General features: G+C 44.9%; 104 protein-coding genes, 1 tRNA gene, 1 CRISPR repeat array and 1 riboswitch (2 of these 107 running past the window's edge). Of the genes, 63 read left to right on the top strand and 42 right to left on the bottom strand.

Features of this window, described 5'->3' with window-relative positions:
* On the top strand, nt 1–65 hold the 3' portion of the coding sequence (gene ygiD, locus LEP1GSC047_RS12575) for a 4,5-DOPA-extradiol-dioxygenase (RefSeq protein WP_010414030.1). It extends 835 nt beyond the left edge of the window; the window shows 65 of its 900 coding nt (coding positions 836–900); its start codon lies off the left edge, out of view; it ends in the stop codon at nt 63–65.
* A gap of 616 nt (nt 66–681) precedes the next feature.
* A complete protein-coding gene (locus LEP1GSC047_RS12570) occupies nt 682–1,584 on the top strand; it encodes an aldo/keto reductase (protein WP_010414028.1) in 903 nt (300 codons plus the stop codon).
* A 149-nt stretch (nt 1,585–1,733) separates the two neighbouring features.
* Here LEP1GSC047_RS12570 and LEP1GSC047_RS12565 read toward each other — a convergent pair whose 3' ends face one another.
* Nucleotides 1,734–2,747: a zinc-dependent alcohol dehydrogenase family protein gene (locus tag LEP1GSC047_RS12565; protein ID WP_010414026.1), complete on the bottom strand. Its 1,014-nt coding sequence runs from the start codon at nt 2,745–2,747 to the stop codon at nt 1,734–1,736.
* A 150-nt stretch (nt 2,748–2,897) separates the two neighbouring features.
* Between LEP1GSC047_RS12565 and LEP1GSC047_RS12560 the strand changes: the two genes are divergently transcribed.
* The 3 genes from LEP1GSC047_RS12560 (at nt 2,898) to LEP1GSC047_RS12550 (ending at nt 4,738) form a co-directional block, all read left to right on the top strand.
* Nucleotides 2,898–3,296, top strand: coding sequence for a SufE family protein (locus tag LEP1GSC047_RS12560; protein WP_010414025.1), 399 nt, complete (start codon nt 2,898–2,900; stop codon nt 3,294–3,296).
* Between the two features lie 57 nt (nt 3,297–3,353).
* Nucleotides 3,354–3,698 carry an MmcQ/YjbR family DNA-binding protein gene (locus LEP1GSC047_RS12555; protein ID WP_010414023.1) on the top strand — a complete coding sequence of 115 codons (345 nt, stop codon included), beginning with the start codon at nt 3,354–3,356 and terminating at the stop codon, nt 3,696–3,698.
* Nucleotides 3,699–3,859: 161 nt separating this feature from the next.
* Nucleotides 3,860–4,738: an alpha/beta hydrolase gene (locus LEP1GSC047_RS12550; protein WP_010414021.1), complete on the top strand. Its 879-nt coding sequence runs from the start codon at nt 3,860–3,862 to the stop codon at nt 4,736–4,738.
* Nucleotides 4,739–4,814: 76 nt separating this feature from the next.
* On the opposite strand, the gene LEP1GSC047_RS12545 is transcribed toward LEP1GSC047_RS12550, so the two are convergent.
* From LEP1GSC047_RS12545 to LEP1GSC047_RS21900, 4 genes are all read right to left on the bottom strand, one after another.
* A complete protein-coding gene (locus LEP1GSC047_RS12545; protein ID WP_010414018.1) occupies nt 4,815–5,360 on the bottom strand; it encodes a TPM domain-containing protein in 546 nt (181 codons plus the stop codon).
* Between the two features lie 6 nt (nt 5,361–5,366).
* Nucleotides 5,367–6,245, bottom strand: a complete 879-nt coding sequence (locus tag LEP1GSC047_RS12540; protein ID WP_010414016.1) for a TPM domain-containing protein — start codon at nt 6,243–6,245, stop codon at nt 5,367–5,369.
* An 11-nt stretch (nt 6,246–6,256) separates the two neighbouring features.
* A complete protein-coding gene (locus LEP1GSC047_RS12535) occupies nt 6,257–6,823 on the bottom strand; it encodes a LemA family protein (RefSeq protein WP_052580719.1) in 567 nt (188 codons plus the stop codon).
* 107 nt (nt 6,824–6,930) lie between these two features.
* Complete coding sequence (locus LEP1GSC047_RS21900; RefSeq protein ID WP_010414012.1) at nt 6,931–7,068, bottom strand: hypothetical protein; 138 nt, start codon at nt 7,066–7,068, stop codon at nt 6,931–6,933.
* Between the two features lie 155 nt (nt 7,069–7,223).
* On the opposite strand from LEP1GSC047_RS21900, the gene LEP1GSC047_RS12530 reads away from it, so the two are divergent.
* Together LEP1GSC047_RS12530 and LEP1GSC047_RS12525 are read left to right on the top strand one after the other, a co-directional pair.
* Nucleotides 7,224–8,948 carry a SpoIIE family protein phosphatase gene (locus tag LEP1GSC047_RS12530; RefSeq protein WP_010414009.1) on the top strand — a complete coding sequence of 575 codons (1,725 nt, stop codon included), beginning with the start codon at nt 7,224–7,226 and terminating at the stop codon, nt 8,946–8,948.
* 219 nt (nt 8,949–9,167) lie between these two features.
* Entirely contained in the window at nt 9,168–10,217 is a 1,050-nt protein-coding gene (locus LEP1GSC047_RS12525) for a sensor histidine kinase (RefSeq protein ID WP_020988768.1), read from the top strand.
* A gap of 33 nt (nt 10,218–10,250) precedes the next feature.
* On the opposite strand, the gene LEP1GSC047_RS12520 is transcribed toward LEP1GSC047_RS12525, so the two are convergent.
* Nucleotides 10,251–11,204, bottom strand: coding sequence for a DMT family transporter (locus LEP1GSC047_RS12520; RefSeq protein ID WP_010414004.1), 954 nt, complete (start codon nt 11,202–11,204; stop codon nt 10,251–10,253).
* 47 nt (nt 11,205–11,251) lie between these two features.
* The gene (locus LEP1GSC047_RS12515) at nt 11,252–11,959 is read right to left on the bottom strand and encodes a hypothetical protein (protein ID WP_010414002.1); all 708 of its coding nucleotides are present in this window, start codon (nt 11,957–11,959) and stop codon (nt 11,252–11,254) included.
* Nucleotides 11,960–12,085: 126 nt separating this feature from the next.
* On the opposite strand from LEP1GSC047_RS12515, the gene LEP1GSC047_RS12510 reads away from it, so the two are divergent.
* From LEP1GSC047_RS12510 to LEP1GSC047_RS12495, 4 genes are all read left to right on the top strand, one after another.
* Entirely contained in the window at nt 12,086–12,502 is a 417-nt protein-coding gene (locus tag LEP1GSC047_RS12510) for a hypothetical protein (RefSeq protein WP_010413999.1), read from the top strand.
* 49 nt (nt 12,503–12,551) lie between these two features.
* A complete protein-coding gene (locus LEP1GSC047_RS12505) occupies nt 12,552–12,941 on the top strand; it encodes a hypothetical protein (protein ID WP_010413997.1) in 390 nt (129 codons plus the stop codon).
* An 85-nt stretch (nt 12,942–13,026) separates the two neighbouring features.
* Nucleotides 13,027–13,482, top strand: coding sequence for a hypothetical protein (locus tag LEP1GSC047_RS12500; protein WP_010413996.1), 456 nt, complete (start codon nt 13,027–13,029; stop codon nt 13,480–13,482).
* A gap of 26 nt (nt 13,483–13,508) precedes the next feature.
* A complete protein-coding gene (locus tag LEP1GSC047_RS12495) occupies nt 13,509–14,225 on the top strand; it encodes an LIC_13076 family protein (RefSeq protein WP_238325573.1) in 717 nt (238 codons plus the stop codon).
* Nucleotides 14,226–14,367: 142 nt separating this feature from the next.
* On the opposite strand, the gene LEP1GSC047_RS12490 is transcribed toward LEP1GSC047_RS12495, so the two are convergent.
* Complete coding sequence (locus tag LEP1GSC047_RS12490) at nt 14,368–15,240, bottom strand: class I SAM-dependent methyltransferase (protein ID WP_010413992.1); 873 nt, start codon at nt 15,238–15,240, stop codon at nt 14,368–14,370.
* 184 nt (nt 15,241–15,424) lie between these two features.
* Here LEP1GSC047_RS12490 and LEP1GSC047_RS12485 point away from each other — a divergent pair, with 184 nt between their 5' ends.
* Nucleotides 15,425–16,471: a CapA family protein gene (locus LEP1GSC047_RS12485; protein WP_010413990.1), complete on the top strand. Its 1,047-nt coding sequence runs from the start codon at nt 15,425–15,427 to the stop codon at nt 16,469–16,471.
* A 116-nt stretch (nt 16,472–16,587) separates the two neighbouring features.
* On the opposite strand, the gene lsa26 is transcribed toward LEP1GSC047_RS12485, so the two are convergent.
* Nucleotides 16,588–17,325, bottom strand: coding sequence for a surface adhesion protein Lsa26 (gene lsa26, locus LEP1GSC047_RS12480; RefSeq protein ID WP_020988674.1), 738 nt, complete (start codon nt 17,323–17,325; stop codon nt 16,588–16,590).
* 196 nt (nt 17,326–17,521) lie between these two features.
* A riboswitch (cobalamin riboswitch) is annotated at nt 17,522–17,708 on the top strand.
* A gap of 162 nt (nt 17,709–17,870) precedes the next feature.
* On the opposite strand from lsa26, the gene LEP1GSC047_RS12475 reads away from it, so the two are divergent.
* The 3 genes from LEP1GSC047_RS12475 (at nt 17,871) to LEP1GSC047_RS12465 (ending at nt 21,858) form a co-directional block, all read left to right on the top strand.
* Nucleotides 17,871–19,940 (top strand): TonB-dependent receptor plug domain-containing protein, encoded by a 2,070-nt coding sequence (locus LEP1GSC047_RS12475; RefSeq protein WP_052580717.1) that lies wholly within the window; start codon nt 17,871–17,873, stop codon nt 19,938–19,940.
* A 4-nt stretch (nt 19,941–19,944) separates the two neighbouring features.
* On the top strand, nt 19,945–21,120 hold the full coding sequence (locus tag LEP1GSC047_RS12470; RefSeq protein WP_010413983.1) for a YncE family protein: 1,176 nt from the start codon (nt 19,945–19,947) through the stop codon (nt 21,118–21,120).
* Between the two features lie 84 nt (nt 21,121–21,204).
* On the top strand, nt 21,205–21,858 hold the full coding sequence (locus tag LEP1GSC047_RS12465) for an ankyrin repeat domain-containing protein (RefSeq protein WP_010413980.1): 654 nt from the start codon (nt 21,205–21,207) through the stop codon (nt 21,856–21,858).
* A 607-nt stretch (nt 21,859–22,465) separates the two neighbouring features.
* Here LEP1GSC047_RS12465 and LEP1GSC047_RS12460 read toward each other — a convergent pair.
* From LEP1GSC047_RS12460 to LEP1GSC047_RS12435, 5 genes are all read right to left on the bottom strand, one after another.
* The gene (locus tag LEP1GSC047_RS12460; RefSeq protein WP_020988624.1) at nt 22,466–22,795 is read right to left on the bottom strand and encodes a DUF5615 family PIN-like protein; all 330 of its coding nucleotides are present in this window, start codon (nt 22,793–22,795) and stop codon (nt 22,466–22,468) included.
* Entirely contained in the window at nt 22,785–23,009 is a 225-nt protein-coding gene (locus LEP1GSC047_RS12455) for a DUF433 domain-containing protein (protein WP_010413976.1), read from the bottom strand. The genes LEP1GSC047_RS12460 and LEP1GSC047_RS12455 overlap by 11 nt, the downstream gene beginning before the upstream one ends.
* 357 nt (nt 23,010–23,366) lie before the next feature.
* Nucleotides 23,367–23,669: a HigA family addiction module antitoxin gene (locus LEP1GSC047_RS12450; protein WP_010413974.1), complete on the bottom strand. Its 303-nt coding sequence runs from the start codon at nt 23,667–23,669 to the stop codon at nt 23,367–23,369.
* Nucleotides 23,670–23,678: 9 nt separating this feature from the next.
* Entirely contained in the window at nt 23,679–23,960 is a 282-nt protein-coding gene (locus tag LEP1GSC047_RS12445; RefSeq protein ID WP_010413972.1) for a type II toxin-antitoxin system RelE/ParE family toxin, read from the bottom strand.
* A gap of 1,063 nt (nt 23,961–25,023) precedes the next feature.
* A tRNA-Arg gene (locus LEP1GSC047_RS12435) sits at nt 25,024–25,095 on the bottom strand.
* A 182-nt stretch (nt 25,096–25,277) separates the two neighbouring features.
* On the opposite strand from LEP1GSC047_RS12435, the gene LEP1GSC047_RS12430 reads away from it, so the two are divergent.
* Nucleotides 25,278–25,631 carry an LIC10421/LIC12816 family protein gene (locus LEP1GSC047_RS12430; protein WP_010413970.1) on the top strand — a complete coding sequence of 118 codons (354 nt, stop codon included), beginning with the start codon at nt 25,278–25,280 and terminating at the stop codon, nt 25,629–25,631.
* On the opposite strand, the gene tmk is transcribed toward LEP1GSC047_RS12430, so the two are convergent.
* Nucleotides 25,608–26,219, bottom strand: a complete 612-nt coding sequence (gene tmk, locus LEP1GSC047_RS12425; RefSeq protein WP_039934933.1) for a dTMP kinase — start codon at nt 26,217–26,219, stop codon at nt 25,608–25,610. The genes LEP1GSC047_RS12430 and tmk overlap by 24 nt on opposite strands.
* 89 nt (nt 26,220–26,308) lie before the next feature.
* On the opposite strand from tmk, the gene LEP1GSC047_RS12420 reads away from it, so the two are divergent.
* The 3 genes from LEP1GSC047_RS12420 to LEP1GSC047_RS12410 are packed head-to-tail and all read left to right on the top strand — an operon-like array spanning nt 26,309 to nt 29,398.
* Nucleotides 26,309–27,442, top strand: coding sequence for a trypsin-like peptidase domain-containing protein (locus tag LEP1GSC047_RS12420; protein WP_010413963.1), 1,134 nt, complete (start codon nt 26,309–26,311; stop codon nt 27,440–27,442).
* An 11-nt stretch (nt 27,443–27,453) separates the two neighbouring features.
* Nucleotides 27,454–28,485 carry a Holliday junction branch migration DNA helicase RuvB gene (gene ruvB, locus LEP1GSC047_RS12415; RefSeq protein ID WP_010413961.1) on the top strand — a complete coding sequence of 344 codons (1,032 nt, stop codon included), beginning with the start codon at nt 27,454–27,456 and terminating at the stop codon, nt 28,483–28,485.
* Entirely contained in the window at nt 28,463–29,398 is a 936-nt protein-coding gene (locus LEP1GSC047_RS12410) for an energy transducer TonB family protein (protein WP_010413959.1), read from the top strand. Before ruvB ends, LEP1GSC047_RS12410 begins: the two co-directional genes overlap by 23 nt.
* 15 nt (nt 29,399–29,413) lie before the next feature.
* Here the strand turns inward: LEP1GSC047_RS12410 and LEP1GSC047_RS12405 are convergent, their stop codons facing one another.
* Together LEP1GSC047_RS12405 and LEP1GSC047_RS12400 are read right to left on the bottom strand one after the other, a co-directional pair.
* Nucleotides 29,414–29,785, bottom strand: a complete 372-nt coding sequence (locus LEP1GSC047_RS12405) for an LIC12806 family lipoprotein (protein WP_010413957.1) — start codon at nt 29,783–29,785, stop codon at nt 29,414–29,416.
* A 1-nt stretch (nt 29,786) separates the two neighbouring features.
* Nucleotides 29,787–30,779 carry a hypothetical protein gene (locus tag LEP1GSC047_RS12400; RefSeq protein ID WP_010413954.1) on the bottom strand — a complete coding sequence of 331 codons (993 nt, stop codon included), beginning with the start codon at nt 30,777–30,779 and terminating at the stop codon, nt 29,787–29,789.
* A gap of 105 nt (nt 30,780–30,884) precedes the next feature.
* Here LEP1GSC047_RS12400 and LEP1GSC047_RS21305 point away from each other — a divergent pair, with 105 nt between their 5' ends.
* Genes LEP1GSC047_RS21305 through carB form a run of 5 tightly spaced genes read left to right on the top strand, consistent with a single transcriptional unit; the run spans nt 30,885 to nt 37,851 of the window.
* Nucleotides 30,885–31,076, top strand: coding sequence for a hypothetical protein (locus LEP1GSC047_RS21305; protein ID WP_010413951.1), 192 nt, complete (start codon nt 30,885–30,887; stop codon nt 31,074–31,076).
* Entirely contained in the window at nt 31,073–31,651 is a 579-nt protein-coding gene (locus LEP1GSC047_RS12395) for a hypothetical protein (RefSeq protein ID WP_010413949.1), read from the top strand. The genes LEP1GSC047_RS21305 and LEP1GSC047_RS12395 overlap by 4 nt, the downstream gene beginning before the upstream one ends.
* Entirely contained in the window at nt 31,648–32,232 is a 585-nt protein-coding gene (locus tag LEP1GSC047_RS12390; protein WP_010413948.1) for an RsmD family RNA methyltransferase, read from the top strand. Before LEP1GSC047_RS12395 ends, LEP1GSC047_RS12390 begins: the two co-directional genes overlap by 4 nt.
* Entirely contained in the window at nt 32,213–34,504 is a 2,292-nt protein-coding gene (locus LEP1GSC047_RS12385; protein WP_020988613.1) for a sulfatase family protein, read from the top strand. Before LEP1GSC047_RS12390 ends, LEP1GSC047_RS12385 begins: the two co-directional genes overlap by 20 nt.
* 41 nt (nt 34,505–34,545) lie before the next feature.
* A complete protein-coding gene (gene carB, locus LEP1GSC047_RS12380) occupies nt 34,546–37,851 on the top strand; it encodes a carbamoyl-phosphate synthase large subunit (RefSeq protein ID WP_010413944.1) in 3,306 nt (1,101 codons plus the stop codon).
* A gap of 55 nt (nt 37,852–37,906) precedes the next feature.
* Here the strand turns inward: carB and LEP1GSC047_RS12375 are convergent, their stop codons facing one another.
* Nucleotides 37,907–38,359, bottom strand: coding sequence for a DUF1499 domain-containing protein (locus tag LEP1GSC047_RS12375; RefSeq protein WP_010413942.1), 453 nt, complete (start codon nt 38,357–38,359; stop codon nt 37,907–37,909).
* Nucleotides 38,360–38,558: 199 nt separating this feature from the next.
* On the opposite strand from LEP1GSC047_RS12375, the gene LEP1GSC047_RS12370 reads away from it, so the two are divergent.
* The 4 genes from LEP1GSC047_RS12370 (at nt 38,559) to LEP1GSC047_RS12355 (ending at nt 44,495) form a co-directional block, all read left to right on the top strand.
* On the top strand, nt 38,559–40,133 hold the full coding sequence (locus LEP1GSC047_RS12370) for a flagellar hook-length control protein FliK (protein WP_010413940.1): 1,575 nt from the start codon (nt 38,559–38,561) through the stop codon (nt 40,131–40,133).
* A 10-nt stretch (nt 40,134–40,143) separates the two neighbouring features.
* On the top strand, nt 40,144–40,824 hold the full coding sequence (locus tag LEP1GSC047_RS12365; protein WP_010413938.1) for a flagellar hook capping FlgD N-terminal domain-containing protein: 681 nt from the start codon (nt 40,144–40,146) through the stop codon (nt 40,822–40,824).
* A gap of 27 nt (nt 40,825–40,851) precedes the next feature.
* Entirely contained in the window at nt 40,852–42,246 is a 1,395-nt protein-coding gene (gene flgE / locus LEP1GSC047_RS12360; RefSeq protein WP_010413935.1) for a flagellar hook protein FlgE, read from the top strand.
* Between the two features lie 266 nt (nt 42,247–42,512).
* Nucleotides 42,513–44,495: an HD domain-containing phosphohydrolase gene (locus tag LEP1GSC047_RS12355; protein WP_010413933.1), complete on the top strand. Its 1,983-nt coding sequence runs from the start codon at nt 42,513–42,515 to the stop codon at nt 44,493–44,495.
* A gap of 36 nt (nt 44,496–44,531) precedes the next feature.
* Here LEP1GSC047_RS12355 and murD read toward each other — a convergent pair whose 3' ends face one another.
* A complete protein-coding gene (murD, locus tag LEP1GSC047_RS12350; RefSeq protein ID WP_010413931.1) occupies nt 44,532–45,881 on the bottom strand; it encodes a UDP-N-acetylmuramoyl-L-alanine--D-glutamate ligase in 1,350 nt (449 codons plus the stop codon).
* Between the two features lie 74 nt (nt 45,882–45,955).
* Between murD and LEP1GSC047_RS12345 the strand changes: the two genes are divergently transcribed.
* The 5 genes from LEP1GSC047_RS12345 (at nt 45,956) to LEP1GSC047_RS12325 (ending at nt 55,651) form a co-directional block, all read left to right on the top strand.
* Nucleotides 45,956–46,294 (top strand): STAS domain-containing protein, encoded by a 339-nt coding sequence (locus tag LEP1GSC047_RS12345; RefSeq protein WP_010413929.1) that lies wholly within the window; start codon nt 45,956–45,958, stop codon nt 46,292–46,294.
* A gap of 4 nt (nt 46,295–46,298) precedes the next feature.
* A complete protein-coding gene (locus tag LEP1GSC047_RS12340) occupies nt 46,299–47,048 on the top strand; it encodes a beta/alpha barrel domain-containing protein (protein WP_039934711.1) in 750 nt (249 codons plus the stop codon).
* Between the two features lie 137 nt (nt 47,049–47,185).
* The gene (locus LEP1GSC047_RS12335; RefSeq protein WP_010413923.1) at nt 47,186–48,280 is read left to right on the top strand and encodes a TMEM43 family protein; all 1,095 of its coding nucleotides are present in this window, start codon (nt 47,186–47,188) and stop codon (nt 48,278–48,280) included.
* A 485-nt stretch (nt 48,281–48,765) separates the two neighbouring features.
* Nucleotides 48,766–52,554, top strand: coding sequence for a hypothetical protein (locus LEP1GSC047_RS12330; RefSeq protein ID WP_238325572.1), 3,789 nt, complete (start codon nt 48,766–48,768; stop codon nt 52,552–52,554).
* Between the two features lie 19 nt (nt 52,555–52,573).
* Nucleotides 52,574–55,651, top strand: a complete 3,078-nt coding sequence (locus tag LEP1GSC047_RS12325; protein ID WP_020988774.1) for an Ig-like domain-containing domain — start codon at nt 52,574–52,576, stop codon at nt 55,649–55,651.
* A 106-nt stretch (nt 55,652–55,757) separates the two neighbouring features.
* Here the strand turns inward: LEP1GSC047_RS12325 and LEP1GSC047_RS12320 are convergent, their stop codons facing one another.
* Both LEP1GSC047_RS12320 and LEP1GSC047_RS12315 read right to left on the bottom strand, forming a co-directional pair.
* Nucleotides 55,758–56,489, bottom strand: a complete 732-nt coding sequence (locus LEP1GSC047_RS12320; RefSeq protein WP_010413918.1) for a FecR family protein — start codon at nt 56,487–56,489, stop codon at nt 55,758–55,760.
* Between the two features lie 16 nt (nt 56,490–56,505).
* The gene (locus tag LEP1GSC047_RS12315; RefSeq protein WP_010413917.1) at nt 56,506–57,945 is read right to left on the bottom strand and encodes a hypothetical protein; all 1,440 of its coding nucleotides are present in this window, start codon (nt 57,943–57,945) and stop codon (nt 56,506–56,508) included.
* 221 nt (nt 57,946–58,166) lie between these two features.
* Between LEP1GSC047_RS12315 and LEP1GSC047_RS12310 the strand changes: the two genes are divergently transcribed.
* Nucleotides 58,167–59,210, top strand: a complete 1,044-nt coding sequence (locus LEP1GSC047_RS12310) for a sensor histidine kinase (RefSeq protein WP_010413915.1) — start codon at nt 58,167–58,169, stop codon at nt 59,208–59,210.
* Nucleotides 59,207–59,947: a LytR/AlgR family response regulator transcription factor gene (locus LEP1GSC047_RS12305; RefSeq protein WP_010413913.1), complete on the top strand. Its 741-nt coding sequence runs from the start codon at nt 59,207–59,209 to the stop codon at nt 59,945–59,947. Before LEP1GSC047_RS12310 ends, LEP1GSC047_RS12305 begins: the two co-directional genes overlap by 4 nt.
* 46 nt (nt 59,948–59,993) lie before the next feature.
* On the opposite strand, the gene LEP1GSC047_RS12300 is transcribed toward LEP1GSC047_RS12305, so the two are convergent.
* Complete coding sequence (locus LEP1GSC047_RS12300) at nt 59,994–60,692, bottom strand: SDR family oxidoreductase (protein WP_010413911.1); 699 nt, start codon at nt 60,690–60,692, stop codon at nt 59,994–59,996.
* 506 nt (nt 60,693–61,198) lie between these two features.
* Between LEP1GSC047_RS12300 and LEP1GSC047_RS21895 the strand changes: the two genes are divergently transcribed.
* Complete coding sequence (locus LEP1GSC047_RS21895) at nt 61,199–61,366, top strand: hypothetical protein (protein WP_020988653.1); 168 nt, start codon at nt 61,199–61,201, stop codon at nt 61,364–61,366.
* Nucleotides 61,367–61,683: 317 nt separating this feature from the next.
* Here the strand turns inward: LEP1GSC047_RS21895 and LEP1GSC047_RS22160 are convergent, their stop codons facing one another.
* From LEP1GSC047_RS22160 to LEP1GSC047_RS12255, 9 genes are all read right to left on the bottom strand, one after another.
* On the bottom strand, nt 61,684–61,917 hold the full coding sequence (locus tag LEP1GSC047_RS22160; RefSeq protein WP_238325571.1) for a hypothetical protein: 234 nt from the start codon (nt 61,915–61,917) through the stop codon (nt 61,684–61,686).
* A 518-nt stretch (nt 61,918–62,435) separates the two neighbouring features.
* On the bottom strand, nt 62,436–62,738 hold the full coding sequence (locus LEP1GSC047_RS12290; RefSeq protein ID WP_010413907.1) for a hypothetical protein: 303 nt from the start codon (nt 62,736–62,738) through the stop codon (nt 62,436–62,438).
* A gap of 98 nt (nt 62,739–62,836) precedes the next feature.
* Nucleotides 62,837–63,103, bottom strand: coding sequence for a HepT-like ribonuclease domain-containing protein (locus tag LEP1GSC047_RS12285; RefSeq protein ID WP_010413906.1), 267 nt, complete (start codon nt 63,101–63,103; stop codon nt 62,837–62,839).
* A gap of 37 nt (nt 63,104–63,140) precedes the next feature.
* The gene (locus tag LEP1GSC047_RS12280; protein ID WP_010413904.1) at nt 63,141–63,335 is read right to left on the bottom strand and encodes a nucleotidyltransferase family protein; all 195 of its coding nucleotides are present in this window, start codon (nt 63,333–63,335) and stop codon (nt 63,141–63,143) included.
* A gap of 344 nt (nt 63,336–63,679) precedes the next feature.
* Nucleotides 63,680–64,240, bottom strand: coding sequence for a hypothetical protein (locus LEP1GSC047_RS12275; RefSeq protein ID WP_010413901.1), 561 nt, complete (start codon nt 64,238–64,240; stop codon nt 63,680–63,682).
* Nucleotides 64,227–64,574 (bottom strand): hypothetical protein, encoded by a 348-nt coding sequence (locus tag LEP1GSC047_RS12270; RefSeq protein WP_010413899.1) that lies wholly within the window; start codon nt 64,572–64,574, stop codon nt 64,227–64,229. Before LEP1GSC047_RS12270 ends, LEP1GSC047_RS12275 begins: the two co-directional genes overlap by 14 nt.
* A 133-nt stretch (nt 64,575–64,707) precedes the next feature.
* Entirely contained in the window at nt 64,708–65,955 is a 1,248-nt protein-coding gene (gene glyA / locus LEP1GSC047_RS12265; protein WP_010413898.1) for a serine hydroxymethyltransferase, read from the bottom strand.
* A 34-nt stretch (nt 65,956–65,989) separates the two neighbouring features.
* Entirely contained in the window at nt 65,990–66,826 is an 837-nt protein-coding gene (locus LEP1GSC047_RS12260; protein ID WP_010413896.1) for a lipoate--protein ligase family protein, read from the bottom strand.
* A 237-nt stretch (nt 66,827–67,063) separates the two neighbouring features.
* A complete protein-coding gene (locus LEP1GSC047_RS12255) occupies nt 67,064–67,903 on the bottom strand; it encodes a rhomboid family intramembrane serine protease (protein WP_010413894.1) in 840 nt (279 codons plus the stop codon).
* A gap of 101 nt (nt 67,904–68,004) precedes the next feature.
* Here LEP1GSC047_RS12255 and LEP1GSC047_RS12250 point away from each other — a divergent pair, with 101 nt between their 5' ends.
* From LEP1GSC047_RS12250 to cas2, 10 genes are all read left to right on the top strand, one after another.
* Entirely contained in the window at nt 68,005–68,958 is a 954-nt protein-coding gene (locus LEP1GSC047_RS12250; RefSeq protein WP_010413892.1) for an MBL fold metallo-hydrolase, read from the top strand.
* Nucleotides 68,955–71,414: a penicillin-binding protein 1A gene (locus tag LEP1GSC047_RS12245; protein ID WP_010413890.1), complete on the top strand. Its 2,460-nt coding sequence runs from the start codon at nt 68,955–68,957 to the stop codon at nt 71,412–71,414. Before LEP1GSC047_RS12250 ends, LEP1GSC047_RS12245 begins: the two co-directional genes overlap by 4 nt.
* A 292-nt stretch (nt 71,415–71,706) precedes the next feature.
* Complete coding sequence (odhB, locus tag LEP1GSC047_RS12240) at nt 71,707–72,951, top strand: 2-oxoglutarate dehydrogenase complex dihydrolipoyllysine-residue succinyltransferase (protein ID WP_010413889.1); 1,245 nt, start codon at nt 71,707–71,709, stop codon at nt 72,949–72,951.
* Between the two features lie 13 nt (nt 72,952–72,964).
* Nucleotides 72,965–74,368: a dihydrolipoyl dehydrogenase gene (lpdA, locus tag LEP1GSC047_RS12235; protein ID WP_010413888.1), complete on the top strand. Its 1,404-nt coding sequence runs from the start codon at nt 72,965–72,967 to the stop codon at nt 74,366–74,368.
* A 12-nt stretch (nt 74,369–74,380) separates the two neighbouring features.
* Nucleotides 74,381–77,164: a 2-oxoglutarate dehydrogenase E1 component gene (locus LEP1GSC047_RS12230; protein ID WP_010413885.1), complete on the top strand. Its 2,784-nt coding sequence runs from the start codon at nt 74,381–74,383 to the stop codon at nt 77,162–77,164.
* 131 nt (nt 77,165–77,295) lie between these two features.
* Nucleotides 77,296–77,712 (top strand): DUF6941 family protein, encoded by a 417-nt coding sequence (locus tag LEP1GSC047_RS12225; RefSeq protein ID WP_010413883.1) that lies wholly within the window; start codon nt 77,296–77,298, stop codon nt 77,710–77,712.
* 1,178 nt (nt 77,713–78,890) lie between these two features.
* Nucleotides 78,891–82,682 (top strand): type V CRISPR-associated protein Cas12a/Cpf1, encoded by a 3,792-nt coding sequence (gene cas12a, locus LEP1GSC047_RS12215; protein WP_020988726.1) that lies wholly within the window; start codon nt 78,891–78,893, stop codon nt 82,680–82,682.
* Nucleotides 82,683–82,691: 9 nt separating this feature from the next.
* Nucleotides 82,692–83,252 (top strand): type V CRISPR-associated protein Cas4, encoded by a 561-nt coding sequence (cas4, locus tag LEP1GSC047_RS12210; protein WP_010413879.1) that lies wholly within the window; start codon nt 82,692–82,694, stop codon nt 83,250–83,252.
* Nucleotides 83,246–84,217, top strand: coding sequence for a type V CRISPR-associated endonuclease Cas1 (gene cas1 / locus LEP1GSC047_RS12205; protein WP_010413877.1), 972 nt, complete (start codon nt 83,246–83,248; stop codon nt 84,215–84,217). The genes cas4 and cas1 overlap by 7 nt, the downstream gene beginning before the upstream one ends.
* Nucleotides 84,218–84,219: 2 nt before the next feature.
* Nucleotides 84,220–84,492, top strand: a complete 273-nt coding sequence (cas2, locus tag LEP1GSC047_RS22540) for a CRISPR-associated endonuclease Cas2 (protein ID WP_010413876.1) — start codon at nt 84,220–84,222, stop codon at nt 84,490–84,492.
* Nucleotides 84,493–84,630: 138 nt separating this feature from the next.
* Nucleotides 84,631–85,227: direct repeats of the CRISPR family, unit length 36 nt; unit sequence CTCTAAAGAGAGGAAAGAATTTCTACTTTTGTAGAT.
* Nucleotides 85,228–85,354: 127 nt separating this feature from the next.
* Here cas2 and LEP1GSC047_RS12195 read toward each other — a convergent pair.
* A complete protein-coding gene (locus LEP1GSC047_RS12195) occupies nt 85,355–86,908 on the bottom strand; it encodes a Ppx/GppA phosphatase family protein (RefSeq protein WP_020988581.1) in 1,554 nt (517 codons plus the stop codon).
* A gap of 191 nt (nt 86,909–87,099) precedes the next feature.
* Here LEP1GSC047_RS12195 and LEP1GSC047_RS12190 point away from each other — a divergent pair, with 191 nt between their 5' ends.
* The 6 genes from LEP1GSC047_RS12190 (at nt 87,100) to LEP1GSC047_RS12165 (ending at nt 94,135) form a co-directional block, all read left to right on the top strand.
* Entirely contained in the window at nt 87,100–88,122 is a 1,023-nt protein-coding gene (locus LEP1GSC047_RS12190; RefSeq protein WP_010413872.1) for a rod shape-determining protein, read from the top strand.
* A gap of 74 nt (nt 88,123–88,196) precedes the next feature.
* Entirely contained in the window at nt 88,197–89,321 is a 1,125-nt protein-coding gene (mreC, locus tag LEP1GSC047_RS12185; protein ID WP_010413871.1) for a rod shape-determining protein MreC, read from the top strand.
* Nucleotides 89,318–89,821 carry a rod shape-determining protein MreD gene (mreD, locus tag LEP1GSC047_RS12180; RefSeq protein WP_010413869.1) on the top strand — a complete coding sequence of 168 codons (504 nt, stop codon included), beginning with the start codon at nt 89,318–89,320 and terminating at the stop codon, nt 89,819–89,821. The genes mreC and mreD overlap by 4 nt, the downstream gene beginning before the upstream one ends.
* On the top strand, nt 89,822–91,768 hold the full coding sequence (gene mrdA / locus LEP1GSC047_RS12175) for a penicillin-binding protein 2 (protein WP_010413868.1): 1,947 nt from the start codon (nt 89,822–89,824) through the stop codon (nt 91,766–91,768). It abuts the gene before it with no gap.
* Nucleotides 91,755–93,275 carry a rod shape-determining protein RodA gene (rodA, locus tag LEP1GSC047_RS12170; protein WP_039934706.1) on the top strand — a complete coding sequence of 507 codons (1,521 nt, stop codon included), beginning with the start codon at nt 91,755–91,757 and terminating at the stop codon, nt 93,273–93,275. The genes mrdA and rodA overlap by 14 nt, the downstream gene beginning before the upstream one ends.
* A gap of 74 nt (nt 93,276–93,349) precedes the next feature.
* The gene (locus tag LEP1GSC047_RS12165) at nt 93,350–94,135 is read left to right on the top strand and encodes a hypothetical protein (RefSeq protein ID WP_010413864.1); all 786 of its coding nucleotides are present in this window, start codon (nt 93,350–93,352) and stop codon (nt 94,133–94,135) included.
* A 160-nt stretch (nt 94,136–94,295) separates the two neighbouring features.
* Here the strand turns inward: LEP1GSC047_RS12165 and LEP1GSC047_RS12160 are convergent, their stop codons facing one another.
* Nucleotides 94,296–94,523 (bottom strand): DUF1858 domain-containing protein, encoded by a 228-nt coding sequence (locus tag LEP1GSC047_RS12160; protein WP_010413863.1) that lies wholly within the window; start codon nt 94,521–94,523, stop codon nt 94,296–94,298.
* Between the two features lie 67 nt (nt 94,524–94,590).
* Here LEP1GSC047_RS12160 and LEP1GSC047_RS12155 point away from each other — a divergent pair, with 67 nt between their 5' ends.
* Complete coding sequence (locus LEP1GSC047_RS12155; RefSeq protein ID WP_010413861.1) at nt 94,591–94,998, top strand: 6-carboxytetrahydropterin synthase; 408 nt, start codon at nt 94,591–94,593, stop codon at nt 94,996–94,998.
* Between the two features lie 9 nt (nt 94,999–95,007).
* Here the strand turns inward: LEP1GSC047_RS12155 and LEP1GSC047_RS12150 are convergent, their stop codons facing one another.
* Nucleotides 95,008–95,421: a hypothetical protein gene (locus tag LEP1GSC047_RS12150; RefSeq protein ID WP_010413859.1), complete on the bottom strand. Its 414-nt coding sequence runs from the start codon at nt 95,419–95,421 to the stop codon at nt 95,008–95,010.
* A gap of 99 nt (nt 95,422–95,520) precedes the next feature.
* Between LEP1GSC047_RS12150 and LEP1GSC047_RS12145 the strand changes: the two genes are divergently transcribed.
* From LEP1GSC047_RS12145 to LEP1GSC047_RS12135, 3 genes are all read left to right on the top strand, one after another.
* A complete protein-coding gene (locus LEP1GSC047_RS12145; protein ID WP_020988795.1) occupies nt 95,521–97,485 on the top strand; it encodes an acetoacetate--CoA ligase in 1,965 nt (654 codons plus the stop codon).
* Nucleotides 97,486–97,496: 11 nt separating this feature from the next.
* Complete coding sequence (locus LEP1GSC047_RS12140) at nt 97,497–98,372, top strand: substrate-binding periplasmic protein (RefSeq protein WP_010413854.1); 876 nt, start codon at nt 97,497–97,499, stop codon at nt 98,370–98,372.
* A gap of 73 nt (nt 98,373–98,445) precedes the next feature.
* Nucleotides 98,446–99,303, top strand: a complete 858-nt coding sequence (locus LEP1GSC047_RS12135) for an MBL fold metallo-hydrolase (RefSeq protein ID WP_010413852.1) — start codon at nt 98,446–98,448, stop codon at nt 99,301–99,303.
* Between the two features lie 8 nt (nt 99,304–99,311).
* Here the strand turns inward: LEP1GSC047_RS12135 and LEP1GSC047_RS12130 are convergent, their stop codons facing one another.
* On the bottom strand, nt 99,312–99,932 hold the full coding sequence (locus LEP1GSC047_RS12130) for a lytic transglycosylase domain-containing protein (RefSeq protein ID WP_010413849.1): 621 nt from the start codon (nt 99,930–99,932) through the stop codon (nt 99,312–99,314).
* A gap of 299 nt (nt 99,933–100,231) precedes the next feature.
* Between LEP1GSC047_RS12130 and LEP1GSC047_RS12125 the strand changes: the two genes are divergently transcribed.
* Both LEP1GSC047_RS12125 and LEP1GSC047_RS12120 read left to right on the top strand, forming a co-directional pair.
* On the top strand, nt 100,232–100,690 hold the full coding sequence (locus LEP1GSC047_RS12125) for a putative toxin-antitoxin system toxin component, PIN family (protein WP_020988761.1): 459 nt from the start codon (nt 100,232–100,234) through the stop codon (nt 100,688–100,690).
* Nucleotides 100,680–100,943 carry a toxin-antitoxin system HicB family antitoxin gene (locus LEP1GSC047_RS12120; RefSeq protein ID WP_010413846.1) on the top strand — a complete coding sequence of 88 codons (264 nt, stop codon included), beginning with the start codon at nt 100,680–100,682 and terminating at the stop codon, nt 100,941–100,943. Before LEP1GSC047_RS12125 ends, LEP1GSC047_RS12120 begins: the two co-directional genes overlap by 11 nt.
* Before the next feature lie 220 nt (nt 100,944–101,163).
* Here LEP1GSC047_RS12120 and LEP1GSC047_RS12115 read toward each other — a convergent pair whose 3' ends face one another.
* Nucleotides 101,164–102,651, bottom strand: a complete 1,488-nt coding sequence (locus LEP1GSC047_RS12115; protein ID WP_010413845.1) for a leucyl aminopeptidase family protein — start codon at nt 102,649–102,651, stop codon at nt 101,164–101,166.
* A complete protein-coding gene (bcp, locus tag LEP1GSC047_RS12110; RefSeq protein WP_010413844.1) occupies nt 102,648–103,127 on the bottom strand; it encodes a thioredoxin-dependent thiol peroxidase in 480 nt (159 codons plus the stop codon). Before bcp ends, LEP1GSC047_RS12115 begins: the two co-directional genes overlap by 4 nt.
* Before the next feature lie 142 nt (nt 103,128–103,269).
* On the opposite strand from bcp, the gene LEP1GSC047_RS12105 reads away from it, so the two are divergent.
* Nucleotides 103,270–103,644 (top strand): hypothetical protein, encoded by a 375-nt coding sequence (locus tag LEP1GSC047_RS12105; RefSeq protein WP_020988623.1) that lies wholly within the window; start codon nt 103,270–103,272, stop codon nt 103,642–103,644.
* 276 nt (nt 103,645–103,920) lie between these two features.
* Here the strand turns inward: LEP1GSC047_RS12105 and LEP1GSC047_RS12100 are convergent, their stop codons facing one another.
* Complete coding sequence (locus tag LEP1GSC047_RS12100; protein ID WP_010413842.1) at nt 103,921–105,861, bottom strand: S8 family serine peptidase; 1,941 nt, start codon at nt 105,859–105,861, stop codon at nt 103,921–103,923.
* 27 nt (nt 105,862–105,888) lie between these two features.
* Nucleotides 105,889–106,332 (bottom strand): hypothetical protein, encoded by a 444-nt coding sequence (locus LEP1GSC047_RS12095; RefSeq protein ID WP_010413841.1) that lies wholly within the window; start codon nt 106,330–106,332, stop codon nt 105,889–105,891.
* A 531-nt stretch (nt 106,333–106,863) separates the two neighbouring features.
* On the opposite strand from LEP1GSC047_RS12095, the gene LEP1GSC047_RS12090 reads away from it, so the two are divergent.
* Complete coding sequence (locus LEP1GSC047_RS12090; RefSeq protein ID WP_475066910.1) at nt 106,864–107,943, top strand: glycosyl hydrolase family 18 protein; 1,080 nt, start codon at nt 106,864–106,866, stop codon at nt 107,941–107,943.
* Nucleotides 107,944–107,960: 17 nt separating this feature from the next.
* On the opposite strand, the gene LEP1GSC047_RS12085 is transcribed toward LEP1GSC047_RS12090, so the two are convergent.
* On the bottom strand, nt 107,961–109,139 hold the full coding sequence (locus tag LEP1GSC047_RS12085) for an acyl-CoA dehydrogenase family protein (protein WP_010413839.1): 1,179 nt from the start codon (nt 109,137–109,139) through the stop codon (nt 107,961–107,963).
* Between the two features lie 1,548 nt (nt 109,140–110,687).
* Here LEP1GSC047_RS12085 and LEP1GSC047_RS12080 point away from each other — a divergent pair.
* From LEP1GSC047_RS12080 to LEP1GSC047_RS12070, 3 genes are all read left to right on the top strand, one after another.
* Entirely contained in the window at nt 110,688–111,827 is a 1,140-nt protein-coding gene (locus LEP1GSC047_RS12080; protein ID WP_020988603.1) for a helix-turn-helix domain-containing protein, read from the top strand.
* Between the two features lie 110 nt (nt 111,828–111,937).
* Nucleotides 111,938–113,002: a fatty acid desaturase gene (locus tag LEP1GSC047_RS12075; protein ID WP_020988576.1), complete on the top strand. Its 1,065-nt coding sequence runs from the start codon at nt 111,938–111,940 to the stop codon at nt 113,000–113,002.
* A gap of 69 nt (nt 113,003–113,071) precedes the next feature.
* Nucleotides 113,072–114,319, top strand: a complete 1,248-nt coding sequence (locus LEP1GSC047_RS12070) for a condensation domain-containing protein (RefSeq protein WP_010413835.1) — start codon at nt 113,072–113,074, stop codon at nt 114,317–114,319.
* A gap of 27 nt (nt 114,320–114,346) precedes the next feature.
* Here LEP1GSC047_RS12070 and LEP1GSC047_RS12065 read toward each other — a convergent pair whose 3' ends face one another.
* On the bottom strand, nt 114,347–114,760 hold the full coding sequence (locus LEP1GSC047_RS12065) for a hypothetical protein (RefSeq protein ID WP_010413834.1): 414 nt from the start codon (nt 114,758–114,760) through the stop codon (nt 114,347–114,349).
* A 6-nt stretch (nt 114,761–114,766) separates the two neighbouring features.
* A protein-coding gene (locus tag LEP1GSC047_RS12060; protein ID WP_010413833.1) for an APC family permease crosses the window boundary here: on the bottom strand, nt 114,767–115,343 show its 3' portion. It continues 884 nt past the right edge of the window; 577 of the gene's 1,461 nt are visible here — the last part of the coding sequence; its start codon lies off the right edge, out of view; the stop codon is at nt 114,767–114,769.

Below are 115,343 nucleotides of genomic sequence, written 5' to 3'. Positions count from 1 at the left end.
AGATTTCGTTCTATAACGATAAAATCCAAAGTACGGTGTCCATGACAAGCTTTAGGATCGGATGAGATTCAGATGACAGATGACAGATGACAGATGACAGATGACAGATGACAGAGGACAGAGGACAGAGGACAGAGGACAGAGGACAGAGGACAGAGGACAGAGGACAGAGGACAGATAATTATTTCTATTTCCCTGGCAACAATTTTTTTAAAAACGAATTATGTTGGAGCGAGGTGTTACTGGATTTTCGATGTTGGGGTATCAGGGGGGTGACAGCTCAAGTGTGTAAATGACTTGTTAATAAATTAAAAAACATAGTAGATTCTTCCTCCTACCCCAGCATTTCCAACATCTAGCAGCTTCTGTCTAGCGTGAGCAAAGCGAGCGCATCTGTTTTGCAGAGGACTGAAGACAGAGGACAGAGGACAGAACATTGACAAGCGGAGATTCCACGTTCTAGAGGAAGATTTTTGTGTTATAGTGGATTTTGCCTCTACTTCTCTAACCTTTCCAACATCTAGCAGCTACTGTCTTCCGTCCTCTGACCTCTGAAAGCGAACGCGTCTGTTCTCAGCCTTCAGTCCTCTGTCCTCTGATAGAAAAAGTCATCCGGATTCTAATTAAAAATATCTTGATGAGGTGGCGATTAGCGACTCATGATGGGGCGGGGAGAAAAAAATGATTCCATCCATTTCGCTTACTGCGGGAGGTCCTGCCTTATCAAGACTCGTGTTCGGCTGTTGGAGATTGCATTCCGATCCGCAAGGATTTGGAGCGCAGCGAATCTTGGAAAAAATCGAATTTTCCTTGGAGCTAGGCATTCATACGTTCGATCACGCCGACATTTACGGCGAATACCAAAACGAGGAACATTTTGGAAAAGCGCTTCGCTTGAAACCCGGTCTTAAAGATTCGATAACGATCGTGACAAAATGCGGAATCCAGATACCGGGCGTAAAACATCCGAACATTCATTTAAAACATTATAATACTAGCGAGGAGCATATTCTGGGATCGGTCGATTCTTCTTTGGCAAAATTAGGCGTCGAAAAGATCGATCTTTTGTTGATTCACCGTCCCGATTTTTTAATGGACGCGGATTCCGTCGCGTCGGCGTTCTTTAAATTACGCGCTGCGGGAAAGGCGTTGCATTTCGGGGTCTCTAATTTTACTCCTTCGCAATTTCAGCTTCTGCAAAGTCGTTTGAATTTTCCGCTAGTTACGAACCAGGTAGAGTTTCATCCCTTACATCTTTCTCCCTTGACTGATGGGACTTTTGATCAGGCGCAAGAACTGCGGTTTCGGCCGATGGCGTGGTCTCCGACTGCGGGCGGACGTATCTTTTCCCATAAGGGGGAGCGCGAAGTAGCCGTGCGCGACGCTCTGGAGCAATTAGCTAAAGACAAAGGAGTGTCTTCGGATGCGATTCTCTATGCTTGGTTTCTGGCTCATCCGGCCGGTATTTTGCCGATCGTAGGAACGAATCAGACTAGTCGTCTGCGGTCCGCAGCGGAAGCGTTTCGTATCCATTTGACGCGGGAAGAATGGTATCGAATTTGGGCCGCGAGTGCCGGTCATTAGATTCTAGAATCGACGCTTCCTTCGCAGAACTCTTAGCATCGTGGAATTTGAGTCGATTTTTTCGCGCGGGCCGATTCTTTGCGGGCAAAACGGCAGGGATCAACTCGGGCCGAAACTGTTTCGGGAGGAAGTTAAGAAAAATTGAATATTCACATTTCTATCACTACTTTGCCGAAATGCTTCCCGTCTCTCAAATACTCCAATGCTTTTGGAAATTCCGAAAAAGGAAAGATCTTGTCTACGATCGGTTTACTCTTATGAAACGAGATCGCTTGATTCATTCTTGTAAAATCGCTTTTACTGCCTACGATGATTCCTTGGATTCGGATTCCTTGCATTAAAACCGGAAATAACGATAACGTTGCTTCTCCTCCGCCGGCGACTACGCCGATTAATGCGATCGTTCCTCCCGGACGAGTCGAATTGATCGATTTTGGTAAAGTTCCCGCACCCCCGATTTCTATAACTAGATCCGCTCCTTTCATCGAGGTTTTTTTTCTGACTTCCCGATCCCAGTTCGTTTTGGAATTATAATTAATGACTTCGTCCGCACCGAGGCTTTTGGCTCGTTCCAGCTTTTCGTCACTGGAAGAAGTTACGATTACTCTACATCCGAGCATTTTCGCGAATTGTAATGCGAATAGAGAGACGCCTCCGGTTCCGAGGATTAGGACGGTCTTTCCCGGTTCTAATCCTCCGAAGGTTACCACCGCATTATAGGCAGTTAAACCTGCGCAGGGTAGGGTGGAAGCTTCCGCATAGGACAGATGATCCGGAAAAGGAATGATACCTGTTTCCGGAAAAACCCTGTATTCGCTTATCAATCCATCTAACGGACCGCCCAAGGTTTCCTTTAGATTTTCCAATTCAGGTTCCCCCGCTTGCCAACCCTGAGAGAATACTCCACAGACCCGATCGCCCACTTTTGCTTTCGTAACTCCTGCGCCGATTTCCACAACTTCTCCGGCTCCATCCGATAACGGGATCAAAGGAAGTTTTTGACGCGGATTGTATTTTCCCGTAATCATTAAAAAATCCCTATAATTCAAAGAGCAGGCTTTTACTTTAATTAGGACTTCACCGAAACCCGGTTGGAGGTCGGGACGGGAACTGACTTTTAGGTTTTCAATACCGAATTGATTTTGGATTTCGAATACTTTCATAGCGTTTGTAGCAACGAATCCTCTACAAAATATTGTTAGAGTCCAGCTTAAAAATGCGGAAGAGCATGAACGATCGTAACTAAAGTAATTTTGTTTTGCCACTAAACCTACCGGTTTTATGATAGATTGAGAAGGTCATAAGGATTCGCAATGTCGAACTTGGAAGAAACCCAGCAAGAAATTATAAAGGAATTTTCCGAATGTTTAGATTGGGAGGAACGGTATCAACTCTTGATCGAAATCGGAGATACGCTTGCGCCTTTACCTCAGGAACTACATACCGAAGATAGATTAGTTCCGGGTTGCCAATCACGGGTTTGGATCGTTTCGCAGGAGAAAGGCCATAAACTCTATTTTTCCGCCGACAGCGATTCGGCCATTACGAAAGGAATGATAGCTCTGTTGTTGCGGGTCTTTTCGGGTAGAACGAGGGAGGAAATTCGATCCGCTTCCCTGGATTTTTTAAAAGAAATAGGTTTGGATAAGCATCTTTCGATGAGTCGTCGAAACGGATTGTATTCGATGGTAAATCGAATCAAGAGTTTATAATATATAAGGATTGATTTTTCCGATTTCTTCGATGATCCTGTCGTTTACGTAAATAAAATGAAATCGATCGAGCAATTACAGGAATTTTGTAAAAGCCTCAAGGCTACGACCGTGGATGTAAAGTGGGAATCGAATTTGGTTTTTTCCGTTTTCAATAAAATGTACTGCATGTACGGTCTCGAAAACGGTACGATCTCCTTTAAAGTCCCTCCGGAAGAATGGAGTGAATACGTTTCGACGACCGGCATTATTCCGGCCCCGTATTTAGCGAAAAGCGGATGGGTCCGATGCAATCGTCTTGATTTACTGAAGAAGAAGGATTTGGAAAGATCGATTCGTACTTCTTACCGCATGATCGTCGAGCGTTTGCCTAAAAAAATTCAAAATCAACTTTTTACCTGAGTTATATTTTACGGGAAGAAAATTCCGTTCGGGGGCTTTATTGCCCGCGATGAGAAATGATATAGAGCGATAAAAGTTGTTTGATTTATGCCGATTTCCGGATTTTGTAATTTCCATCGGATGGACAAAAACGTCCACTTCGTTATGAAAACCGAAGAAATATGAAAGAAGTACCTAAAGAATTTTTAAGCAACGGGACGATTTGCCGGGGAACGCTATATCTGCCCGATATTAAGAAACCTCCTGTCATTGTCATGGGTCATGGAATCGGGGCCGAGCGGAGGTTTCGCTTACCCGACTACGCTAAAAAGTTTTGCGAAACAGGGTTTGCCGTTTTTCTATTCGATTATCGAAATTTCGGCGAGAGTGAAGGACTTCCCAGGAATCTTATAAACCCGTATCGACATGTGCACGATTTTTTAGAAGCGATCCGATTTGTAAAATCGTTGCAGGAAGTGGATGGGGAAAAATTGGGGATTTGGGGAACTTCCTTTGGTGGAGGTCACGTGTTAGTGGTCGGGGCAAAGAGTTCGGACGTGAAGGCGGTCGTTTCTCAGGTTCCTTTCGTAGATGGAATCTCAACAACCAACTCTTTTCCGATTTCCTACCAAATATTAGGATTATTGCATGGATTATCCGATATAATTAAGTCTTTATTCTTCCTTTCTCCGCATACGGTTCCTATAGTCGCGCATCCGGGGACATTCGCCTTGATGAATACGGAAGATTCCTATTTTGGCTACACTCGTTTAATAGAGAAGGGCGCAAATTGGGTAAACGAGGCTCCGGCAAGGATCTGTTTACTTTTGCCTACGTATCGCCCGACTGCCTACGCGAAGAAAATCAAGGCTCCCGTTTTGATGCAGATTGCAAAAGGAGATTCATTGATACCCTATGAGGCCGCTATCAAGACGAGCCGCAAAATCGCCCGATGTAAAACGACTCTCTTGGATATGGGCCATTTTGAACCGTATTTCGGGAATTTGTTCGAGCAAACGATCCGCGAACAAATCGAATTCTTTAAAGAAACCCTAAAATAAACGTCTTGCTTTAACGATTCATTCCGGGGGAATCCGATTATCCAAGGGAATTTCGGAAAACGATATTTTTAAAGTTTTAGACAATATACGGTTCATCGGGAAGTTCGTTCGGGTTTTTCCCTTGGGCCGGGAAATGTTTCGTTAGGATCTCCGTAAGTTTTTGAATTCCATGAGAGAGGCTTTTCTTATATTTCGATTCTTTAAAGCCTTCGCTGATTTCATTCGCGATGGAGTCCAGATTTTCTTGACCGATCTTCTTATAGATGCCTCTATCGGCTAACAAAACGATCTTTTTCTCGGCCAAAAGTAAATAGATTAAAATGCCCGTATTTTCTTCGGTATCCCAGACTCGTAGGAAAGAAAACATTTCTACCGCTCTCATTTGAGCGGTTTTTCCCGACCAAACTTGTAATAAGGGAAGTTTAGTCTCGATCGCCAGCCTTAATTCCCCTCTGTGCTGCGATTCCGAAGCGGCGATCATCGACTTTAATTCCTTTAGGTCCTCTTTACTAAGATATTTTCTTAATAAAGTAAATCTTAATGAATCATGAGAGCCGATCCCGAAGGAATCTAGGATTCCCGCTCGAACATGTGAAAGAAAACGAGACGTGTTTTTAGTCATATTATATCACCAATCCGAGGAGGATCCTCCTCCACCGAAATCCCCACCGCCTCCGGCCCAGCTTGAACTGTCGGAAGAGGAACCCCAAGACGAGCCGCCTCCACCCCAAGAACTCCAGGAAGACCCGCCTCCGCCTCCACCGCTTTTAATCGCCGAGTATAAGACCCAAAGTAGAATGAAAAATATTATAAGGATAGGTAATAATGCGGATAAGGAAATGCCGAACGCCCCACCTACCCAATAGGCAATACCTGTCGCCGCTATTGCTTGGATCGGTGAAAATAGTCGCCGAAAGACAAAACCGACGAACAATGCGATGATTCCTAAAAGGATGTAATACATCGTCATATCCGACGAACCTATTTCCGAACCGTGAAACGAAGTATGGGTATCCGGTTCAGGGAGAGGTTCTCCGTCGATCAGCCCTATTATTTTATCGATTCCCGCATCGATTCCTTCGAAGTATTTGCCTTCTTTAAAGAGAGGACGGACGTACTCTATTTGAATTCTTTTACAGGTCGCATCTGGAACGGCCCCTTCCAATCCTCTACCGACTTCGAAACGCATCTTTCGGTCGTCTTTGGCGATTACGAAAATGATACCGTCTGCGATGGATTTTCTACCTATCTTCCACGCATCCGCGACACGAATGGAGTATTGTTCGATCGTCTCTTCTCCGGTTGAAGGAAGGATCAGAATAGCGATCTGACTTCCTTTTCTTTCCTCTAATTTTTCTAATTTATTTTCTAAAGAAGAAACTTCCTCCGAGTTTAACGTTCCCGTTAGGTCCGTAACTCTACGAGTGAGAGAGGGAACAGAGACCGGTTCCGAAAAAATCGGAATCGATATAATTAGTAAAAGAAAAAAGGCGCCGAATCGTTTCAAGGAAATCCCGCTTAAAACTTCACTTGAGGAGGTTTGGAAACTTCCGCTTCGTTTTCAACGGTAAAATTCGGTTTCGGAGTATAGCCGAACATTTTAGCAGTAATAACGTTAGGAAAGGTTCTAACAGTTACATTATATTCCTGAACGGACTGAATATATCGATTCCGCGCGACCGTAATCCTGTTTTCGGTTCCTTCCAATTGCGCCTGGAGTTCGAGAAAGTTCTGATTGGATTTTAAATCGGGATATTTTTCGACTACTACCATCAGTCTTGAAAGCGCGGAAGTCATTTGGCCCTGCGCTTTATTAAATTTTGCGAATAGATCAGGATTATTCAGAATTTCCGGAGTCGCTTGAATGGATCCTACGCTGGCTCTGGCCCTTGACACTTCCGTAAGCACGTCTTTTTCTTGAGCGGCATACCCCTTAACCGTATTGACTAAGTTCGGAATTAAATCCGCTCTTCTTTGGTATTGGTTCAATACTTCGGACCAAGCGGCGGTAACCTTTTCGTCCTGCACTTGAATCGTATTGTATCCGCAGCCGAAAGAAAAATACGTACCGATAAATAAAAGCATCCACGTGGAAACCTTGCGTGAAAAAAAAACTTGGGACATTCCCACCTCCGAACATCCGAAGTTTAGGGTGGGAAACGTCCGTTGCAACCGGTTTTTTTCAAATTCTCTTACGCCGCTTCCTTGGGAGACGTTCGGTTCTTTTCTAAGGCCTTTTTTCTAATTTCTTCGATTAACTTATCCGCCAGGATTTCCGCCAATGCGGAGATTTTATCGTGATTGATCGAGATTTTGTGCGTTGTTTTCATAAGGAAACTCCTCTTGGGTTGTTATGGATAAGTATACGGAGATCCCGGACAAATTGCTTCGATCGGGCAAAAAACAGTTCGAATTCCCGGCCTCGAGAAGCCGATAGTAAGAAGAAAAATCTCACCGGGGCAAGAGTGGAAGAGCGAGGATTGAATTGGATTACAGGAAACGACTCGATGAAATCGAGCGAATCGAGGGGTATTTTACTCGGGCACCGGAAGGAATTTGGAGCTACGAATTGGAAGATCCGGTGGATACCCGACTCTCGGTCGAAGAGCAATACCGAATCATTTTTGAAACCGCGAGATTAACCCATTGTAATGATACTTTGGCCCGGATGTACGGATATCGTACCGCCGAAGAGCTAAAAGGAACCCTTCTAAAAAATATCCATTCATTTGAAAATCGCTTCAGTCGTATCGGGCTTCTGGAATTTATCCGCTCGGGGTATAAAATCCACGATGCGGAATCCGAAGAAGTAGATCCGAAAGGATTAAAAAAGTTTTTTTTAAATACGGCGCTCGGAGTGGTAGAGGACGGAAAATTACTTCGAGCCTGGGGAGTGCAAAAGGATGTGACCTTAATTCGCGGTGCGGAATTAAGGTTAAAGAGGACTCTTAAATTAGAAAGTTTGTTAAGCGAAATCTCTCGAAACTTTTTAAGCACCGATCCGGGAAATACCAACCAAGCGATCAATTTCGCATTGGCTCAGTTGGGAAAGTTCTGTAATGCGGATCGCGCCTACGTTTTTTTATATACCCACGCGGGTTTGACTATTTCCAACACTCATGAATGGTGCGAAGACGGGATCGAACCTAAGATGCATCGGCTCCAAAATTTATCCACGGAGGAGTTTCAAAAGGACAATCCGGAAATCATCGGTAACCGAGGCCATATGCTTTATAATTCGTTGGATGAAATTCCGGCGTCCAACGAATCTTTGCGAAGATTCTTATCGAAACTTTCCATTCAGGCAGTAGTCGTCGTAGGATTGAGATCCCAGGACGCCGAAATAGGGTTTATCGGTTTTGACTCCGGTAAAGGCGGAAAATTTTGGACGGAGGAGGACATTTACGTTTTAAAACTAGTATCCGATCTGATTGTGCTGGCCTTTGACCGTAAAAAAAAGGAGTCGGATCTAAACGATTTTTACGAAAGAATGAATCACGATCTGGAATTAGCCAGACTAACCCAGCGGTCTTTAGTCGCCCGCGATTTTCCTTCTTCTCCTTTTTACCGATTCGAAAGTTACTTTCGTCCGTTCGAGAAGGTCGGCGGAGATATCATCACGTACATCCAGCATGAAACCGGCGTGTTAGATATTCTTTTCGGCGACGTTTCCGGTCACGGGATATCGTCGGCGATGGTATCGGGAATGGCCGTATTATCTTTTCGTCATCATGCTAAGACCGGAATTTCTCCGGCGGACGGGATTCAACAGTTCGTAAGCGATCTCAAGCCGATGGTCGTAGAGCATCATATTGCCGCCGTATGGGCAAGATTCTTTCCGCTTGAAAAGAAATTAGTTTATTCTTATGCGGGACATCCTCCGATTCTGCTTTTTCGCGGGGAAGAGATGATCGAACTAAAAGGAATGAATCTACCTTTGCTTATCTTCGATTCGATCGAATATTTTAACGAGTCCATCGACTTAAGGCCCGGAGATCGAATCGTGTTCTATTCGGATGGAATGTATGAGATTTTTAACTCGCAGGGCAGGATTCTGGATCTTCCGGGCTTTCAGGCTATTCTTTCGGAATATAGGAATATCGCATCTCTTGAAGAATACATCGAGCAGGTGATTTCGGACGTTTTCGAGTTTTCCGAAGGTATTTTCGGCGACGATATGGCGATGCTGGTTTTGGACCTAAAGGGGTAAATTCGAGGCCGAGCATGATCCATTTTCGACGTTCCTATCGTTTTCCTTGCTATCGAAAAAATTCTTGGCATACCGCGTTGTCGTTCGTATAACTTGTTTCCTTTCATTAAAGAAAGAGAAATTTCCGATAATTAAGTAAGTAAGTCGGTTCCCGAAATGTTTCTCGATTCGTTTAACAAAATATACGCCGACCGGGATTATTTGACCCGGAACAGGGCATTGCATCTTCTGGTTTTCAACGCCTTCGTGCTCGCGCTAGGAATCATCGCGAATCTTATAGCGATCAAAAACGGATCGTTTCGTCCCGGGTTTCTCACGGTCGCCATTTCCGCGGTTTTTTCGATCTGGTTCCTCTTTCATAAGAAATATCAATATGCATTAAATATAACGTTAATTTTCAGCCTACTCGGAATCACCATCGGTTGGCTTTTCGGGACCAGAGGAGTTAACCAAGGATTCAGTATTCCGACTATCATTATTCTTTTCTTATATTTTTCCGATATAACGAAGACTATTTTGGTCTCCGTTTATTGTCTCGGGTTGCTATTGATTCGTTCGTTTTGGTTGAAATCTCAAAGTCCGCTCCCGGAGGCGAGCTTCACGGATACCTTATTCCTTTTTTTACTTTTTACCACCATTTCAATCATGACTGTTCGGATCTTGCACGGTTACGTGCAGGAAAAGGACGAGTTAATAAAGGAAATACATCATCGGGTGAGAAATAATCTTCAGGTTCTTTCCGGATTAGCGGACATACACCGGGACTCCAGTGCGGTCGCTTCCGGCCATCAACCGTACTTGGATTTTCAGAATCGGATTATTGCGATATCGGAAGTTCATAATTGTCTTTATAAGACCGAAAATTACCGTGAAATCGATTTCTCCCAAATCATCCGGGAAATTTCGTCGAACCTTTCCGAAAAATACGGTAAAGGAATCGTAGAAGTGGTGGAACCGCAAAGAAAAATTTTTTTACCGATCGAAAGTGCGGTTCCCTGCGCTATGATCGCAAACGAACTGATTTCCAATGCGATACGACACGGTTCGGACCGATCCAACAACGCTCGAGTAAGCGTCGAAATTCAAAAGGAAGGGGGGTTGTATCGGTTGAGCGTCGTAGATTGGGGGGCGGGAATGTCCGATGACCGACTATGGCAAAATCCTACTACGACCGGATTTACCTTAATACAAATTCTAACGAAACAGCTTAAGGCCAGCTTAAAAATCCTTAAAGACAACGGAACGAAGGCGATTTTAGAATTCTCTTAATATAAACTGATAATCGAAATTGTCGGAAATTATTTAGACTGCGATTTTTTTCTTTCTGCTTAAGAGCAGGACTCCGGATAAAACGAGGGCCGTTCCACCTAAATTTTCCCATGTTATCTCTTCGTTTAATAAACATGCCGAAAGAAACAGGGTAAAAATCGGACCGGCACTTCCGGCAATCGAGGCTTTGTTCGATCCGATTCTTTGAATGCCCGCAGTAGTCAGGAAGGCGGGTAAAACGGTCGTTAAGAATCCGAGGGCAAAGCCGTACGCATATACCGGCCAGGGTTGCAAAAATATGGATGAGACTTCCTTCTTCAAAAAGAAATGTACAAGAACGAATCCGCCGGACCAAAGCATCAACAAGGCGGTAAATCTCCTGGAACCTAGTTTAGGAATCATTTGACCGCTACCGATCAGATAGACCGAATAAGCCAGAGCTGAAAGGAAGACTAACGCGGCTCCCAGGAACGATTTTTGACCGTTTGACTCGGCATCCGGAAGAAACGCCAATAAGATTCCGGCATATGTAAGCGCGACCGCGTATAGTTCCAGCGAATGGGCCTTTTTCCCCAGGAATAAAAAGCTTAATAATAAAACTAACGCCGGATAAGTAAACAGAACGAGTCGCTCCATCGAAGCGGAGAGATATTCTAAGCCCCAAAAATCGAAGAAACTCGCCAGATAGTATCCGATAAAAGCGAGAAGGACTACGGCAAGATAATCCTTGGAATGGACGGGAGTCAGGCCGGTTCGATTCGATTCGCGATAGAGAACGAATGCAAAAAAAGGAATCGCAAATAGCATTCTAAACGCCAGAATTGTTATGGAATCCACTCCGTAAGCGTATACTAGCTTTACGAGAACGCCCTTGGAGGAAAAAAGGATGGTACCCAATAAAGTATACGTAAATCCTTTCGTTTCTTCGCTGGCTCCCGTCAAAACCGTCAAAAGCCGAGTCAAAAGAGTTTCCCGTTTGGCGTCCATACTTCCAGCTTTCCAAGAATGCTCTTGGGTAAAAGTAAGAATCCGATTTATTCCCCCAAAAAGAAAAAATTCACATCCTTCCTTTTCAGAAAATATCCTCCTTTCGGATTTACTGCCGGAAAGAATTGATTCGTTTGCCCGGCTTCCGAAAGCGCGGACTCTTTGAGTTCCTTGATTTTCGCATAACATTTTGATAGAAACATTGCATGACCGCAACCGAGTAAATGATATCCTTCATGGACGATCGTAGCGGATGGACTGCTCCAGAATAGCTGGTTGATGGAGAACGTATGCGCAAGAATATATCCTCTTGTACCGGTGTATCCGTCGACCGCTCCCAAAACCTCCGGAACCGGAATGAAAAAGAATGCTAGGATGATCTGAACGATTTGGTAGAAAAAGTCTGTCATTCTCACTCCGGCGAACGCCATAATTCGGTCGCAATTTTCCGGAAGCTCGGCCTTGTATAATTCCTCTAGGATCGCAAAGCCGGTCCATCCGGGCCGATTCCAGACTTTCACCTGCGAAACGTCGGCCTTTAGTTTATACAAAGCTAATTCGTCGTTCCACGCCTCGATGAGGGAGTTCACCCGTTCCTGCGAAACGTTTTCGTCCTTCCAAACGCAAACTTGAATCGTTCGAAGCTTTCCGAAATCCTCGCGGACTCGAATCGATTCTCTATGAAACCCGACAGTCGTACAATCCTCCAGTAAGACGTAGAACAAAAGGGAAACTAGGACTCGGATTCGAAACATACTCATTCTTTCCTAAGGAACGTCCGGATTTAAAATAAGGAACCGGATGCGTTTAGGAAGTATAACCATCAAAATGCGGGAAAAAAATTCTTGCTATAATCTTTTTGAACCTTACTTTCCTTTCGCATGCAACAAACCCTATTTAGTCTTCAATTCGTTCATGCAGCGATAGTGGCAGGTCCGATTTTCTTTTTGGCTGTCAGCTTCTTTATCGGCGGCGTTAAAGAGCAGTCCGAGTCTTCGATATCGGGAATAGTACTAGCCGTCTCCGTTTTCAGCATACCTTTAGTATTCTTTCTAAGGAAGATTCTCCCTAAAACTTCGAAAGAAAAAAGCCTGGAGGAAAATCTAGGAAATTATAGAACCTTGAAAATCGTCACCGCGGCAATCGTTGAGGGTGGGGCTTTGTTAAATTGCGTATTGTTCTTTATTACCGGTTCGTTTCTATCTCTCGGCGGAGCTATCCTACTGACGATAGTGAATTTATTTCAATTTCCGCGGCTATCCGAGTTTACCGAATTGTACGGAATCGATAAGAGATAAAAAATCGGCTTTTCGGACGGACATTTTCAGGATACTTTTTTATCGACCGATGAAGATCTCGAAACTTAAAACCCCTTTAACTCCCTTTCAAATTTTGTTTTTAATACCTTTGGCTTTGTTTTTGTTAAGCGTATTCATCGGCGAGATTGTTCGTCTTTATAGGTTGCATGACGAGAGGCTCGCGTTTTCCCAATTGACGGAGATCGACGAATTATTCGAAGAATTGTCGATGAGCCAAATGTTTCAAAAATACGGATATGATTTTAGGGACAAAATGGGTGCGGACGAGCGGCTTTCTACGGGTCTAGAGCGGGAATATTGGATCGAACGAAAAATTCCCAAATTCCTTTTCTTTCTATTAATCCTTTTATATCCGGGTTATAGTATCCTTACGCGTATCGGAGATTTAGTTTCGCAAGAGAAGGGGAGGCGCGTATAGAAAGAGACCTTGAGTCCGAAAAAAATAAGGTCTAATAAGAACTAGAACTCATGAGGCGGGCGGAAGAATCCGAAGAAATAGTAGTATGGCAGGAAACTCGGGGCAAAATCTAAAAAAGGGAAAACTCCGGACTCCCACCATAATATTTTTGCTACTTCCACTTTGCCTATTCATACTAACGGCCTTTCTCGGAAGCTTTTTAAAATTAGATAGAGTTCGATCGGAGACCGCCTTCGAGAATCGTTTAAATCCTCTCGAGAAAATTTGGCGAGGCATTCAGCTAAAGTCTTACGCCAAACAATACGGGTACGACTACCGAAACAAAATCTCCGAAAACCAACGCCGTGTTTTGGGAATCGTACGCGAATCCTTCCTAGAGACGCAGCTTCCTAAATATTTGTTTTTAGCGTTAGTAGTCATTGTGCCTTGTTATTTTTTTACGAAGTTAATCAAAGAAAAAACCACTCAAACGAGGGATAAGATAGTTAAGATCCCTTCGAAACCGATTCGAAATTCGAATCCTAAAATTGGGCGAAAATAAATAAATGGATTGCTTATGTAAACTCGATGCACGACTACACCTATATGAAGGGTAGTAGATATCGCCTGTTTACTGCTACAGGATTGATTCTTTCCGTATTATTACATCCTGCGTGCAGTTTTGATAAACGAATCGAATTCTCCCAGCCCGAAAAGCTTGCGTTGGAGGCGGACGGTAAATCCTGCACTTCTCTCGGGCAGTACAATCGCTGGTACGCGTTCTATGGATTATGGAAATTCTCTTCGGCTGAACCGACCCTTCCTAAGCAAGAAGGAAAAATATATATTTTAGAGAATCGAGCCGACTGGCAGCATATCGCCCTTTCTCTTTTATTAGGGGTGATGACTTCCATCTCCGTTCATCCGGTCAGAATTTCGGAATGCGATACCGCGACTCGTTTCGTTCATAAGGCCGAATACGATGCTTTCTTTGAAACCGAGCGCGAAAAGGCTCGTTCCGATTTCTTTGCGGAAAGCGAAAGGATATTCGAAGATTCCTTGCGAAAGTATTTAGATCGAAGCAATCCGGCCGATTCCGCCGGAAAGAATTATAGTACGATTATCTATCGAAACGGGAGGATCCAAGAAGCTAGAGTCCTAGGACAGGATGTCGATTCGATAAAAATCGAATGGGACGAGGGCAATCAGAGTAAGGAGTCTTCCGTACTCAAAAAGGAAATTTACAAAGTCATTTTTGCCACCAAGGTGATTCGAGTTAAGGATAAGCCTTCCGAAAAACCGTAAGTAATTCATACTATAGTACCTGGCCGCTGAGGCCTTGCGACCTGAGGTAAAATCGGATCGGATTCCTATCGGGACGAGATTACGGAATTCGATGACCTCGAAAACGATGCCGTTATTTCGATGGAATTCTATCTTTAAGATTTTAGTATTTCGGTTTTCCAAAGCACAGGGCCATCATATCTCCCTGATCGAATTTTTTTACCGCCCAATCCGCGAATCTTTTGGAAGCTTTGAAGAACGTTCCCGCATTTTTTCTGCCGGTCAATCCGCTTCCATAGGTGGTATGAGATAGCGGTAGGTAGCCTAAATCCATGCATAGCCGCTGGATTCCGGATAAACTATAATAATAAAGATGCTCGGGAACGTTTAAGTATCGCCATTTTACTCCTAAAATATTCGCAAGCAAACCGTGACGACAGGTGGAAAGAATCATTCGTCCACCCGGCTTTAGATGAAGCAGGATTTTTTCAAGAGTTTCCTTGGGGCGATGCAGATGTTCGATACTTGCCCATAGGGTCACTAAATCGAATTGCCGGGAACCGTCTAGATCCCAATTAAGGAAATCCGTTTGTTCGACATCTAACTTTAGGGTTTCCTTAGCGAAGGCTACCGGTCCGGGAGCGATGTCTAAACCTTTCACATTCCAATCCCGGTCTTGCAAGTAATCTAAAAAATATCCGGCGGCGCAGCCGACATCCAAAGCGGACTTGTCGGCGTTTAATTTACTTTCCCAGGTAAAGAAGCCTAGGTCTTCCAGGTTGAGACGGTAGACTCTTGATATCTCCCGTTTTGTCGCGTCCGAATAATAATCGTCATACCCACGATCCGTCCGCCGCGTAAAATAAGTATCCTCGTAATACTTCGCCACTTCCATCGGAGAAGGTTGCGGATTTACTTGTATCAGGCCGCATTTCGTACATTTCACTATTTTGAATATTTCACCCTTTGAACTCGCTTTGGAGAAGAGAGGGCGAAACGCCAAGGATCCGCATGTATTGCAAGGAATTTGCTCCATATATGGATCTCATCGGCGGTAACGATGAGTAGGGGCAGGAAATTTTGGGCGAATTTCATCCGGATAGTTTGAGAAAAAAAATAGGAAGCCATAGCAACCGATCTTTCTGCATCAGCGACACTTTAGTCGCTTTCTTTTGCGAAAACCGCTTTCCTAGAAAGCATGGTTGCAAAAATCTCCCCGTATGCAGAGATTCCTAACTCTATTTTATACCGGCGTTCTATTTTTGGTTTTAAACGCTCCCGCGCCCTTGGTACCGGCGGAAACCGAAACGATCAAAATCAAAGCGGTCGGCGATTTGGTCATGGGGACGAATTATCCGGACAACCGGCTCCCTGCCGATCCGAGAAAATCCCTTTTTTCCGATGTCGAGCCTACGTTAAGAGGAGCGGATTTGCTCTTCGCAAATTTCGAAAGCACTCTGACGGATTATCCGACCTCTTCTAAAAATATAAATCGTCCCTTGATCTTCGCGTTTAGAACTCCGCCATCGTATGCAAAAATTCTAAAGGATGTGGGATTCGATATTCTATCCATCGCCAATAATCATAGTTTGGATTTTCATCAGCAAGGTTTTGACGATACCGCAAAAAACATTTCCTCCGCGGGAATGAGATTCACCGGAAAGAAAGGTGCCATCACCTATATGACCGTCAAGGGCATTACGATTGCCTGGATCGGTTTCAGTCATATGAAAGCGGCTCATAATAACGTGAATGAAATTTCGGAGGGAGTCGCCTTGGTTAAGGAGGCGAAGAAAAAGGCTCAGTTAGTTTTCATCTCCGTGCACGGAGGCGCGGAAGGCGGTCCCGCTCTGCATGTAAAAAACGAACAGGAGCGCTTTTACGGGGAGTATCGCGGAAACCTAGTCGCATTATCTCACGCGTTAATCGACGCAGGTGCCGATTTATTCATCGGACATGGACCTCATCTTCCTCGGGCACTAGAACTTTATAGGGGTCGTTTGATCGCGTATTCGCTCGGTAATTTTTTAGGGTACAGGGTTTTTTCCACGAAAGGATACGGAGGCTATTCGTTGGTGCTGGAAGTGGATTTGGATAAAAACGGAAATTTCGTAAAGGGTAAGATACATCCTTTACAGCTGAGTCAGAACGGAATTCCCTCTCCCGATCCGGAAAATAAAACAACCGAGCTGATGCAATCCCTAACTAAAGCGGACTTTCCGGGAAAAGGTCCAAAAATTCAAAATGACGGAACGATATTGCCGTAAGAATAACGGGACAAACGCCGCGCCGCTTGAGAGTTGGCTCTTAAAAAAAGAACGCTCGAATCGGAATCGATTTCCGGAGACGAGCCTTCCCTTTAGATTTTAGGAATCAGATTAGATCAGTTCGGCTTGGGTGGGGCTTCGAGTGCTCCTGCCGGACTCTTAAAGTTTATTTCGAATAAATCGTAATGCGATTCCCGCACACCGGTGGCGAAGGCCACCGAAATTCCAAGATAGTATTTAAGATTATGTTTAAGAGCCGACCAGGCAAAGGTCGCCACCTCTTCGTTAGTAACGGAGAAGGGATGTACTTTGCCTCTTGCTTCATCCAAATAAATGCCTTCATAAGTGCCGATTACGGTTCCTCTATATTCTAGGCTGAGTATTCTTCCTGTGACTGAGAAATTTCTTTTGGATCCTGTCTTTGAACCGACAAATTTATCGGCTATATCTTTTCCGAGCACGCTTTCCTGCTTTTGCGCTGCCAAAACCTCGAAATCGGTAGAAAGAGCGATCGGTTCGATCCTATGAACTCTATATTGAATCAGGACATCCTGATTTAAGCTCTTACTTAAAAAATTGACTACGTCCGTAGTTTCGGGGCGAACACTGAAAGCCACCTTTTGTTTGGTCGGGGTAAAGCATTCGTCCTTGCTTTCGTCGCATTTTTCGTTTTTATCGAAAGTCGTTACTTCCAAGAATCCTTCGTACGAATCAAAGATGAGTCCTCTGCTTTCAAATTGAATCAGTTTCGCTACGGTCCAGCCTTCAGAATAGGTACCGATTGCAGACACGGAAGACGAGGACAGGAGAAATACCCCTGTCAAAAGCCATACTGATAGTTCTTTAAGTTTCATTCGAGTTCTATACTCCGAGGTGGCGTGGATTTGAGATGCGAACAGTTTGGCTTTGGATTTAACGACTTCAAGAAAATATTTATCGGTTTTCGAAAAAGCGTAGGTGACGTTCCGTGATCGGCAGTTGCCGGTCGGCAAGAACTTGCATAACAGGTGCATTGACGAAGCGGAATACTTCGCATTTTCCGATTGCCGTGGCGTTTCCCCCCGTAAAGCTGGTTTGGCAAGCCGAGAGGAAAAGGGAATTCGGTGAAAGTCCGAAGCTGAACCCGCAGCTGTAAGCGTCGTCTTACGGGATGGTAATAAGGCCACTGTCTAGAATGGATGGGAAGGCACCAATCCCGGGCGCGAGCCAGAAAATCTATCTTTTCGCTTATCATTTGTCAGACTTTCGGGAGCTAAAGTCGGGCGGGAAGTCTTTTTGCGGTAAACCCTCTTGTCCTCCCACCCGGTCTCCCGTACGGGAGAATTCTTTGCCGTCCAAACGCACTCGTGCCTCCGAGAATACGAACCTTGCTTTTCATTGCAAAGCGAATCGGATTCTAATGCTTGGCCTGGCTTTTCTTTCCCACGCGGTTTTTTCCCAAGAACAACCTAAAAAGGAAGCCGCGCCGCTCAAGGTCTTAGGAAAGGTTTCGGATTCGAATCAACCCGAAAATTTTCGGAAAAATCCAACCGGGTTTCAATCTTCCGTCAATTTAGATCAATATAATGCGCGTTATACGAATCTTCCCGACGTATTAGAAAGGGAAGCCGGGGTGCGAGTCAGGCGGTACGGCGGATTGGGTTCCTATTCGACACTTTCTCTTCGAGGAACGAACCCGAATCAATCCAGAATTTTCATCGACGGGGTACCGTTTAATAATTCCCAGGGTGGGGAAGTGAATTTGGCCGATCTTCCCTTCGATAATTTGCAGAGCGTGGAAGTGTACAGATCCGGAGCTCCTGTAGGATTCTCCGGATCGGCGATCGGTGGAAGCGTGAACCTAGTCACTCGAAAATCGACCGGTCCACCTAAGACGAGAGTGAATATCGGAGGAGGAAGCTATAATACCGGAAAGGGAACCCTCACTCATACCGGAACGTACGGCGGGATCGGAACGAGTCTATTTTTCCTAGGGGAAAAATCCGATCAAAACTTTCCATACTTAAATCCTCATGGGACCATAATCGTGAATCCGTACGACGATACGATCGACCGCAGGAGAAACGCTCAGTACGAAAGATCTTCGGGAATGATCGGATTGGACGGAGATTTAGGAAAAACGAAAATTCGATTTTGGAATGATCTAAATTATAGGTATCAGGGAATTCCAGGGCCGGCATCCAACCAAACTCGACAAGTTCATCGAAAATATCTGCGGAATACTTCGTCCGTTACCACCGATACGAAAGGCTTGTTCGACGGAGTATTAAGATTAGAAACGCGAGGCTTTACTACGTTTGCCGATGACGATCTTTACGATCCTAAATCGGAATTTTCCTCGGGGGCTCCCAATTCCGCCGCCCGCATTCATCAATCCGGAATTCAAGTAACGCCTACCTTCTATTTATTGGATTATTTACAAATCATCCGATTGCATTTCGGATTAGAGAAGGAGACGTTTTCTAGGACTCGGAGTAATATCGATAATATAGATTTAAATTATGAACCGGGAAAATCCAGAACGTATATAACCTCGCAAATAGAGGACGAAATCCGATTTATGGACGGTAAACTCGTTTTAACACCCGGTGTTTCCTGGGATACCTACAAGGACCGCTTTCAGAGCAATCAGCCTTGGTACCAAAGACAGGATCCGTTGGCTTCTTCGGACAAGACCACATCGTTTTCCAATCCTAAAACGGGACTTTTGTATAAATTATTCCAATACGAATCGTTTAACCTGGATTTAAAAGCGAACGTGGCTAAACAAAATCGGATTCCTAGCTTTCTAGAGTTGTTCGGCGAAGTAGGAACTATTCTTCCGAATGACAGTTTAAAACCCGAAAAAAGTACGAACGTGGACGCGGGTTTTTCCGCAAAGTACGCCAACGGGAATTTAAAATCCCAAGGTTCCGTTTCCTATTTTAGAAAACGAATTTCGGATATGATTTTGTTTATCCCGAATTCTCAATTTACCTTAAGGCCGGAAAACGTGGATTCGGCAAAGATAGACGGGGCGGAAATTTCTCATAAATCGGAATACAATGGTTGGAAATTATTGATCGATTATACCTACCAACAGGCGATCAACACTTCGGACGCTCCTTATTTAAAGGGAAAATATCTACCGTTACGACCCAGGCATGAAATTTCCTCCACTGTCGGATATCGCGCTAAGAGATGGGAAGGAGGCGCGGAGTTGGTTTACGTCGGAGCCGTTTTTAAGGACAGAACCAACGAGTACGTCAATTATCAACCTGCGAGACAGATATGGAATCTGTATTTAACGATCGTACTCTATTCCTCTCCGACGGAGGAGACTATCCAGGATCCGAAAACGGAGAAGGCTACTCGGGAACTTCTTCTTAGTTTCGATTTACGGAACGTGGGTGACAAGAGAGTAGAGGACATAGTAGGATATCCCCTGCCCGGTCGAAATTGGTTCGTCACCTTGAGCGGAAGATTTTAAGAATATGAAGCGGATTTTATCTTACTCAAGGATTCTTCTTTTCGGGTTCTTGGCCTTGCGTTGCGGGGACATTCATCGCCCTCCTCTGTACACTTTGTTTTTAACGCCCAATGTCTCCGGAAATATCGGAGTCGTAACCACCGATTTTAGCAGCTCGGGACGATTCAAAGTATTGAATCCGGAATTGAAAATTTCCTATCCGGGACTCACCCCGATTCACTCGGATGCAGTCGGAAGATATTATAATTCCAAAGTATATATTATAAATAGATTAAATAGAGACAGTATCCAGATTTTGGATCCCAATTTGGCGTTCCAGACGATTGCGGAATGGTCGATGGGCGCCGGCACGAATCCGGCGGACATCGAATTTGCCGGTCCGAATAAGGCATATGTGTCGCTTTACAATTCTCGCTTCCTGAAAATTATCAATCCCGGTAACGGCGCGGTTCTGGGAGCCTTGGACCTAGGAGGATATTCCGAACCGACGTCCACTTCGGGGCATCCGGACGGACTACCGGAAATGTCGGGGATGAAAATAATCGGGAATAGTCTCTTTGTTTGTCTGCAACGTTTGGATCGTAATGATGCAAGCGGGTACTGGCCTCCGAGCGGGCTCTCTTTTTTGTTGGAAATCGATATCAATTCGGATCGAGTCGTTGCAGTATACAATTTCCCGACACCGAATCCGTTAGGAAAACCTCAATTAGTAAATCTATTCGGCGAGCCGCATTTGGTCGTTCCGACGCCGAATTACATAGGATATATCAGTCGGATCGACGGAGGCATCGTCGCCTTTCGACTTTCCACAAGGACCTTCTTGCCGAATTACCTGTACGCCGAAACGACTTCGGCGGGAGATTTAATGGTCGTGCAAATCGCGAACGATCATCTAGGATATGCGAGTGTTCTGGATGCCGGTTTTAATAAAACATTGCAGGTTTTTGATCCGAGTACGGGCGCGAAACTTTCCACTTTGTTGTTCATTCCGTCTTCCTTTGATGCGAGCTTATCTTCGATACTGCTTGCCTCCGGCGGAATATTATACGTCGCGAATACGGCGTTCACCCGACCCGGAGTTTCAATGTTCGACACAAAGAACGGAAATTCGTCGCTCACTCCACTGCCGATTTCGGTGGATTTGCAACCTTTCGATCTTTTTGAATTGATCGATAATTAGAATTTTGCGAGGGTATTAATCCGAATTGACAAAGAAAGCAATCGGGACAGTATCCTTTTTACGCTTCGGGGGTTAGGTTTGCCAATGTCCGATATATTTCACCTGATTGCCTCCGGCCAAAAAGCCCAGGTAATCTACGCCTTGCGCGAAAATCCGTCTTTAGGTTCTCTGGCCAATCCGGAGGGTATTACTCCCTTACTCTTCGCCCTTTATTACGGTAAGGACGATATCATCCAAGCCTACCTGGCCTTGGAAATTCCCTTAAATTTATTCGAGGCTGCCGCTCTAGGCAATCAGGCGAGAGTTCAAGCGTTGCTGGAAAAAGATTCCGAGGCAGTGCATTCGTTTAGTCCCGACGGCTGGACTCCACTTCATTTAGCGGCGCATTTCGGTCGAACCTCACTGGTAACGTTCCTGTTAGATCATGGGGCCGAATTGCAGGCAAAATCCAAGAGTAAATTTTCTTTTGGGAACACTCCGCTTCACTCCGCCGTCGCTTCCGGCAAAGACGAAACGGTAAAACTCTTAATCGAACGCGGAGCCGATCCTAATTACGGCCAGGAAGAAGGAGGTTACACTCCGCTACATATTGCTGCATCCCGTCAGGGGAACGGACAAATCGTAGCTCTTCTTCTGAAACACGGGGCAAACCCCGAATTAAAAACCAAGGACGGGCAGACCGCTCGTGAAATCGCGATGCAACGCGGGAATTGGAAGGAAGCGGAGATTTTAGAGTAAAAGAAATCCGGCTACCAGAGGACTGACGACAGAAGACGGATGCGTTCGCTTCGCGCACGCTAGACAGTAGCTGCTACTAGTTGGAAAGGCAACAGAGGTAGGGGAAAAATCCACTGACACGCCCGAATCTTTCTTTAGAACGTGGAAACTCTGCTCACCAATGTTCTGTCCTCTGATTGATTTCATACATACATAAAATCCGGTTCCGAAATCGAAGGGGATGGGGTGATATTTTAGGAAAGCCGAACCGGATGTTTCTTACTTACAAAACTCCTCCCGATGAGAAATCGCCTCGGAAGGGTAAAGGTCGAAGTTTAGCAACGACTAACGCGACCTGCGAGCCCATGTTTGAAGCTAAAAAGTGATTAAATAAAAGGACGTTCACCAATTTTACTTTGAAATTTTCTCATAACCATTCGGTAGGTCAGCTAGTTTCATAAAAATGAATACTTCCTCGTTTGCTCTATCTGCACGTTCATCCGCTATACGAAGCTTAGCTAGATTCGGCAAAGCCCAAGCAAGGTTTGTGAAGCGATCCCGAAGCCAGGCTAAGTTGTTTACGCTACGCCCAGGCTTTATAAATGTATTTCTCTGATCCGAACTTTCGTTAACGTAAGAACTGCAAATTTACCTTTGAGAGTAACATCATGCAATTCGAGCAACTGAATAAGTGAAGCGTAATCTTCCGGTATTCTTTCGCATTATATCGAAGAAATATCACTCCTAAAGAGTCTTCCTTATGAGAAAAAGCCCATTCTCCAAAGTCTTTATCTAAGGTAAGAATTATGGCATCTAGCCTTTTCGCTAACTGAATAATTTGATAGTCGCCAGAACCTTTATAATCTTCCAAAATGGAATGAACATTTTGACCGGAATTCCTTAACTCTTGAATAATTCTGATATCTACGTTTTCATCAGCCAAGAGATTAACTGGCAAGAAGACTCTCCTTCGAAACTACCTCGCTCGAATACGATAAACATGCAAGAATATCATCCTTAGAAATTCCAGGAGTAGCCAACAATATTTCGTCTATCGATATACCTTCACTCAAACGCTCAAGAATAAGCTCTACCGTAATTCTAGTACCCTTTATTACCGGCTTTCCCAGCATTACATTAGGATCAGCACTCAGGTGGTCTCGATATTCCATACCCAAATTAGAACCGTCGCATAATGTTAGAGCAAGCCTTTTTTACTTGTTAAATTAATAGATTAGATAAGGTCTCCAATGGTATTTAAATAGCAATAGCTAATTTAGTATTTTACCGGCATCGATTAAATTTCCTGGACATAGCGCATAACTGCCAACCTCCGAACCCTGGGATACGCATCGGTCCCTAAGATTTCGGTATTATTATGATATTTTAATTGGATAGTTCCTAAGCCCTCGGTGTGGACTTGCTTTTACAAAGCGAGTGACAGCGCGGAATGTTGCGAATCCAGGAGAGAAGTCACTAAAGTAAGCCCCAGTAGGCGACAATTTTTACTTATTCGAAGTTTTGAAAGATTAAGCGTTAATCAGCTCTTTATAGTTTTTGATCTCTTTCAATTCGCTCGAGATTCTCTCTCTTTCCGCACGAATCTCATATTCATTCTGGATCCCCATCCAGAATTCGACTGAATTACCGAAAAACTTCGAGAACCTCAGAGCAGTGTCGGCCGATATGCCTCTTTTGCCATGAATTATCTCGCTGATTCTCGTCGGATTTAGTTTAGTCTCTTTAGCTAAACGATATGCGGTAATATTCATCGGTAAAAGAAACTCTTCGTATAGAATTTCGCCAGGATGGACATTTGGAATTTTTTTCATAACTACCCTCTAATGATAATCAACAATCTCTACATCAAAGGCATTGCCATCTTTCCATTTAAAACAAATACGCCATTGATCATTCACTCTGATGCTATATTGACCTATTCTATTTCCTGAAATCCTTTCCAAACGATTTGAAGGAGGAATTTTAAGATCTTCAATTTGCTTTGATCGAGCTATCATTATTAATTTTCGATAAGCAATCGATTGAATTTGATTCGGAAGCTTCTTGGAAAAATCCTGATTCCAGACTTTTTCCGTTTCCTTCGACTTAAAGGAATGAATCACACCCGATATTCCTGGATTTCGATAATACTGTCAAGCAAGAATACCGGCGTGATTATCGGGGCACTTATTTCTTGAACATTTCCGTTATACGAGTTTTTTAAGGAATTTCGATCGAAAATAGCCTTTTTAAAAATTGCGGCTAACGAAGTATGTAAGAAAATATAGACTAAAAAAGACGAGACTGAGGTCAGAAGACTGACGCGCTCGCTTTCAGAGGTCAGAAGACAGATGCATTCGCTTCGCTCATGCTAGACAGAAGCTGCGTTAGACGTTGGAAAAGTAATAGAGGTAGAAGACAGATCTATTGTAACGCATGAATCTCTCTATTTGAACGTGGAAATTTCGTTTATCAATGTTCTGTCCCCTGCAGAAGACAGAGGACTGACGCGTTCGTTTTCAGAGGACAGAGGTCAGAAGACAGATGCGTTCGCTTTGCTCACGCTAGACAGAAGCTGCATGGTGTTGGAAAAGTAATAGAGGTAGAGGAAAGATCCAATATAACACAAGAATCTTCCTTTAGAACGTGGAAATTCCGCTCACCAATGTTCTGTCCTCTGCAGAGGACAGAGGACAGAGGTCAGAAGACAGATGCATTCGCTTCGCTCATGCTAGACAGAAGCTGCTCGAGGCTGGAAAAGTAATAGAGGTAGGGGAAAAATCCACTATAATGCAGGAATCTTTCTTTAGAACGTGGAAACTCTGCTTATCAATGTTCTGTCCTCTGCAGAAGACAGAAGACAGAGGACTGACGCGTTCGCTTTGCTCACGCTAGACAGAAGCTGCTAGAGGGCTGGAAATCCTGGGGTAGGAGGAAAAATCCACTATAATGCAAGAATCTCTCTATTATAACCTGGAAATTCTGCTCACCAATGTTCTGTCCTCTGCACCTACCGGGACTCGCCGTTACGCAGTCTCCCGTCCTGGTCGACTGGGCTCCACGGCGTCTCGAACTTGCTTCGCCGCATCGTGCGGCTCAGTCGCAAGCATTTACGCTCCTTATGGTCGCTATGCTTGCTCTCAAGTTCTCGCTTCGAGTCCTTGATTTTTGATTCGTTGAGAATTTTGCACCTACCGGGACTCGAACCCGAACCCCAGGCTCCGGAGGCCTGTACTCTATCCGTTGAGCTATAGGTGCGATGTGTAAGGAGAGTTTTTTAGGAGAAGTTCCACCGTCAACAGCAATCTAAGGCTTTCCTAGGTATGTTCTAATCCTAGGTGAAAATAAGCGGATGGAATGTTTTTTCGTGTGCAGAATTTTGGCGATTCGTACTCTGTATCGGAGAGCGGGATTCAACCCTAGCCCCCGAAAAATAGAGAATGAAATCGAATCGCTTACCAAGTTTTTACGGAATTGCTTTTTTCTTATTTTTGTCCTCCTTCTCCTTGGCTTCCTTTTCCGCCGAAGAAGAAGCCAGATTGACCGAAAAGGCCTTGGTTGAAAGTCTTTCTACCCCCGAACAAAAAGAGATCGTACGACGATACCTTCAAAATTTGGCTAAAAAGAAAAGAAACGAGGCCTCGCATTTACGGGAACTTGCATCTGCAGAACCGAAATTGTCTCCTCATTCCGCTCGGAAAAAAAAGCTACTAGACATGGCCGAACAGCTCGATCGAGAGGCTTCGATTCACGAAGAAACACTGCGCAATTTAGCGACTATTTCCGCGAACTGAAAAAATTTTCTCCAATACTATATCCGCAAGTTCGGTACTAGTCTTTCTCGCATCGAGTCGAATCGTGGAAGAGGGAAGGATATTCTCGTAAGAGTTACGAATTTTGCGAAGAACTTCCAGAGATTCGAATCTCTCTTTTGAATTCTCTCTTCCTTCCATTCTCTCTAAGGCGAGTTCCGGATCCAGATCCAAGTAAAAAAGAAGATCCGGTTGCGGAAAGCCTTGTTCCAAATTTCGTTTTAAGATTTCCTGCGAGGAAAACGCCGGCCCCGATTGATAAGCCGCAGTCGAATACATATACCGATCCAAAAGTACGATCTTTCCTTCGGCCAATGCGGGAAGAACGTTTTTTTCCAAAGACACTTTCCTGTCTTTTAGGAAGGCCTGAATTTGTTCTTCTCCTGAAAGTTCGATTTCTCCCCGCAGGAACTTTCTTAAATATTGGCCGGTCTCGTATTGAGTGGGTTCCGCAAAACAAATTGCGGGAACACTCTGCTGAGAAAGTCGGTCAAATAGATAGCGGCTAAGGGTGCTTTTTCCGCTGCCGTCTAAACCTTCAAAAACAAAAAATCCCGGATGTGATACCATTAACGTTTCCGAAACCAACTTGACATAGACGGTTTCCGACGAATCCTGAAGCGTACCAACCGGAATCCCATTCATGAGGAAAGGAATCCATGAAAAAAACCGACAGATTCAAAAATTTCCTGGTGATCGGAGTATCAGTGATGGCAGGCACACTTTTGTCGCCAGTCTTGTACTGCGGTTCCACCGGTAATAGTTCTTTATTTCTCAATGCAAAGGCCGATCGAGAGGCAACACCTGCGGCAAAGGCCGCGATCTCCATTCAGCAAGCCTTTGAGGAAGTTTATACGAACGTTTCTCCAAGCGTTGTTTCGGTCGCGACGGAGAGAACCGTCACTCAACAAGGCATCGACCCGTTTTTCGATTTTTATTATGGTCGCAGAGGCAGAATTCGCCCGCAAAAAGAAAAACAGAGCGGGTTAGGTTCCGGAATTGTCCTAAGTAAAGACGGCTATATTCTTACCAACGAACACGTCGTAGGTGGTTGGGATAAGTTCACGGTGAGCACTAAGGACGGAAAGAAATTTCCTGCGCAATTAGTCGGCTCCGATCAGACGATCGACGTCGCATTATTGAAAATCCAAACGGATGCGCATCTGACTCCGATCGAATTAGGCGATTCATCCGCCGTTAAGGTGGGGGATTGGTCGATTGCGATCGGCGCGCCCTGGGGCCTGGAGCAATCCATGACGGTCGGGATCGTCTCGGCAGTCGGCCGCGGCGGAATCGATAATTCGGGAGTGCATTATATTCAAACCGATGCCGCCATCAATCAGGGGAACTCGGGCGGCCCATTATTGGACATCAACGGCCGCGTAATCGGAATCAATCGCATGATCGTTTCGCCGAGCGGCGGCTCCATCGGACTCGGGTTTGCAATTCCGATCAACGAAGCTAAGTCCATCGTGGAAGAATTAAAATCCGGAGGAAAGGTTAAGCGCCCTCGCCTAGGAGTGGGACTCGACGACGTAACGGAAGAGATTGCGAAAGAATTAAAATTGCCTTCCGTATCCGGTGCATTCGTGAGACAAGTCGTGAACGGTAGCGCCGCTGCCGACGCCGGAATTGAAATCGAGGATGTGATTTTGGAGATAGACGGAGCAAAGGTTAAAAACGCTTCGGAGATCGTCACTAAAATACGCGGATCCAAGATCGGACAACGATTAACGATCACCGTCTTCCGAAAAGGACAGACTCTTAAAATTTCGGTTAAACTTAAGGAATAACGGACTTTTCTTTGGCCCGTCATACTTTGAATCCGGAGGAAAAATTCGAAGAGGAGGTAACTTTACGCCCGTCCTTCTTTTCCGAATTCATAGGCCAAAAGGAAATTCTTTCCAACCTTTCCGTTTTCGTAGGAGCCGCTAAGAAACGAGGGCAGGCATTGGATCATGTCCTGCTCTCCGGACCTCCCGGCTTGGGTAAAACGACGTTAGCCGGAATCATCGCTCAGGAATTGGGTGCCCGACTTATAGTTACCTCGGCGCCGGTTTTAACTCGCGGCGCCGATTTGGCAAAACTGCTTACCGATCTGGAAGAACGGGATATTCTCTTCATCGACGAAGTTCATTCACTCGGACGCAAAGTGGAAGAAATTCTATATCCCGCGATGGAAAATTATATGATCGATCTCCTCGTAGGGGAAGGGATTACGGCGCAAACCATTCAGATAAAGCTAAAACCGTTTACGCTGATCGGAGCCACGACCCGCAGCGGCCTAATTTCCGATCCCTTGAAAAGTCGGTTCGGAATTCACTGTCGTCTGGAATACTACGACGACGAGGAAATGAGACAAATCGTCCTCCGATCCGCAAAAATCCTAGGCTATGAAATCGAGCAAGACGCCGCCTTGGAAATAGGTCGTCGATCTAGAAAAACGCCTCGGATCGCGAACCATCTTTTAAAGAGAGTCCGAGACTTTTCCGAAATCCAGGACGAACGCAAAATTCGGATTCCGGCCTGCGAGGAGGCCTTCCGCCGACTCGGAATCGACGAGCACGGCCTGGATAGAATGGATCGCCAAATATTGGAATGTATGATAGACAGGTATAAAGGCGGGCCGGTAGGGTTGAAGCCGATTGCCGCGGTTGTCGGCGAAGAGGAACGAACCCTGGAAGACCATTACGAATCCTATATGGTAAGAGTGGGCTTGATTAATCGAACCCCTTCCGGTAGAGTTGCCACCGAAAAAGCGTACAGAATATTGGAAAAAACTTATCCCCCAAAGGGAATTAGAACGGACGAAGATGCAGCTCCCGGCCTTTTTTAAGTTAGAAATCGATAAGCCGACCGATATAGACGAGGACGATCGCCGTCTTCTCTTTGCCTCTTTTTTGGTCTTTGCATTCGCATCGTTTCTGGTCGCGCATCTATTTACCAGAAACGTCCTGTGGAAAATTCTCGGGGAAGACCCGATGGTGAAAGTCACGGATCGAGACGAGCGCGAAAAGATTTATGAAGTTCTCTTGGAACAGGATTTTGTGGATAGCCGGGTTAAGGACGAATATAAGGCATTGTCGAATGTGGACGCGGCGGGCTCGGGCGGATTGACGAAGAAAGAAGGGTTTCATACCGATTCCCCCCATCGTGAATTTATTTGGGGAAACCTGATCAAACGTCCTTCTCAACAAGCGAATCCTAAATCCTCCCAAACAAAGACGGAGGAGGAAAAAGTTTACGACGTCGCCATTTTAAAAAATGATCCGGTCCAAGAGCCGACAAAAAGCCAAGAGCAGTCCACTCAATCTTCCGCAAGCGGACGAATGACGAAGATCCCTTTTAATTACCGATTTGAGCAGGATTTTCTGTTTCGCTGGGACGGCGGTCAATCTCTCTCGATTCCACGAAAGAAGCTTGCCGGATACGATTACTTTAAACGAATGCTCCGCCAAATCGAAGGAAGCTTCGCTCCTCCCGGCGGAGGAAATTTCGGCTATCGTGACGGAGCCGGTACGGTAGTTCGAGAGGCGATTATTCCCGGAGAAGTCAGAGTTCAGTTCATGTTAAACGACATCGGGCAGGTGATCGATACTAAACTGGTATCGTCCCAAGGCCAGGATATGGTGGACCGAGCTTGTCTCGACACTTTACGAGGGCAAAATTTCGGAACTGTTCCCGAAGACGTCAAATCGCAAGGAATGATTTTCGGGATCCGATTCATCTTTCCCGGGTTTAGGCGATAGGAATTTCTCCCCCGTTTATTTTAAACCCAGGCCTTCCTTGATCACTTGCCAGAGTCTAGCCCATTCTCGTTTGCGTTCCCCCTTATCTTTTAGGCGAAGGAATAATTTTTGAGATCCGTCCGTTCCGATGATCTTCACCCGATTCTCGTTTAAAACTTCGATTTCGTAAGTGATGTCAACGGCGGTGAAGGAATAGTTGAGAATGCTGGAGGATTTGAGGGAATATTCCTTTTCTTCGAAAACGGTTTTTCCGTTTCTGAAATCCAACAGAATGCATTCTCTCTCTTTCTTTAACGGATCGCAAAATGTTCCCGTCGGAGGAGGAACCGGTTTTACCCCGCAGGAAAATGCGAAGATACAAAGTAAACCGAGAAGGTGGAATTTCATGCTATTCCTCGATGGGAAGGTTCGATTTCAGGGTCGGATTCTTTCCCAAAATTTCCTTCGCTAAATTCAGGACTTCTTCTTTGCGATCTCCGGCGGTCGGGTAATATTCTTCCAGTAAGGCCAACGCTTTCGGCGGAAGGTTTTGGTAATAGAAAATTCTCGCTTCTAGAATTTTCGAACTTCCGGTTAAGAAGTCTTCGTTCGTATTTCTGACTTTGCGCAATAAGGCCAAGGAGGAAACATACTGACCGGCCCTAAATTCGGAAAGTGCGGTCAGAAAGTCCGCTTCCCTTGCCGAAAGAAGTAAGGGACCGGAGACTTCCGGCTGCGTGAGAGTCGCTTTTAAAAATTCGGTGTTTCCAGAAAGCGAGCTTCCTAGGAGACAAGTCCAAGCATATCCGATGCGTAATTCCGGACTAAGCTTGGAAGCTTCGATGGAAACTAATAATTTATTCAAGGCTACGCGGCTAAGTTTTTGCCGAACCGCTTCCCCAAATGCGATCAGATAACGATTGTCGGTGGATTCCTTGAATTCGGGATCGATCGCTTGAGCCCGCAACGCGTTACGGTAAGAATCCTCCACAAGAGGAAGGTAGGACGCGTCTTCCGATAGAAATTGATCGAATCCCGTATATGCGATTTTAGATAGTGTTCCCGAATCGAAACGAAATCCTAATAACAAAAATTCATAATATCCCGAAAGCGCTAGGTAATGATAGGAGATTCCGTCTTTAGGATTGCTCGAGGCGAACTCTTTCGCTAATGAACGAAACTCTTTGATTTCGTTCTCTTTCGGTTCGGCCTTTAAGATTCCGTCCTGCAGAATCTTTCTTTCCTTTTCGAGCAGCAGTCTTCGATCGCCGGCGAACAAATTGCGAATATCCTGACGAAAGAAAAATGCGGTCCCTGCGAGCGCTAGTACAAGCAAGAAGAATACCAGCGGCCTATAATTTGCCTTTTTCTTATAACTTCTATGACGGGGTTGATATAGCATCCTTCGGGCAGCTTCTCCCGGCAGCCTAGTCCTTTCACGTATTTTTTGAGTCGTTGATCATTAGTCTTGCTTGACTCCAGGACCCCCCCTGGTTTCCGTGTAAATATGCCCTACGACTATGAATTTGACGAGGATTATGACACGGATGGGGAGGAAGACCTCCTTGACGACGAGGCCGTGACCTACGTCTGCGAGGACTGTGACCACCGTTGGGAGAGCGATCCCGAGAGTGCCAACGATACTCCGGAAAGTTATATCTGCGCGATGTGCGGTTCCTCGAACGTAATAGAACTTTGAATCGTTTCGTTCCGCCGCGTTCTAAAATGAATTGCAGCGGAACAGTGTTTTTATTTATCTATTTATTCTTTTTTTCGTTACCATTTCCCGCATTTGCCGTCGATTTCGATCAAGTATACGAATATTATAAAAAAGGAAATTATGATGTTTTGGTCCGTGTTTCACGCCCGCTTTTGAAACAGGGTGAAGTGGACTATAAAATTCTTCTCTTGTACGTCGCCTCGGAGCCGAATATCGAGGAAATCGACAAGACTCTCACAAGCATCTATTCTCGGCATAAGGATCATCCCGGAATTTTCTATAACTCGGTATATCTCTTTTTGGAGCGCGCCCTGGTATTGGAAGCCTATGAATCCGGAATTCGTTGGGGGAAAGTTTTCTTAGAAAAGGGAGAATCCTCCGTTCGATATACGGAAGGCATTTACACGCACGCCTGCATTCTTTATTCTTCCAAGGACTATCGGTCCGCCGATTCCGTTTTGGAAAAGGCGAAGGGAATCGCAAAGGACTCCAAGTTGGGTAAACGAATTCGAATTCTTGAACTCAGCCTGGAAAAGACCAAGGAAGAAAAATGAAACCTGCAAAAAAAGGAAAAGGCCTCCGGATTCAGACCGGTGATCTAAAAGGAAGAGTAATTCCTTCTCCAGTTTCTCCGGAAGGGAAAAGTAATTTTACACCGGCTATTTTAAAGAAATCCCTCTTTGATATATTAGAATCTTTGCAACTTCAAGGACGATTGAATCTGAGCGACGCCGCATTCCTGGATCTTTTTGCCGGCTCGGGACAAATGGGAATCGAAGCGTTAAGCCGCGGTTTTGCAAAGGCCGTTTTTTTAGAATTGGCCTGGGATCGATACGAGAGCCTAAAAGGAGTTCTGAGTCGACTCGATCGGGAGCATCTCGTATTGCGTAAGGATGCCTTTCGATTCCACAAAGATTTCGATCTGACTCAAACGCATAAGGTATATTTTATCGATCCTCCGTATTCGTTCTGGGAAAAAAAAGAACCGAAAATCAAGGCGATGGTGGAGGATATCATAGCGGAAGAGCCTGGCGCGGCCGTAATCGCGATTCAATCCCCGACGCCTCTAAATTGGGACGGTTTTGAGCCTCGTCCCTTCGGTAGGAACGTGTTGAATGTTCGCGTTCTGGTCTAAATTTAAAAAAAATATAAAGTACCAATTTAAGTCCGGGAATCCCTGGCTTCACACTCTTCTTTTCGTAGTTTCTCTTTCCGTCTTTTTCGCAGCCGTCAACACTTCCTTCCATGTAATGGGAGTGGATATCGGTGAATTCCGGTCGTTGATTTACGGATTGATTCCCTTGATCTTGAAAGATTTGAGCGGAGTCTTATTCGTATCCTACGCTTTTTTTTCCGCCTTTTCGATCGTGCTTCTCGGTCCGGAATGGGATAGACGTTCCGTCGGACTGGTAATCCGCGCCGGATATCAGTATGCGCTTTTGGGAATAGGCCTGTTTTTGCTCTTTTGTTCCTCCGTTTCGAAATATCCTCAAGTCTACGGAGAGTTCTTTTATTACCGCCAATCTTGGGCGCTCGGGTTTTTATATTTTCTGACGGATCATATTCCGCCTTGGCTTCCCTTAAGTTTATTGGCGATCTTGATCCTAATACAGGTAGGTCGGAAAATTCTATATTTATTAGAAGAAAATAATATTTCATCCATAGCGCGCTTTCTTCTATTTTTGCTTTTCTTTTACGGATTCCATTCGATCGGATCCGCCTCGGGAGTGCTTGCCTCAGGTTTGTCTTATTCCTGGGCTCCGTCATGGAAGAAAAGACGCTATGAATTCCTAGTGACCTCTTTTTTGGCGGTCGGATTTTTTCTAGGATACGGCGCCATGATTTCTCCGCGTTTTGCGAATGAACTTTCGGTTCCGACCGATGCATCTCCGGCCGTAACAAAATCTCCTGCCGTGAATATTCTCGTGTTGGCCGCGGACAGTATTCGTCAGGATCAGTTAGGTTATGCTTCCGGAAAAAAAGGACTCACGCCGAATATCGATGCCTTAGCGAAAGAATCGAGGGTCTTCCTAGATCACCATACTACTATTCCTAGGACCTTCCCTGCCTGGGCGGATTTACTGAGCGGGCGGTATTCCTTCGATCACGGCATTCAGGATATGTTTCCGGATAAAAAGGATCGATCTTCCCTCGGATTCAAGATCCCGACTCTCGGAAGCATTTTGTCCGCCGACAGGGGATATCGCACGGTTGTCGTTTCTTCCTTTGCGGGCGATATTTTTCCGCGTGCAAATTGGGGTTTCCGCGAGATTTACGCTCCTAACTTCAATGCGGGAACTCTTACTCAGGAAAGGACCCTCGAATCCCAGGTTTATCTGCTTCCCATTTTGACAGGAGCATTCTTTGGAGGAGGGGAGTATCTCTCGTCGGTGAGATCCCTGCCTACGTTAGGCGATGATGATAGAATCCTACCCGATTTATTTCGAGTCTTTACGGATAAAAAATCCCCTTTTTTCGCGGTATATTTTTCTTCCGTAACTCATTTTCCGTACAGCCCTCCCTATCCTTTTTATAAGCAGGAAGGAAACGCAAATTATTACGGACCGTCCAAATATTTCCGATTCGTGGATCCCAGCGATTCCAAGAAACCCGGCCCGGAGGAGCAGGAGCAAATTCGTTCGATCTATCGAGCTTCTCTCCGTGCTTTTGACGATTCGGTCGGAAAAATACTCGGCGAATTGAGGGAAAAAAATTTATATGATAATACCTTAATTCTCTTAACGAGCGATCACGGGGAATCCTTGTTCGAAGACGTACATAGCCACGGGCATGGGGAGCATTTGCGGGGGGAAGGAGTTACTAAAGTTCCTCTGCTCTTAAAATTTCCGAAATACTTCGAAACGGGAACTAAGACAGGAATATTTCAAGGCATCACAAGTTCGCTGGACATATTTCCGACGGTACTATCCGTCGCAGGAATCCCTCCGTCCACCGAAATCGTTTATCCGGGACGGGACTTAACAAAGGCACCGGCTGGAGGAGACTGGTCGGATTCCCGCAAGATCTATTCCGAAACCGGAATATGGTTTTCGGATAGAGGAGATCATTTCTTTCAAAAAAGCCGAATCCGCTATCCGAATATATTAGAACTTCATTCCATCGATCCTGCGGACGATGACAGCGTTACGATTTCCGATCCTTATGCAAAGGAAACGATCGCCTTTGCAAAACACAGGATGATCCAGGATAAACGTCGCAAACTTATTTATATTCCGAAACCGGAAGGAGCGGATTACGAGTGTTACGATAGAATTGCGGATCCTTGGAGCCAAAAGCCGATTCCGGCGATCGGTTGCGAAGATCTCAAACGCGAATTGGAGAAAATTTTAGTCGGTTCCGGGAAGTGGAAGAAAGCGGGGGACTATTTCCTGCCCATTCCGAATTGATGCTTGAAGTACAAGTGAGAACGAAAAATCTGTAAAATAATATGCCAAAAAGGGAAGATATCCGATCCGTATTGATCCTAGGATCCGGGCCGATCGTAATAGGCCAGGCCTGCGAATTCGATTATTCAGGAACTCAGGCCGCCAAAGCTCTGAAAGAAAAGGGAATCCGAGTCATTCTTCTCAATTCAAATCCCGCGACGATCATGACGGATCCCGAACTCGCGGATGCAACCTATGTGGAGCCGATGACGGTTTCCGTCGTTCAAAAAATTATAGAGAAAGAAAAACCGGACGCGATCCTCCCGACGGTCGGTGGACAGACAGCCCTGAACTTGGCCATCGCTTGCCATAACGCCGGCATCCTGGAAAAATACGAGGTAGAGCTTATCGGGGCGAAAGTGGACGCCATCAAGAAAGCCGAAGATCGCGAACTATTTAAAATAGCTATGGAAAAGATCGGGGTCAGTGTTCCCCGTTCAGGGTTGGTCAATAACTTAAAAGAAGCCTACGAGATCAAAGCAAGAATCGGTCTTCCTCTTATCGTTCGCCCCGCCTTTACTTTGGGCGGGACCGGAGGAGGGATCGCATACGACGAAGAAACTTTCGAGGAAGTCGTCGCTAAGGGATTGAAAGCCTCTCCGATCAGTCAGGTTCTTTTGGAAGAATCGGTACTAGGCTGGAAAGAATTCGAGTTGGAGGTCATGCGAGACTTGGCCGACAATGTGGTCATTATTTGTTCGATAGAAAACATAGACCCGATGGGAGTTCACACAGGCGATTCGATCACCGTAGCTCCCCAACAAACTCTCTCCGATACGGAATACCAAAATCTGCGGGATATGTCGATAAAGATCATCCGGGAAATCGGCGTGGAAACGGGCGGTTCGAATATTCAATTTGCGGTTAACCCTGCCAATGGCGACGTGATCGTCATCGAAATGAATCCCCGTGTTTCCCGCTCTTCCGCCCTAGCGTCCAAGGCGACCGGATTTCCGATCGCGAAGATTGCGGCTCTGCTTTCGATAGGCTACACTCTTGACGAAATCAAAAACGATATCACGAGGGTTACTCCCGCTTCTTTCGAACCTTCCATCGATTACGTAGTCACGAAGATTCCTCGCTTCGCTTTCGAAAAATTTCCGGGAACGGACGATACCCTAGGCGTTCAGATGAAGGCCGTGGGAGAAGCGATGGCCATCGGAAGGACTTTCAAGGAAAGTTTCCAGAAAGCGATCCGATCTTTGGAGACGGATCGCTACGGTTTCGGATCGGACGGAAATTTCGGGGAGCTGGTCGAATTTCATTCTCTCTCTTCTGCGGCAAGGCAGGAAAAAATCGACGCCTTTTTAAGACGGCCGAATGATAAACGAATCTTTTATTTAAAGAAGGCTTTGGAAGAAGGATATTCGATCGAGAGAATTCACGAACTTTGTAAAATCGATCCTTGGTTCTTGTATCAATTCGAAGATTTACAAATTGCGGAGAAGGAGTTTCTTGAAAAAGGATATACGATTCTCACAAAAATGAAGCGTTTAGGATTTTCCAATCGTCAATTGGCATATCTAAAGAAAAAGAACGAAATAAACTCGATTCTCGGATCTAGTATTACTCCGGATAAAAAGAAGGGAGAAATCAGCGCGCTTCTCAGGGCGGAAGAAGTAATTTTAGAGCGAACCCTGACTTCTTCCAACATCGAACCGGTCTATAAACGAATCGACACTTGCGCCGGAGAATTCGAGGCATACACTCCTTATTTTTATTCCTCATACGATCAAGAGGACGAAACGGAAGTCACTGATAAAAAATCCGTGATCATTTTGGGTGGCGGCCCGAATCGCATCGGACAGGGAATCGAGTTCGACTACTGTTGCTGTCACGCTTCCTTTGCCCTTCAGGATCTAGGCATAGAATCCATAATGGTGAATTCCAATCCTGAAACGGTCTCCACAGACTACGATACTTCCGATCGATTGTATTTCGAACCTCTGACTCTGGAAGATGTGACCCATATTTATCGAAAGGAAAAACCGATAGGGGTCATCATCCAATTCGGAGGGCAGACTCCGCTCAAGCTCGCGAAGGATTTGGAGAGGAAGGGAATTCCGATTCTGGGAACCAGCCCCGATTCCATAGACAGAGCGGAAGATAGAAAGAGGTTCGCAGAAGTATTAGATAAACTGAAACTTGTTTCTCCTAAGAACGGCATCGCGACTTCGATGGAAGAGGCTCGTAAAATTGCGAAGTCGATCACCTATCCGATTTTGGTTCGCCCTAGTTACGTATTGGGCGGTCGGGCTATGTTGATCATCAGCGAGGAAAGAGAGTTGGATCGGTACATGGAGAAGGCGGAGGAAATTTCCGAAGATCGACCTCTACTGATCGATAGCTTCCTGGAAGACGCCGTAGAGGTCGATGTCGATGCTCTTTGCGACGGGAAGGAAGTCTTCATTGCCGGGATCATGGAGCATATCGAGGAGGCGGGGATTCATTCCGGCGATTCGGCCTGCATTCTTCCCCCGCAATCCCTTTCCGTACACGTAATGGAGGAGATTCGTAAATCGACTAGAGCGCTTGCTCTCGAACTTCAAGTAAAGGGTCTGATCAATATACAATTTGCGGTCAAAGAAGAACAGCTCTATGTGATAGAAGTAAATCCGAGAGCCTCCAGAACGGTCCCGTTCGTATCGAAGGCCCTGGGTCACGCGATCGTCAAATATGCGACTCGAATCATGATGGGGGAATCCCTATCGAGTTTACCTTTGCCGAAGGAAATGAGCTTTCCTATGGTGAACGTAAAGGAAGCGGTTCTTCCGTTTAATAAGTTCCCGGGTGTGGATACGATTTTAGGTCCCGAAATGAGATCCACCGGAGAAGTTATGGGAATTGCGGAGACTGCAGGGGAAGCGTTTCTCAAATCCCAGTACATGGCAGGAGAGGAACTTCCGTCTCAGGGAACCGTGTTCGTTTCCGTCAACGATAAAGATAAAAAAGAATTATTAAAGTACATTAAGGAACTTTCGAATTTAGGTTTTAATTTAATCGCGACCGAAGGCACTCATAAATATCTCTCGGATAACGGGGTACTTTCATCGAAGATCAATAAAGTATACGATAACCTGTTCCCTACCGCTCTGGATTACATTCGCGAAAATAAAATTCACCTGATATTGAACACGCCCTTGAGTCGTGTGACGAGGGACGACAGCTTTGCCATCCGTCAGGCGGCGATTCGCTATAAGATACCTTGTCTTACGACTGCGAGTGCCGCAAAGGCTCTGATCCGAGGAATGGTTGAAATGCGGGATAAGGGATTTACGATCCGTTCCCTACAATCGCTCCATTCCTGAATCACGAAAACCCGTTAGTGAGTTATTTATAATTCTCTAATGGGATTATAAATGACTACTTAGCGAACAATTCCCGGATCGTTTCGATTCGTTTTCGATTTACGCCCATATCCGAATAACCGAGTCGAGACGCCGATCGTACGTGAATCGTTTTTTGATCCGGCGCAAAAAAGAATTCCACATCGTCCACATAACGCATCGTAAACGAAGTGAATTCGGCGTAAATGTAGTCGTTCTTTTCGGTGACGATTTCCGTTCTGGGTAGAGATCGAATGACTTCCACTAATTTCTTTTTGGCTTCTTCGGATTTACTTTGGTATACCAAAGGAGAGATCGAATGTTTTTCGTCCGTCGGAGGAATTTGGCTGGAAACGCAATTCGGACTATTGGGGCAGGCAAGGAGCTTTCCGTCCTTGACTCCGATGTTTGTCGGGCGGGTGCCGCTGCAACCGAAGGCAAAGATCGCAAGACAAGAACCGATAAAAATCGCTGGAATAAATCGTGTCATGTCCGCAATGGAACTCCCTAACGATAAGGAATTCCATTCTTTTCCGAAAACTCCCGATCAGAACTTTAGCGATTTTTCGCGAATCGAAGATTGTTCGTCCTTTGTTAGCCGACATAATCGTAAAAGGGAAGAAGATAATTAGATAAATAGATCAAGGAATCCGGCGAAATTTCGATCCTTATACTGCAAGGGGCAAAGTATGCAGATACGAACCGATCAATCTCCTCGTGAAGAAGTAAAGATGACAAATTCGGAATCGAAGTCCGCGGCCGCCGCTTCCGAAAAATCGCCCCAAGCCGGTCTTAATTTTATGGATTTAATGAAATCGATCCAACTACGGTCGCAACAAGCGTTGGAAGAAGGCCAAAAACCGGAAGGCGAAATTAAATCGAATCAACCCGAGATGAACCCGTCGGAAGCGGGACTTTTTGACGAGATAGAAGAAGAGCAAAAGGACGATTCCGAAATAGAACACGAGGATTCGGAAGAGATCGTATCCGCCGCGGACGAGGAAAAAGAATTCGCGGAAATCTATTCCATTCTAAATTCTTTTTCCGAATCCATCCAGACAAAGGACACGCAATTTTCAAAGACGATTAAAAATCCGGAAAAATCCGAAAAGATAAAGGAAGAGGATTCCGAATTGGACTGGGAATCCGAAACCGAGGAAGAACCTCCGTTTATCGTTCGGATGACGGCGTTCCTACAAAGCTTAGAGCCTAAAAAAGTAATTTCCTTCGACAAAGATGAAGAGATTCCTGCCGCGCAACTTCAAGCGACTCGTAAGGCGGTTAAACCGCAAGCGAAGGAAGAGACTCCTGCAAAAGATTCGAAACAGGAACAGACAGATATTATAAGTTTAGCGAAGAGCGAAGACAAAAAGAACGTAAAGGAAGTTCGCACTCAAAGACCGACCGAAAAAGAAAGTCTGGAAAGCGGGCTTAGAAATTTGGAGGAGGTTCATAAATTCTCCAAGCCGGCCAACGAAGAAAAATCGATTTCCCCGCTGCGAGAAGTCGGTAAGGAAAATCCTGCGTTAGAATCCGAAAACGTAAAAATCACCAGAGATAAAAAGTCGGAATCCCTATCTCAGATATCCAAGTCGTCATCGATAAAAGTTCCGGCATCCGAAGACTCGTCCTCAAAAGGAGATTCTACGGGAAAAGACCGACAAAATTCCGAATCATCCTACCGCCAAGGAAACGAAACCACGTTTTCCTTATTAAAAGCTGGAATGGGAATGATGGAAAAGGAAGCAGCGAGCGTATCATCTTCGTTTGACAAAGGTCGTTCAACGAATTCATCTTCCTTGGATAAAGGAGTCGTTAGGGAAAACTTCCAGAGGCTCGTACAAAGCGCGAAGTTACATATCGTCGAGAACGGAAAATCGGAGGCGACTCTTAGATTGAATCCGCAGGAGCTCGGTCGAGTTTCGTTGCGCATCAGCGTGGAAGACGATCGGGTTCAAGGACGTATATTCGTCGAATCGGAAGAAGTAAAACGGATGTTTACCGGAGATCTGGAACAATTGAAGAGAGATTTTAAAGATCAAGGACTTGTCCTGGAGTCGTTGCTCGTCGAAGTGGAAGAGTCCGGATTATTTTCCTTCTTTGACGGGGATTCCTCCGGCGCACGGGATCGGGAGACCGAAGGGTTATCGTTAGGTTCCGACAGAAAGAACAAAGATTCCGAATCACTTTCCCAACTTGACTCTACAGAAATTTCGCAAACCGCCGAAAAGAATACGGAGAGACGTTTAAACGTCTTAGTTTGAGGAAACTATAATGCCGGATACAAACGCTGTAAGCAGCGAAGCCTCACGTAGTCGTTATCTCGAAGGAGACAGAAGCTTCAATTTGAAGAACCACTTCGAGAAATTGGAGAAGGAGGAAAAGAGCGGGCTCCAAGGTATCGAGATTCGTTCCACTGCAAAGGCATTAGGAAAAGATGATTTTCTTAAATTATTAATCACGCAATTATCATCGCAGGACCCTACGAATCCGGTTAAGGATCAGGATTTTATCGCGCAGATGGCGCAGTTCTCCTCTTTGGAACAAATGAATAATATCTCCCAAGGAATCGGAAAAATGACCAACCGCCAAAGTTTCTCTTTGGTCGGAAAAGTCGTCTCCGGTCCCGATTTTGTAACGGGAGAGAACGTCGTCGGATTGGCCGGAGCGCTCTTCTTTGACGGAGAAGGTAAGTCATTCGTACGAGTGAACGGAAGAACCGTCGAGATCGATGCGATCACTCTTATTACCGATCCGAGTGTGCTGAATCAGGCGGAATCGAGCTCAAAAGGCGTACAGTCTTCCGCCCCTAACGGCAATCAAACAACCGCAGCCATTCCCGCAGCTAACGCTCCTTCCGCCGGTCAAGCGGTAGAGGAGACTAGCGAAGAATGGAATTCCGGAGCTCCCGGCTGGAGCTTTCCCGGAAAGCCGAACGAACGCAATTATGAATAAGATAGAAAGTATCGAGGTACAAACGCTATGATGAGATCTCTGTATTCGGGAGTTTCCGGTCTAAAAAACCACCAAGTCAGGATGGACGTGATCGGAAACAACATTTCCAACGTGAACACCCACGGTTTCAAAACGGAACGGGTAACGTTTCAGGATATGATTTCCCAGGAATTGCGAGGTGCCTCCGAACCGAAGGAAAACATCGGCGGGGTGAACCCGCAACAAGTAGGTCTTGGAGCTCTAATTGCCGCGATCGATAAGATTATGACGCAAGGCGCCTTGCAAACGACGGGAAAGAATACCGACGTCGCGATTTCCGGAGAAGGATTCTTTATCGTAAAGGACGGTGATAAGCAGTTCTATACGAGAGCGGGCGCTTTTAACCTGGATAAAAACGGATACTACGTAAACCCTGCCAACGGTTTGAAAGTCCAGGGCTGGAATTCCCGTCTGGACGAAAAAGGGAATAAATTCATCAATTCCTCCGGTTCGGTGGAAGACATTATTATTCCAGTATATTCTAAAGAACCTGCAAGAGCTACCTCTAAGATAGATTTTAAATCCAACTTGAACTCGTCGGTTCCTGCCGTGCCCCCGGACGCCACCCCCGAGGAAATTTCGGCTTTTATCAACGATCCCGATCCCAAACAGAGACGCGGTCATGTGACTACGATCAAAGTGTTCGACGATCAGGGTGAACAGCGCGAACTAAAAATGGAATTCTACAAAGTCAGGGAAAATACTTGGAAAGGACGCGTGTCTTTAACTGACGCAACTCAGCTTTCCGTCGACGTAGCCGGAACCGGTGGACAGAACACGCAACTCCCGGGCAGTACCGAACTCGAATTCGGATTCACTCCGGACGGTAAAATCGTATATGTCTCCGACGGCGCCGATATGATGAATACCGGAAAATTAAACGCAAAAGTATCCTTTCGCCTTCCAGGAAATCCGCAGGTCCAAAGTTTCGATTTAGCGTTGGGTGAATCGGGCATGGTGGATGGAATTACCCAATTCTCTTCGGATTTTACGACCAAGGCCGTAAAACAAGACGGGTATACGATGGGTTACCTTGAATCTTTCTCCATAGATAATTCCGGAACGATTACCGGAGTTTATTCCAACGGCATCAAACAACCGCTAGCTAGAATTGCAACAGCGGTGTTTAATAACCCTGCCGGTCTGGATAAAGCGGGAGATACTATGTTTGCTTTTTCGAACAACTCCGGCGAACCATTGATCGGAGAGGCCGGAATCGCGGGGCGCGGGAAGATTAACGCCGGATTACTGGAAATGTCCAACGTGGACTTATCCGACCAATTTACCGATATGATCGTAACCCAAAGAGGATTCCAAGCAAACTCGAGAACGATCACTACAACGGATCAGATGTTGCAGGAAGTTTTAGGATTGAAACGTTAATTCGAGTAAACAACGATTAGACGGAGATCGCTAAGCGCTTCCTGCAAATTTTGCGGAAGCGCTTTTTATTTTAGCAAGTCCTTGCGGTTTTTTTCACGTTTTTTCGATCTAATTTCTGAATGAGGAATGGAATCTGATCTAAGCCGCTCTCCTGGAGTATACTCAATCACTAAGATGTTCTTCTTTCCCGAAGTAAGACTCGAGTTGAGCGTGGAAAATTCTCCTTTTCATGAATATCGAAGTTGCGTAGGATGGGCCCTTAAGGAATGGAGTCCAAGTTTAAGCAATACATCGTAACGGATTATCGGCTCTTAGACCGTAGACTAAATATTCTCCGGAACAAACTGAATCCGGATATTATCCTTCTTCGGGATTTTTACGATTCTCCCGAAATTAGAGACGCGGAGCAATTCGTAAACATCGTCTTTTATATCGCTGCGCCTACGCTGGAAGAAGAACATCGACACATTCGAGAACAGCTCCGTTTGAATCCTCTGATTCTCGCCCGTTTTATTCTGAACGCGGAACTAACCTACGAGGGTCATAAACAAACGGAGATCGAAGACGATCTTATTTTCGGAATTCTTCCGGACACGGCGACCGATCTTCATCTATGTAAGAATTTGGCGAATGCGTTCGTGCACCTACAAATGGTGACGGATCAATTCGATTTATTGCATAGAATCAATACCGCAAAGTACGAAATCAATCGACTCACTCGGATCGGAATCAGTCTCGCGAACGAGAAAGATTTCGATAAATTGTTAGGAGAAATTCTCTTCAGCGCCAGGGAGATCTGCAATGCGGATTCCGGTTCCTTGTATTTGGTGGAACGGGACGAAATCAATTACGTTAAGAGTTTGCGCTTTAAAATTTCCGCTCTGAATGTGGGGGAAGAATTTTTACTTCCCATCAATAAGGCTAGCATTGCGGGCTACGTCGCCGAAACCGGAAAAGTCCTGAATCTTCCCGACGTATATAATCTGCCGGAAGGCACCGAATTTACCTTTAACAGAAACTTCGACGTATTAACGAACTATCATACGAAATCCATGCTCGTAGTTCCGATGAAGGATCATCGGGGGGAAGTGGTCGGGGTTTTGCAGCTGATCAATCGGAAACGCAATTTCAACCAAAAACTCACGGCAGAGCAGATGAAAGGGGAGGACGTCCAACCTTTCGACGATTACTCCTCCCAGTTGGTTCTAGGCGTGGCCGGGCAGGCCGCCGTCGCGATTCAGAATAATTATCTTTTAAGGGAGATCGAAACCTTATTCGAAGGATTTGTCACCGCCTCCGTGAATGCGATCGAGGCGAGGGATCCGACCACAAGCGGCCATTCTTTTCGAGTCGCTTTATTAACGGTCGGTCTAGCGGAGACCGTCGATCGTGCCGATTCAGGCAAATATAAGGATATTAAATTCAGCAAAGAGCAATTAAAAGAAATTCGATATGCATCTCTTCTGCACGATTTCGGCAAGGTCGGCGTCCGGGAAAAAGTCCTAGTAAAAGCCAAAAAGCTGGAAGATTTGGAATTGAACGTGATCGATTGGCGTTTCCGCTTTTTGATCAAGGATTTGGAATCCAGATTTAATTTAAAGAAAGTGGAATATTTGAAACGACATGGGACGGTCGGGTTTGCGGATTTTGAGAAGTCCCTGGAATTCGAAAAAGTCGAAGAGTTTAAGCGACTGAATTCCATGCTTCAGATCATACGCCAATCGAACGAACCTTCCATATTAGAAGAAACGAATTCGCATTTTTTGGAAGAAATCGCTAAAATACAATATACTACCACCGATGGAGAATCCATGGATTTGCTTTCTCCCTATGAATTCGGATTTTTAACCATCAAAAAAGGATCATTGGATTTCGACGAAAGAAAGGAAATCGAATCCCATGTGGAACATACGTTCCAATTTTTAAGTAAAATTCCTTGGACAAGCGATTTGAAAATGGTTCCTGCAATCGCTCACGCTCACCATGAAAAACTGAACGGAAGCGGTTACCCGCGCGGCCTTTCAGGAGAGGATATTCCGGTACAATCCAGGATTATGACCATTTCCGATATATTCGACGCGTTGACCGATAAGGATCGTCCCTATAAAAAAGCGGTCCCTCTGGATAGAGCATTAGATATTCTTGAAATGGAATCTAAGGACAACCATTTAGACGGCGATTTGCTGAAGATGTTCATAGAAGCTAAGGTTTGGGAAAGGCTTTCCCATCATCCACATCTGACTAAATAGTTTGTAATCTCTTCGACAGCGATTTTGAATCGGCCCCTAGGGCTCCTCTTTCGCCCACTGCCTCACTAGGTTTAAGAAATGTTCTCCTCTTTCTTCGAAATTCTTATATTGGTCGAAGCTAGCGCAGGCCGGGGAAAATACGACGGATTTCAATCTCGCTCGCCCCGAGCGAATCGCGGTCTTGAGCCAAAAGAATGCCTCGTCTAAGTTTTCCGCCGTAACAAAATGAACTCCTAAAATAGGCGAAATTTCGGCGGCCCAGGCGGCCCTCGCTTCTCCGAAAAGAATCACCCATCCGATACCGGATTTCAGGAATTGCTTAAGAGGTTCGAAAGATTCGGATTTCGGTCTGCCCCCCAGGATTAGACAGGTGGATTTTTTCTCCTTCCAGGTGCTCATACCGGCAAGCATGCTATGAAGGTTTGTGGATTTAGAATCGTTGATAAAGGTTACGCCTGCCGCGCGTCCCGCTTGCTGGAATCGGTGCGGTAAACCCGTAAAACCCGAAATCGCCTGCTGAATATTGGCGGGATTTCCTCCTACCGCTTCTGCAGCAAGAATGGAAGCGCTTAAATTTTCCAAATTATGGCCGCCGGGTAAGAGGAAGGCCTTTGCATCGTATTCGGCTTTCGCAGTTTGAATGATCCGTTCTTCGTCCAAAATTCTCGCGTCGTTTCCTTCCTCTCGACCGAACGTTCCGATTTTGCAAAGGCAATTCATTTGTTGAATTCGTTCTCTGAATAGCTTGGAGCTTACGACAAGAGTATGCTTAGAACTATTTTTATCGATGATCCTCGCTTTAGCCGCAAAATAATTGTCCAGAGTTCCGTGACGTTCCAAATGATCCGGAGCCAGATTGAGAATTACGGAAACATCAAGTGATAGAGGCCCCGAGTCTTCCAGCTGGTAACTGGAAAGTTCCAAAACGGCGAGTGGAACCGGACCCAGGCAAAAATCGCTGAACGCTCGTCCGATGTTTCCGCCGGCCTGGGCTCCGGGAAAATCTTTGGATAGAAGATGGCATGTCAGAGCCGTCGTAGTGGATTTTCCGTCCGTTCCCGTGACTCCTATCAATTTACCGAAAAAGAATGCTCGGGCAAATTCCACTTCGGAGACAACCGGAATAAAAAGCGAATGAGCCTGCTGAATCATCGGATGCTCCGGCGATAACCCGGGACTTTTGACGATTAGGGTCAACGGAAGTAGGGAAGTTAAGGAAACGTCTTCGCCTACGTACGTTTCAGTGACGGAAGGTATAGGTTGGGAATTGTAGAGGATGGGAACAGCCTGCCTTTCTCGAAGGAGACGGAGTGCAGCCAATCCCGAAACGCCTCCGCCCAGAACAAGGACTCTCTGGCCCAATAAGGAGGTAGGAAAATTTGCCATATGGGGGAACTTGGTTGACAGGCTATTTTTCGGACCTAGAATTGTCTCTAATTTATCGCTTAGGGTAGGTTCCCTTGCTGGATCATAAGGTACAGGACGGAGTTCTCATTGTTTACCTCAAGGGACGTCTAGACGTCTCTATCGCCAACGAGGTCGAAGAAAATCTCAACGATCTCATCGACAACCAAGGACACACAAGAGTCGTCTTGAATATGCAGGACGTCGACTATATGTCGTCGTCCGGATTTAGGGCTTGCATCTCGACTCTTCGGAAGCTGAATGCGAAGGAAGGCGGCCTAAAAATTTGCGGAATCAAACCCGCAGTAAAAAGAATTTTTGATGTAATTGAACTTACTTCTCTCTTCGATATTCGAGAGACGGAGGATGAAGCTCTAAAGTCGTTCCGCAGCTAATCGGATGGGGTTGCATAGAGTTTTACGGGATATCCTTGAAACAAAAAAAAGGGAATTGGAGACGATTCCCGAATATTCTCCGGTAAATTATGTAGGACCCGGTCTCTGGCAGTCCCTCCGCTCGCGAAAGTTCTCCATCATTGCGGAATGCAAACGAAAGAGTCCGTCTGCAGGAGCGATTCGGGATACCTATGAGCCGGTCCAAATTGCCAAAACTTACGAAGAATGCGGGGCCTCGGGAATTTCAGTACTGACCGACACCGATTACTTCGGCGGTTCTTTGGAGAATCTACGGCAGGTGTCGGAAACCGTAAGTATACCTGTTTTACGTAAAGATTTCATAATAGACGAAAGACAGGTAATCGAAGCGAGAGAATACGGAGCCGGTGCGATACTGTTAATCGTAAGAATTTTGACTCCCGAGACCCTCAAAAACCTGATCCTGGCCGCACGAAAACTTGGAATGGATGTTCTTACGGAAATTCATACGGAAGAAGAAGCCGAAATCGCAAGAGATGCGGGAGCGAATATCGTAGGCATCAACACAAGAGATTTGGATGATTTTTCGATTCACCCAGATCTGGTTCCCGATATCGCAAATAAACTTTCTCCTAATATAGTAAAAGTCGGGGAATCGGGAATAAAAAATAAGCAGGATCTGGATGCGTTTAGGCCGTACGTGGATGCCGCTCTGATCGGAACCTATTTTATGGAAAGGCCCGATATTCGAACCGCTTGGTTGGAACTATTTTAAATCGTTTTTATACGATTGTTTTAATTAGAAAAATAATATTTTTCTCTCTCCATTTTGGAAAAAATAAATTGCCTAAGTTCTTTAGAAAGTATTAAGATGCGATTTCGCTTTTTAGCCCTTTTTTAGGAGAAAGTATTATGGCATTTGAAAGTTCGGACGGGATGTCCTCTTCGGAAGATATCGGCATATTCGGCCAACTCGGAGATTCGTTCAAAGGGATTCTCACCGGGATGTTATTGTTTCCCGTTTCCCTAATTCTCATCTACCAACTTGAGACCTGCGAACAGGCAAGTGCGGCGCTCAAAGGGGCGGTACCAGCGGCGCAAGCGCAGGCAGGATTACCTTCCTATGTTACCGGAACTCTGACGGCGGATTCTCTCGGCGGAGAATTCGTTAGATCGGGTCATTACATCTCCTATTCGCAGACTCCCGAAGTTTTTGCATGGACGGAAGAAGTGAAGGAAGAAGGGAGTGGCACGAGCAAAAAGAAAGTACGCACATGTAAATTAGAATGGACCTCCTCGCCTAAAAACCCCAGAAATTTCGAACTTGCAGGATGTAAATCCAAACCGTTCCATCAAACGAGTCATGCGACAGTGGAAGCTTTCGCGACCGGCGGAAAGGTTAAGGGAGAAGACGGAAAAGCATATTCCGTAAATCTAAAGGAAGTGGATTACACCAGCGAAGTCCCTTCCGTCGCACCGGAAGCTTCACATCTTATCAAAGGAATTCTCAAAGACGAATACGTGTATCTAAACGAGAAATGTTCTAAGGATGAGTTGGAAGGTTGCGAACGGGTGAGCGTAGTAGTTCGCTCCATTCCTACGGAAAGCATGACGTTCGTGGGTGCGGTGTCGGGCCATTCTATCGGAAAGTATAAGAGTAAAGAGGATAATCTGTTCTTAAATGCCTCGGTAGGCGACTTTCAAAAAACGATGAAAGATATAGCGGACGACGATAAGATGATGAGATGGATCGGACGAGGAGTCAGTTTCGTGCTTATTTGGGTGAGTTTGAATCTGCTTGTCGGTCCTTTGACGGCCTTATTGAGTTTCATTCCTTTTATCGGGGAATTCGGAAAGATGGCAATTTCTTTCCTACTCGGGATTGTCGCCTTCGTAATCACTGCCATAACGATTCTACTCGTAAAGTTTTGGTACATTTGGTTGTTGCTCGGAATTGCGGCGATCGGATACGGATTCTACAAGAAGAGGCAGGCAAAGCCGGCCTAATCCTTGTTAGACTAAGGTTTAGCTCGGAGAAAAACCGCTCTGTAAGACAGGGCGGTTTTTTTATATCGACCGCTATTTCAAATGAGTAAAATTTCGTTTACGAAACTAGTTTGTAGAAACTATCAGCAAGCGTTTAGAACACGTTAGGAAATAAATTATTTTACTTATATTTTCCGGTAAGACAAAAAAAAGTCCCCTATAAGTAAGAAAAATGCGAAAAAAATTGGTACATTGGGAACCTTCCAAAACAAATAAAAAAACGATCGTTCGATAAAAAATTCGAGAAAATGATGAAAAAAATCGTTGTGTAGACCGTTGTAATATGTACCAGTATAGCAACTGATACACGATCCGAACGGTTGATATAAAAAAAAGATTTGAATAATTTCGATCTAACCTGTATAAGCAGTAACGATCGGAATTATTTCAATAACGATCGTTCGATTAAGCGAATTGGTTTCTGATTGGAGACTATGGGGATGAAAATGCGAAGAAGATCACTAGGATACCGCAGGAACGCCCAGGCGATTTCGACGAAATTCTCCGGATTTCTCCTTATTTTTTCGCTTATATTCGCCTTATCGGGGGCTTGTTCCCACTCCGGAACCGAGAAGAACGGGATCGCAAAGTTTTACGATAACACCACCGCATATACCGGTGTTTCCCTTTTTACTTTCCTAAATCCCTTCCCCGTTATTAAAAGTTTTTTTACGAATTTAGATCCGGTTGGATTCAATAAGGCCTTAGGCGATTCCCTTGCAAGAGCCCCTCAACCGGATAATTTAGGGACCTTACGTGCTACCGAGGCGATGATGATCCAAAGTCGTCCGGCAATGCAGACATTAGCCTCGGGCGGAGCGGATCTAATCAATAAAATTCAAACGAATAATCCCGCAGCATATAACGCCGTTCAGCCGATTATCGAAAAAATTCGCCATTACCCAACGCCAGTGGTTCGTAATTTGATTCCGATTACCGCACAGGCCATGCTGGACCAATACAATTCCAACTCGAATCTTCAAATCCAGCAGTCCATCACGACTACGGCAAACGATCTCAAAAAACAAACTACGGTAAACTTTCTGCAAAAAGCGGAGGATTTTCTCTACAAGGCTTTGACTGCAAACGCGAATTTTCGCTCTGGAGTTCAGGGATTGATGAACGGATTTTTTGCTCCGTCTGCAATCAATGATCCGACTCACGGGTTAAAGAACGGATTCATTAATATCGTATACGGCGTCGGTGACATGATGAATTTCCAAGCCGGATTCATGAACCAGACGTCACCCGCAACTGCTCTTAAGCAATTGATCTTGAACTTAGTGAAGTACTTCACGGTAGCGGTTCCGGGGCAGTCGACCACTTATAGCTCGAATGCGGCTTATAACGCCCCGGGAGGAACATTGCATTCCTCCGAGTTGGGCGTTTTGTTTACCGATTTTTTTCAAGTCGTAAGGGACTTAGTCGTTCCATCTAAAAATCCCGCTCTAGGCGCAGGGTATAGCGGCATCGATTTCTTAAAAGATTCCGCCAAAAATTTAAATGCCCTCGGATTTCCGACTAGTCTTTTGTCTTCTTCCCCTTCAGGATCGGGACCTATAGAGCAGTCCCTAGGTAATTTGATTCGGGTGGATGGTAACGGATTCGACCGGGCTTATAATGCGAATAGCGGGACAGTTTCCGCATTAGAGACGCTCTTTCTCATCCTATATCTGGCGGATAATTACGGATACACTTGGAATCCGGCGGTTACGACGAACGACTGGATTACGGGCATGACCGGCGGGGAGATCACGCTGGGGGATGGACTCTTCGCGATGATGTCCGTCATATCTTCCTCGGATTCATTCAATTTTAAGAATATTTCGGAACAGAGTCGGACGAGCAATAACGTTTACCGGGACGGAGTCGTTTATCAAATCGGGATGAATTCTCGGGTTCTATCCTTAATGGAGGACGCGTCTCGAGGAGCTACCCAAATTCCGAGCACCAATCCGATCGATTTATCCGCTAGCGCAGGGCCGTACGATAAAGTTTTTAACAAAACTCTGCCTTGGATGCTGGATTGGCTGGTCAAGGTCACTTATAAAGGATACGGTCCTTATTATAACGTGAATCGTCGAGACGGGGCCGGAAATTACCTTTCTCCCGACGGATCGATTGCAAGAAATTCCGATCTGAGCGAAAACAATTATAAGCCCACTTGGAAGACGCATAGATACGATATCCAACTCAATCCGAATTCCACCAATAAATGTATTTCCCTCGGAGGATACAACTCCGCGACAACTTGTGCGACTCCTAACGGGACGCCTGGAGCGGGCCAATATACGATACCTGAAATCGCGAAGACGGACGTGCAGAGAGGAGTTTCTTCGGACGAGGAAGCATTTTACAAAAATCTACAATGGCTTTTGTACGAAAAACGATTTGTCGTCGTTCTTCCGGTCCGCGCTAAGCTTGCCGCTACCGTAGCATTTGCGGAGGCCTTATTCGTCACGGCCGTAGGAAACGGCCTGGTCGGAATGTTGAATCTAAACGCGAATTGCGGTCCTCTCGCTACTGCATCTTCCGGTACATGCGGAAATTATAATGGGCAGTGGAGAAGCACGACCGGGAATTCGCCCGATACGACTAAGATGCTGAAAGTTTACAGCGCCGTTCACCAAGATTTGCAGTATTTCTCCTCCGTTCCGGGGGATTCCGCGATGCTGGTAGAAGGGTGGGGCTACGGAGCCGATGGCACGGGAGTTCCCGCGAGTAGCGGAAATATGGGACCCACCGTCGTATATTCCGCTTTATGGTCCTTATTGGTTCCTCAACCTACGATCAGTTACGGTTTGATTCCGCCGGTAATTTCCCAAAACGGTTACGTTTTACAGCTACTGGGTTTTTTACCTCCTGCTAGCACGGACACGAGTTCTTCCATCAACACGGCGACTACTTCGCCTGCGCCGGTGACCCCCGATTTATTCAATGCGAACGATACGGTATATTGGCCATATAGAAATCGGTTTACTCCGTTTGTGGCAGCATTAGCAAAATCCGTATTAGATAGAGTTAGCGGCCAAACAACCGCCACTCCTCAGAATCCGGTTTCGATTTTGTCCAGATTAGCGGAGCTTCTTTCCCGCCCGTATGCATTTTACGGACCGGATACGACTGGAGGAGCCGTGACCAATCCGACTCCTCCTTCCATCTACCAGATTCGTATGAACGGTATCGCGTACGGATTGAGAAACCCTAGCGGCGGAATATCGGATTATCAACCGGATGATACGTACCGTTCTTTTATCAGCATTCTGACCGAGAATACGAGACGCTTTCAGGACGGGATGCTGAACTTAATCAGTAAAACTAGATTGGTTTCGGGGTTGGCCCAATTCTTGGCTCAGTTAGGCGACGCTTCACATGCGGATTCCTTCGCTTTAATCACGCCTGCATTAGAGAATATTATGGGGGAGACGCTTTTAATTTCCGAGTGTGCAGGGGCCACGGACGATACCTCGTTCCAAACTCTCTGTCCGACAAAGTTCGATATACAAGGCGGAGTGATTTATTGGTTCCGGGATCATATCGTGGAATATCCGAATCCGCAATTATTCTGTAACCCGGATCCGACATTCGTATGCGGAGGAGGCTCCACTTATTTTGCTCCGAGATCGGCCAATATTTACGATTCCACATGGGATGATGTGAGTAATTTTGCGGGCAATGTCAGGGACTATATGTCGAGTTCGTCCGGCTGGTCGGTCGTTAAATCCCTGGATTTTCTCCTGGATCTGCTCATCAATATACAGCCGTCGTATACCGATATCCAGAATACTTTGGATCTTTTAGCGTCCCTAGTGAACCACCCGAATCACACGGGCACTTACACAATCACGAATTTATTGACTCAAAGTTTGCCTCCGGTTTTGACGGCGATCGCTCCCTACGGTAAAAATTTGTACGGAACAGGATACTATCTGGCCGTCCCGGGTGCGTTTTTCTCCTACCTCGAAGCCAATGCATTTATGAATCCGAATTTTGCGGTCACGGATTTGTTTCAAGACTTTAAAACTTTATTAAATTCGCAACTGATTCAGACGCAGGCATACGATAACACGTCGTTCTTATTTTCCGCGGGAACCTTGATCGGCGAACTTGCGGACATATACCAAAACGGAAGAAAGTTCAGTCCGGAAGGTTATTACTTTTACGATAACTGGAATACGGGTCAACCGACGTCGACTTATTTCGACGATCTGAACGTAATGTTTTCTTTGAGATGATGGATTAGAGAGGAAGAGTATGGAACGCTTCAATATAAAAAGAGTCGGCTTAAAAAACCTAGGAATATTCTTATTCCTTATAGGGACTCTAACGATTTCTTGTTCCGGTTCCAAAAAGGGCTCGGGCGGTATGTTTGCGGCTCTCTTATCTTCGTTCGGTATCGTTACCGATCAGGGAGGAAATCTTCCGCAAGGAGTCAGCGGTAGCGTGTATTCGCCCTTGGATACTCCCGCTTCTTTACCCGCAAATTTCGGAGCCAGCGGACCGAGCGCAATTTTATTCGTGAGTTCTTTCCAAGGCGTAAATCGTTATAAAAGTCTGGAAATTCGGTTTTCAAAATCCATGAGCCAGGCATCCGTTCAATCCGACTTTTCGTTGGTGGATTCGCTTAACAATCCTTTACCCGGTCCGGGTAAAGGAGGAATTTTTCATTGGGCTTCGGGAACCAGGCTGATCTTCGATCCGTATAGAGAATTGGCCCCTAACACGACTTATACGTTTACTTTAACCGTAAATTCCCTTACTTCCGGCGGACTGGCGCTGATTCCATACCAAGTTCAATTTACGACAGAACCGGATTATTTTATCAATACGGCGGCTACTGTCGGGGCTTACTCTAATGTTTCGTTAGGCTGGGGAAATACGAGCGGAAAAGATATTACATTTACGACGAATACTCATCTTTATGTGACCAGCAATTTCGCGAATCCCATCAGCGGTGCTAATCCGATCCAGTCGATCACTCTAAACCATATGGGTTCGACGGACCAATACACGATATGTACCGGCACTTGCTCGATGTCCAGTCCTGTTGCGTCCAATTTGGACCTGATTGCGGATGCCAGATTGAGTTCTACTCCCGGTTTATACGCATTTATAGGCGGGAATTCCTACTACTACCAAATCACCACGGTTACCGGAGAGGTATTCAACAGGTATTTCTCCTTCAATTACGGTCCGGTGAACTCGAATCCGTACGGATTGCTTACCGGAGTCTCGACTACGGTTATGGATCAGACGCAGACGATGGCTCTCTTCGGTCAAATTCTGCAGAAGTTCGCGCATGCCGATTTCAAGGTTGCCAACCAAAGCTTTAACGATTTTGCTTCGACTCCTTCCACGAATAGTGCGTCGAATTTATCCTCTCGATGCATTAATTATTACCAGGGTTCGATAACCTATATTCGCAATTACGGCGATAATTCCGGACAATACGGGGACGGTTATTGCGGCGGAAATCCGAACGGCGGAGCGTTTAACGTAGTCGCGAGCGTTCTCGGTCTTGGAAATTTACCGATGTATTTGGATGTCTTCATCCCGGGAATTAGCATACCTCCCACTGCGCCGGATGGATCCAGCAATATTACGGATTCCTTTTATGTTTTAGGTAATGGATCGATCGGTATCGATATTTACGGAGAGTATTCCGTCATCGACTTGGCTGTAATCGGGCTGACTCACGATTGTACCGTTTTGGCTTGCTTAATCGGAAACGGACAGGATTTCTATTTTACCACTAATTCGACCGTAAACGGAAGCGGTCCTTATACGCCGAGACTTGCGAGGGCAAAGGCAACGACTTGGTTCGATTCGAGCGGAAATATCAACGTTCAAATCAATCGATATACGAGCTCGAATAAATCCCCCAACGGACTCTATCCTTTCGATCCGAACGATCCGATTACGGGTAACTTTTACGTCTCTCCTTGGTGGCAGAATTTGAATACCGCGTCCATGAGTCTGCAGGATTCTACGAGCGGTCTCGGATCTTTCCTCGGGCCGATCACGAACATGATCGCTACGAACGCTGTTCCCCAGGTAACACCTGCGATCACTCAATCGCTTTTATTGGATATCGTGGAGCGCGTGTCGGTTAACGCTTTGAACGCGGTTCTTCAATCTTTGAACAATCCGGGATTGGAATTGGATCTTCCCAATTATCTTCCGGCACCTTTGGCGAATTTCCCCTTAATTCTTTCGTTGCAGGTTTCTTCGGATGCGGCGGTACAACAATCGGGTTCCAATAGGGGAATCGTGGCTTCGGCGAACATTGCCTTAGTAGCAAAACCGAGCAGTCGATTGCTTTCTTCCAATCCGAATTATCACGGCCAATACGCCGCGACTGGATTTGTAAGTACGGCACCCACCGGAGCGGCGGGAGTTACCGCGATTCAGAACGCGAAGACGTATCTTTTTTCCCAGAGTAATGCAACTCCGGGATTACTGTTGGGTTTGAGTGCGGATACTGTGACTCAAGCGGCTTATAGTCTCTGGCAGAACGGGGCATTTAACTTAGCCTTGAACGCTGCGTTTATCAACCAAATTCAAACCTATGCAGGAAACGGTGCCTTGTTTCAATTAACGAAAACGTTATTACAGGCATCCGCTATCATTAATATTCTGGCTCCGGGCTTTCCCAGTTTGACGGGATTGAATCCTTCCAATCCGACTCAGACGATCACCGTAAATGGTACCGACGGAGTGGAAATCGATCTTTGGGCGATCCATGCGCCGAACGGCAGTCTTAAGCAAGTGCCTTCCGGATCCGCGATCCCTCAGCTTGAAGTGAACTTTACGGATCTTGAATTAAGAATTTACGGAGTTCCTGCAAGCGGACCTAAATATTTGATCAACACTGCAAGAGCAAGCTTTAAGGCTCTCGGAACCATCAAGTTTACACCCTTTATTCAGCCGTCCGGCGTTACGGGTTACAGCAATCTGAATGCTCTCAGCTTGATTATCGATCCTGCCAGTATGTCTTACACTCTAGATATCTTGGAAGGAACTCAATATAATCCGTTCGGAATCGATCCTCAGGGAGTTCTGACGGTGGTTAGCCCGTTGATTCCGTCTTTGATTATTCCTCTTGTGAATAATATCTTGGGTCAGATTCCTCTTCCTTCAAAGGCCAGCTTGGCTACGTTGACAAATCCTTCGAATGCTTCCCAGGTTTGTAATCTCAATACCACCACGGATAAGATTAAGCTTTTAACTCAGCCGATTCCGAGTACGCAGACCTATCCGTTCCTGTTTGCCGGCTTGCAATTTCAAGGAGCATACGCCACTAATCCGGGAAATACCATCAGCTGTCCTTAATAAACGAAATCGGGCGGGAAGCCGCCCGATTTTATAAAAAGATTATAAAAAGCTTAAGAACCTGTACTACTTCGGGCCAGAAGACCCCTAATATTTCGCGTCTTCGTTACTTCGAGGCTCCGTAGGTTTCGTCCATTGGGACCGTTTCCTCATGAGTCCAACCTTGGGGCGTGTGGCAGGAAAGGCAGTTTTTGAGCGATATATTCTTTTTCATTAATTCTTTGAACGGCGGAAATGCCTTGAATTTCACGATGATCCCTTCGTAAGAAGTTCTCTTGGGTTCTCCACCCTCTCCCGGATAATATCCTCCGTTTCCTTTTTCCTGGAGTCTTCCCTCCTCTTTTTCGCCGTTTCCGGTCAACGCGACTTTTCCTTCGCAAGTACAGAATCCCGAATCTTTGGTTTTCGCCTCGTAGAAAGCGGAGAATGAAGTTCCTCTAACCCCGGCAGTGTTAGTAGGAGTCGAGACTTCGAATTTCTTTCCGTTCAACTTTACGACATGAAACCATGCGAATCCGTTTTGAACTTCGAGCCTCCCGTCCTTTATATCGTTATGAAGTTTGGTCAGTTTTAATCTTGAATTCGGAAGGATGCGAAATTCGGAGCCTCGATATAATAAGGTGGCCTTCGATGCATTGCCTGTCGAAAGAATATCCCCCTCGTTAAGTGCGTCTCCTAATTTTAGTCGAGTCCAAGGACCGCTTCCGGACTTTTGAACTTGCACCTTACCGACGAGAAACGACGCTCTCGCATCCTTATCGCTTGTTCCTTGACTCAGAACGACTAAAGCTCCAAACGTCAACCCGAACGATATCGCTAAAAAGATTTTCCGTTTCATGTTCCATTATTCTCCCTTAAAATTCCACGGTTGTCCAAAACGCCCACTCCTTACCTAGTTGTCCGTATGATGCGATCGGATTTCCGGTATTCGTAGAGAATTGCCCTAGGTAATCCCCCGAGGTTCGGATTGTTCCCGTTTGATCCACATATGTTTTTTCGCGTCCTCCGTTTGCATCTCTGTTTCTCGACTCCGAGTATCCGAAGGATAACTTGATCGTATCCGCGACGATCCATTCGATGAATACCGAACCTTTTCGATACGATGCATGGGAGGAATATCCTGACGAGCTTCGGACAGGGCTGCCTGGAACTTGAGACCAGCCTACGGATTCGGGAACTCCGGGAAGTATCTCCGTGATCTTTGCACGATCGGCGGCTAAAACCCCGTCATGTCCGGAGCCGCCTTCCATCCTTCCTATGATACGGACGGATTCCCAGCCGAGGGCTAACCATGCGTAGGCGGCCGTGCCGGTCGAATCGACTCCTGGTGAAAGCGGCGGGGCAAGCGGTTTGGCTCTGTCTACGATTGCTCCGCCGTATTGTTTTCGCCAAACCCAACCGAGTCCGAAATTGATTAATTTTCTCTTATCAAAATCCGTTTCTACCGCGTAAGAAGTACTTTGCAGAGCACGGATATCCTTTTGCAGAATAGTGGCGGGATTATTATCGGTCGGCAAACAGGTTGTGCCTTTTTTACAATCGGTCCCCGCAGCACCCGCAAAATTAGCCTGTCTCGCAAAGAAATGAATTCCGAACCGGGTATTTTCGTCGACCTGGCGTTCATAAGATATTCTTGATGCAACGTCGATTGCGGAGGAGTCCGTATTTTGGCTCTGTCTATATCCTTCCCCATTCGAGAAGATTATCTGTGCCGAAACGGAATCCCATTTTCCGTTCGCTCCGACTCCGATATCGGCAGGAGCCGGTGCAAATCCTAAACTCTCCAGTGGTCCTTTATCCACGTATCGCCATTGCCAATAGTTCTTCCATTGGGTATATGTGTGAGGGAGTTCCTGCATTCCGAAAGTAAGGGAATAAGTCCCCAGATTCGTTTCCCAGGTTTTTCTTATAAGTGCATGCCGGATTCCGAGAGTATAGGGATTCGATTTCGTTCCGCCGTCGACTTTGGTATCCGCCGAAAACTGACTGGCTCGAAGAAGCTCTCCCCATAGCTCTAATCCGATTCCGGTTTCCTTCCATTCCTTATTAATCATCAATAAGGTCCAGGGAGTGGAAAAGCCGGTTTCGTCGTTCGGATATGCGTTGGAAATTCCGGAGGCTTTATCTCTGAGTCGTTGCCCGTATGATCCCGAAACGACACCGTTTACTTTTAGGCCGTAAAATCCGTCCGGTTCGTCTTTTTTGGTTGTTACGATTTCTTCGGCGCTCATCATGAATGGGATCGAGAAGGAGACGGCGATAAGAGTTAGCTTTGTAATATTTCGAATTTTCAAGGAAAGCCCCCTGAGATTTCCCTACACTCTAAGGAGAGAGAAATTATTTCCTGCTAACGTAATCGAAATTTCCTTCTGCTGTCTACTAGACTTTCTAGAAAACCGCCTAGTCTACTTGATTTCCCGTTAAAAATCCATTTTCGGAATAAACGCTACTTTCGACGGAATGATGGACAAAAAAGCGAATCGACTAGGGGAAAGATTCGTTAAGATATTGAGCAATGGGGAAGGGAATGGATTTCAGAATACGAGTCTTCAAAGTTGTGTTCTGGTTTACGATCAATACCGTCCTAGGAACGATGAACTCGCTGTTAGTCGCTCACAACTCTCCATCCCCTTTTTGGAAAGTATTTTTGGCGACCCAAGTTACCACTCATTCGGTTTGTTCCATCGTGGAATTTGCCGTGGAATTCATTAACGGTAAAAAATGGGGACCTTTTAGCACCGGAGCTTTCCTAGTAATCGCTTCCGGTGTTGCCGCAGTATTCGGCGTTGCGGCGGGGGGGATACTCCATGTCATTTTACTTGCAGGGGACGGCCTGGAAAGGCCGCATGGAGGTTCCTATAATATTCTTTTAGGAAGTTTAATCTTAGCGATATTCATCTCGTTTCTCGAAAAATCCATGCAGCTGCTGATAGAGAAAAAGAAGAAGACCGAATCCGAATTAAAGGATATTCAATATCGAACCCTGCAGAATCGCATGGATCCTCATTATCTGTTTAATACGTTGAATACGGTTCATGCCCTTCTTGTTACCGATCCTAAAAAGGCGGACGAGGCCCTGATTATCCTGGCGGACACGTATCGTTTTTTATCCGATAGAATTTACGATCGCTTGATTCCTTTCGAAGAAGAATGGAAATTTACGGTTAATTACCTGGAATTGCAGCGCATCCGGTTTTCGGATTCTCTCATGGTCCAAACTAGGTTAACCGGCGATTTTTCCAGACTCCGCATTCCCCCGTTGACCCTACAGCCGCTCGTAGAAAACAGCTTTAAACACGGACTGGAATCCTTATCGGAACCGGGCAGGCTGGAATTATTCGCGGAGACAGCCGACGGGCGAGTGCGAATAACGATCGTTGATAATGGAACGGTAAAGCCGGTGGTAACCGGAGTTCCGATAGAGAGGAAAAAATCCGAATTTTCTAGAACTTTGGAAAATATTCGATCCAGGTTAGAATATAATTTCGGAAAAGCGGAACTGAATTTGGAAAAAAGATCGGGAAAGAATACTCTATTATTGGAATACGAGGCTCAATGATGGGCGAACTTTATAAAGTTCTTGTCGTCGAAGATGAAGTCCCTGCGAGAGATTTACTTAGAAATTATTTGCAGCATTGGAAAAATTGCGAAGTTTCCGGAATCGCGCGGACGGGAGTTCAGGCCGTCGACCTGCTTTCCAGGGGCGAGTTCGACCTCGTCTTTCTGGATATTAACCTTCCGGAAAAAACCGGGCTTCAGGTTTTGGAGGAGTCGGGCCCTTCGATGCCGGTCCTGATCTTTACTACCGCGTATCGAGAGCATACTTTAAAGGCTTTTGAAGTCGGGGCCTGCGATTATCTTTTAAAGCCCTATTCAAAAGAGAGATTCGACGTTTGTATGACTAGGGCTATCGAGCAATTAAGATTACGGGCGATTTCAAAGCAAAGACCCGAAGGGCAACTTGATCCGGTATTGGTCTTTAGGGAGAAGGGTTTGAGTCACAGAGTGCTTTCGTCCGACGTTTTTTATTTAACGGCAAACGGCAAACATTCGATACTACATACGAAAAACGGGGATTTCGAAACCCCTCGATTATTGGGAGATTTCGAAAAACAACTTTCTAAAGACGATTTCCTTAGAATCCATAGGAAGTATATCGTGAATAAGACCTTTATCGCCGCTACAAAATCTCAGCCGGGGGGATCATATTCACTTTTTCTAAAAAACGAAGACGAAACGAACCTCCCCGTCGGGCGCGAATTCGTGGAAAGAATCAAACAGTTGTTTAAGAAATAATCGCATCGATCAGAGTTTGTTATTTTAGAACTTTATCCGATTACTTTCACCAAGGAATTTCCTTCTTATCGCGCAGGAATTTTCCTCGCGGGCCGTCGTCTGCTAAGAGCGCCGCCCAGACGATCGTTTCCGCACCCTGTTCAATGGATCGGGTTGCGCCTGCTCCTCCCATATCGGTTCGTACCCAACCCGGACAAATCGAGTTTATCTTAATATTCCCGCTTCCGGCTTCGGAATCCAGAATCTTAGTAAGAGCATTCAATCCCGCCTTCGAGATTCGATAGGCAGCGTAGCCGGGTCCCATATCGGACAATTGCCCCAATCCGGAACTTACATTAACGATTCGACCGAATTTATTCTTCTTCATAACAGGAAGAATTTCCTTCGCTAATAAGTAAGGTCCGATAAGATTCGTTTCTAAGGTCTTATTTAAGTTTTGGAGGGAAGAGGTCTCGATGTTTCCGCTATCCAAATAAATTCCGGCATTATTCACTAATATATCGATTTTAGAATGTTTCTTTAATACTTCTTTCAGAAATTTCTGGATCGAGTTTGGATCGGCCACATCCAACTCCCAAGCTTCACCAGAACCGCCTTTCTCTTCAATTTCCTGAACCGTCTTTGACGAGTCGAATATTTTTCGGGAGCAACAAAGTACGAAAACGCCGGATGCCGCCAGCTCCTTCGATACTTGCTTTCCGAGACCTCTGCTCGCTCCAGTCACAATTGCGATTTGATCGATCATATGGTTTTCCTCGCTTGAAGATTACATTAATAGAATGCATTAGATAAGAAACAATTATTTCGGCTGAATTTATAGCCTTTTCGAATCCACCGACGCTTAACCTGCCCCATAAACGTATGTTTGTTGGTGGCCTCGTCCTCTTGCTTGCGAACTCTATAAAAAAAATCAAAAGCGGGGCCCATTTCCGTTTTGTCAATAAATTAATGCTAGAAACCGCTTCAAGGTATAAAACATCATAACCCTTTTTGTCTAGGGAGAATATGCCGAAAAATTTATTTTAGACGATCGTTTTGTTAATTCATATAATAAAAATTTTTATCGGTAAAAAATTATTAAAACTTTAGTAATGCGGATTTGCTACACTGCGTCATATTATTTTAAATTACCGATTCGACTTTGTTAAAACAAACTTCCGCAATTAGAACACTCAAAGTTCTAAACAATGCTGGTGCGAAACGGGATTTTACCTAACTTAAGAAAAGATTGTTGTTCGGAGGTCAATTTACATGAAGAAGTTAATGTTGATATTGAGTGTTTGGGTTCTTTGGTTGTATGCTACAAGAGGCTATTCGACTATAGGAAGTTTCGGTTCACTCGAAGAATGTCAAGCTGCGACCAAGGCGGATGTCGCAGGCGTTCTCAAATGGAGAACCGAATGCAAGGAAGCAAAATAAGATAGGTCGAAAAATTTCTTGAGAGGCGCTAAACGTTTCAAGAATTGGCGCCGACTAAGATTCGGCTTCGTTAAAAAGACCGCTAAGTGATTGCCCGAACGAATTCCGCTTTGGGCCGTTTCTTAGCTGAAATTTTCTCGCATAAGGGATTGATCGGTTTTCTCCGCGTTCGTATCTTCCGATGATCGCGGATTCGAACCGAATTGTTCTAAGTTTAGGAACTTTAGACGGTCCCCTAGAAATCCGGCTTCGCCGGATTACAACTTTACTTTTCCTGCATTTGTTTCGAAGTTTCTAAGTAGTATCGGACTTAGAATTTAAGAAATTTTTGGACCTAATTTGTCCGAGAACCAATTCGGCACCTTATCCGGATCAAAAATCTTGACATGTTTCCCGTTAGTAATCTCCGAAAATAAATAAGCTAATTCTTCGGTCGAATCGAACAAATAGGCCCGATCCGATAACGTTACCGCTTCCCTTAAATTATTTAAACTGGCCGCGTATCTATCTCGAATTTTAGATTCAGGAACACCATGCCCATTTTGTTCCACTCGGTTCTGGACCCTATTAATATTAATTTCCGGATCTTTCGTGCAGAAATATACAAATAAATTGTATACCCCTTTGATTTTGCTAATTCAATTAGATCAATCTTTCGATGGTAACTCATAACCGTTTCAAAAGAGTAAGAAATCTTATTTTCCATCATCTTCGATCTAAAAAATTCCGCAAGGTCGGCAGCTACATATGAATCTATCGGCTGGCTCGGATTAATTTCTAAAAAATTGTCAGAACATTGGAACGATTTCCATAAATCCGGCTTATTACTTTTGATCGGAGAAAATTGCGATTTTTTAAAGTAGTTTTGGATTTCTTTTGTTGAGGCGATGATTCTATATTGTAAAAGCTCTATCTTATGGTTCTTCCTTAAAGAAGCTTCGATATCATCTGCATTGATATACACGCCTAATTTTATATTATTTCCAAGTGTTGGAAAATTTTGTATGAATGTAGTTTTTCCTGACCCGTTCGGACCGGCGAAGATACCGGAGCCGAATTTTTTCCATCTTTAGGAAAGGTCGTATTGGCGGGGGAAATTGGATTTTCTGGGGGGAAGCTCCCTTAGAAATATTTCTTTTCCGGACGGTAGTTTCCGAAATAAAGAATCGCCTCTCCGAATCAGCACATCCTGATTATGTTCTCTGGCTTTTGCCTTGGCATTTACTGAAGCGAGTATGATGGCTCCCAGCAACGCCCCCAAAGCGAGCTCAGTTCCATTCACTTTGCGCTCTTTTAGAAGAGCGGTTAATCCTGTCCCCAAGATCCCTCCCGCTATGACATTTTCTAAAATTTTGTCATCTTCTCGGCTCATACCCTGAGTTTCCTATTTTTGATCCAATTGTCAAGAGATTACACTTTAATTTTGGAATTGATAATCAGAGGTAAAATTTTATGGAATTGAAAAAACGTTCAGGACGATACCAGTACGTCTCTCGGTTTCATTATTTTCTCCCAATCGATTTCAGGATAATTATTGAGAAATTTATTATCCAGCTTGGCAATAGATTTCACATTTTCTCCAATTGCTTGAAGTCTCATTGCTATAGAATCCAGAATCGTTAATCCGTTCTCGGAATTTATAAGATCATCAGGAAATTTTATTTTATGAAATCCGGTTTCAACAAGGGAAAGAGATTCCAGAATGAATTCAAATCTTTCTTTAATTTCTTCAGACATTGTAAGGTCTTTTTGAATTCTGCTTAAAAATGAAGATTTAATTTGGGCTCTTTCTAATTAAATCCACATTTTTTTCAAAGACGTTCTCTAGTAAGATTTGCAACCCGACTACCGAGTCGAAATCAGGGTTTTTCATCCCGACCAAAATATCAACGTCGCTGTTTGAAGTGATTTGATCTTTTGCAAAAGAACCAAAAATACCGATTTGTAGAACGCCAAACTCTTCCTCCAATTTAGGTTTAATTTCAGGGAGTTTCCGAAGTAGCTCCTGTTTGGTTTCTATCTTCCTATATAAAATATTTTAATTATGGAAGAAAAAGTCGATACTTGGAATATCATCTCAAGCCGTCTAAATAAGGTAATTTTTCTCTTTCGCATACTTTCGGTACAATTTTGCTAAATGGAGATTAACGATAGAGCTAGGTCGAAGTTCCGCATATCAGAATGACTTTGGCGCCAGCCTGCCTTTGCGCGGCAAATTACGAAGCGGAATTTAGCAAAGGACGAGCGAAGTTCGCGAAGCGCGAATTGGAGCCGCGTAGCTTATCGATCTTCCAGCCTGATATATCGATACTTTTAGCTAATTTCTTTATAAAGACTTTTAAATTCTTCAAAGACTGGCTTTGCCTTACCACCTTCAGAATCACACCACCTTTTAATTTCCTTTAAATCAAAAGGCTGCCTCTTACCTACTATAAGGGCTTGCTCCAGACATTCGCGCGCATTAAAGTAAATGTAGGAAGCCAAACGGTCTTTTATACAATCAGTTGGAGAAAGTATTTTGATAGTTTTACCTGAAACTTCTTTCGTAGAAGGAACGATTTGATAATCTTCACCTATCGATAAAGGTGGTGAGGCATATTCTACGAATAAATGGTTGCATTCCGGATGGACAAAATGCCTGGTAACCTTTTTAAAACCAAGATTCTTCATTACTATTTGGATTGTTTCCCAAATGGAAGAGTTATAGCTCGTATAAACAATATCTATATCACCGGATTTATAAATCCCATTTGAATATATTGAGACTACTGCTCCACCTACTAATACCGAATCAATGTCTTTTGCCGATAAGTGCCAAGCTACATATTCCCATAATTCATTTTCAGTTACTGTCGACCAATTAGGATTTTGCATAAACTGGCTTATCCCTGCGTCTTGGTCTACGTCTAGTCGAAAAAAGTTTCTCTTTCTCTGATAAAGGCATGGTGTTATATACTATACCTAATATTTCCTTAATAGGTTTAAGGAATACGGACTTGGAGTTAAATAAATATACTCTAGCTTTTCCTATTGCCTTTGACGTAAGTATGCCGGATTCTTCAAATCTAATGAGTTGGTTCTTAATTGGTGTAACGGCAACATCGTAATCTTTTGCAATGGCAGCAGCATGAATTTCCGAATAATGGAATATATGCAGCAAGACCCTTCCCGCAGTTTTGTTACCAAAAACTCCTTCCAATATGTCCATGAGGGAAGTCTCGCAGAAAGATTACGACCAATCAACTATTTTTTAGTTCATATAAGCTAATATTTAGTCTATTGTATTTCCCGTTTAAAGTGTTCACACTCGAAAACGATTCAAGCTGAAATGTCCGCCTAATTTACTCTAGACGAAAGCGGTCCATAGGAAATTGCTGAGTCAACTCCCGTACGCCACCTTTTACTTTTTCAATCGTCTTATGATCGTTCGGATTTTCCAAGAAGTCGCTTATCAAGTGTCCGACTTTTTCGATACCGGCAGGTTTAAACCCTCGTGTGGTGAGGGCAGGCGTTCCGAGTCGAATTCCTGAGGCGACAGCCGGCGGATTCTTATCGAATGGAATCGCATTCTTATTTACCGTTACGCCGATCTCGTCCAATCCGTCCGCTGCCTGGGCTCCGGTAAGACCTTTCACGGAAACATCCAGCAAAACCAAATGGTTGTCTGTTCCGCCGCTAACGACTCTAAAGCCGCGTTTCATGAAAACTTCGGCGAGAACTTTCGCATTGGCGAGAACGGTTTCGATATACGTTTTATATTCGGGCGATAACGCTTCTCCAAAAGAAACGGCCTTTGCCGCTATCACGTGCATAAGCGGTCCTCCCTGGATTCCCGGAAACACTCTAGAGTTTAGAATTTTTTCATTCTCGGCATTCGAGAGAATCAGGCCACCTCTCGGACCCCTCAAAGTTTTATGAGTCGTACTCGTCACGTAGTCGAAGATGCCGATCGGAGAGGGGTGATAGCCGGTCGTCACTAATCCGGAAATATGCGCGATATCCGCCATCAATTTAGCGCCGACACTTTTTGCGATCTCTCCGAATTTAGCGAAATCGATCTTACGAGAGTAAGCGGACGCTCCGGCGACGATCAGTTTCGGTCTATGTTCTTTTGCCAACGATGCGATCGAATCGTAATCGATCGTCTCCGTTTTTGGGTCCACTCCATATGGAATCGGCTTATAATATCGACCGCTGATGTTCACGGGCGATCCGTGAGTTAAATGTCCTCCGTGGGCCAGGTTCATTCCCAGAAAAGAATCACCCGGTTCTAGTGCCGCTAGAAAGACGGCCATATTCGCCTGCGCGCCGGAATGAGGCTGGACGTTTGCATATTCGGCACCGAATAGCTTTTTGGCTCGATCGATGGCAATGGACTCGATGGCGTCGGCGTTTACGCAACCGTTGTAATATCTTTTTCCGGGATAACCTTCCGCGTATTTGTTCGTAAGAGTGGAGGTGTATGCTTCTAGGACAGCCCGGGATACGAAGTTCTCCGAAGCGATCATTTCCAGGTTATCTTCCTGGCGTTTATCTTCCGCCTGGATGGCTTTAAAGATTTCAGGGTCCTGTTGTGGAAGGTATTTCATCGGTTCCTCGGTGATATTTCTTTGCGCGCCGATCTTAACGTTCGCCGGTGATGAACTCCAACGAGACGTACTTTTCTTGAAATAGCTTATTAGCTTCAAGAACCACGCTTTTACGAAAGGATCGGCTTATCCTAGTACCCATATTTTTTACCCCCAGATAATCCGCAAATAAAAGGGTGAGGTCCCGCTTGAATTTTGCCTCGGAGAAATGTTTAGGAAGGGAAGTCACGAATTCTTTGTGCTCTCTGCCGCTTCGATATTCGGGTTCCTCGGGAGGATGCGGAAGTAAATCGGAAACGAGCCGGATCAACCTGGAATCTAAAATCAGCGTGCCGTGCTGGACGATGCAATCTTTCTTTCTGAATTGAGCGTTCCCCGAGATCTTCTTCCAAGAGGAATCGCTTTCTTCCAACGCAAGATCCGATTTTCCCATCGATTTACTTTCAATTCCTTGCAGAGATAATGCCTGCGATGCGATTCCTAGAAGGATCTTATAGGAATTCCCCACGGGAAAGAGTTCCGGCCTCTCTTTGATGGAGGCGAACATACTAAAATTCAAATTCCAGCCGGGTTCGTGTACGACCGTGCCTCCACCGCTCGCTCGCCTCGCTAGATATAAGTTCGAATCTTTGTTCGGCTTTTTGGGTAAACCGCGGGTCGACGCGAATCTAAGAAAAGATTCCACCAAATCTTTTCCGACGGTGACACGTGGATCTTCGGATAACCCGATTATGACGGAACGAGGACTTTCCCAAAATCGGATTCCACCTCCATAGCCCTCCGCTACGAGTCGTAACGCCAAGGCTTCTTCCAATGCGAGATTATAATACGGGGTACGGAGAGACCGTTGGTCCAGGAGAAAGGTTTGCATTTGCGGAATAGAACCAGGTTAGAAGTAAAAAGTCAAAATAGCAAGCATTGCATTTCTTTCCATCGGATGCCCGACTATAAACAAGAATCGAATTTCTATCCGGATAATCTTCTATTCGTGCTTTTTTGATTCGTTCTTCAGTAGAACTATGCGCAATCTTCCGGAGAGCGAGAATGTAAGACCGTCGAACTTTTTCGTTTCGGTTAAAATTCCGACGGCAAAAGCGGAATTTACGGATTATTCCTTGGAATCGTAATATTTCGTGGAAGCTTCCTTCAGGAATTTCTTTTCCTTTCTACTTAAAGAATGCATTCCGTCTCTGGAAATTTTTTCCAGAAGGCGGTCCACTTCGTCCTTCGCTTTTTCCCGACTGTGCATTTCCTCCTGCCAGCGCTTCATTTTTCTTTTTTGAAACCAGCGAGAAAGAGAAAAGGAAGGTAAGCTAAATCCCAATTTATATTTTAATTTATTATTATAAAAGAAATACAAGGCTCCGAAAAGAGCGCCTCCGGCATGAGCCGTAACTGCGACGCCGCTGGACGAAGAGGTGAACCCGATTAAGAGCAGTAGGATCAGGACGAAATATTTGGCCTTAATCGGAAAGATGGCGAAGTAGTACAATTCTCTGTTAGGCCAGATCAATGCGAAAGCGATTAGGAGTCCGTACAAGCCTCCCGAAGCTCCGACGATCGTTCCTTGCGGAAAACCTAAAAGATGAGCGAATAAAGGAAGGATTCCGCCTCCAATGCAGGAAACCAAATAGAACTTTAGAAAATTCTTACTTCCCCAATATGCTTCCAACGTCGAGCCGAACATCCAGAGTGAAAGCATGTTAAAAAGAATATGAAAGATAGAATTCGGGTCATGAAGAAAGGCGTAGGTTAGGACCTGCCAGGCGAAAAATTTATGAAGTACGAAGTCGGGCACCAACCCGAATATTCCCAAAAAAAGACCTAGAGTTTGCGGAGAGGCTAATTTCAGTATGAACTCTAAAACGAAAACTCCCAGGTTCAAAAAAAGAAGCCTACGAACTACAGGAGTAACTTCAATACCGAATCCGCCGGAGTAGTATGCCATACCCCTCCTAGTTTTCTCAAATCCGTTCGGTAGACAACCTAAATCCCGATTTTTGTTTCCTTTGACAGTCCGCAGCCGATTTGGTACCTGTTCCTATTAGAGTGGAAATTCAGCTATACGGCGTCCGCGGATCCATCCCTTCTCCCTTGCGGACCCCGGAATATAGGGAAAAGATTTTAACGATTCTCAAGATGGCGGAAACTTCCGGGGGCAAAGCGTTTTCTTCCCCAGAAACTTGGCTGGAAACCTTACCCGATTACCTGACTTTCGTAACGGGCGGGAATACGACTTGCATTAAGGTCCGCTCCTCCTCGGGCGATTCGGTTCTAATCGACATGGGTACCGGCGTGAGGGTATTGGGGGATGAACTCATTCAAGGCGAATTCGGAAAAGGAAATGGAGAATTATCCATTTTCTTCACTCATACTCATTGGGACCATATTCAGGGAATACCTTTCTTTAAACCTCTTTACATTCCGGGAAATAAATTCACACTCTATTCCCCGAGTAAGGATTTAGAGGACCGGCTTTATTATCAGCAAGAACCTAGATTTTTTCCGGTATCTTTCGAACGATTTGCGGATCAATGTAGCTTCCGGCAACTCAAAACCGAAGAGGCTGTCCTGATCGGAGGAATGAAGATCGAATGGCTTCCGCTCAAACATCCTGGCGGGTCGGTCGCGTATAAGTTTACTGAAAATGGAAAAAGCTTCATTTTTGCTACGGATGCGGAATATACCGGAGAAGATTTGCCGCTGGTGGTGCAACAGAAGCCCTTTTTCCTCGGAGCCGATTTGCTGCTTTTGGATTCCCAGTACACCTTGGACGAATCGTTTCAGAAATTCGATTGGGGACATACTTCCTATACGATGGCGGTTAATTGTGCTTCGAATTGGGAAGTTAAAACTCTCGCCTTGACACACCATGAGCCTGCGTATTCCGACGAAATTTTAGCAATCATCTTGGATGACGCCAAAACCCATGCTGAAAATCTTGGTACCAAGGACCTATCCATAATCCTGGCTCGGGAAGGAATGAAATTCGAACTCGTATGACTCTTTTTAGCGACGGAATCCATCGGACGACCAAAATCCTGCTCGGGATCGCCTTGGCAGGCGGATTGTTTTTCGGCTATATACTTTCGGAGGTGGACGAGGGGGGGGAGCTCGCGATGCTTGCTTCCTATCAACCTACGACCCCGACCCGTCTTTACGATAATAACGGAATCGTTTTCGCCGAACTATATCGACATAAACAGCAGTTGCTCAAATACCAAGATATTCCTCCTCATGTCGTGCAGGCCTTCCTGTCCGTAGAAGATAATAATTTCTTCAATCACTTTGGAATCGACTTCATGGCGATCAGTCGCGCGGCCATCGTGAATGTGCTCTCGGGAAGGATCAAGCAAGGCGGTTCGACACTAACCCAGCAGTTGGCCAAAACGGTCTTACAGAATAGAAAGAGATCGTTCATCCGTAAGTTCGTGGAAGCCCTCTTTACTCTGCAGATCGAGCAGGAATATTCTAAGGAAGAAATCCTAGAAATTTACTTTAATTTAATATATTTAGGACATGGAACCACCGGTTTGGCGTCGGCGGCCGACGTGTATTTTCATAAGGACGTGACGGATTTGGATGTAGCCGAGGCCGCTTTATTGGCTCGTCTGCCCAAGGCTCCCGTGGACTATTCTCCATACAAGAATCCCGCCGCAGCCAAGCGCGCCCATCTGGAAGTTTTGAAATTGATGGCGGGACAGGGATTCATTCCCGCGGATAAGGTCCAATTCATTCACGACGAATTTTGGGAAAAATATTGGCCGGTCGTAATTACTCAATCCCCCTCACAGTCGACTTGGGGAACCAAATTGAATCGGGCTCCTCATTTTACGGAATTCGTAAGACAGAAATTATTAAAAGTATTGGGAGAAGATCGACTTTATAACGGCGGATTGAAAATTTACACCACCCTCGACGTCCGAAAGCAGGAAATCGCCCAGGAAGAACTTCGTAAGGCGCTTAAAAAACACGATGATCTCGTTTCAGGTGTAACGGTTAACTACGCCGGCGGGGCCGATCGAGGACTTGTGGGTTTATACGGACTTTTAGGTTCAGTTTTTCCCGTGGGAGTTCCTTTCGTAAGTAAACTGGACGATAAGGCGAACTTTCGGGTTGCGCTTGAAAAAGAGCTGATCGACGCCGCCGATTTACTGACCCTTTTCACGCCCGAGGCGGATAACGAATCGGCCTCGTTTACCGAATTCCAAAAAAGGTCCGCAGTTTTCGGAAAGAACCTGCACGTGGAAGGTGCCGCGATTACGATCGATCATACGAACGGCTATATTCAAACGATGGTCGGCGGATACGAATTCACTCCTAAGAATCAATTCAACCGAGCGGTCCAAGCTCGGCGACAAACCGGTTCTTCGTTTAAACCCTTCGTTTATGGTGCTGCAATTGCCGAGAGAGTTGTGGGCTCCGGAACGGGAATTATGGACGCTCCGCTTACGACTTTGACGGAGGAGGGAGAAGGTTGGTCCCCTCAAGACTTTGACGGAGATTTTCAGGGAATGGTCCCTCTTTCGAGAGCTCTATCGCTCTCGCTGAACATCGTGTCCGTGCAGGTCTTCCTCAGGACGGGTGCGGATGCTGTCATAGATTTTGCATCTCGTTTAACAAAGGCTGATAAGAGTCGTTTTCCTTCCAGCCCTGCGCTTGCGCTCGGAATCGCGGAGTTGACCCCCTACGAGATGGCGGTCGGATATTCGATTATCGCAAACAAAGGCAGAAACGTAATTCCCTTTGCCGTCCGTTACGTGATAGACCAATCCGGAAACGTAATTTACAACGAGGAAGAGAAAGTTCGACAAGAGTTGGAAAGGGAGAGGGAAGACGGATCCATCCAAGTGATCAGCGAGGGCACTTCCTATATTCTGCGCAGAATGCTGATGATGGTCGCGATGGCCGGAACCGCCACCGACGGATTAAGGAATCCCGAAAAAGGAAATTATAAAGGCTTTGCCGCGGGTAAAACCGGCTCGACTTCCTCGTTTACTAACGCTTGGTATTGCGGATTCGATCCTAAGCTTACGACAGTGATTTGGATGGGCTTTGATAAAAGTTCGATTTCATTAGGAAGAGGGCAGGCTGCATCGGTCCTCGCCGTTCCTATCTGGGGAAGAATGTACAACAGATTTTACGGTGGGGAAGGGTATCCGAATTTCGGAAACGAACACGGTGAGGACCTCCCACCGGACGAAGTTCAGGGTGGTGGAACCTGCGCTTATAACGGGCTGACTCCCAAACCGGGAGTTTGTCCGATGACGCAAAATTTAACCTTAAAACCTATTACGGTTGCCGGAGTAACGAAGTCCGTACAAGGCAATCGACAATGCGACGGTGACCGGGACCATCATCGATCGATCGATTTCCGCGAATTCTTACAGCAGGAATATCAGATTAGCGATGAAGAAATCGGGAAAACCGAGAGGAAGTTTAAACCTAAAACGGATTAAGAGACTTAAGCGATCGGTTTTCGGTGATTTACGCTCGATTGCGATTGAGTTCGCTTATCCTTTGTCTTAGTTGAATTTTTGCGTCGGTTGGAATTTTTTTTCCGATGAAGGCCCGGAGTTGATGGAAATCCTCTTTGCCGGTCGAAATTTAACCGTCGAATTGAATAGGAAGAGGTTATTTTCATCAAAACACGGTTTTGCCAAGAACCGCTTTACAGAATTTTTCGGCTTACGGAAAGTGAAATGGAGGCGGTCTCGGAATGGGACGGATAACTGCCTCCGCAGGATCAAGATGTCGATAGAGATCAAGGTTCCCGAAATGGGCGAATCCATTACGGAAGCTACCATAGCAAATTGGGTTAAAAAAGAAGGCGAACGAGTAGAACAGGATGAAGTCCTCGTAGAACTGGAAACCGATAAGGTGACCATGGAAGTCCCGGCCCCGTCGGCGGGAGTCCTCCAGAAGATAAATAAAAAGCCCGGAGAAACGGTTAAAATCAAAGAAGTCATCGGACTTATCGATTCAGCCTCCTCCTCAAGCTCTCCTTCCCCCTCCTCCACTTCTCCAGAAACAGCCAAAACGACCTCAGCACCGATAGTAAATAATGCAGGAGCCGTCAACGAGACGCTTCCGCCGGCGGTTAGAAAGTTGATCGATGATAACGGTTTAAATCCGGCCTCGATCCGTGGCACCGGAAAGAACGGGCAAATTACGAAAGAGGACGTCTTAACGGCTGCGGCCAATAAGGCGACTAACGTGACGGCAGGCCCTTCCACCCAACCGCAACCGGTAAAAGAAATTCCTAAAGCGATTCCGGCCGCAAACAGAGGAAATCTGCCTCGCGAGAACGTAGTTCCTATGACCAAGCTTCGCCAGACTATCGCGAATCGCTTGGTTTCCGCACAACATAACGCGGCGCATCTTACGACGTTTAACGAAGTGGATATGAGCGCCGTGATGGATCTTAGGAATAAATATAAGGATAAGTTCAAGGACGCTCATAATATCGGACTAGGATTCATGAGTTTCTTTACGAAGGCTGCGATCGGCGCATTGAAAATCATTCCCGCCATCAACGCTGAAATTCGCGGAACGGATACGGTTTATAAGAATTATTACGATATCGGAGTGGCCGTAGGAGGGCCGAAAGGCCTCGTCGTTCCTATCGTCAGGGACGCTGATTTGCTCAGTTTTGCGCAGATCGAATCCGAGATTGCCAGACTTGCGAATAAGGTAAAAGACGGCAAAATCGAACTTTCGGAAATGGAAGGGGGAACCTTTACGATTTCGAACGGGGGAATTTACGGATCAATGATGTCGACTCCGATCCTGAATCCGCCTCAAAGTGGAATTTTAGGACTTCATAATATAGTGAAGCGCGCCGTCGTTGTAAACGACCAGATCGTTATTCGCCCGATGATGTATTTGGCTCTTTCCTACGATCATAGGATCGTGGACGGAAAAGAGGCGGTAACTTTCTTGGTAAAAGTAAAAGAAGCGATCGAGGATCCGACTCGGCTTCTTTTGGAAGTATAGGGAATCGATAGAAATGGCGGAAGAATTCGACGTACTAGTTATCGGTTCGGGCCCGGGTGGATACGTAAATGCGATCCGCGCCGCTCAGTTGGGCTTAAAGACCGGAATCATCGAAAAGAGAAAAACCCTGGGGGGAACCTGCTTAAACGTAGGATGCATTCCTTCCAAGGCCTTATTGGACTCTTCGGAAGAATATCATAAAGTTCTTCATAAAACCCAGGACCACGGGATCGGAGTCGGCAAGGTTACGCTCGATCTCGGTAAGTTGATGGAACGTAAGAATGTGATCGTTAAGGAAGTCACCGACGGCGTCGACTACTTGATGAAAAAGAATAAGATCACTCGTTACGAAGGTTTCGGAAAATTATTGGGCGGGGGAAACGTAGAGGTTTCGCTTACCGATGGAAAAAAGGAAATTCTATCCGCAAAGCATATCGTATTGGCGACAGGATCCGTTCCGATCGATATTCCTAGTCTTCCGGTGGACGGAAAAACGATCATTACTTCGGATCATGCGATCGATCTTCGGGTCGTCCCGAAAAAACTCGTTATTATCGGCGCCGGCGTTATCGGACTCGAATTAGGATCCGTTTGGCAACGCCTGGGTTCCCAGGTCACGGTCGTCGAGTTGCTACCAGGTCTATTAACGAATATTGATAAATCCTTCGGGAACTTACTCCAAAGAAGTTTGGAAGGTCAGGGATTCGATTTCTTATTCGAGCACAAGGTCTTGGGCGCCAGTTCGGGTAAGAGCGGCGTGAAGGTTAAAATTGCGGCGCCCGACGGCAAGGAATCCGAGCTGGATGCGGATGTCGTTTTAGTGGCGATCGGACGAAAGCCCTTCATCGAGGGGATCGGCTTGGAGGACGCAGGGGTCCAATTAACCGAGAGAAAACGCATCAAAGTGGATTCCCATTTCCGGACGAATATTCCGGGTATCTATGCCATCGGCGATGTGATCGACGGCCCCATGCTGGCGCATAAAGCCGAAGAAGAAGGAGTCGCCCTCGCGGAGTTAATCGCCGGCCAATCCGGCCATGTGAATTATTTAGCCGTTCCCTCCATAATGTATACTTGGCCGGAATTGGCTTGGGTCGGAAAGGGAGAAGAGGAACTCAAGGCCGCGGGTGTCGAATACAAAACCGGAAAGTCCCTATTTAAGCCAAATGCAAGAGCAAAAGCGATGAACGAGGCCGAAGGCCAAGTAAAGATATTGGCGGATAAAAAGACGGATAAGATTTTGGGAGCCTTTGTCTTCGGGCCTAGGGCCTCGGACATGATCGCCGAATTGGCGGTCGCAGTGGAATTCGGCGCTTCGGCCGAGGATATTGCAAGATCGTTTCATGCACACCCTACCTTATCCGAAGTTGTAAAAGAGGCGGCAATGGCCGTCGATAAGTGGGCGATTCACGCATAGGGAGTTTTCATTATGAAAATCGAACAATTAATGGCATTATACGGAGAAAACGGAGTTCTCCTGGAAGAACTTTACGAAAAGTTTAAGAAAGATCCCCAGTCTTTGGACAAGGAATGGGCTCTCTTTTTCCAAGAAGTCGAGACCAACGGGGTCTATTCCGGTAACGGAACTAACGGCGCCTCGAACGGTAATGGAAACGGAAAAGGAGCCGTGGCGACTTCATTTACTGACGCCCAGGCGGGTTCTTTTCGTGAAATGGGGATCATCAACCTTCTGAATGCGTATAGAAGGCAGGGGCACCTTGCTGCCGATTTGGATCCATTAGGAATTTTTAAACCGAATCGCAAATTCATAGACGCTAAACTGGGGAACTTGACCCAGTCGGACTTGGATACGGTCGTCGACACCAATAACGCTAGTCTCGGAAGAGCTAAGCTTAGGGATGTCATCGACTGGTTTGAAAAGACCTATTGTAGCACGATCGGATACGAACAATATTATCTTGTAAACGACGAGGAGCGAGAATGGTTGCAAAAACAGGTCGAATCCGTCGATTTCCATGCTCCTTTATCCAAAAGTATCCGTCTCCGCCTCTTTGAAAAACTTTTCCAAGCCGATCATTTCGAAACGTTTCTCGCAAAAAAATACGTGGGTAAAAAGCGCTTCTCCCTGGAAGGAGGGGAGAGCATGATTCCCATGCTAGATACGATCGTGGAAGAGGCCGGACATTTTAAAATGGACGGACTCGTTATCGGCATGGCTCATAGAGGTCGCTTAAACGTACTCGTTAATGTGATTGAAAAGCCGGCTTCCTTGGTATTCGCCGAGTTCGAGGAAAAAGCGGAAAAAGGTGCCGTCAGCTACGCCGACGTAAAATACCATTTGGGTTATTCCAACAGTAAAATGACGACAGCGGGCAAGGAAGTAAAGTTATCTTTGGCTTTTAATCCTAGTCATTTGGAAGCCGTAAATCCGGTCGTAACCGGATCCGTTCGCGCACGACAAGAGCAGTACGACGATACCGAGCGCTCTAAGTATATGCCTGTAACCATCCACGGAGACGCCGCGTTTGCCGGACAGGGAGTGGTTGCGGAAACCATTAACTTAATGAATTTAGAAGGTTATACGACCGGTGGAACGTTTCACATCGTCATCAATAACCAGATCGGCTTTACCACGCTGCCGAACGAATCTAGATCGACTTTGTACGCGACCGACTTGGCAAAAGGTTATCAGATCCCCATCGTGCACGTTAACGGCGACGATCCGGAGGCGGTTTACCGAGTGACTAAACTCGGGATGGAATATCGTCAGAAGTTTAAAAAGGATTTTATCATCGATTTGATCTGCTATCGCCGACTCGGGCATAACGAAACCGACGAACCTGCATTCACCCAGCCCAAAATGTATGCGGTAATCAAAAGTCATCTTCCGACCGCGCAACTCTACGAAAAGAAATTATTGGCGGACGGAGATATTACTAAAGACGAAATCGATTTCATCAAAAACGGCTCGCAACAAGGCTTGGAAGATTCTTTCCAAAGAGCTAAAGAGCAGGATATTAAGATGAAGGTCGATACGATGCGCGGAGTTTGGGCCCGCTACTCCAAGGATCCTCTGGACAGCGGCACGGCGACTTCCGTACTTGCGGAGCAGATGGATCGAATCGTTCATGCGATCACGACCGTTCCGGAAGGATTCACTCCGAATCCGAAATTAGTCAAGCTCCTACAAAGTAGAAAAGAAATGGCGGAAGGAAAAATTCCTTTGGATTGGGGGATGGCCGAGGCGCTATCCTTCGGATCGATTCTGGAAAACGGTTTTAGAATCCGACTTTCGGGACAGGACAGCCAAAGGGGTACTTTCTCTCATCGTCATGCGGTTCTTGTGGATATTAATTCCGGCGAAAAATACGTAGGATTGAATCATATCTCTGACAAGCAAGCCAAGGCCGAGATCGTAAATTCATCGCTTTCGGAATTTTCCGTTTTGGGATTCGAATACGGTTACTCGCTTTCGGATCCGAATGCCTTGGTTATTTGGGAAGCGCAGTTCGGAGACTTTGCCAATAATACTCAAGTGATCTTCGACCAATTTCTTTCCAGTTCGGAAGTAAAATGGCAAAGGTTATCGGGTTTAACCATATTGCTGCCTCACGGATACGAAGGCCAAGGACCCGAACATAGCTCGGGTCGTATAGAGAGATTCCTCCAGCTCTCCGCCGACAATAATATGCAGGTCGCGAATTGTACGAATGCGGCACAATACTTCCATTTGCTCAGACGGCAGATGCTTAGAAATTTCCGTAAACCGTTGATCATCTTTACGCCGAAATCGCTTTTGCGGTTTCCGGGTGCTTTGTCTCCGATCGAAGATCTGTTGAAGGGAGCTTTCAAAGAAGTTCTACCCGATTCGGGCGATTTAAAAGCGGATAAAGTCGAAAAAATCGTGTTCAGTTTCGGAAAAGTCTATTACGATTTATTAAAATATCGCGAAGAAAATAAGGTTCAAAATACCGCATTGATTCGCGTGGAGCAAATGTATCCGTTCCCGAATAAGGAAATCGAGGCGATTTTAAGAACTTATAAGAACGCGAAAACATTCGTATGGTGCCAGGAAGAACCGAAAAATCAAGGTGCATGGTTTTTCGTACGGGATCGTTTGGAAGAACTTCTTCCTTCGTCCTCGCGATTGAAATATGCGGGTCGAAAAGAATCTCCGAGTCCGGCTGCGGGTCATATGAAAGTCCATCTTCAGGAGCAAGACCAACTCGTGCAGGATGCGTTTCTTTACTGAATAAAAAGAAGGTTTCTGAATCCCTCGGAAACCTTCGCTTCTTTTATTAGAACTTTGTACTCGAATCTTCGTCTACCGAATAATATATTCTGTTCGTTTGGTAGACCGAGCAGTAGGTAATCATCAATACCATGAATGCAAATGCAAGCGAACCAGTGCTTCTTGCTCTACTCTTTGCGGATCGAGTGATAACCGAAGACAACGGCAAGCGCGGAATTATCGGAACGTTTACGAAATTCTTTGCGCAGCAATTCCCTGTCGTTTTCCCACCTTGGGGAATTTATATCTGTGTTACGAATCTTACTCCGGGTGATCATGAATTTACGCTCGAACTTGAATTTGCGGATACGAGTGAAAAAATAATGGGAGTCGGCGGAACGATTCGAGTGAATAACGGTGCAGAGCCCGTCGAAATCGGCATTCCAATCCCGCACGCAGTTTTTCCGAGAGAAGGACGTTATATTTTACTCTTACGTGTCGGAGGAGATATTGTCGGGAGTCGACCTCTTTGGGTCGATCAAGTTCCTGCCGTTCCTCCGCCCGCTTAGCTTCATCGGCCGTCCCGATTTTTACTTATGGTGTGATTGATGATTTGACTTCGCTTTGCTTAACCATACTCCGGGTATTTTGGGCGCCTCCTCACTTCGTGAGGACCGGGCTGCTTCGGGTTCGCGTAGTCACGCTCATCCAACACATTTTATTTTTCTAATATAGCCCGCGTTTTATTCGGGTGTTGGACTAAAGCCCTGCGCATCCCTGGCGCTGAGGCAGAAGATGGGGGACGTCTCCCCCGCGCTGCAGCCGCGCCCGCGCGTCTTCCGCTACTCAATCGAGCGACCCTTAGGGAGCGAGATTCCCGTAGGGTGACTGAACGAAGTGAAGTCAAATTTTCAATCAAACAAACTGCATTTGAATTAACTCCATATCTCCGGGGAATCGTCCGCTCGCACCCCCGGACCCAAGGCACCAGAGGACAAAACATTGAAAAGCGGAGTTCCTACGTTCTAGAGAAAGATTCTTAAGTTATCAGTGGATTTTTCCCTCGTCCTCCGTAGCATTTCTAACGTCGAGCGGATTCTGTCTTCAATCCGCAGTCCTCTGAAAAACGATTTAGCTTAAAGAACTAAGCCCTTTGACGCAGTTCCTCTTATTCCCGAAATTTATAATATTCAAATCTGCTCATGCCTAAATCCGACATTTAAAACTTATATTGCAGGATATATCCCGTATGGGAGATCTCCGTAACTTGAAAATGGGGGGATTGACGGTACTGAGACGCATTCCGTTAGAGCCTATAGAATTATTTTATAATAGACAAAGGTCTCGCTCCCTTTTGGGAGACGTCAGTCCAGTAGAATTTAGCCCGAATTACTTAAAAAGTGTCGCCAAAAACCTAATTGGATCGAGACAAGGAAATTTCATACCCGGAAATTGCTGAGAAAAGGATTCAGATTTGGTTTATATATTTATCATTGATTGATTGTTAGGTTTTATTTTGTATTCACTTTACGGATCGAAGTACTCCAGTAGCATATACTAATGTCCGATATGATAATATAGTAATTGAAATATTTATTTTAATACCGACTTCCAATTACGGTATTAAGAAGCTATTCAAGCTTTCGAAGATCCTATTTTCACCGGGTTTATAATCTTGGGTCTTCGATCCTTGCCATAATTGTTACGAGAATTTATTTTTGAATATTAAATAGTTTAAGGAGATAAAATGGAAGATTATTCAGGTTTTGTAAATATATATTCTATACAAAAAACCCTGCGTTTTGAATTAAAGCCCGTGGGAAAGACTCTAGAACATATAGAGAAAAAAGGATTTTTAAAGAAAGATAAAATTCGAGCCGAAGACTATAAGGCCGTTAAAAAAATTATAGATAAGTATCATAGAGCATATATCGAAGAAGTCTTTGATTCAGTATTGCATCAAAAAAAGAAAAAAGATAAAACAAGATTCTCGACTCAATTTATAAAGGAGATAAAAGAATTCTCCGAATTGTATTACAAGACGGAAAAGAATATACCGGATAAAGAGAGGCTTGAGGCATTATCCGAGAAACTAAGAAAGATGCTAGTAGGGGCTTTTAAAGGGGAATTTAGTGAAGAAGTCGCTGAAAAATATAAAAATCTATTTAGTAAGGAATTAATCAGAAATGAAATTGAGAAATTCTGTGAGACGGATGAGGAAAGGAAACAGGTTTCGAATTTTAAGTCATTTACAACTTACTTTACTGGATTTCATAGCAATCGGCAGAATATATATTCGGATGAAAAAAAATCTACGGCTATCGGATATCGAATCATTCACCAAAATCTTCCGAAATTTCTCGATAACTTAAAAATCATCGAATCTATTCAAAGGCGATTTAAAGATTTTCCCTGGTCGGATTTGAAAAAGAATTTAAAAAAAATAGATAAGAACATTAAATTAACAGAATATTTTTCGATTGATGGGTTTGTTAATGTCTTAAATCAAAAAGGAATAGATGCGTATAATACGATTTTGGGAGGGAAATCGGAAGAAAGTGGAGAGAAAATTCAGGGGCTTAATGAATATATTAATTTATACAGACAGAAGAATAATATAGATCGGAAAAATTTACCGAATGTAAAGATTTTATTCAAACAAATTCTCGGGGATCGGGAAACTAAATCCTTTATTCCCGAAGCATTTCCGGACGATCAAAGCGTCTTAAATTCCATCACAGAATTTGCAAAGTATCTGAAACTCGATAAAAAAAAGAAGAGCATCATAGCAGAGCTTAAAAAGTTTCTTTCGAGCTTCAATCGGTATGAGCTAGATGGAATTTATCTAGCAAATGATAATAGCCTCGCATCAATCTCCACCTTCCTCTTTGATGATTGGAGTTTTATTAAGAAATCTGTTTCTTTTAAATATGACGAATCAGTCGGTGATCCTAAAAAAAAGATAAAGTCGCCTCTCAAATATGAAAAAGAAAAAGAAAAATGGTTAAAACAAAAATACTATACAATTTCATTCTTGAACGATGCCATAGAATCTTATTCCAAAAGTCAGGACGAAAAACGAGTTAAGATTCGTCTCGAAGCCTACTTTGCGGAGTTCAAATCGAAGGATGATGCAAAAAAACAATTCGATCTACTCGAAAGGATAGAAGAGGCTTATGCGATAGTAGAACCGCTTTTGGGAGCCGAATACCCGAGGGATCGAAATCTTAAAGCTGATAAAAAGGAAGTCGGTAAGATCAAAGACTTTTTGGATTCCATTAAATCGTTACAATTCTTTTTAAAACCTCTGCTTTCTGCGGAAATTTTCGATGAAAAGGATTTAGGCTTTTATAATCAATTGGAAGGCTATTACGAAGAAATCGATTCAATCGGTCATCTTTATAATAAAGTGCGAAACTACTTGACTGGAAAAATATATTCGAAAGAAAAATTCAAATTAAACTTTGAAAACTCTACATTGCTAAAGGGCTGGGATGAGAATCGCGAAGTTGCTAACTTGTGTGTAATTTTTCGGGAAGATCAAAAATATTATCTCGGGGTAATGGATAAGGAAAATAATACAATTTTATCGGATATTCCTAAAGTAAAACCCAATGAATTGTTTTATGAAAAGATGGTGTATAAACTTATTCCCACTCCTCATATGCAGCTTCCAAGAATAATCTTTTCTTCAGATAATTTGAGTATTTATAATCCGTCTAAATCTATTTTAAAGATCCGAGAGGCTAAGAGTTTTAAAGAAGGCAAGAACTTTAAGCTAAAGGACTGCCACAAGTTCATTGATTTCTATAAGGAATCCATTTCTAAAAATGAAGATTGGAGTAGGTTCGACTTTAAATTCTCAAAAACCTCCAGTTACGAAAATATTAGCGAATTTTATCGAGAAGTAGAAAGACAAGGTTACAATCTCGACTTTAAGAAAGTATCAAAGTTTTATATCGATTCGTTAGTAGAGGATGGTAAGCTTTATCTATTTCAAATTTATAATAAGGATTTTTCGATCTTTTCTAAAGGTAAGCCGAACCTTCACACGATTTATTTTAGGTCATTGTTCTCCAAGGAAAATTTAAAGGATGTATGCCTGAAGCTAAACGGCGAAGCGGAAATGTTCTTTCGTAAGAAATCAATTAACTACGATGAAAAAAAGAAACGAGAGGGTCACCATCCTGAATTATTCGAGAAATTAAAATATCCGATTTTAAAGGATAAACGTTATTCGGAAGATAAATTCCAATTTCACTTACCTATTTCTTTAAACTTCAAATCAAAGGAACGACTCAATTTTAATCTCAAAGTAAACGAATTTCTTAAAAGGAATAAGGATATAAATATTATTGGGATCGATCGTGGAGAGCGTAACCTTCTCTATTTAGTCATGATCAATCAGAAGGGGGAGATCCTTAAACAAACCTTGCTAGATTCAATGCAAAGTGGGAAAGGCCGTCCTGAAATAAATTACAAAGAGAAGTTACAAGAAAAAGAAATTGAAAGAGATAAGGCGAGAAAATCTTGGGGGACCGTAGAGAATATCAAAGAACTAAAAGAAGGCTATTTATCCATAGTAATTCATCAAATTTCAAAACTCATGGTCGAAAATAATGCGATCGTTGTATTGGAGGACTTGAATATAGGATTTAAGAGGGGGCGTCAAAAAGTAGAAAGGCAGGTTTATCAAAAATTTGAGAAAATGTTAATTGATAAACTGAATTTCCTTGTATTCAAAGAAAATAAACCAACGGAGCCGGGAGGAGTGTTGAAAGCTTATCAATTAACGGATGAGTTTCAAAGTTTCGAAAAATTAAGTAAGCAGACTGGATTTCTTTTTTATGTGCCCTCCTGGAATACTAGTAAGATAGATCCAAGAACGGGATTTATCGATTTTTTACACCCGGCATATGAAAATATAGAAAAAGCTAAACAATGGATCAATAAATTTGATTCGATTCGGTTTAATTCTAAAATGGACTGGTTTGAATTTACTGCTGACACTAGAAAATTCAGCGAAAATTTAATGTTGGGTAAAAATCGGGTTTGGGTTATTTGTACAACGAATGTAGAAAGATATTTTACGTCTAAAACTGCAAATTCATCCATTCAATATAATTCCATTCAAATCACGGAAAAATTAAAAGAGCTATTTGTCGATATTCCCTTTTCGAATGGGCAAGATCTGAAACCTGAAATATTGAGGAAGAATGATGCAGTATTTTTTAAAAGCCTATTGTTTTATATAAAAACCACTCTTTCTCTTAGGCAGAATAATGGAAAAAAGGGGGAGGAGGAAAAAGATTTTATACTCTCTCCAGTAGTGGATTCCAAAGGACGGTTTTTTAACTCTTTGGAAGCAAGTGACGATGAGCCGAAAGATGCTGATGCCAACGGTGCTTATCATATCGCTCTGAAGGGTCTTATGAACCTTCTGGTTCTGAACGAAACTAAAGAAGAAAATCTGAGTAGGCCGAAATGGAAAATCAAAAACAAAGATTGGCTGGAGTTTGTGTGGGAAAGAAATCGGTAATTATGAGCGATGGAAACGTATATCCCTATTTCATTTTTGAACGACTTCATATTCTGTCCGAGATCTATCTATTTTCATCAAGTACACGGCACGTTGGATCAAGCCATGTACCATTCGAAACCTCAGACAGAAGGGTTAGCGGCACACCGAGCGATCGATACTGGAAGCTATACAACTAGGAAAGATGTTCTCGTCGGTATCGACGTGTATTGTGAGAAATACGGAATACAAGGGAAAATAGACATATTCGATATAAAAACGGGATGTCTAACCGAAAGAAAGAATCAGATTATCAGAATTTACGATGGCTACATTTTTCAAGTATACGCTCAGTATTTCGCTCTGGAAGAGATGGGCCTAGCTGTAAGGCAAATTCGACTCCATGATATTACTAAAAATATAAATCACCAGATTCCTTTGCCCTCCGAAAACCAGGAGATGTTTGATAAGTTCGAAAAGCTTATTCGAGATATAAAGGATTTCGATTTGGAGCGGTCCGGTTTTAAGGCAAATATTGAAAAATGCAGGAAGTGCATTTATTCACATTTATGCGATTATAGCCTATGTTAAGTCTGAACGATTTTAGAGAAAAAATAGTAGTCATCTCTACTTCTTCGGAAGGACAAGCGGTAAGTTTTAAAAATGATAATTTATTAATTAAAGATGCAGATGGCAATACGATTACTCAGGTGTCTTGTTATCGGATTTTTTCCTTATGGATTATCGGCGGAACTTCTATAACGTCTGGTATTATACAGCGAAGTAAGTCGTTCGGATTTTCAATTTATTTGTTATCATACGGAATGCGTTTAATCGGAATCTGGAATTCCGCGGCAGAAGGTAATTTTCTTTTAAGATCAAAACAGTATTCTTACGAGGGACTCGATATTGCGTATCATATAGTGCAAAATAAAGTCCAAAATCAGATTTCATTACTCAAATCGATTCGAAAGAAGTCGGATCGGGTTAAGGAAGGGATTGTGAATTTAGAAACTTATTTAAAGAAAGAAGGGGAGGAATTGAGCCTTCAATCCATTCTTGGGCTAGAAGGAATATCCTCCCGGGTTTTCTTTAATGCTTGGTTTGAAGAGAATAGCTGGCGAGGAAGAAAGCCTCGTACAAAATTCGATATTACGAATACCGTAATGGATATCGGGTATACTTATCTCTTTTATTTTGTGGAATCCATGCTTAATTTATACGGCTTCGATGTATTCAAAGGTGTGTATCATAGAAATTTTTATCAAAGAAAATCTCTTGTATGCGATATTGTAGAACCTTTTCGCTGTATCATTGATAAAAAGATTAAAAGTGCTTACGGGTTGAAACAGATCCAAGGAAAGGATTTTAATTCTTCGAAAGGTCGATTATTATTAAAAATCGACCAAAACAAAAAATATACCCATTGGTTAATGGAAGCGATACTGAAGCATAAAGAAGATATTTTCGATTACACTCAAAAATATTACAGGGCTTTTATGCGCAATCGACATATAAAAGAATATCCTGTTTTTTTGATTAACGGTGAGGATTAACCATGCTGCTTATTTCTTACGATATCAGTGATACGAAATTGCGAACCCGTTTTGCAAAGTTTTTAAAGAAATTTGGAGAGCGACTTCAATATTCGGTCTTCGAGATTCGCAATAGCGAGCGGGTTCTCATTAATATAGAGACTCAAATTAAGCAATACTTTGAAAAAAAGTTTTCACAAAATGACAGTATCATAATATTTCACATGAGTGCTCATTGTAAAATAACTCGATACGGTTTTGCGAAAAATCAAGAAACAGACCTGCTAATTTTGTAAGCGTTGCAAACCTCCGTCTTCCTGTTTAAAATTGGATGAAAAATACTGTTTATGTCCGAAAAAGTACGAAAAAAACCCCGTTTTCTAATAAATAATGCTGGAAATTACCCCATTTGCGTAGCCTTTATTCGATTACCTCTCTAAAGAGAGGAAAGAATTTCTACTTTTGTAGATTGGCTCTTTTAAACATATTTCCATTATCTCTAAAGAGAGGAAAGAATTTCTACTTTTGTAGATAACTCCATCCGGGGAAAAAGAAACACTCTAAAGAGAGGAAAGAATTTCTACTTTTGTAGATAAATACTGGGCAGATCTCTTGAACATCTCTAAAGAGAGGAAAGAATTTCTACTTTTGTAGATCGAACATGATTCGATTATTGTAGAAGCTCTAAAGAGAGGAAAGAATTTCTACTTTTGTAGATATTATCCGCTCCCGCTTCCGTCTCCGCTCTAAAGAGAGGAAAGAATTTCTACTTTTGTAGATTCTAGCTGTTACGACTAAATCGTAAGCCTCTAAAGAGAGGAAAGAATTTCTACTTTTGTAGATAGTTGCATATTTTAATAGAGATTGTATCTCTAAAGAGAGGAAAGAATTTCTACTTTTGTAGATATCTGCGAAAGAATACGATAACTGTGACTCTAAAGAGAGGAAAGAATTTCTACTTTTGTAGATGTGATTAACTCATAGGCTTTTCCGGACTCTAAAGAGAGGAAAGAATTTCTACTTTTGTAGATGAAATGACATGGATCAAACAAAATGACCTCTAAAGAGAGGAGATACCTAACGTCCAATACCTATACTGCACCGAGCAGCTTCTGTCTAGCGCGAGCGAAGCGAGCGCGTCTGTCCTCAGTCCTCAGTTCATTGAAACAACGGAACAAGTCCATACGCGGACTCGAAAGGTTCCGCTTGTTCTTCGCAGGCCCAAAGTTCTAGGCTTTTGTCATATCCCGCTTTTGCATTTAACGTAAATATAATTTGATTTTTCCTAGATTGGCACTTGATGGATTCGATCAGGCCTTGACGGTTTCGGTTGCAAGCACTTGCAATTCTCAATATACCCGAAAGCTTTAGGACGATCTCTTGCTCTCGATACCCCAAACGTTGGAACTCCCGGTGCTTTACTTTCGGGCCGCTTTTCCGATGATATCTTGCGGTCAGGGCAATGATTTCGATTTCTCCCCAAGTAAATCCCAACATCGCCTCGGAGTTTCGAATCAGATAATAACTATGTTTATGATACGCGGAATGAGAAATGAACAATCCGACCTCGTGCAACAATGCCGCGGCCTCTAACAATTCCCGTTCCTCGTTTCCTAAGTTATGAACGTTCTTTAACTGATCGAATAAATCGAGAGCAAGCTTCGCCACATGCCTAGCGTATATCTCGTCTCGAGTGAAGGAAACCAGCAAATTATGGACGGATTTTTGGCGAATATCGTCCAAATGACGGGAATGTTCGTCGTCTTGGAAATGTTCCCATTTCCGAATCGTATCGTAAATAATTCCTTCCCGCAGAGCTAATTCCGAAACGATCAAATTCGGAAGATCCAGTTGTTGGAATAACTCCTCCAAGATCAGAATCCCGCCTACGATAATATCCGAACGCTTGGAATCGAGTCCCGGTAGCTTTGCCCTTTTTTTGGAAGTATCCGCCTCTAACACTAGATTCTTGGCTTTTCGAAATTCTCCGGCGGAAATTCTAAAATGATTTAGAGGGCGTTCTTCCTGCTCTCCGTTAAAGGCTCGAATGATTCCGGCGACTGCCTGAACGGTTCCGGAAGAACCGATGATCAATTCCGGGTGGAGATCCCTCAGTACTTTACGAAAGGGAAGAATCATTTCCTCGATGTAAAGCTTGCACTTTTTGATTTCGGCGAAGGAAAGGGGATCCGATTTCAGGAATTTCTCGGTAAGTCGGATTGCACCTAATTTGAAGCTTTTGGAAAAAAGGATGTCTCCTCGGTAACCGACTAGAATTTCCGTGCTTCCTCCGCCGATGTCGATCATCAGTATCTTTTTATCGAAGACCGGCAGGCCTTGAAGAACTCCGAAATAAATTAAACGCGCCTCTTCGTAGCCGCTAATCACGTCGATTCGTATTCCGGCTTCTTTTCGGGCGGCTTCCTGAAAGGCGGTTCGATTAGAGGCTTCTCTCAAGGCGGACGTGGCTACCGCACGGATTTCGGCCTTGGAGTTTTCGGCTATGACCTTGAAGCGTTTTAAGCATTCGATGGCGCGTCGAAATGCAGGCGGGTCGATTTCTCCGCCTTCTTCCAAACCGCTTCCTAAACGGACGTTTTCTTTTTCTCTGGTCAAGGCTTCGAAGGTGCCGTTTTCACGAACCCGGACCACGATCATATGAAAGGAGTTTGTGCCAAGATCGATGGCAGCAAGGGTGTTTGCCCGAACCATAATTTCCGCTAAGTTTCGTCGGGCCCTTAGTGTTTCCAATTTGTTTTTCGTTTTTTTTGTTTTGGAATTGCCCGTACGACTTGCGCAAGAAATATTGAATTGGATCAACCACGGAAAAATCCTGATGATTTTTCCATTCTTCGCAGATAATACAAAGAGAAAGCCCCCGAAAGTGGCAGAAAGGGAAAGTAATGATATTCGATAAGCTCTACGGACTATTTTCCAATGATATGGGAATCGACCTCGGAACCGCAAACACGTTGGTTCACGTGAAAGGCCAGGGGATCGTACTCTCCGAGCCTTCCGTAGTAGCGGTGCACGCTGCCACCGGAAAGGTTTTGGCGGTAGGACAGGAAGCCAAAAGAATGCTCGGGAGAACACCCGGTGAAATCGTCGCAATACGACCCATGAAGGACGGAGTTATCGCCGACTTCGAAACCGTGGAAAAAATGATTCGGTATTTCATCGCGAAGGTTCATAATCGGACCACATTCGTGAAGCCGCGGATCGTGATCGGAGTTCCCTCCGGAATCACCGAGGTGGAACGTCGCGCAGTCCGCGAATCCGCGGAACAGGCCGGAGCCCGCGAAATCTTCCTCATCGAAGAGGCCTTGGCGGCCGCGATCGGTGCAAACATTCCGATCAACGAACCCGCAGGAAACATGATCGTCGATATCGGCGGTGGAACGACCGAGATTGCGGTGATTTCTCTCGGAGGAATGGTAATCGCAGAATCGATCCGAACCGGTGGGGACGAATTTGACGAAGCAATCATTAAATATTTACGGAACCAATACAACCTCGTCGTGGGGGAAAGGACTGCGGAAGATATCAAACTGACCATCGGTAATGCCTACCCGGAAAAGAAAACGGAGACCATGGAAGTAAAAGGCCGGGATGCGATTTCGGGTCTTCCCAGGACGTTAGAATTGGAATCGAACGAAATCCGTAAGGCCCTGAAAGAACCCACCGACGAAATTCTAGACGGGATTAAGAGAGTTTTAGAAAGGACTCCTCCTGAACTTGCTTCGGATATTGTAGAGCGGGGGATCGTACTAACGGGAGGTGGATGTCTCTTACGAGGATTGGAAACCTACCTTTCAAAGGAAACGGGCGTGCCGGTTTTCCGAGCGGAGAACCCTCTAACCTGCGTTGTTTTAGGTACTGGAAAATATCTAGACGAGTTGAAATATATAAAACCAGGAATCCGCTAAGGGTTCCATCGGGGGACATCCCGCCCGAGTCGCCGGTCCGAGCGATCTAAGGCTGGGCGGGTGCTAAACGTTACATGCTTTGGATTCAGGTCAGTAAAAGTAAGGAAGCCGTCTCCCTCCTTTTTTGTATTCTATTCTCCCTATTATCCCTCGTATTCAAAAGCAATGTGCTAGTGAGAGGGATCGCCAGCTTTCAGAGAGTGGGGGATACGGTTTCGGGTTCGATCGACGGAATCGGCTCCTTCTTTAAAGGGGCCTATACGAAACTTGAGTCCTTCGAAACAATCCGACAGGAACGAGACGCCTGCGTAGCCGCCATGGATGAATACAAACTTCTTCCTCAGGACTTGGATCGCTTGGGAAGAGAAAACGAAACGCTTCGTCGGGAATTGCATTTTAATACGAGACAAAAGTTTTCCAGCGTGAAAGCGGAAGTTCTATCCGTTCGTTTGAATTCAATCTATAGAACGATCATCATCGACAAAGGTTCCGAAGCAGGGATTAAACCGTATATGCCTGTCACGGCTCGTTCCGTGGATCAAAAAGGCGAAATCATCGAAGCGCTCGTAGGTAAGGTGATTGCGGTTACCGGAGGATCGGCGGTCGTTCAACCCTTAATCAATTCCAATTTTAATATGGGCGTTTCCATTCCGGATAGCAACTTATGGGCAAGTCTTTCCGGCAACTCCGGACGCGGAACGGAAGCATTGATGAATTATATCGATAGCGGCATCGTTATCGACCCGAGGGTTTTCGGAGATTATCCGATGGGGCCGACCGAAATGATCCAGTACACGGAATCCTTAAGTAAAATCGGAAAGGCCGTTTATTCGTCCGGGTCTTCGGGAGTATTTCCTCCGGGAATCCCCGTCGGAATCATCACGGAAGAAGGCCCTAGGAACGGAAGTTTCAAAACCGCATTTTTGAAACCTTTCGTTCGCTTCGATATGCTGGAGTCCGTTACGATCGTACTGAAGCTTCCGGAAAAATGGGCGGAAACCTGGCCGGAAGGTCAAAATATTAATATTGAAAATCCGTATTTCGGGGAGTTGAATTATCCCAAGGAAGACCGGGAGCCGAAGAATCCTGTTCATCCGGTGCAGGGAGGAACGATTCCTCCGCAACCTCAGAATAGAAAACCTGTAAAACCTAAGGCGGAGGGTGGCCCGGGCTTCTCCGAAGAGGAACAAAACGAATGATCCTCGAATATGTAGTCATAGCTGCCGGTATTTTTATATCACATTTCCTGAACGGAACGAATGCCTTGGAAATGTGGGGAAATAAACCGGACTTTATGGTTCTGTTTGTTCTTTTCTTCGCGCTTCGAAAGGGCGCAATGGCTGGGATTTGGATCGGTTTTTTCGGCGGCTTACTCTCTGATTCCGGTTTGGGGGGAGAGATAGTCGGGAATGTAATGACTTATAAGATAGGATTGCATTCCTTAACATTCTGCGTAATGGGATATTCGATCGGTAAATTCGCAAGATCCGCGTACCATGAGAATTATCTTTCTATAACCCTTTATTCTTTGGTGATCACCCTGATCACGAGGGTCGCGACTTATTTTCTATTTTCGCTTTTCTTTCACGAGAATTTAAGCTATTCTATTTTCAGTACGTCGATTTACAACGCGATCATCGCTCCGTTGTTCTTTTATCTACTCGGTAAATTGTACAGACTGGAACAATTGGAGGCCTAAGTGCTCGGAGGATCTCCCACATCCACAGAGTTTAAACTAGAGAGGAGCTTTCGAGTTCGTCTTTACGTCTTTTCCGGCTTTGTGGTATTTACACTGGCTTCCTTCGTCATCCAACTTTTTAATTTGCAGATCGTTCAAGGTACGAATAATTCCTTAAAAGCCGAAAAGTTCGTTCGAAAGAGCGAGACGATTCCCGCAGCGCGCGGAGAAATGTTTGATCGGAATTTTCTTACTCCCGAGACTTCCATGGCATTGGTCTCCAATTATTCCAGTTTGGATGCGGTTTTAAATACATCTCTCTTAAAATACGACCCTTCGAAAGTTCGGAATTTCTTGCATGAATTCGCAAGAACGTTATCGATTCCGATGTCGTACTACGAAGAGGATTTGATCGAACCTAAATTCTCGAAGAATATTAAATCTAAAAAACCCTTCGTTTTGCTTGAGGCGATCAGCAAGGCGCAACAGGAAAGGATTTCGGTATTCGATACGGTCTCGAAATACGTAATTTTGGTCCCTTCGCCTCGACGCATCTACAAAATGGGTCCGGCTTTGGCGCACGTCACGGGGTATATCGGAAAGCCTTCCAAGACGGATCTTTTAACACGGGAGATTAAGTCCTATCAATGGCTCGGGAAGAGCGGACTGGAATTGGAGTACGACGAGAGACTGCGCGGAGCCGACGGTTTTCGAATCCAAAAACGCAGTTCCGAAGGCAATATCGAAGAGGAAAGAGTCGTGGAACATTCGACTCCGGGGAATAACCTGATTCTCACGATCGATAAGGACATTCAGATCGCCGCATATAAAGCGTTGAAAGGAGCGAGAGGTACGGCAATCGCGATGCGCCCGGCAACCGGAGAAATATTGGCTATGGCTTCGAATCCGAGCTTCGATCCTAACGTTCTATCGGGCAAAAACCGATCCGAACGAACAGCGCATTATAAACGTGTGGATTCGAACGGCGGATTTTTAAATTTAGCGATACAATCGAAATTTCCCCCGGCTTCCACATACAAAACGTTAGTCGCCTTGGCTGCGTTGGAGAGCGGTCATAAAGTGGACTATACTCCGGAGACGACATACAGTTGTAACGGAAGTTTTATATTGAAATCCACGTTTGCGGGAGTTCCCGATCAGATTTTCTTGTGTTGGGAAAAAGGAGGTCATGGAACGAACGATTTGGCCCACGCGTTGCAAAAGTCCTGTTCGGTTTACTTTTATAATCTCGGTTATAAATTGGGGTCCGATCCTATCCTAACGTATTCCCGTCTTTTCGGATTGGATGCAAAATCCAATATCGATCTACCGGACGAAAAGCAAGGCTTTGTTCCCTCTTCGGCATGGAAGAAGCGGACGTACGGAACGAAATGGTTCGACGGGGATACGATCAACCTTTCTATAGGACAGGGCTTCATGTCCGTAACTCCGTTGGGAATGGCCCTTTTTTATGCAGGTTTGCTCAATCGAGGGCAAATCTATCAGCCTTATACTGTGAGTGAAATTCGTGATCCGGTAGATAATTCGATTATCAATCGCACTGAACCGCAGATATTAAGGGACATCCCGATACAACCCTCCACCGTCGAAGCCATTAAGGCCGGACTACGTTTGGTGGTGAAAAGCGGAACTGCGTCTTACGTTCTTAACAAACCCGGATTGCCGGATATCGCCGGAAAAACCGGAACTGCCCAGACCAGAAGAAGAGGTTCTTCGGGATCGAATCACGCCTGGTTCGTGGGATACGCGCCCGCTAGTGCTCCCGTAAGCGAGCAGATTTTAATCGCAGTCTTTGTCGAATACGGTATCGGTGGAGCTGCGGGCGCGGCACCGGTTGCAAGAGAAATGTTTCGAGCGGCTTTCCCACCGGGCAGTTTCAAACGGGTTGCGGAAGCTCCCGACCCCGGCACCCCTGTCCTTCCGGAGAAATCCAATGATGTCAGATAGATCCATCGATCGCATCGACTACTTTCTCGTGATCTCGGTAGTTATAGTCGTTTTATGCAGCGTTCTTACCTTGTATTCTCAGGAATTCAATTTCGACGACCAAGGGTCAGGGTTGTTCGCTCATAAATGGGCGAGACAGTTTCTGTACTTTCTCATAGGGTTAGTCGCGATGTGGTTCATCTCTCGCGTGAACTATCAGTTGATCGGTTCGTATGCTTTGTTCATTTATTTATTCGTAATATTTCTTCTCGTGCTCACTTTGATTCCCGGGATCGGTTACTTACCATCCGGACGTGGAGCTCGTTCCTGGCTGAAAATCGGCCCCGTCGGAATTCAGGCTTCGGAATTCGCTAAATTGTCCACGGTAATTCTTCTCGGACAGTATCTAGTATTACGGGAAAAGGAGATGAAGAAAATCACGGTCTTGATTCTACCTTTCGTGATCGTACTCGTTCCGATGGCGCTGATTCTTTTACAACCGGATTTCGGAACGGCAGTTTCCTTTCTTCCGATTTTATTCACGATGTTGTTCTTAGGCGGAGCGGATTACCTTCACATTAGTTCCTTCCTGACTTTGGGAGGAATTTCCTTGTTGATTCCGATGTATGTGGAGTATTCGCGTTTGACTTTGTTAAACGACATTTTGGCCTTCCTGCAGAGGACCGGGAAAACGGATTTATTATCCATCGTGAATCGACTAGGAGGAAAGATTTGGCAGGTCCTTGACGGAAAAGATATCGCCGGAGTAAATCTGACACCTAAGACTCTGAGCTCATTGCGGGAAGCCGTCGATCAGGTAATCGATTTAGAGGCGAGTTTTGTTTTTAAACTTTTATCCAATCAGGGATTGTTGATAGGAGTAGGCGGGACTTTAATCGTGCTGAGTGTGATCATGATTTTGCTCCGTATCGCTCGAGGCGCAAAAACATTAAGAACATATTATATTCCTCTCGGAATAGTCGGGATCAGCATCCTTTCCGCGGTTGTCGTTATGAAAACGGTTCCTTTTCGCGAAAATCAGGTAATTCGTTTAACGGCGTTCCTGAATCCGGACGAATTTAAGCAGGGGGCCGGCTATCAACTACGCGCCTCCAAACCGGCAGTCGGCTCCGGAAAGCTAGTCGGGAAAGGGTTCTTAAACGCGGAAATGACTGAAGGAAAAATTCCTCATGTTCCCGAATCAAGTACGGATTTTATTTTCGCCTCCTGGGCGGAGCAGACAGGATTTATCGGCTCGGTCTTCCTGCTTTTCTTCTTGTTTTCCATTCCTTTACGAGGCCTGCAGATCAGTTATGAAAGTAAGGACCGTTTCGGATCGCTACTTGCTTCGGGTATCGTCGCCTTGCTTTTCTACCATATGGCGATTAATATCGGCATCGTTTTAGGGCTGATGCCCGTAACCGGAATTCCCTTATCGTTTATGAGTTATGGAGGTTCTCACCTAATTATGTCGATGATAGCCGCCGGAATTATTCTTTCGATTAAGATGCGAAAACACGCAAACTGATGTAGCAGGTAGAAATCTCGGCCAAACTTATTTTCCCATTCATCAAAATGGACCGATAATAATAGGACTGCCCCATGGAACGAGTCAAGGATTCCCGATTTCTTTTCGATTTAAAACGTAGATTTCGCTATATATTAGAGGAAGTTGAAAAAAGCACCTTTGATAGAAATACGGAAGTACGTGAACTGGAAACTTTATGGGAAGAAATGTTCGACGTTGCCAGTAGGAATGATACTCCTTATTTTCGCGCGAGATTGGCTAATTTAAAGCGCCAGTTGGACGGCTTCGTAAGGAACAAAGCGTATGAGAAGCGCGAGTTCGACATTATTTACCGACAGTTGGAAAAAATCAGAAAAGACGATACCGTAGAATTTTTAGACGATTCCATGAGAACAAAATTGGATCGCATTACTAAGAGTTCCGGTTCGCTGGCGACTCGACTTGCACCCCCGTTCGGAATCGAGGAAATGACCTTTTCCGGAATTCCTCTTTTTCTAACCTTCCGATGCGGAACCATTAACTTTATCATTAAAAGCGGTCCTAAAAAAATTTTTAGAAACGTCGATAGAAGCAAGGATAGAGTTCTGTATGAAGGAAAAAAATACCCCGTCTTTCCCAGTCGTACAATCTACTTTACTTGGGAAGGCGAAAGGCATTGGGAAACCGAACCGGGAAACCTATTAATGATTCGTAATACAAGAGGAATCCGTTTTTTCCGTTACGATACTCTGGGCGATACGTTTCGTATTCCGGAAGATACGTTTAGAAGGCGCTTAAAAACGGCGGAAGGTTGGACCGGGGAAATTACGAAATACTTTCGAAAGGCCGGAACAAGATACTACTACATTGCAGAGGACTGAAGACAGAACATTGGTGAGCGGAATTTCCATGTTCTGGAGAAAGATTCCTGTGTTACAGGGGATCTTTCCTCTATTTCTGTAACTTTTCCAACGTCTAGCAGCTTCTGTCTAGCGTGAGCAAAGCGAACGCGTCTGTCCTCAGTCTTCTGTCCTCTGAAAGCTACTCTTCCCCGTCTTCCATCAGATTGTTTAGGCTCTCGATCAGCACTTCTACTTCTACACCGTAGCCCATGCAAACTTGCTCGATCGTCTCCAGTTCGTTGATGGAACAGTGAGAACAACCGCCTAAGTGGTAACTGGAAAAGACGAGGCCGGCTTCCGGATGCAAAGCGATCGCTTCGCCCACCGTCATTTCCTTATAAAATCTTGGCTTGACCGCTTCCGACATGTGGAAAATCTCCTATTAGTACGGGTTTCCTTCCAGTATATAGACTCCCGGATCGTTAGTCAATTCCATGTTTTTTCAAGAAGCAGGCAAATTCTATATTCGGATAGAGGAACGCTTCGAATCCTCGCATTTTCTTTATAAATATTTCTCGGACGGCTCCGATGAGCCGATCCATGGCCATTCCTTTAAAGTGGAAGTTTATTTGTCCGGGCGAAAGAATATAGGGGAAGACGGGATTAGTTTCGATTTTCTTACCTCCAAAAAGAAGCTTAGGGAGCTGGTTTCCGAATTGGATCATATTCTGATTAACGAGCATATCGATTTTAAGAAAACCAACCCCACCTCGGAAAATATGGCTCGCTGGTTTTATAACGGTCTCAAGGAAAGCGTGCACGCCGCGGAAGGAAGAGTCGAGAGAATCGTGATCCACGAAGGTCCGGAGAATCTTGCCTTTTTTGAACCCTTACAGGGTTAGCATTCTCTTTTATATTTTTCCCTGTAGAATCAAAAAGGCAAGATGCGCTACGGCAAATGCCAGAGTGAAATAAAAACCGACTCTAAGCGGCTTGGGAAGTTGCTTCAATCCGCATATGATGGAGTGAAACGCCAAAAAACCCAGTGCGATAAAGTTCGTCCACAGCGCGGCCTTCACCGGCGCCGGTTCCGGACCGAATAAAAGTAAGAGAGTCGTCGGGAGTAGGCCTAAAAAACTCATGAACCCTCCTGTTGCGATCCAGATCATTAAAATCAAGCGAGATTGCCTTTCGTCGGGATGCTGGAAGACCGAAATCGCCCCGCCGACGATCAGTTGGTGTATGAAACCGTGCCCGGCATAAAGAATGCTAATGCATAAAAACAAAAGAGTCGGGACGTCAAAATGGTTCTGAAAATTGAGCAAGTGAATTCTCCCGCCACATAGTTAAGTGATTCGTTCTACTTACTCAACTAAATTCCTGTTGACCAAAGCGGGATTTTTCTCAAGCATTACGTGCCGAATATGAACGAACCGATTTGGAAGCCGAACACCGAACAGATTGCCAATTCTCGAATGACGAACTTCCAACGGTTTGTCGAAGAAAAAACAGGAAAATCATTCCTTACCTATTCGGAATTGCATTCCTGGTCCGTAACTTCCTCCGAAGATTTTTGGGAACTCCTCTGGCAGTACGCTCCCGTTATTCATTCTCATCCTTACGAGGAGATCTTGCGCAAAGGGAAAACGTTTCGGGAGGCGAGGTTTTTCCCGGGAGCGAGGTTGAATTTTGCGGAAAATCTATTACGTAGAAAAGACGATAAGCTCGCAATTACTTATGTTGGAGAAAGCGGGGCTTCGGAAGATTTGACCTTTTCCGAACTTTGGCTGCGGGTGGGAGCCCTATCCGAGTATTTTAGATCGATCGGTATTTTGCCCGGCGACAGAATTGCGGGTCTGATGCCGAACGTTCCCGATACGATCGTCGCTATGCTTTCCGCAACGGCAGTAGGGGCCGTATGGTCTTCCTGTTCTCCCGATTTCGGCGCCAAGGGAGTTTTAGATAGGTTCGGGCAGATTCAGCCGAAAGTTTTAATTACGACGGATCGTTACGAGTTTAAGGGGAAGAATCTTCCCTTATCAGCAATTGTTAAGGAAATATCGGAACAACTTGCCTGCCTAAAAGTCGTCCTGGTCTCGACTTATCCGTCCGTTCAGAATGCAAATTCCGTGGAAGGATTACGGAACTTTCCCTCGAATGTGATGTCTCTCTATGATGCCTCGAAAGCGTTTTTAGGAAAAAGTCCACGATTCGAACAACTTTCTTTCGATCATCCCGTTTATATAATGTATTCTTCCGGAACGACCGGGCTTCCTAAATGTATGGTCCAAGGATCGGGAGTATTTCTCAATCATTGGAAAGAACTTGCCTTACATACCGATCTGAGCGAGGAAGATCGGATTTTCTATTATACGACCTGCGGATGGATGATGTGGAATTGGCTCGTCAGCGCTTTATCCATCGGGGCGACAGTTCAGCTTTTTGACGGAAATCCCTTTTATCCGGATCCCGGTGTCCTATTTAAGTATGCTTCCGAAAAAAGAACGAACGTTTTCGGAGTAGGAGCAAAATACATTCTAAGCCTGGAAAAGGATAAATTTCGACCGACTCAAAATTTATCGGCCTTAAAGTCGGTTCTCTCTACCGGTTCTCCGTTACCCGGATACGGTTTTAGATACGTGTACGATTCCTGGAAAAAAGACGTCAGGCTTTCCTCGATCTCCGGAGGAACGGATTTAAACGGCTGTTTTGCATTAGGAAATCCGAATTTACCCGTTTACGCGGGCGAACTCCAATGTTTGGGGCTCGGGATGTCGGTTCAAATTTTTGACGATGCGGGAAAACCAATGCGGGAAGGCAAAGGAGAATTGATTTGCACTCAGCCCTTTCCTTCCATGCCTCTTGAGTTTTGGAATGATACCGATGGAGAAAAATATAGAACTGCATATTTCGACGTTTTTCCCGAAATCTGGCGACACGGCGATTTTGCGGAAATTACCGAGCATGGAGGAATGATCGTTTACGGTCGATCCGATGCTACCTTAAATCCGGGAGGAGTCAGAATCGGCACCGCCGATTTATATACTTTGCTTGAAACGATTCCTGAAATAGCCGATTCGGTCGTAATCGGGCAGGATTGGAAAGATGATGTTCGCGTCGTACTATTTCTAAAGATGAGCCGGAATAAGCATCTGACTCCCGAATTCGAAAATTTTATCCGAAAGGAGATCAAGGATAAAGTCTCTCCTCGACACGTTCCCTCAAAAATACTAGAAGTGCCGGACATACCGTATACTCGAAATATGAAAAAGGTCGAAATTGCGGTTAAGAGAGCGGTCCAAGGGCAACCGATTCCGAATAAGGATGCACTTTCCAATCCTGAATGCCTGGAATTCTTTTCTCGAATACCGGAGTTACAAAGAGACTGAGGTCAAGAGATATGTTTTTCCAGGTTCCGCTTAAAATTCGTTTTTTGAGATTTCTTGTTTTGCCCGGATTGTATTTTTTCTTTTCCGGATCCTTCGCGATTGCGCAGGGCGATTCTGCCGTCTCAAGGCTCCTGGAAATCCAGCGAAGAGGTGAAATCAGGGTAACCGGGAACCGTAATTTCGCCCCATTTTATATCGACAAGCCTAAAGAAGGGTTTCCGGGGTTTGATGCGGAGCTTGGAAAAAAATATGCCGATTTTCTCGGCGTCAAATATGTTTTCGTTCCGAAACCCGAATTCGAGGACTTTGCGGAAGCCGTTCAAAAAGGAGAAGTCGATTTAGCTCTTTCCGGATTAACGACCACACTAGAACGATCGAAAAAAATAAAATTCAGTAGGCCTTACTTAATTTCAACGCCCGCGGCGCTCATTAGAAAGTCGGCTTTACCTCCCGCTCCGGAAGGAAATATCATTACGACTCAGTATTTTCGAAGCGTAAAGGATCTCGGGGATTTGAGCGGCATCAGTTTTGCAGTGCGGGCATTTTCAGGAAGCCATGAATATCTTTTGCACGCCTTTCCGAATTCGAGAATTTTTACCTACGGAAGTATCGACGGCGCATGGAATGCGGTTAAGGCGGGAACGGCAAATTGCTTCGTGGCGGAAGCCTATCATATCAAAGGAATTCTTCAGTTGCAACCGTCTTTGGCTTCCAATTATCGCCCGCTATTAGAAACGGTACAGGAAGATCATATCTCGGCCCTGCTTCCAAAAGTCGATCTTATCTATTTACGAAATTTCGATTTTTTTCTCTCCGAAATGATTCGAACCGGAGAGTTGAAATTATTGGAAGATAAGTACTTTAATTCGAGTGATTGGGTTCAGTAAATTCCGTAAATTTCCATTCGGACTTGGCAACCTTCAAGAGCGACCCTTTCAAAGGGAATGCAGTCTAAAATACATGGCGACCGTCTCTAAAAGAAGAAGCGAGAATGTTTCCGGGAATTTCTATGTGGATTCTTCCTGCATCGATTGTGAAACATGCCGAATTTTAGCCCCGAAAGTTTTTTCCGAGTCGGGCGGCGCTTCCTACGTTCAGAAACAACCATCGAACGAAATCGAATCCTTGGACGCATTACGAGCTTTGCTTTCTTGTCCGACCGCATCTATCGGAACGCAAGATCGAACCGATCTCCAAAGAGCTAAGCAATCCTTTCCCTCGTTAATTCATGAAAATGTCTATCATTGCGGCTATCATTCTAGAGCTTCGTTCGGGGCCTTTTCCTATTTAATCGTTCGGGATTCCGGAAATGTCCTGATCGACTCTCCTCGATTCGTTCCTTCGTTGGCGGAAAAAATACATTCTCTAGGAGGAGTTCGATACCATTATCTCACGCACAGAGACGATGTCGCCGATCATGCGAAATTCAGGGAGGAATTTCATTGTGAAAGGATTATTCACGAAGACGATGCCGCCGTTGTCGGTCGGCCGGAAATACTCGTTACGGGAAAAGAGAGTTTTCGTCTGGATGAGGACCTTCTGGTAATTCCCACGCCCGGCCATACTCGGGGGCATTCGGTCTTGCTTTATGCGGATCGATATCTTTTTACGGGAGATCACCTTGCGTTCGATCCGGAGCGGGAACGTCTAATCGCCTTTCGAAACGCTTGTTGGTATTCCTGGTCCGAACAAAAAAAATCCATGCAGTCGCTTACAAACATCGAATTCGAATGGGTTTTGCCCGGACACGGGCATCCGTTCCGGACCTCGAAGGAACGAATGCGCGAGATGCTCTCGAAATGCATTGAATGGATGTAGAAAGTCTTTTATTTCCGAAACCCTAGGTATTCTTCCTGTATGGAAAAAATATCTTCCGCATATTGGCGGACTCCGCCCCATTTTTTCACGGCGGCCGGGCCGGCATTGTACGCTAGTAACGCCTTATGAATATCCCCGTCTTGGGTTTCTAATAAATGATTTAGATAGGAAACCCCCAAATGTATATTGATTTCGGTCTCGAATAAGTGAAAATCACGCACCTTCCTGCCTTCCAGGGAACCGATCCAGGCGCCGGTAGAAGGAAGGACCTGCATATAGCCGCGGGCATTCTTTTTAGATTTAGCTTTTCTGGAGAATTCGGATTCAACTTGAATTAGTCCTAGAAGAAGGCCGACTTTTTCGCCTTCGGAACAATACCTCCCGCAGGCCAGATCATCGATCTTAGCCGCTTCGAGCAGTATTGTTTTCGTCAATATTTCCAGCTCCGAAGGGGAGATGGATGGTCTGTGCTCCTGGATGAATTGCTTTACCGATTGGGTTTCCGTCCGGCTTTTGTTTAAAATCCAATTTTCGGTTAGAGAGCCTGCAATCGGCGCTACCAAGGATTGGTAGAGCAGGGGCAGGATCGCGATAAAGAAGTGTCGTTTTCGAATCTTAGGCTGGTCCATTGGAGTCCCAACCTCCTTTAATTGTGCAGTGCACTATCTATGACCATTCTTTTTGCAGTGCACTATGGGTCGAGCGGAATTCTTTCACTTCGTACTTGAGTCGGTTTTTAATTATGTCACATAATGTCTAGGTGTTAGGACTTGGGTATTGGATGTTAGATAGTGGAGGAAGGAGAACTGATTCCGGGAGTATAAGGTGTTAGATCTTAGACATAGCGGAAGAAACTGCAGTAAGAAGAGCTTTTCGGGTGATTTGATTAAAAGGTGGAAATAAAACAGTTGGCAATTTGATAGTATATATGCTATCATCAAGAGAATTGAAAATTGTCTTAGATACTAATGTTTTATACCAAGCCTTACGGGCTGAGCCAGGAGCTTCTCGGGCAATTTTAGAATTAATTTTTGAGCAAAAGATCAAACTTAGCATATCAATTCCTGTATTTAAAGAATATGAAGAAGTCTTGAAAAGAGACACTTCAAAAAAGGATTTAGGTATCAAGGATAAAGAAATTAAGAAAATCCTCGGCTTTATTGCTCACATAGGTTTTGCTCAAACGATTTATTATTCATTTCGACCAAACTTGCGAGATGAGGATGATAATCACTTTGTAGAACTGGCGATTGCGTCGAATGCGGATTACTTAGTAACAAGCAATATTAGGGATTATCTGGTCGGTAATAATCTTAAATTTGCAGATTTGAAAGTGATTACACCATCTGAGTTCATGAAGATATGGAGGGTAGAAAATGAAAGCTAAAGCTAGTATTTTAACGATCCGGATTCCCTCCGAGCTAAAACATAAAATCGAAAGAGTAGCAGAAGAGCAGGGTGTATCAATAAATCAATTAGCCCTGTATGCTTTTACCAAGGAAATCCAGGATATGGAAACTTCTCAATATTTCGAGAAGTATTACAAGGGAAAGAGCAAGAAGCAAATATTTTCCGATTTTCGGGAAGCTCTCTCTACTATAAAGAGTAAAGGGTCCGTTCCGGATTGGGACAAATTGTAATTTTCTTTTTGCGATCGGCTCCGACACTGTGCATCGATTTCAATCGGTCTTGGAGACAGTTTACCATCATCTGTCTTGCAGAACCAATCTTGCGGAGCAGGCCTCGCGCCGACCCGACTATTGCGGGCCGGATTGCAAGGTGTCGTCAAGTCTGGGCCAAGAAACGGTAAATCCGCCGTACGCCGTACTTGCAATTATCATCACTCACGGCGAGTTTGTATTATTTGCTTTTTTCCAACTTTTCGGCGAGATCGACTAAAAGGCGAACCCCGTAACCGCTTGGTCCGTTCCCGATTTGGGTACCTGAGGATTTTTTTCTCCACGCGGTTCCTGCAATATCTATATGGGCCCACTCGATGCCCGAATCGACAAATCGTTCCAGATATTTTCCTGCCGAAAGACTTCCCCCGGGACGTCCCGCAACATTTCGTATGTCGGCTATATCACTTTTTAATTCCTCTCCGTACTCGTCCCAAAGCGGAAGATTCCAGATTCGCTCATCGGAAGATGCCGAAGCTTCATTCAAGAGTTCAGCAAGTTTTTCGGAATTACTCATTACTCCGGCCGCTTCGTGCCCGAGAGAGATGATGATCGCTCCCGTTAAAGTGGCCAAATCTACCATATAGTCCGGTTTGAATTTTTTTCCTATATAGGAGAGGACATCCCCGAGCACCAAACGCCCTTCCGCATCGGTATTCTGAACCTCCACCGTTAGTCCATTATGTGCGGTATAAACGTCGCCCGGTTTTAAGGCGGCTGCATCCGGCATGTTCTCCGCGACTCCGATCGCCGCAATCACGGGCACACCGATCTCTAATTCCGCAATCGCACCGATAGCGTGAATCACCGCAGCCGCACCGCACATATCGTATTTCATTTCATGCATGTCTTGCGCGGGTTTGATGCTGATCCCTCCGGAGTCGAACGTGAGGCCCTTTCCGATCAAAGCCAGTTTTTTTCTGGTTTTAGGTTTTACCGGATGATATTCCAAAATAATCATTTTCGGTTTCTTATCCGAGCCTTGTGAGACCGCGAGAATTCCCCCCATCTTTTCCTTCTTTAGTTGGGGTTCGTCGAATATCGTGATTTTTAATCCGTTCTCTTTCGCGATATCCTTAGATCGAATCACGAATTCTTCCGGAGTAAAATGATTTGCGGGTAGGTGGGCGATAAAGCGACTTCCGTTAACGTACTTGCTAACCGCTTTCGATTTCTCTAAACCTTGGGAAGCGGCTTTCTCGACATTCGGGTCTTCCGGCAAAAAAGTAACCGAACCGAATTTCAGTTTTTTTTCTTTGAAGTCTTTCGTTAATACGTTTAGCGGGAATGCTCCCAAATCGATCGAATTGGCGATTTGATAAACCAACGAGGCGGGGGACAAATTTTTAGTGAGAAATCTAGGAAGCTTAATTTCCAGTCCGACTCCGTCCCATTTTCTGAGCTTTTCTCCGACGGAAAAAAACAATTGAGCTACGCTTCGAATGCTTGCTTTTGCAGCTTCTCCTAAACCGAGATAAATGATTCGATCGGATTCATCGATCAGAGATTGTCCGGTTTCTCCGGTAAAGACGGAAGACTTAATTTGCTCGGGAAATTTCGTCTCGAGCTCCTTCGGTAGATGATCCTTCGCTACCGGAACGATTTTATAGATGTTTTTCGATGCATTCTTTCCGATTGAAAAATGAATTTTGGATTTTTCTAACTTCATTTCTTCTCCAGCGCCTTGATATCGGCAAGTATCTCGTCCACGTGGCCTTTTACGCTGACCTTCGGGTAAATTTTCAATATTTTAAGATCGGGGCCGATTAGCAAAGTGGTTCTTATGATACCCATAAACTCTCTGCCCATAAATTTCTTCAACTGCCAGACCCCGTATTTTTCGCAGATGCTTCCGTCCTCGTCTGCGATCAAAGTAAAGTTCAGTTCCTGCTTTTCAATAAATTTCTGATGGGATTTAATCGAATCTTTGGAAACTCCGACGACATTGAATCCTTCTTTTTTGAGCCGGGCAAAATTGTCCCGAAAATCGCAGGCTTCGGCAGTGCAGCCGGGGGTTTGGTCCTTGGGATAAAAATATAGGACTAGACCTTTTTTTCCTAGTAAATTCTTCAACTCTACTTTTTCACCGGATTGGTTTGTTCCCGTAAAACTGGGCGCTTTGGCGCCGGCCTTCAATTCACTCATTGGGTGGATCTTCCTCAGGGAGGCTTAATTTGCCGGAATTCCCCTTATAGACTTTAATCGTTCCTTTCCAGGGTTCCGTTCCGGCTAGGAAAGCCGAGGAAAAATCGGTTGCGAATCTTTTTTTTTGGACGATATTAAGAGCATGGATTCAAAGGAAAGGATGGAACTCATTCGGGTGGGCAATCAGGCCTTTAACGAAGGCGATATCCGCAAGGCCCGAGAATGTTTTTTGAAGACCGAGTACAAGGACGGACTGATCCGGCTCGGCGATTATTTCATGTTCGAGAAAAAGTTACCGATCCTCGCCTACGGTTATTATAAAAAGGCCGGATTCCAAAAGAGAATCGACGAGATTTTTCAGCGAATGCTTTGGGCCTTGTCGGAATGGATCGGTCCCGATAAATTTAAGCCTTCCCAATCCGCGGCAAAAACACCGGATCCGGAAGATTTTACCGTGCATCCGATTTTACGGCAAACCGCATTGGATATTTTGAAGAAGCAGGGCATTTCATTATAGCGATTGATCTGCGGAAAGTGCATAGCCCTGTGGCGGTCACGCTGCTAGCAGAGGACTGAAGACAGAGGACAGACGCGTTCGCTTTCAGAAGACAGAGGTCAGAAGACTGAAGACAGTAGCTGCTAGATGTTGGGAAGGCAGCGGGGTTAGACGAAAAATCCACGGTTAGCCTATGAATCTTTCTCTAAAACATGGAAACCCAGCTCATCAATGTTCAGTCCTCTGTCCTCAGTCTTCCGTCCTCTGATAAGCGGCTTCTTCGTTTTTCAAGCTTCTTTATTGAACCGTAACGGTAATACCTGTCGGGGCATTGATATATTTCAATGCTCCGTATGCATTGACTGCATTACCCGTCTTCGTCTTTCCTTGTAAAGAGCCGTTCGAAATCCCGCCGTATAAAATTGCGTTCACCGTATCCGAATACGTATAGTTCGGATTATAGGCTCTTATTAAGGCGGCAACCCCGGTTACATGCGGAGATGCCATCGAAGTTCCGTTGATGATGCTGTAATGAGTCGTGTCATTTCCCAAGGCCGTCAAAGAATAATAATCCACTCCGATTCCACCTCCTGGACCAATTACGCTGCTGCCTGCGGATATAAAGTTTAGACCGATCGTACAGGTCGTCGAATTGCAAATGGAAGAGATATTGTAGGTGGGACTTTCATAGTCCATCGTGTTCGTACCGCCCTTTGATACCACGAGAGAAGACGGAAACGAGCCGCTGTTCGTTCCAGCGTAGATCTTGAAACTATCCGTATTCAATAGTACTTCATAATAATCGATGGCTAGGGTTGCTGCGACTGGAGTAAACGGAAGAGTAAATGTCTTGTAAATATTATTTCCGGAAGACGCTTGTCGATAGTATGCAGCTGACGACCAAAAAGAGCAGGCGTCTACCGTGTTGACTGAGGAAGTAAACATTAACAAATTCGTAAATGTCTTTCCTCCAAGCGTACAGTTTTTCACCCTCCAATCGGTCCCGGTAGTCGTCCAAGTGGAAAAGTCTTGGCTCGGCGTCGATTGAGAAAAGACGCTCATGTTTCCGGGCCAAGTACTCATGATATTGGTTCCGGGAGCGCCGATTGCGACGGTAGATCCGGAAGCTGTATTAAAATCGGAAAAATTCGCGATATTAAAGTTTTGATCCAGAGCCGCAACGCAGACTAGATTCGATAAATTATAATCGCATGGGTAACTTGCATTGGAGCTGTTTGCATGATCCAATCCGGAATTTCCGGCCGCTACGACGACGACTGCGTCATGGTTTAGTGCATTCTGAATCGCTGAATAAAAGCTGGAGCTGTAACCCGGGCCGCCGAGACTCATGTTGATCACTTTCGCACCGTTATTAATCGCAAAATTAATTCCTTTGACGATATTGGCTGTGGTACCCGAGCCTGTTTCATCCAGAACGCGTACAGCCATAAGTTTACTCGTCTGGCAAACCCCTGTCGTGCCGACGCCGTTATTTCCCTGCGCACCTATCGTTCCGGCAACATGAGTCCCATGCCCGGTATAATCCATGGGATCGTTTGCGGCCCGAGTGCCGGCATAGTTCCAACCGTGATTTGGGCAAGAACCGATGATGGTCCCGCCATTTTCATCCAGGCAACTTCCGCTCGGACTCCACATTTCGTTGGTTAAATCTTGGTGATTATAATTAATTCCGGAATCTACGACTGCTACGATTACGGAACTACAATCGGTTTGTAAGGTCCACGCGGATTCTACACTAATATCCTTTCCGGAAGTTCCCGGATTCGCGGTTGGATTTCCGTTCGTATCCGTATAAAACTCGGGATTCACCGCGCTCCCTGCTGCGATTGTCTGGCCGGTATTTTTTAATCCCCAAAGGCTTCCGTACGAGGTGTCGTTCGGAGATTGAGTTCGATAAATATAATTCGGTTCTGCGAACTCTATGTTCGGGTCATTCGAGTAAGTTTGTACTGCAGTTTCAACCGATTCTCCGGATCGGAGTTTGATATGCGTGATTTGAGAATGACCTAGATTCGACAAAAGTTTTCCGCCTTTCTGAAAGACTAACGAGCTTATCGAGGCTCCCGTTTTGAATTTAACGATGATTTCGCCGGGAACATACGACTGTTTTTTGACGAGGCCGCCGAACGGATTCGGGATCGGTTTTTGGCCGGAAAATAGGATTCCTAGAATGAGAAGTATTAAAATTCTTAGAATGGATCTGCTTTCAATTTTCATGGATATCGCCTTATATATTCGAAAAAATTAATTCACCAAAGTTAGTCCGGGAGTGGCAGCAGGGGCCCCTGACGTGTTTAGAGCCGAGAACCCGAATACATAGATAAAAACCGCGCTTCCTCCCGGAATAGAAAGAGTTGTGTTGGTCGGAGCCGTAGCCCCGCTGGCATAAGGAACGCTGGTGCAAACGGAGCCGGAAGTTTGGTAGGCGGGGGTAATTCCGTAGCAGACTTGGTAGCCGCCCCCCGTCGAATTTACGGATTTTTCCCGGTTCGCCTGCCAAGTAACCAGGACATTCCGGGAAGGACCGGTTCCGATATGGGGGGTCGTAGAATTGTTAGAGCTGGAGTTCCCTGCTAATAGGAATATGAGAGGATTTAAACCTCCACCCCCGCTTCCACCGCAATTGAGGAACGAAAGCAAAGAAATTATGAAGAGAATTCGCATTACGTTCTTTTTAGTTTTTACCATCGCTAAGACTCCCTAATTCAAATTTTCCAGTCTATTTTAGAACGGTTTAAATTTCTCGGCAGCATCGTAATTTACCTTTTGAGTAAGGATTTTTGTAATTTAGTAATAGAAAGAATGAGGCACCTGAATGTTTCAATTCTTCTTTATATGAAAAATCGATTCTCGGGAATTGTTGAATTCCTGCTTATTTAATTAACCAACATTTTCTTACTTTATATAGGTTCTATCCCAAATGAGTCGCTTAACAGACAGGGAAAAGAGAAAATTTTCGACCGTCCAATCGCCGGCGAAAAGGCCCTAATACGTCGATTCTTATTGTCTCCAGCCGGGTTTCGCGGAAACCTGGCATTTCGTTTGAAATCTCCGAGTAAAAACATTCGACTGATTCTCTTCGCGGCTTTGGTAGCGACACTCTTTTTAGCATCCTTCCTAGGAGTCCGCTTTTGGAAAAATAAAAAGCAAGCGGAGGAAGCTCGGGCAGTCGAAACTAGGAGGGTTTACGCTTCCACTTGGTCCCAGGATTTTTGGGCCATGCTCAAATACGTTCATTTATATGACGAGTTGCATCCTTTCCTTTACGGTTTGGAGGGAGGGAGGAACAATACGGGAAGACTTCGCTCGGTCTGGAAGCCGCAAGAGATCGCTGAGAGAATCATGTGGTTTCGTCTCGTTTCCCCGAAAACGCTGATTATACCCACGATTTTTCGCTGGGAAAATGATTTTGAAAAAGTCTCCGATGCGATCGGGTTGAACGGAAATCTCGAAGTACGGGATTTTCATATTAAAAACATAATCAATGAAATCGAAACGTACGGTTATGACGGCATCGATATCGATTATGAAGGAATGACCTGCGAAAAAAAGGAATCCTTCGAAGAGTTTTTAATGGCGTTGAAGGGAGAATTACGAAAACGAAATAAACTACTTTCCGTTTCGATACACCCGAAAACCCTTTCGGAAAAGAAATCCGTTTTTCCCTGCAAAGGTTTACGCGCTCCGATACAGGTCGATTTTTTTGAGGCGTATCGCGGCCAGCTTTCCCACGATTATGAATTTTTAGGAAAGGTCGCGGATAAGGTAAAGATCATGGCGTACGAGTTGCATCCGAGAAAGAACGGATTTCCCGGTCCTGGACCTCAGGCCCCGGATTGGTGGATAGAACGCATCCTCGAATATGCAGTGACCCGAATTCCGTCGGATAAATTGTATATGGCCATTCCTACCTACGGATATGATTGGTCGTTAAACTGCGATATTCCCTCCAAATCGGTATATTATTCCCGCGCAAAATTCATACAAGATCATTGGAATCCTAGGATAGAACAACCTACCGACGTTTCGAGGATCTATCAAACTCAGCCGAAAGCGTCCGATTGGATATTCCTTCGCCCCTACCTTTATAGGCACGAAGGACATATCTATACCGATCCGTCCCTGTGGTACCGTTTAGGGGGCTGCGACCGTGTCGCCTTTTATATGAATCGAACCGCGTTCGAAGCGAAGATGAATATTTTAGAAAAGTTTAAAATAAGAGGCTTTTCTTTTTGGCAGCTGATAGAGGACAACGATCCGGAAATAAACGAATATTTGCAGGAGAAAATCGGAAAATGAGCCGATCTTCTCTTCGATTACGAAACGTCCTGTTTCAGTAAGCTTCCGGCGATGATTAATTTTTGGATCTCGCTCGTTCCTCCGCCTATTTCAGCTAAGCGGACGTCCCTATACAATCTCGAAACTCGATATTCGTCCATGAAGCCGGCGCCCCCATGAACTTGGACGGCAAGGTTCGTAACTTCTCGAGCCGAAGTCGTGGCAAATAACTTGCAAGCAGCGCACTTTCCGGATAAGGGCATATTCCCTTTTCCTTCCCGCTCGGCGACTTCGCTTTCCCAAGCCACGTTATACGTTAACCATTTTGACGCTTCGAGTTTAGTGTAGATTTCCGCCAAAAGAAATGCCACACCTTGGTGTTGCGAAATCGACTTCCCGAAACTTTTCCGCGAGGATGCGAACGATTTAGAATCCGACAGACAGGCCCGCATGACTCCGAGAGAGTAGGCGGCCAATGATAGACGTTCTGTATTGAATGTCTGCATGGTTTGTCTAAAACCCTTTCCTAATTTTCCTAAAATATTCTCTTCGGGAATTTCCACGTCTTCGAAAAAAAGAGCACCTGTAGGCGAGGCTCTTAATCCCATTTTATCCATCGCAAGCGAGCGACTGACTCCCTTACTATGCAGGTCTACGATAAAATGAGTAAGCCCTTTTTCTTTTCCCGACGAATCCAAGGCTCTTGCAAGAACCAAACAATAGTCCGCATTAGGCGCATTCGTAATATATGTTTTTTGTCCCGTAAGTAGGTATCGATCGCTTCCGGACCGTTTTGCCACCGTAGTGATGGATGCGACGTCCGATCCGGAATCCGGTTCGGTAACGCCGAGGGATCCGATTTTCTTAGCGGAAATAATCTCAGGCAGAAATTTTCTTTTCTGTTCCGTCGTACCAAAATGTTTAAGGGGCAGGCCGAATAATCCTGCCGAAGCTCCTACACTGAAAAATGTGCTGCCGCAATATTCCGAGACCACTTCCATTGCAAGAGTGCTGAGGAAGAATCCGGCGCCCTGGCCTCCGTATTCTTCCTCGTGCAGTAAGCCTAGATAGCCTGCTTCCGCTAGTTTAGTATAATGAGTCCTAGGCAGTTCCTTTTTCTTATCTAATTCCTCTGCAAAAGGAGCTATTTCCTTTTTGCAAAATGTCCGAAAAGATTCGATGAACTCTTGTTCATCCTTTGTTAAGGTAAAATCCATGGAGGCCCTCTCAGATCGAAACTTTCCTTTAGATATCTTGTATGCAATAAATATTTATAGCGGAGGACAGAAGACGGAAGACAGAACATTGATAAGCGGAGTTTCCACGTTCTAGAGAGATTCTTGCATTATAGTGGATTTCTCCCTAGCCCAGTTGCATTTCCAACCTCGAGCAGCTTCTGTCTAGCGTGAGCGAAGCGAACGCATCTGTCCTCTGTCTTCTGTCCCCTGCAAGCGAACGCATCTGTCATTCAGAGGACAGAAGACAGAGGACTGAGGACAGAACATTGATGAGCCGAGTTTCCATGCTCTATGGAAAGATTCCTGCATTACAGTAGATATCTCCTCTACTTCTATAACCTTCACAACATCGAGCAGCTACTGTCTTCAGGTGCGCCAGGCAAAGTCTGGGATTTCCAATGGAGGGAAGGCCTCCATCCTGCTCATTGTTCCTTCGGCAGGTAGCGAAAAGAGCCTTTGTAACGGTAACGGAACAAAGGAAGCCTCTCGTAGCAAAGAAATGAGCCATAGTTTCCAACCTCGAGCAGCTTCTGTCTAGCGTGAGCGAAGCGAACGCATCTGTCCTCTGTCTTCTGTCCCCTGCAAGCGAACGCATCTGTCATTCAGAGGACAGAAGACAGAGGACTGAGGACAGAACATTGATGAGCCGAGTTTCCATGCTCTATGGAAAGATTCCTGCATTACAGTAGATATCTCCTCTACTTCTATAACCTTCACAACATCGAGCAGCTACTGTCTTCAGGTGCGCCAGGCAAAGTCTGGGATTTCCAATGGAGGGAAGGCCTCCATCCTGCTCATTGTTCCTTCGGCAGGTAGCGAAAAGAGCCTTTGTAACGGTAACGGAACAAAGGAAGCCTCTCGTAGCAAAGAAATGAGCCATAGCGAAAGCGAACCAATGCTTGAAGCCTCGTAACAGAAATAAGTGGTATTAGCCAGTCTCTCTGATATGATGAAGCTTGGAATCGACAAGGTAGAAATGAACAAATGCACTTGTCGGAATACTCGGGGTAAAGTTGGATAGCGCGTTTCGAAGGAAACCCCAGGAACCTGGGAGATCCTTATTTGTGCTTAAATGCAACAAGTGTAGAGAACGAATAATTTACATTTGGCGAATAAGGAAGTCGGAAGAACTCATAGTAGCGAAGAACTGGGGTAATGCCCAGGGAGCGAAGGGGTTCTTATAGAGAATGCTTAGAAATTAAAGGAGTAAGACCGCTTGATGGAAACATCGACTACGGAAATAGATAAGAACCCATTGAATCGGAAGACAGAAAACATCGACTACGGAAATAGATAAGAACCCATTGAATCATGATGGCTTATCGGAAAAACTAACTCAATTAAGATCCAAGCTCTACCAAAAAGCGAAAGCAATGAGGTACAGTCTCTTAAAAGAGCCGAATGCGGGAAATCTGCACGTTCGGTTCGTTGAGGGGGATGGAAGTCTAACAGACTTCCATCTCTACTCTACTCCTCTGTCCTCTGCAATGGTTGACAGTTCCCAATACCGGTAGATAAAGCCTTTGCATGCCGAACTATTTTTTTCCGAATGAATATCCCCTAGGCAACCATTGGTCGTTTTGGGCTCTAATTACGTTCGCCATATTTGGCACGTATCTAGGACTTCTACTTTGTATCGGTCAATCGGTTATAGAGAGGAAGACGGCTTTAAATAGATTACTGGCCTTATTGTTCCTTTCCCTGGGAATATTGGAAGGCACCGGTCTTTGCATGGTGATGGGATACTTTCCCGAGATTCCAAGAATCGTCTTATTACATATTCCCGTACTGGGATCTCTCGGGCCGATTCTATACGGAATTCATAAGATTATCCAGGATTCCGAATTTGAAGATTCGACTCTCGGGTTGAGTCAAAAACATTTTGTTCTTCCGGGACTGATTTGGCTAGCTTACGGAATCGTTTTCTTTTTGAATCTGTCGGAACTGCAAAGCGGTTTTCAAGCATTCGTTTCGACCCGCGGCCTATTCGATCTAATATTTTACGTGCCCTTGCTCATACTCGCCGGTTACATTTCGGCACTTCTAAAGGGCTCGCGAATGCTGTTTAAGATTGCGGTGCTGCGCCAGGAATGGACGGCAAGAGTTCTCTTGTATATCGTTTTAGCTACGATCGCGAATCATTCGGTTGGAGCTTTCTATTTGCTGGGCAAGAATTCGGTATTTCTGCTTATCAGCGCCGATATGATGACGGTAAGTCTTTGCATTTCCTATCTGATCGGCCGAAAGTATCCCGCCTACTTTCAGAATTTGCAAAAAGTCGCGAGAGAAACCAACAGTCGATATTCCCGGTCCCTCTTACTAGGAATGGATCTGGAAACGCTACGGGAAAATTTACGGCTGGCGATGGAAACCGAAAAGCTCTATCGGGACGAGGATTTAAGTTTGGCGACTCTTGCGGAAGAACTGGCTCTCTCTCCTCACCAATTATCGGAATTGATCAACCAGGAAATGGGTAAGAACTTTTCGGCTTTTGTGAACGAATATCGAATTCGGGAAGCCTGCGAACTGTTAAAAAAAGAAACGAATCGATCCATCTTGGATATCGGTTATGAAGTGGGTTTTCGCAGCAAAACCTCTTTCCATAGGGCTTTTATCAAGCAAATAGGATTGCCTCCGTCGGAGTTTCGCGAAAAGAATTCGGGCTAGCGTTTCAGACTATCATTTGCAACGGAAGTTTTGGTGCCGGTTTATAGAATGGAACGACAAACCTTAAAACCCGTGCGACACTCGGGTCATATGAAATTCGGGAGTAGGGCATGGGTTCAGCAGTGATGGAAAAGAAGCGGACGATCGACGCGTTGACGGATAAGGAAAAAGCAAAACGGATTATCAAATGGATTCGGTACTCCGATTCGAAATTCAGAAAACGATTTTCTTTTTTGAAATATCAAAATGCGATCGGCTTCGGTATAACGATCGGTTCGGCGGGCGGAATGATTTTCCTAGCGGGACTTTATATCGCGGGTTTAATTCCGTTTTGGACCTGCATTATCGGGAACGGGATTCTCGCTTCTTTTTTGCACGAGATGGAGCATGATCTCATACATAGCATTTATTTTAAAGAAAGCCCTAGAATGCAAAATTTTTTATTTTGGATGGTTTGGCTTTTTCGCGCAAACGCGGTAAACCCCTGGTTCAGAAAAGAAATCCATTTATTGCATCATAAACTGTCCGGAAATCCCGAAGATATCGAAGAGAGATTCATCAGCAATGGAATGCCTCTCGGATGGAAACGTTTTCTGGTCATGGTGGATCCGATTATGGCAGTCGTTCTTCAGGGACCGAAAATTAGAAAAGATGCGATTCACTATCTTAAAAAAATAAAATCATCACCGATTAAAGGACCGTTTCGATCCATCTTTCTACTATTATGGTATTCGTTTCTTATCTGGGGATTGTTTGCCGTACTGAATTGGTCTATGGGTTCACCGATTCAGGAAAAAGGTTGGGTTGCAACTGCTCATACGATTCTAAACACCGCTGCAGTCGTTTATCTGATTCCTTGTTGGTTAAGGCAAACCGCTATCCAAATCGTTTCTTCGAATATGCACTATTATGGAGACGTTAAAGGATTGTATCAACAAACGCAGGTCCTTGATTCCTGGCTCGTTCTACCTCTCCATTTATTTTGTTTTAATTTCGGCGCTACGCACGGAATCCATCACTTCGTGGTAAGCCAACCGTTTTATTTGAGACAGGCGGTGGCGCCGTTCGTGCGGCCGATTTTAAAGAAATATGGAATTCGATTCAACGATTTTGAAAGCATGCTTAGAGGGAATCGATACGAAAAATCAAGTTCGGGTGAACTTGGGCTGGTATAAATTCTCAGGTTCATGTAAGATGCTCTCATGCATGGCATACCTGAATCGAAAAAAAATAAAACCGAATTTATGAGATCCCTGGATCATGCCGAGGCCAATTTCTGGCTGTATGATCATGTTTCTTCCATGAACTTTGCGGTCATGGCCAGCGGCAACGGCGACTTAAAGGTGGAGGATCTTCGCAAGGGGTTGGATACCGTTCAATCCCGGCACGGTTTGGCCCGCGTTGCGATCGAAAGGAAGTACGGAGCGGATCCTCATCTATGTTTTATCACCGATCCTAACGCAAAAATTCCGCTCGTTGTCCAAGAATTTTCCCGGGATTGGAAGACAAAAGTAGCGAAGGATTCGATTCGGCCGTTTTCGTTAGGAGAAGCTCCTTTGATTCGCGCCGTATTGCACCGATCCGATGATGGGAGCGATTGGGCCTTTGCGATCGTCTTCCACCATAGCATTGCGGACGGACGTTCGGGCATGCATTTTCTTTTGGATGTGTTGCGGGCATTTTCTCTCGGCAGGGGCGAATATTCTTCTTCCCCTCAAGTGCTTCCGTCCTTAATGGATTTATATTCCGCGGAAGGTCGGGCAAACGAGGAGAAATTAAAGGAGAAACCTCTTTCTTTACCTCGTTTCTCGCGAAAAAGCAACGAGCTGAGTCCTGAAATTATTAGTTTCCAAATCGAGTCCGACGAGTTGCGGGAATTACTTCGAAAAGGACGGGAAAAGGGAGTATCTTTACACGGAGTTCTCGGTGCGGCTCAAATATCCTCCTTCTACAATTTGTTCGGAGCCGGAGCCGGTGGAGTATTGAATCTTTCTACGCCTGCCGATCTGCGTCCTTACCTGAGTCAGTCTATCGATGATTCCTCCTTAGGCTTATATATTACTCTATTGACGACGCAATTAAAATTCGGAACCTCGTTTTGGTCTCTCGCCAAGCAGATCAAAGATGATTTAAAAAATCGATTGAATCGAAGGGAGGGGAGAGCCTTCTACGAATTACTTCCCCCTCCCGAACAATTTTTACAAAGAGAAGACGGGTTACGCGTATTTTCCTCCTTGATGACCAAAACTCCGCAAACAAGCGTTTTAAGTAATGTAGGCGTTTTGCCCGACGCCGAGATCCCGAATCTGCAGATACGGGAGATTTCGTTTACGGTCCATCCTTCCTTGACTCAGACCTTATTTACGACGGCCACCACTTTCAGAGGTAGGTTAGTGATTAACATAAACTTCGACTCGAATCGTTGGGAAAAGGACGAGATTCGCCAATATGTTGCGAATTTTCAAAAAGTTTTATCCAAGCAGGTTTCCTAGGGAAAGGCCCATCGAAAGCCGCGACTTTTATTTCGCTTCCCAAGGAAATTTAAAAAGTGTTCTGCGAAAAATCCTGCGCCCGTATATCCATCCGACACCTAAGATAAACAGCCCTATTCCGGCCGTAACGCTCTTAAAAAGATCGGGACTAGGATCCGATACGGACGGTACTTGAAGTAAGAGACCCGATAACATCAAGATCATATGTATCTCTGCCATTTTAGATCTTTTCTCGGTCAGGAGTTTCCCCAGACCTCCGCCTGTGAGAAAGGCTGCGACTCCGGCGATCGCGCCGATTCTGCCTAATATCAAAGGAGAGAAAATTATAATTTCAATATTTTCGAATATAGATAGGATGGCTTTCGCTGCGAGCAGTAAAACGGACGAGATTCCTAAGGCTGCGTGAGTCCTAAGTTTGAGTTTGGGACTTATACGAAACACTCGATTCTATACCGTATCGCCACTTCCGATCGGAACGGGTTCGTTTTCGGGCAATAGACTCGTAACCAACTCCGGAGATTGCAGGTCCGGCTCGAAGGCGGGCATAGGTTGCGAGACGGAATGCTTGGTCGATTTAAAATAAAAATACATCGGAACGGATAGGAGAGTAAATCCGAAACCCCAAAGAGCTTCCGCCGGCTTGCTCCAGATTAGCGTAATGATGATCGCGATATTCGAGGCGATATACAGATAGGTGGAATACGGATATCCCGGAATTTTGAATTTAGTCTTGAAATTCCTTTTTTCGAATAAGATGGGCGTGTAAGCCGTGATCGTCGCCAATAATAACGTTGAGCAAGTGATTAAATAGAGCAAGGATTCGATTTCCTTGACTAAGGAGAATAAGCAAGCGTATCCGCATTGAAAAGCCAGAGACATGTACGGACTCTTGTATTTGGAATGCAATTTGGCCATACTCGGAAAGAAATAACCGTCCCGAGCCATCGCGAAATAAATTCTAGATCCGCCGATGATGTATGCCGAGATCCCGCCCATAAACACCCAGCAAATGAAGGCAGTAACG

The organism is Leptospira inadai serovar Lyme str. 10, from assembly GCF_000243675.2.
GTDB lineage: Bacteria > Spirochaetota > Leptospiria > Leptospirales > Leptospiraceae > Leptospira_B > Leptospira_B inadai.
This window is presented reverse-complemented; position numbering and strand designations above follow the sequence as displayed.

Excerpts from the sequence above, each read along its gene's own strand:
- LEP1GSC047_RS12245 (WP_010413890.1), top strand. The coding sequence starts at position 68,955 with ATGACTCTTTTTAGCGACGGAATCCATCGGACGACCAAAATCCTGCTC.
- LEP1GSC047_RS12560 (WP_010414025.1), top strand. The coding sequence starts at position 2,898 with ATGTCGAACTTGGAAGAAACCCAGCAAGAAATTATAAAGGAATTTTCC.
- LEP1GSC047_RS12510 (WP_010413999.1), top strand. The coding sequence starts at position 12,086 with ATGCAACAAACCCTATTTAGTCTTCAATTCGTTCATGCAGCGATAGTG.
- LEP1GSC047_RS12465 (WP_010413980.1), top strand. The coding sequence starts at position 21,205 with ATGTCCGATATATTTCACCTGATTGCCTCCGGCCAAAAAGCCCAGGTA.
- LEP1GSC047_RS12370 (WP_010413940.1), top strand. The coding sequence starts at position 38,559 with ATGCAGATACGAACCGATCAATCTCCTCGTGAAGAAGTAAAGATGACA.
- LEP1GSC047_RS12355 (WP_010413933.1), top strand. The coding sequence starts at position 42,513 with ATGGAGTCCAAGTTTAAGCAATACATCGTAACGGATTATCGGCTCTTA.
- murD (WP_010413931.1), bottom strand. The coding sequence starts at position 45,881 with ATGGCAAATTTTCCTACCTCCTTATTGGGCCAGAGAGTCCTTGTTCTG.
- LEP1GSC047_RS12135 (WP_010413852.1), top strand. The coding sequence starts at position 98,446 with ATGGCGACCGTCTCTAAAAGAAGAAGCGAGAATGTTTCCGGGAATTTC.
- LEP1GSC047_RS12450 (WP_010413974.1), bottom strand. The coding sequence starts at position 23,669 with ATGAAAAAAATTCCAAATGTCCATCCTGGCGAAATTCTATACGAAGAG.
- LEP1GSC047_RS12400 (WP_010413954.1), bottom strand. The coding sequence starts at position 30,779 with ATGCTATATCAACCCCGTCATAGAAGTTATAAGAAAAAGGCAAATTAT.
- LEP1GSC047_RS12100 (WP_010413842.1), bottom strand. The coding sequence starts at position 105,861 with ATGAAAATTGAAAGCAGATCCATTCTAAGAATTTTAATACTTCTCATT.
- LEP1GSC047_RS12515 (WP_010414002.1), bottom strand. The coding sequence starts at position 11,959 with ATGTTTCGAATCCGAGTCCTAGTTTCCCTTTTGTTCTACGTCTTACTG.
- LEP1GSC047_RS12505 (WP_010413997.1), top strand. The coding sequence starts at position 12,552 with ATGAAGATCTCGAAACTTAAAACCCCTTTAACTCCCTTTCAAATTTTG.
- LEP1GSC047_RS12470 (WP_010413983.1), top strand. The coding sequence starts at position 19,945 with ATGAAGCGGATTTTATCTTACTCAAGGATTCTTCTTTTCGGGTTCTTG.
- LEP1GSC047_RS12145 (WP_020988795.1), top strand. The coding sequence starts at position 95,521 with ATGAACGAACCGATTTGGAAGCCGAACACCGAACAGATTGCCAATTCT.
- LEP1GSC047_RS12270 (WP_010413899.1), bottom strand. The coding sequence starts at position 64,574 with ATGGACATATTGGAAGGAGTTTTTGGTAACAAAACTGCGGGAAGGGTC.
- tmk (WP_039934933.1), bottom strand. The coding sequence starts at position 26,219 with ATGGTATCACATCCGGGATTTTTTGTTTTTGAAGGTTTAGACGGCAGC.
- LEP1GSC047_RS12190 (WP_010413872.1), top strand. The coding sequence starts at position 87,100 with ATGATATTCGATAAGCTCTACGGACTATTTTCCAATGATATGGGAATC.
- LEP1GSC047_RS12335 (WP_010413923.1), top strand. The coding sequence starts at position 47,186 with ATGGCATTTGAAAGTTCGGACGGGATGTCCTCTTCGGAAGATATCGGC.
- cas1 (WP_010413877.1), top strand. The coding sequence starts at position 83,246 with ATGTTAAGTCTGAACGATTTTAGAGAAAAAATAGTAGTCATCTCTACT.
- LEP1GSC047_RS12570 (WP_010414028.1), top strand. The coding sequence starts at position 682 with ATGATTCCATCCATTTCGCTTACTGCGGGAGGTCCTGCCTTATCAAGA.
- LEP1GSC047_RS12485 (WP_010413990.1), top strand. The coding sequence starts at position 15,425 with ATGCAGAGATTCCTAACTCTATTTTATACCGGCGTTCTATTTTTGGTT.
- LEP1GSC047_RS12520 (WP_010414004.1), bottom strand. The coding sequence starts at position 11,204 with ATGGACGCCAAACGGGAAACTCTTTTGACTCGGCTTTTGACGGTTTTG.
- LEP1GSC047_RS12405 (WP_010413957.1), bottom strand. The coding sequence starts at position 29,785 with ATGAAATTCCACCTTCTCGGTTTACTTTGTATCTTCGCATTTTCCTGC.
- LEP1GSC047_RS12070 (WP_010413835.1), top strand. The coding sequence starts at position 113,072 with ATGAGATCCCTGGATCATGCCGAGGCCAATTTCTGGCTGTATGATCAT.
- LEP1GSC047_RS12305 (WP_010413913.1), top strand. The coding sequence starts at position 59,207 with ATGATGGGCGAACTTTATAAAGTTCTTGTCGTCGAAGATGAAGTCCCT.
- bcp (WP_010413844.1), bottom strand. The coding sequence starts at position 103,127 with ATGAGTGAATTGAAGGCCGGCGCCAAAGCGCCCAGTTTTACGGGAACA.
- rodA (WP_039934706.1), top strand. The coding sequence starts at position 91,755 with ATGATGTCAGATAGATCCATCGATCGCATCGACTACTTTCTCGTGATC.
- LEP1GSC047_RS12310 (WP_010413915.1), top strand. The coding sequence starts at position 58,167 with ATGGGGAAGGGAATGGATTTCAGAATACGAGTCTTCAAAGTTGTGTTC.
- LEP1GSC047_RS12105 (WP_020988623.1), top strand. The coding sequence starts at position 103,270 with ATGGATTCAAAGGAAAGGATGGAACTCATTCGGGTGGGCAATCAGGCC.
- LEP1GSC047_RS12120 (WP_010413846.1), top strand. The coding sequence starts at position 100,680 with ATGAAAGCTAAAGCTAGTATTTTAACGATCCGGATTCCCTCCGAGCTA.
- LEP1GSC047_RS12320 (WP_010413918.1), bottom strand. The coding sequence starts at position 56,489 with ATGAAACGGAAAATCTTTTTAGCGATATCGTTCGGGTTGACGTTTGGA.
- odhB (WP_010413889.1), top strand. The coding sequence starts at position 71,707 with ATGTCGATAGAGATCAAGGTTCCCGAAATGGGCGAATCCATTACGGAA.
- LEP1GSC047_RS12565 (WP_010414026.1), bottom strand. The coding sequence starts at position 2,747 with ATGAAAGTATTCGAAATCCAAAATCAATTCGGTATTGAAAACCTAAAA.
- mreD (WP_010413869.1), top strand. The coding sequence starts at position 89,318 with ATGATCCTCGAATATGTAGTCATAGCTGCCGGTATTTTTATATCACAT.
- LEP1GSC047_RS12325 (WP_020988774.1), top strand. The coding sequence starts at position 52,574 with ATGGAACGCTTCAATATAAAAAGAGTCGGCTTAAAAAACCTAGGAATA.
- LEP1GSC047_RS12260 (WP_010413896.1), bottom strand. The coding sequence starts at position 66,826 with ATGCAAACCTTTCTCCTGGACCAACGGTCTCTCCGTACCCCGTATTAT.
- LEP1GSC047_RS12455 (WP_010413976.1), bottom strand. The coding sequence starts at position 23,009 with ATGGAATATCGAGACCACCTGAGTGCTGATCCTAATGTAATGCTGGGA.
- LEP1GSC047_RS12115 (WP_010413845.1), bottom strand. The coding sequence starts at position 102,651 with ATGAAGTTAGAAAAATCCAAAATTCATTTTTCAATCGGAAAGAATGCA.
- LEP1GSC047_RS21305 (WP_010413951.1), top strand. The coding sequence starts at position 30,885 with ATGCCCTACGACTATGAATTTGACGAGGATTATGACACGGATGGGGAG.
- LEP1GSC047_RS12130 (WP_010413849.1), bottom strand. The coding sequence starts at position 99,932 with ATGGACCAGCCTAAGATTCGAAAACGACACTTCTTTATCGCGATCCTG.
- LEP1GSC047_RS12095 (WP_010413841.1), bottom strand. The coding sequence starts at position 106,332 with ATGGTAAAAACTAAAAAGAACGTAATGCGAATTCTCTTCATAATTTCT.
- LEP1GSC047_RS12080 (WP_020988603.1), top strand. The coding sequence starts at position 110,688 with ATGCCGAACTATTTTTTTCCGAATGAATATCCCCTAGGCAACCATTGG.
- LEP1GSC047_RS12375 (WP_010413942.1), bottom strand. The coding sequence starts at position 38,359 with ATGACACGATTTATTCCAGCGATTTTTATCGGTTCTTGTCTTGCGATC.
- cas4 (WP_010413879.1), top strand. The coding sequence starts at position 82,692 with ATGGAAACGTATATCCCTATTTCATTTTTGAACGACTTCATATTCTGT.
- LEP1GSC047_RS12090 (WP_475066910.1), top strand. The coding sequence starts at position 106,864 with ATGCTCAAATACGTTCATTTATATGACGAGTTGCATCCTTTCCTTTAC.
- LEP1GSC047_RS12140 (WP_010413854.1), top strand. The coding sequence starts at position 97,497 with ATGTTTTTCCAGGTTCCGCTTAAAATTCGTTTTTTGAGATTTCTTGTT.
- lsa26 (WP_020988674.1), bottom strand. The coding sequence starts at position 17,325 with ATGAAACTTAAAGAACTATCAGTATGGCTTTTGACAGGGGTATTTCTC.
- LEP1GSC047_RS12160 (WP_010413863.1), bottom strand. The coding sequence starts at position 94,523 with ATGTCGGAAGCGGTCAAGCCAAGATTTTATAAGGAAATGACGGTGGGC.
- LEP1GSC047_RS12275 (WP_010413901.1), bottom strand. The coding sequence starts at position 64,240 with ATGCAAAATCCTAATTGGTCGACAGTAACTGAAAATGAATTATGGGAA.
- glyA (WP_010413898.1), bottom strand. The coding sequence starts at position 65,955 with ATGAAATACCTTCCACAACAGGACCCTGAAATCTTTAAAGCCATCCAG.
- LEP1GSC047_RS12125 (WP_020988761.1), top strand. The coding sequence starts at position 100,232 with ATGCTATCATCAAGAGAATTGAAAATTGTCTTAGATACTAATGTTTTA.
- LEP1GSC047_RS12085 (WP_010413839.1), bottom strand. The coding sequence starts at position 109,139 with ATGGATTTTACCTTAACAAAGGATGAACAAGAGTTCATCGAATCTTTT.
- LEP1GSC047_RS12195 (WP_020988581.1), bottom strand. The coding sequence starts at position 86,908 with ATGGTTCGGGCAAACACCCTTGCTGCCATCGATCTTGGCACAAACTCC.
- lpdA (WP_010413888.1), top strand. The coding sequence starts at position 72,965 with ATGGCGGAAGAATTCGACGTACTAGTTATCGGTTCGGGCCCGGGTGGA.
- LEP1GSC047_RS12165 (WP_010413864.1), top strand. The coding sequence starts at position 93,350 with ATGGAACGAGTCAAGGATTCCCGATTTCTTTTCGATTTAAAACGTAGA.
- mreC (WP_010413871.1), top strand. The coding sequence starts at position 88,197 with ATGCTTTGGATTCAGGTCAGTAAAAGTAAGGAAGCCGTCTCCCTCCTT.
- LEP1GSC047_RS12255 (WP_010413894.1), bottom strand. The coding sequence starts at position 67,903 with ATGGCATACTACTCCGGCGGATTCGGTATTGAAGTTACTCCTGTAGTT.
- LEP1GSC047_RS12340 (WP_039934711.1), top strand. The coding sequence starts at position 46,299 with ATGGGGTTGCATAGAGTTTTACGGGATATCCTTGAAACAAAAAAAAGG.
- LEP1GSC047_RS12545 (WP_010414018.1), bottom strand. The coding sequence starts at position 5,360 with ATGACTAAAAACACGTCTCGTTTTCTTTCACATGTTCGAGCGGGAATC.
- LEP1GSC047_RS12285 (WP_010413906.1), bottom strand. The coding sequence starts at position 63,103 with ATGTCTGAAGAAATTAAAGAAAGATTTGAATTCATTCTGGAATCTCTT.
- carB (WP_010413944.1), top strand. The coding sequence starts at position 34,546 with ATGCCAAAAAGGGAAGATATCCGATCCGTATTGATCCTAGGATCCGGG.
- LEP1GSC047_RS21900 (WP_010414012.1), bottom strand. The coding sequence starts at position 7,068 with ATGAAAACAACGCACAAAATCTCGATCAATCACGATAAAATCTCCGCA.
- LEP1GSC047_RS21895 (WP_020988653.1), top strand. The coding sequence starts at position 61,199 with ATGAAGAAGTTAATGTTGATATTGAGTGTTTGGGTTCTTTGGTTGTAT.
- LEP1GSC047_RS12075 (WP_020988576.1), top strand. The coding sequence starts at position 111,938 with ATGGGTTCAGCAGTGATGGAAAAGAAGCGGACGATCGACGCGTTGACG.
- LEP1GSC047_RS12490 (WP_010413992.1), bottom strand. The coding sequence starts at position 15,240 with ATGGAGCAAATTCCTTGCAATACATGCGGATCCTTGGCGTTTCGCCCT.
- LEP1GSC047_RS12225 (WP_010413883.1), top strand. The coding sequence starts at position 77,296 with ATGAATGCAAATGCAAGCGAACCAGTGCTTCTTGCTCTACTCTTTGCG.
- LEP1GSC047_RS12300 (WP_010413911.1), bottom strand. The coding sequence starts at position 60,692 with ATGATCGATCAAATCGCAATTGTGACTGGAGCGAGCAGAGGTCTCGGA.
- cas2 (WP_010413876.1), top strand. The coding sequence starts at position 84,220 with ATGCTGCTTATTTCTTACGATATCAGTGATACGAAATTGCGAACCCGT.
- LEP1GSC047_RS12500 (WP_010413996.1), top strand. The coding sequence starts at position 13,027 with ATGGCAGGAAACTCGGGGCAAAATCTAAAAAAGGGAAAACTCCGGACT.
- LEP1GSC047_RS12550 (WP_010414021.1), top strand. The coding sequence starts at position 3,860 with ATGAAAGAAGTACCTAAAGAATTTTTAAGCAACGGGACGATTTGCCGG.
- LEP1GSC047_RS12155 (WP_010413861.1), top strand. The coding sequence starts at position 94,591 with ATGTTTTTTCAAGAAGCAGGCAAATTCTATATTCGGATAGAGGAACGC.
- LEP1GSC047_RS12475 (WP_052580717.1), top strand. The coding sequence starts at position 17,871 with ATGCTTGGCCTGGCTTTTCTTTCCCACGCGGTTTTTTCCCAAGAACAA.
- LEP1GSC047_RS12410 (WP_010413959.1), top strand. The coding sequence starts at position 28,463 with ATGCAGCTCCCGGCCTTTTTTAAGTTAGAAATCGATAAGCCGACCGAT.
- LEP1GSC047_RS12430 (WP_010413970.1), top strand. The coding sequence starts at position 25,278 with ATGAAATCGAATCGCTTACCAAGTTTTTACGGAATTGCTTTTTTCTTA.
- cas12a (WP_020988726.1), top strand. The coding sequence starts at position 78,891 with ATGGAAGATTATTCAGGTTTTGTAAATATATATTCTATACAAAAAACC.
- LEP1GSC047_RS12495 (WP_238325573.1), top strand. The coding sequence starts at position 13,509 with ATGCACGACTACACCTATATGAAGGGTAGTAGATATCGCCTGTTTACT.
- LEP1GSC047_RS12365 (WP_010413938.1), top strand. The coding sequence starts at position 40,144 with ATGCCGGATACAAACGCTGTAAGCAGCGAAGCCTCACGTAGTCGTTAT.
- LEP1GSC047_RS12290 (WP_010413907.1), bottom strand. The coding sequence starts at position 62,738 with ATGAGCCGAGAAGATGACAAAATTTTAGAAAATGTCATAGCGGGAGGG.
- LEP1GSC047_RS12420 (WP_010413963.1), top strand. The coding sequence starts at position 26,309 with ATGAAAAAAACCGACAGATTCAAAAATTTCCTGGTGATCGGAGTATCA.
- LEP1GSC047_RS12535 (WP_052580719.1), bottom strand. The coding sequence starts at position 6,823 with ATGCTTTTATTTATCGGTACGTATTTTTCTTTCGGCTGCGGATACAAT.
- flgE (WP_010413935.1), top strand. The coding sequence starts at position 40,852 with ATGATGAGATCTCTGTATTCGGGAGTTTCCGGTCTAAAAAACCACCAA.
- LEP1GSC047_RS12330 (WP_238325572.1), top strand. The coding sequence starts at position 48,766 with ATGCGAAGAAGATCACTAGGATACCGCAGGAACGCCCAGGCGATTTCG.
- LEP1GSC047_RS12230 (WP_010413885.1), top strand. The coding sequence starts at position 74,381 with ATGAAAATCGAACAATTAATGGCATTATACGGAGAAAACGGAGTTCTC.
- LEP1GSC047_RS12390 (WP_010413948.1), top strand. The coding sequence starts at position 31,648 with ATGAAACCTGCAAAAAAAGGAAAAGGCCTCCGGATTCAGACCGGTGAT.
- LEP1GSC047_RS12555 (WP_010414023.1), top strand. The coding sequence starts at position 3,354 with ATGAAATCGATCGAGCAATTACAGGAATTTTGTAAAAGCCTCAAGGCT.
- LEP1GSC047_RS12385 (WP_020988613.1), top strand. The coding sequence starts at position 32,213 with ATGTTCGCGTTCTGGTCTAAATTTAAAAAAAATATAAAGTACCAATTT.